This is a genomic window from Ramlibacter sp. GS1-15 (genome assembly GCF_057785015.1).
The window spans coordinates 899,813-1,008,583 of sequence record NZ_JBYNTU010000001.1 but is presented as its reverse complement, the minus strand read 5'-3'; the positions used below and the strand labels follow the sequence as shown (position 1 = coordinate 1,008,583).

Sequence of the window (108,771 nt, the reverse complement as noted above, 5' to 3'; positions counted from 1 at the left end):
GAGAGCACCTGTTCGTCGATCCAGCCGGAATCCTCCGCCTCCTTCCGGTCGAGCCAGAGCATGGCCTCGGCCAGTTCCTCGTCGGAAAAGCGCGACTCTTCGGCCTCCACCGCATCGGCTGCGGCCTGGCTGACCGCATCGCGCCCTTCGTGCACCGCCGCGCGGTGGATCGTGATGAGGTTGTTGAAGAAGCGTGCGGTGAGTTCGGGCGGGTACTCGATGCGGTCCAGCCCTTCGCGCAGCTTGGACAGCAGGCCGGGGATCATCTGCACCAGGCGCTTGGCGCGCCCGCGCGTGGCGGTGCTCTTCTGCACGCTCCACACCAGGTCCTCGACCATCGCACGATAGCCGTACGGGTCGTCCGAGCCATCGGCGCAACTGAGCTGCGCCTCGGCCACCACCTGGGCCCACGAGGTGCGCAGGAAGTCACCGACGAAATCGGGCACGTCGAGATCCTTCACCGTCTCGGCGAACTCCGCGGCGAGCTTCTGCGCCAGCAGGTTGCGCTGCTCGGCATGCAGCAGGGCCCGAGCGGCCTCCTCGCGGCGCTGGCGCAGGTTCTGGTCGTGCCCGCCCCACTGCTCCTGCAGGTGCTCGAGCAGCTCGCCGAAGATCGCGGCATCGATGATCTTGCTGTCCAGCCACTGGACCGCGTCTTCCACGGTCGCCATGAAACGGCGCCAGCCCGGATCGTCCTCGCCGGCGAAACCGAGGCTGCGCTGGGTCACCTTGTCCAGGAACTGGCGCGCGGGATGGGTGCGGTCGGAGAAGAAGCGAGAGTCGTCCGCCGCAAGCTTGAGCACCACGGGCTCGATGCGCGCCAGCTGCTGCTTGAAGCCGGGCAGCAGGCGCTTGTCGCCGCCGAGGTTCTCGAACATCAGGCGCACGACTTCGGCACCGAGCTGCACGCCCAGGCGCAGTTGCGGCGCCTCGGGCTCCGCCTTTTCCGGCGCTGCCAGCATGTCCACGGGGCCGGCCGCCGGCGGCTGCGTCGGCTTCGGCCGGGCCTCGAGCTTCTGGATCAGCGCATCGGCCTGCTTCATTTCCTGCAGCAGCGACATCGATGCCGGCATGGTGTGCAGGAAGTCGGGTTTCGCGGTCTTCGCGTCGAAGTCCCCGTGCAGGAGCTTGCGCAGGCGGTCCAGCGTGAGCAGCGTCTTCTGCATGGAGTCGCCGACCGGCGCGCCGCTGGCGCCGCCGCCCTTTTGCAGGCGGCCACTGATAGGAACCGCGGCCTCCACGCCACTGGAGCGCAGCCAGTCCGCGAGCTCGCGATAGAGGCGCCGTAGGTTCGTGCCGAGCAGGCCCGCTGCCGGGGCCACCAGCAGCTCGCGCATGGCGGCATCGGGCACATGCCGGGCCAGCGTGGCCTGGAGCGCGCGCACGAAGACGTCGGGCCGGATCGGGTTGAGGCCGGGCTGGATGGTGCGCCAGCCCAGCAGCGTGCTCACCAGCGAATCGAGCATGGGCAGCACGTCGTCGACGGCGACCATCACCTCCTGCTGCGCGCGCGCGACCTCGATGCTCTGGTCCAGCTGCGCGTCCTCGAACAGGCGCAGGTCCTCGAAGCGCAGGGCTTCCGTGTGCAGCGTTTCTTTGCCGCCGCCCTCGTACACCAGCTGGCTCAGCTCGGCCCGGTAAGTGGCGACCACCGCCCTGGCTTCGCCCGACAGATGCTCGATCGCCGCCTTGAGACCCGCCTGCTGGAAACCGGCGATGCGCTTGGCGCTGTTGGGCGCGGTGGCGGCCACCAGGCCCGCGAGCATGTCGTTCACGAGCACATCGGCCTGTTGCAGAACGGCCTCGAGGCAATCGTTCAGCGATGGCTGCAGGGCCGTCGGGTCGTCCGCGACCCCGATGCGTAGCTTCAGCAGTTTGGCCATGATTCCTGGGAAAGCGAACGAAATTATCGGTCGGCGCCGCTGAGCTCGCCACTCTTTTCGCAGGCGGCCGATGCCGGGATGAGACAGCCCTCGACGTGCGAAAACGTACAAAGCCGATCCATGCGACAATAGCGGCTCTTGCGGACTCCAGTTGCCCGCAAGCTCAGCGTTCTGCTGGGGTGCGGCGATTCCTCGCGTTGCGAACCGACAAGCACCCGCTTCCAACCTCATCTGCCTTCTGACTGGACCGGCGCAAGCTGTGCGCCAAAGGCCGATTCCCGCGCCAGGGTCTGGCGCAAGCATGTTTCCAAGAATGACATTTGACGAACTGAAGCTGGCACCCGCCATCCTCAAGGCCGTGCGCGAGCAGGGCTACGAAACTCCCACCCCCATCCAGGCGCAAGCCATTCCCGCCGTCCTCGAGGGCCACGACATCCTCGGCGGTGCCCAGACCGGCACCGGCAAGACGGCCGCCTTCACGCTGCCCATGCTGCACAAGCTGACCACCGGCCGCAGCAAGACGAACAAGTTCGGCAAGGACGGCATCGCCGCCCTCGTGCTCACGCCCACGCGTGAACTCGCCGCGCAGGTGGAAGAATCCATCCGCACTTACGGCAAGCACCTGCCGCTCACCTCCGCGGTGATCTTCGGCGGCGTGGGCATGAATCCGCAGATCGACCGCATCCGGCGCGGTGTCGACATCCTCGTGGCGACGCCCGGCCGCCTGCTCGACCTGCAGCAGCAGGGCCACCTCGACCTGTCGACGGTCGAGATCCTCGTGCTCGACGAGGCCGACCGCATGCTCGACATGGGCTTTCTGCCCGACGTGAAGAAGATCCTCGCGCTGTTGCCCCGGGAAAAGCAGAGCCTGCTCTTTTCCGCGACCTTCAGCGACGACATCCGCGAGCTGGCCAACAGCCTGCTGAAGAACCCGCAGAGCATCCAGGTCACGCCGCGCAACACCACGGTGCAGCGCATCACGCAGGTGATGCACCCGGTGGGCCGCGGCAAGAAGAAGGAGTTGCTCGCGCACGTGATCAAGGAGCACGACTGGTCGCAGGTGCTCGTCTTCACGCGCACGAAGTTCGGTGCGAACAACGTCGCCGAATACCTGAACAAGCATGGCGTCACGGCGATGGCGCTGCACGGCAACAAGAGCCAGAGCGCCCGCACCCAGGCGCTCGGCGGCTTCAAGAGCGGCGAGATCCGCGCCCTGGTGGCCACCGACATCGCCGCGCGCGGCATCGACATCGACGACCTGCCCCACGTCGTGAACTACGAGATCCCCAACGTGCCCGAGGACTACGTGCACCGCATCGGCCGCACCGGCCGCGCGGGCGCGGAAGGCCAGGCCGTGTCCTTCGTCTGCCTCGACGAGGAAGGCTTCATGCAGGAGATCGAGCGCTTCACCAAGCAGCGCATCCCCGTGCAGGTGATCGAGGGCTTCGGGCCGGAAGCCGGTGAGCGCGCCGAGCCGATCGCCATGGGCCGCCAGACGATCTGGGGCGGCGCGGGCAAGGCGCCCAGCCGCGAGGTGATGGCCGCTGCCGCCAAGGCCGCGCGCCAGGAGATGATGCAGCGCATCCGCGAGAACAAGGCGGCGCAAGGCGAAAAGAAGGACCGGCAGCCGCAGCAGGCGCAGGGCAACGGCAACGGCAATGGCCAGCGGGCTGCGCAACAGCCGAAGCCGCGCAACGGCCACAGCGGCCAGCAAGCCCAGCGCAACGGGCACAACGGCAACAACGGCAATGGCCAGCGGCGCGAGCGCGACGTGCGCGAGGTGCGCGACGATGTCCGGGACGAAGACCGCATGCCGCGCAACGTCGATCCGCTGCGCACCAACCTGCCGAGCCGGCGCGACATGACCGGCGTGCAGCGCGTCAACACCAACGGCCAGCCGGACCCGACACGCACCAGCATCGACAGCATGGGCGCGACGAACCGCCGCGGCGGTGGCAACCGCAATCGCGGCAGCGGCGGCGGCAATGGTGGCGGGTTCGGCGCGCGCGCCAACAGCCGCTACGGCCGCTGATCTCCTGGATCGAGGACCTGCGGGGCCGGCGCGCGACGACGCTGGCCGGCCCAGACGCCGGGCCAAGCGGGGAAGTGCATACTTGCGCGATGGCTGACCCTCCAGGTACGCGGTCCGTGCTTCTCGCAGGCGCTTCCGGCCTGGTCGGCCGGGAGATCCTCCAGGGCTTGCTGGCCGACCGCACGGTGGGCCGGATCCACAGCCTCGGCCGCCGCGAGCTGGACGTGAGCGATCCTCGATTGGCGCAATACCGGGTCGACTTCGCGGCCTTGCCGCCCCTGCCTGCGGTCGACGAGTGCTACATCGCGCTGGGCACGACGATCAAGGTGGCGGGCAGCCAGCCGGCATTCCGTGCCGTCGATTTCGACGCGGTCGTGAACACGGCCCGGGCCGCGAAGGCCGCCGGCGCGACCAAGCTCGGCGTGGTGAGCGCGATGGGTGCCGATCCGCGCTCGTCCGTCTTCTACAGCCGCGTGAAAGGCGAGATGGAACAAGCCCTCGCCTCGCTCGGCTTCGAGACGCTCGTCATCGCCCGACCCTCGATGCTCGCCGGCGACCGCGCGTCGCTCGACCAGCCGGTGCGCAGGGGCGAAGGCCTGGCGTTGAACATCTCGCGCTGGTTCGGTGCGGTGATCCCGCGCAATTACCGATCGGTTTCCGTGGCCAGCGTCGCGCGCGCCTTGCTGCAGGCCGTGCCGTCGTCGAAGGGACGGCGCGTCATGCTCTCGGGCGAACTGCGCGACGGCTAGGAGGGCGGCGAGCGCCGTCGCGCCGGCGTGCCGCTGACGGCTTCCTCGCGCAGCTCGCGGATCACCTTGCCCATGGAGGGCACCATCATGTTCCAGTGCACGGCGCTCGCGAGCGCGGGGTGCGTGTTGCGCCACTGGGGGCTGGACACGAAGCCGAGCGGGTCCGCGAAAACGCCTTCGGGCCCGCGCAACAGGTTCTCTCGCGCCACCGCCTCGCCCGTGAGGAAGGCGTCCTGCCGGCCGTTCCAGATCGAAGCGCCGGCGCGGTGGATGCCGTAGCCGCACTCCCAGCCCTCTTCCCGCAGGCGCTGGCGCGCGGCGGCCATATAGGCGGCATCGAAGATGTACGTGTCGGTGGCGATCCACTGTCCGCCAATCCACATCTCGGCCACCGGGCGTGCGGCGCTCGACATGCGCGAGATCAGGCCACGCAGCATCTCGCCGGGCAGCTGCATGTAGCGCACGCGCGCGGGGATGCCGGCGATGCGCAGCAGCGCGACGAGGAGGCCCACCTTGTCGAGCGCGTCGCCGCGCCCGGCGGCGATCACCTGGCGCGGGCTGCGCAGCTTGAACTTGAAGGGCCTGGCGAACGGCATGCGCTTGACGAAGCCGTAGATGGCCAGGGCCTTCTCGCGTTCGTTCTTCGCCAGTTGCGTCAGGGCCCGGCTGCGCAGGCGGAGCTTGGCGTCGCCCAGGTCCAGCATTTCAGTGGAGCCGAGCCACTGCTCGGGTCCATCGGGCTCTCGAGGCTGCGATTCCGCGGGCAGTACTTCGCGCACGCCGCCGATTCTAGCCAAGGCCCGCAAGGGCGGCAGCGAATCCACTTCCGGCCTGCATCGCGGCGTCGTGCCCAACGACGCGGCCTGCCGGCCGGCTCGATCACGGTGTGCAGGTGGTCGAAGGTTCTCACGCGCCCGGCAGCGGCAGCGCCGGCGTGTTCAGCCGCGGCAGGCGCTTGCGGCCGGCCAGCACCGATTCGATGTCGTTGGCGGCGCCGTCGATCAGCACCAGGATCGCCTTCTCGGCCCGCACCGGGTCGTGCGCGATCACCGCGTCCAGCACGGCGCGGTGCAGCGGCAGCGACGCGCGCGGCCCGCCCTTCTTGCTGGTGGAGATCTCGAAGCTGGTACGGAGCAGCGCGCCGATCGCCTTGCTCATTTGCACGATCATCCGGTTGCGGCAGGCACGCAGCAACCCCTGGTGGAAGCGCAGATCGTGCGTGACATAGTCGCCGCCTTCCTCGATCGCGCTGCGCATGCCTTCGTAGGCGGCCTCGATGTCGCGGATGTCGCGCGGCGTCGCGCGCTCGGCCGCCATGCGCACCGCGGCGGGTTCCAGCACGCGCCGCAGGTCCTGCAGGTCGCGCAGGAAGTCGCGCGTGAGCCCCGCGTTGGATTGCCAGCGGATCACGTCGGGGTCGAACCAGTTCCACTGGTCGGAAGGCTGGACGCGCGTGCCGACCTTCGGGCCGGTGGTGATCATGCCCTTGGCGACCAGCGACTTCACCGCCTCGCGCACCACCGTGCGGCTCACGCCCAGCTCTTCGCAGAGCAGCGGCTCCGGTGGCATGGCGTCGCCCGGCTCGTACACGCCGCGCACGATCTGCTCGCCCAGGCGGTCCACCGTATTGCCGTGGACGTTCTTGATTTTCATTGCATGGGCGACGCCACCGTGCCGTTGCCGACGCGCTTGCCCGTCGCACCGTCGAAGACGTGCGTCTTGCGGGCGTCCACGCGCAGCTTCACCATGTCATCGGGCTGCAGCCCGGTGCGGCCATGCATCACCAGCACGATCTGCGCCCGGCCGACTTCGAGCAGCAATTCGGTTTCCGCGCCCGTGGGCTCGACGACGATCACCTTGGCGGGGACGCCCTCGTCCGAAGTGGAGATCGAGAGGTCGGTCGGGCGCACGCCGTAGTGCACCCGCTGGCCGTCGGCGACGCCCGGCATCAGGTCCACCGGCCAGCGCTGGCCCTCGGCCTCGACCCAGGCGCGGCCGCCTTCGACGCGCATCGTGCCTTCGATCACGTTCATGGCCGGCGAGCCGATGAACTGCGCGACGAACAGGTTGCCCGGGCGGTCGAACAATTCGAGCGGCGTGCCGATCTGCTCGACGATGCCGTCGTGCATCACCACGATGCGGTCGGCCATCGTCATCGCCTCGATCTGGTCGTGCGTGACGTACACCGTGGTGGTCTTGAGCCGCTGGTGCAGCGCCTTGATCTCGGCGCGCATCGCGACCCTCAGCTTCGCGTCGAGGTTGGACAGCGGCTCGTCGAAGAGGAACACCTTGGGGTCGCGCACGATCGCGCGGCCCATCGCCACGCGCTGGCGCTGGCCGCCCGACAGCTCGCGCGGGTAGCGATCCAGCAGCGCGTCGAGGTTCAGGATGTGCGCGGCGTGGGCCACGCGCTCGCCCGTGAGCTTGTCGTCGGCCCGGCGCAGACGCAGGCTGAACGCCATGTTCTCGCGCACCGTCATGTGCGGGTAGAGCGCGTAGCTCTGGAACACCATCGCGATGTCGCGATCCTTGGACTCGAGCTCGTTCACGACCTTGCCGTCGATCGCGATCTCGCCGCCGGAGATTTCCTCCAGGCCGGCCAACATGCGCAGCAGGGTGGACTTGCCGCAGCCCGACGGGCCGACCAGCACGACGAACTCGCCGTCGGTGATGTCGAAGCTGATGCCGTGGATGACCTTGGCCTTGGCAAAGGACTTCTGGATTTGACGGAAGGATACGGATGCCATCTTTGACTCAGCTCTTGACTGCGCCGGCGGTGATGCCGGACACCATGTAGCGCTTGAACGCGTAATAGATCGCCGCCGGCGGCAGCGCGTAGATGAAGCCCGTGGCCATCAGCAGCTCCCACGGCGAATCGTCCGAGGAGAGGAAGTGGCCGAGGGCGACGGCGAGCGTCATGCTCTCGTCGCGCGACAGCAGCAGGAAAGCGTACAGGTACTCGTTCCATGCGAGCAGCAGCGCGTAGGTGCCGACGGCGACGAGCGACGGCACCATCAGCGGCAGGTACACGAGGCGCAGCAACTGCAGCGGGGTGGCTCCGTCCATGCGCGCGGCTTCGTCCAGCTCCCAGGGCAATTTGTCGCTCGCCTGCTTGAGCACCCAGATGCAGTAAGGCGACGCGATCGTCACCATGGCGAGGATCAGCGCCCACTGGTTGTTCAGCAGCCCGTAGCTGCTCATCGCCTTGTACATCGGCACGGCGAGGAAGGCCGCGGGGATGAAATACGTGAAGAGCGCGAGGTTCATCACCGTACGGCCGCCGCGCACGCGCAAGCGGCTGATGGCGAACGCCGCGCAGGTCGCGATGATCAGCGTGAGCACGCCCACGGTGAGCGCGATGGCCAGCGAGTTGCCCAGCTGCACCCAGAAGTTCACCAGGTAGAAGTGCTCCTGGCGGAACACCACGCCGAAGTTGTGGAGCGTCGGGTGGTCCGGCCAGATCTTGCCTGCCGTCACCGATTCGCGCGGCGAGATCGACAGCACGAAGAGGTGATAGACCGGGATCATGGTCCACAGGAACACCGGGATCCCGATCAGGATCAGGCGCGCTTCGTCGAGGACTTTGCGCATCTTCACTTGGACAGCCTCTTCATCATGAAGTACACGAGGGGCAGCACCAGCGGCATGGCCACGACGATGGACGCCATCGCGAGGTCCACTTGGTCCAGGCGCAGGTAGCGGATGCCCAGGGTGGCGAGCACGTGCGTGAGGTCGGCAGGACCGCCGCCCGTGAGCAGGTACACGCTGTTGAAATCGCCCAGCGTCCAGATCATCGAGAGCACGGTGGACGTGAGGTACAGCCCGCGCATCGAGGGCCAGGTGATGAAGCGGAACTTCTGCCAGCGCGAGGCGCCGTCGACCGACGCGGCCTCGTACTGCTCGCCGGGAATCGCCAGGCGCCCGGCCACCAGGATCAGCGTCCAGAACGGCAGCGATTTCCAGACGTGCATCAGCATGGAGAACGTGAGGGCGAGCGTCGGATCGTTCAGCCAGTTCGGCCCGTCGGCGCCGGTCAGCCGGAAGATCGTGCTGTTGATGACGCCCCACTCCGGGTTGAGCATGAAGCGCACCGACAGGATCGTCGGGATCGACGGCACGGCCCACGGCAGGATGAACAGCGCGGACAGCAGCTTGATCCACCAGCGCTCGGTCACGAAAAAGCCCGAGAGCAGCAGCGCCACCAGCATCTTCAGGTTGATCGCGACGACGATGAACACCAGCGTGTTGATCGCCGTGCGGAAGAAGATCGGGTCGCTGGCCAGCTGGACGTAGCTGTCGGGATGCCGCGCGAGCCACAGGCCATAGCCCACGGGGTACAGCACGAAGACGAGGAACACCACCAGGTAGGGCACGATCAGCGCCCGGCCCCAGAACTGCCAGGAGCTGGTGACGCGGCGCCGCACCGGCGGCGCCGCAGCCTCGACAGGAATCGTCGCGGACATCGGGAAGCGCTCTCTCGTCAGCCGGCCACTTGCTTGATGCGGGCGATCATCTCGTCCACCGCCTTGTCGACCGGCACCTTCTCGTTGATGATGCGGTTCATGGCCTTGCCCCACACGTTCTCGTTGTTCAGGACCGTGAACTTGTAGTTCTTGGTGAACTCGAAAGGCGTGGTGCCGTTCATGAACTGGTTGTAGACGGCCAGGCGGTGCGGGTCCGACTTCCAGAACGCGCTTTGTTGCGCCGTCTTCTGCACCGGGAACCAGCGGCCGAGCGAGCCTTCGACGTACGGCGTGAGGTTGGCCTCATCCAGCATGAAGGCGACGAACTGCTTGGCCAGCGCCTTGTGCTTCGCGTCCTTGAAGATCACGCCGGTCTTCACCGCCGCGCGGTAGATCATCTTGCTGCCGTCCGGCTTGTTCGGGAAGCCCGAGGTGGCGATGTTCTCGGTGTAGTTCTTCTTGGCCTGCGCGCGCTGCTGCTCCGACAGCGTCGTGTTGTTCATGTCGTCCAGCCACTTGGCCGCGATCGAGATGGTGGCGTTGTGCGTGAGCGCGATCGTGCGGTTGTGGAAGGCGTTGTTGTTGTCCGGGTCCTTCCAGGTCGTCGACGAAGGCGGCGTGCAGCCCTTCTGGTAGGGCATGACGTAGTCGGACAGCGCGTTGATCAGGCCCTGGCGCACGGCCGGGTCGTCCACCAGCAGCTTGCCCGAGTCGTTCACCAGCTTGACGTTGTACGCGTCCATGAAGGTCAGGAACGAATAGAACGTGTCGCTCGAATCCACGCCCATCGGGAAGCCCGTGCCGTACACGCGCGAGCCGGACTTCTGGCGATAGGCCGGCTGGAATTTCTCGCACCAGAAGCTCCAGTAACCCTTCCAGTCCTTCGGGATGTCGGTTTCCTTGAAGCCGGCGTCGTGCAGCATGTCCTTCCAGTACTGGATGTGCATGGTCTGCTGCTTGATCGGGAAGGCGTAGTACGCGCGCTTCTTCTCCGCGTCGTTGTAGAGGAACGTGGTGGACAGCGCCGTGGGCTCGAACTTCGCGCGGATCGGGTCGATCACGCTGGAGATGTCCTCGAGCTTGCCGTCGTACGCCCACTTGGCGGTGACCTGGAAGTCATACACGTCCGAGTACGCGACGTCCGGCGGGTTGCCCGAATCGAGGGCGGCGACGGTCTTGGGGATGGTGTCCTGCACCGGGTATTGCGAGAGCTCGACCTTCACGCCCTTGTGCTTGGCCTCGAACTTCTTGATGGCCGCGAACAGCGCATCGTCTTCCGACTTGTAGAAGCCCTTGGTCCAGAACACGGTCAGCGTCTCGTCCGCGCGTGCGGCGCCGGTGGCGGCCACCAGCCCGAACGCCGCAAGTGCGAGCGCGATCGATCGTTTCATTTTCATTTCGCGTGTCTCCTTGTGAGGCCCAAAAATCCTATCGTATGATGATTGACGCGCACGCCCGAAGAGGGTTTTCCCGTTCCGGGTCAGCCCTGACGGCACTCCGGCACGGGCGTCAACAGCGGCTTGCCCGCGAAGTGCGCGCGCAGGTTGTCCATCGCGAGGTCGGCCATCGCGCGGCGCGTCTCGCCGGTCGCGCTGCCGATGTGCGGCGTGAGCACGACCTGCGGCATGTCGCGCAGCGCCTGCGGCACCATGGGCTCGGCCTCGAACACGTCCAGGCCCGCACCGGCGATCACGCCGCGTTGCAAGGCGTCGACCAGCGCGAGTTCATCGACCACCGAGCCACGCGCGACGTTCACCAGGATCCCCTTGGGTCCCAGCGCTTCCAGCACCTCGCGGTTGATGAGGTGGCGCGTGCCCGCGCCGCCGGGCGTGATGACGACGAGGAAGTCGGACCGGGCCGCGAGCTCGCGCACGTCCGCGTAATAGGTGTGGGGCAGCTGCGGCTTGGGCGAGCGCGCGGTGTAGGCGACGCTCATGCCGAAGGCCAGCGCGCGATTCGCGATCGCCTGGCCGATGCGCCCCATGCCCACGAGCCCCAGGCGCGCGCCGGACATCTTGCGTGCCAGCGGCATCGGGCCCTTGGCCGCCCACTGGCCATCGCGCACATAGCGGTCGGCTTGCGGCAACTGGCGCGCGGCCCCCAGCATGAGGGCGATCGCGAGATCGGCCACGTCGTCGTTGAGCACGTCCGGGGTGTGCGTGACCATGATGCCGCGCGACCGGGCGGCGGCGACGTCCACGCCGTCGTAGCCGACGCCCATCACCGAGATGATCTCCAGGGCCGGCAGTTGCGCGATCACGTCCGCAGGAACCTTCGATTCGCCGGAAGCGGCATAGCCGCGGATCTTCGCGGCGTTGGAGGCGTCCACTTGCGTATGGGTCGTGAACTCGGCCTTGAGTTGTTCGAGGTACATCGGGGACAGGCGCGGGGCGAGCAGCACGTCGATGGCGGGCAAGCGGGTCTCCTTGGGGGTTTTCACGGTCGGAAAAGCCAATCGTCATACGATAGGATGTTGCCTGTCAATGCAGGAAACACCATGAGCGACAAGCCGCGCAAGAAACCCCAGGAGCTTCGTTCTCAACAATGGTTCGGCCGCCAGGACCGCGACGGCTTCGCCTACCGCAGCTGGGTCAAGGGCAAGGGCGTGCCTCACGACCAGTTCGACGGCCGCCCGGTCATCGGCATCTGCAACACTTTCAGCGAGCTGACGCCGTGCAACTCGCACTTCCGCACCCTCGCTGAGCAGGTGAAGATCGGCGTGTACGAAGCGGGCGGTTTCCCGCTCGAGTTCCCGGTGATGTCGCTCGGCGAAACGCTGTTGCGCCCCACCGCCATGCTCTACCGCAACCTCGCGAGCATGGACGTGGAGGAATCGATCCGCGGCAACCCGGTGGACGGCGTCGTGCTGCTCATGGGCTGCGACAAGACCACGCCCTCGCTCATCATGGGGGCATCGAGCGTGGACCTGCCGACCATCGGCGTCTCGGGCGGCCCAATGCTCAACGGCAAATGGCGCGGCCAGGAGCTCGGCTCGGGCACCGGCGTGTGGAGCATGAGCGAGCAGGTGCGCGCCGGCACGCTGAAGCTGCAGGACTTCTTCGAGGCCGAGAGCTGCATGCACCGCAGCCACGGCCACTGCATGACCATGGGCACGGCCTCGACGATGGCCAGCATGGTCGAGGCACTCGGCCTGGGTTTGCCGGGCAATGCCGCCTACCCCGCCGTCGACGGCCGCCGCAACGTGATCGCGCGCAATGCCGGGCGGCGCATCGTGGAGATGGTGCACGAGGACCAGAAGATCTCGAAGGTGCTCACGCGCGAGGCCTTCGAGAACGCGATCCGTACGCTGGCCGCCATCGGCGGCTCGACCAACGCGGTGATCCACCTGATCGCGATCGCCGGCCGCCTGGGCGTCAAGCTGACGATCGACGATTTCGAAAGGCTGGGCAGCGAGATGCCGTGCCTGGTGAACCTGCAGCCGTCCGGCCAGCACCTGATGGAAGACTTCTGCTACGCGGGCGGCCTGCCGGTGGTGATGAAGGAGATCTCGCAGTTCCTGCATCTCGACGCCGTGACGGCCAACGGCAGGACCGTGCGCGACAACATCGCCGACGCGCAGAACTACAACGAGGACGTGATCCACCCGCTGGACAAGCCGTTCAAGGACCATGCGGGCATCGCGATCCTGCGCGGCAACCTGGCGCCGCGCGGCGCCGTGATCAAGCCGAGCGCGGCCACGCCGGAACTGCTGGTGCACAGGGGCCGCGCCGTCGTGTTCGAGGACTCGGACGATTTCCATCGCCGCATCGACGACGAGAACCTCGACGTGGACGAGACCTGCATCCTCGTTCTGAAGAACTGCGGGCCCAAGGGCTACCCCGGCATGGCGGAAGTGGGCAATATGCCGCTGCCGCCCAAGGTGCTGCGCAAGGGGATCACGGACATGGTCCGCATCAGCGACGCGCGCATGAGCGGCACGGCCTACGGCACCGTGGTGCTGCACACCTGCCCCGAAGCCGCGGCGGGCGGGCCGCTCGCGGTCGTGCGCAATGGGGACATGATCGAGCTCGACGTGCCGAACCGCAGATTGCAGCTGGACATCAGCGACGAGGAGCTCGCCGCGCGCCTGAAGGACTGGAAAGCGCCGAAGCCGCCGCTGGACTCGGGGTACTGGAAGCTGTACATCGACCACGTGCTGCAGGCCGACCAGGGCGCCGACCTCGATTTCCTGGTGGGCACGCGAGGCTCGTTCGTGCCCAAGGACAATCACTGATGGCCTCCATCCTCGACAAGTTCGGCCTGAAGAATCGGGTCGCGCTGGTCACGGGGTCCAGCACCGGCATCGGTTTCGCCATTGCGGGTGGACTCGCCTCGGCCGGTGCGCGCGTGGTGCTCAACGGCCGGGACAAGGCGCGGCTCGATCGTGCGGTGGCCCAGCTGCGTGATCAAGGCGCCGACGTGCACGCCTCGTCGTTCGACGTGACCGATGGCGCCGCCGTCGCCGAGGCCGTCCAGCGCATCGAAAGCGAGGTCGGCCCCGTCGACATCCTCGTGAACAACGCCGGCATGACGCGCCGCGCGCCGCTCGAGCAATTCGAGGAGGAGCACTGGCACCAGATCATGGCCTGCAACGTCGACAGCGTGTTCCTGGTCGGCCAGGCTGTCGCGCGCCGCATGATCCCGCGCCAGCGCGGCAAGATCGTCAACATCTGCTCGGTGCAGAGCGAGCTGGGCCGGCCCAACATCGCGCCCTACGCCGCGAGCAAGGGTGCGGTGAAGATGCTGACCAAGGGCATGGCGATCGACTGGGGCCCGCACGGCATCCAGGTCAACGGCCTGGGGCCCGGCTACTTCAAGACCGAGCTCACGCAGGCGCTGGTGGACAACCCCGAATTCAGTGCCTGGCTGGTCAACCGCACGCCTTCGCGGCGTTGGGGCGATGTCGAGGACCTGCTCGGCGCCGCGGTGTTCCTGGCGAGCGACGCCTCGAACTTCGTGAACGGCCACATCCTGTACGTCGACGGCGGCGTGACCGCCACGCTCTGAAAGGAAAGGATGTTCGACCCCACGCTTCTCACTTCGCGTAGTGCGCTGCCCCCCGAGGCGGCTTCAGCCTCCTTCGGGCGGCCGTGCGGAGGCTGACGATGGAAGCGCTCGTCATCCACGCCGCGAAGGACCTGCGCATCGAGGACGTGCCCACGGACCCGCTCGGGCCCGGGCAGTTGCGCGTGCGCGTGCGCTTCGGCGGCATCTGCGGCTCGGACCTGCACTATTTCAACCACGGCGGCTTCGGCACCGTGCGCGTGAAGGAGCCGATGGTGCTCGGCCATGAGGTCGCGGGCGTGATCGAGGAAACCGGAGCGGGCGTGAGTGGCTTCGCCGCCGGCGACCGCATCGCGATCAGCCCGAGCCGCCCGTGCGGGCAATGCATGTATTGCCAGCAAGGCCTGCAGAACCATTGCCTGGACATGCGTTACTACGGCAGCGCGATGCGCACGCCGCACGTGCAAGGCGCGTTCCGGCGCGAGATCGTCGTCGACGCGGCGCAGGCGCACAAGCTCGCCGCCCACGTGAGCGACCGTGAAGGCGCGATGTGCGAGCCGTTCGCCGTCGCACTGCACGCCGTGCGCCGCGCCGGGCCGCTGCTCGGCAAGAACGTGCTCGTCACCGGCTGCGGTCCGATCGGGGCGATGGCGGTGATCGCCGCGCGCCGCGCCGGCGCGTCGACCATCGTCGTGACCGACGTCGGCGATTTCCCGCTGCGCAGCGCGCTGAAGGTCGGCGCGGACCGCGCGATCAACGTCGCCCAGGAGCCCGAAGCGCTCGCGCCCTACGCCGGGGACAAGGGCTCGTTCGATGTGCTGTTCGAGGCGAGCGGTAACGAGCGCGCACTGCGCGGCGCCTTCGACGTGCTGCGCCCGCGCGGCATCATCGTGCAGCTCGGCCTGGGCGGCGAGATGAACCTGCCGATCAATGCGATCGTCGCCAAGGAGTTCGAGCTGCGCGGCACCTTCCGTTTCCACGAGGAATTCGGCATCGCCGTGGAGCTGCTGAACAAGGGCCTGGTCGACCTCAAGCCGCTGATCTCGGCCACGGTGCCTTATCGCGACGCGGGCCGCGCGTTCGCCCTCGCGGCGGACCGCACGCAGGCGATGAAGGTGCTGCTCGACTTCGAGTGATCAGGCGCGGCGCAGGAACCGTCCCGCGCGCGTCGTGACGCCCTCGCCCGCGCGGTAGCTCTCCACGCCGTTCACCCACACGCGCTCGATCCCTTCGCTCAGCTGCTCGGGCTGCTCGAACGTCGCGACGTCGCGCACACGCTGCGGATCGAACAGCACGACATCCGCCGCAAAGCCTTCGCGCAGTTCGCCGCGCTGCGCGATGCCGAAGCGCCGCGCCGACAGGCCGGTCATCTTGTGGATCGCCTGTTCGAGCTTCAGCAAGCCCTTCTCGCGCCAGTAGCACGCCAGCACGCGCGGGAACGCGCCCCACAGGCGCGGATGCGGGCGCTCGTCGTGCGGCAGGCCGTCCGAGCCGATCATCGAAAGCGGATGCGCGATCACGCGCTCCACGTCGTCCTCTCGCATCTGGAAGTAGCACGCGCCGCCCGGCTGCAGCCGGCGTGCGGCTTCCTGCTGCGTGACGCCCCACTCCTTCGCGATATCGGCCATCCAGCGTCCGGCCATCTCGGGGTGCGGCTCGCTGCCCGTGATCAGCACGTCGATCACGCCGTCGACCATGTCTTCGCGCAGGACCGTCGAGCCGGCGGTGTACGGATAGACGTCGAGCGAGAGGGGCTGTCCCCGCGCGAGCTCGTCGATGAGCGGCAGCGTCTCGCGCGTGCGGCCCCAGTTCGCGGGGCCCGCGCACTTGTGGTGCGAGAGCACGAGCGGCAATCCGGCGCGCTTCGCCGTCCCCGCCGCTTCCATCATGGCGGGCAGGATGCCGGCCATCTCGTCGCGGATGTGCGTCACGTAGATGCCGCCGCTGCGCGCCGCGACGGTCGCGAGCGCGACGAGCTCGTCCATGTCCGCGGCGTAAGCCTCGCGGTAGAACACCCCCGACGACAGGCCCAGTGCCCCCGCGTCCATCGCTGCCTGCAGGTCCGCGGCCATCGCCGCGCGTTCGCCCGCGTCCGCGGCCCGCGCGAGGTCCTTCACGTGCTTCACGCGCAGCGCCGTGTGCCCCATCAGCGCCGCGACGTTCACGCCCGGGCGGGCCTGGTCGATCGCGCGGGCATAGTCGCCCAGGCTCGCGTGCCGGAACTGCTGCCTGCCCAGCAGCGACAAGGGCGCGGGCGGGTCGCCCGTCACGACGGGTGCCAGCGAGATGCCGCAATTGCCGACGATCACCGTCGTCACGCCCTGCGACAGCTTGGGCAGCATGTCGGGCGTGTCGATCGCCGCGGCGTCGTCGTGCGTGTGCACGTCGATGAAGCCCGGCGCGGCGACCAGGCCCTGCGCGTCGACCTCCTCGGTGCCGACGGGGACCCGCTTCGGATCGACCGTCCCGACCGCCGCGATCCGCCCTTGCACCAACAGCACATCACCCCGGCGCGCCGCGGCGCCCGTCCCGTCGACCAATGTCGCGCCGCGGATCAGCGTCGCTTCCTTACTGCCTGCCATGTCCTGCTTCCTCGTTGCCGTCGCGCGAGCCTTCGAACTCCGCGCTGTCGAAACCATGCCGGTGCAACAGTTGCTTGAACTGCTGCAGCCCGTGCGCCACCTGCGGCCCGAGCTTCTGCGCGAGCCGCACCATCAGGATCTCGATCACCACCAGGTGCGCGAGATATGCCTCGGTCCCCACGCGCATCACGGCGTCCTGCGGCACCGACACGGCGATCAGCGGATCCGCGATCTCGGCGAGCGGCGTACCGGGCTGCGTGAGCGCGATCACCGTCGCGCCTTGCGAACGCGCGAACCGCGCCGCCTCCAGCGTGTACGGCATCCGGCCCACATGCGAGATCACGAACGCCACGCCCTGCGGACCGAGCGTGCTCGCGGACACGAGCTGCTGGTGCGCATCGAAGATCGCGTTCGCGTGCCGGCCCAGCCGGAACAGGCGGCTTTGCAGCTCGCTCGCCATGAAGGTCGAGGCCGCGCCGACCGAATAGCAATCGATGCGGCTCGCCTGCGCCAGCTTGTCCGTCACGCGGTCGATCACCCTCGCGTCGACGTGGCGGCCCAGCTGCGCGAGCGACGACACCGCCGCCTGCACGATCTTGCTCGCCACGTCGGCGGCGCCGTCCTCGGGCAGCACGCTGCGGTGCAGGTACGAGCCCGACACCGCGACGTCCTGCGCGAGCGCCAGCATGAATTCGCGCACCGACCCGTAGCCGAAGCTGCGGCAGGTGCGCACGATGGTCGGCATCGACACGCCCGAGGCCTGCGCGAGCTGTTCCACCGTCGCGCCGGCGGCGGCGCGCGGGTCCTCGAGGATGACGCCGACGACGCTGCGCTGCGCCGCGGGCAAACCGTCGAGGCTCTCGCGCATGCGCCGGATCAGGCCGTGTGCCGAATCGTTCATGTTCTTCAGAACCGCGTGTGGATCGCGCCGGTGACGGCGCCGTCGTCCTCGATCACGGGCATCCAGCGCCATTTGTCGAAGGTCGTGCACGGGTGCGAGATGCCCAGGCCCACGCGGTCGCCGACCTTCGGCGCGGCGCCGGCCGGATCGAAGCGCAGGTAGGCGTGCTGGTCGTTGAGCGCGCTGATCTTCCAGCCCTGCGGCGCGGCGGCCGCGACACCCGCGCCGCGCGGTGCGTGCTTGATCGGGATCGGCATCTCCAGGTCGTAGGAGATGTCGCGGCGGCCGCAGGTGAGCAAGGCCAGCCCCGGTTGGGGCACCGACTGCACCATGGCCCACACTTCCAGCGCGGGCCGCAGCGATTCGTCCAGGCCTTCGCGCTTTTCGACGTTCTTCAGGAAGCGGGCGTAGTTGCCGTGATCGTGCGTGACATAGCAACCCGAGCGCAACACGCCGCGCACCGGCTTCGACAATCCCCGTGCCTGGAGCAGCGGGATCACGAGGTCGAACACGGCCGAGCCACCCGCCGTGAGCATGATCTCGTCGTCGGCGAAGAGATCCGCGTCGTCGCAGGCTTGCGCCGTCTCGAGCACGCGCCGCACGAGCGCCGTCACCTCCCGCGCGTCGTGCTCGCTGTCGCAGGTGGCGACGCCGCCTTCGTAGCACTCGATGCCACCCAGCCGCGCCGACGCGGAGCGCGCGATGGCGTGGGCCAGCTCCACCGCCTGTTCCAGCGTGCGGCAACCGGTGCGCTGGCCGGGGATACCCATCTCCAGCAGCACGTCGAAGCGACGGGCCTTGCCGCGCCGGGATGCCCAGTCCTCGATCAGCGCGAGCTGGGCGAGCGAATCGACGAGGAACCACACGCGCAGGCCGGCATGGCGGGCCAGCAGCGCATCGAGCCCGTCGAGGTCGGCATCGCACACCACCTGGTTGGCGATCACGACCCGCTTCGCGCCGGCGGCCACGCCCACCGCCGCCTGGAACACGGTGGCGAAGGTCAGGCCCCAGGCGCCGGTGGCCAGCTGCTGCGCGAACAGTTCGGGCGACATCGTCGTCTTGCCGTGCGGCGCCAGCTCCACGTCCTTGCGCCGCGCGAAATCCTGCATCCAGCGCAGGTTGTGTTCCACCGCCGGGCGGCGCAGCACGGCGACCGGATACGCGAAGTCGTCGGCCAGCAGGTTCCAGCCACGCTCGGCGATGCGGTACGCGCCGACAGGCTCCGCGGCAAGCGGGTAGCTCTTGCTGCGATGGTCGAGGGTGAAGTCGTCGTTCGTCATGGGGCGGGCAGGTCGGTGCGCCAGCAGGCCTGGAAGTGGCCGGGCCCCGTCTCGCGCAACTGCATGTCGGCGCCGGCGCAGGCGTCGACGGCATGGGGGCAGCGCGTGCGGAAGACGCAGCCCGACGGGGGATTCGCAGGGCTGGGCAGGTCGCCCTGCAGGAGGGGGATCGTGCGGCGGCGCGCGGGATCGGGAATGGGCGCGGCCGCCAGCAGCGCGCGCGTGTACGGATGCTGCGGACGGGCGAACAGCTCCTCGGTCGGTGCGATCTCCATCACCCGGCCGAGATAGAGCACCACCACGCGGTCGCACAGGAACTCGACGACGTCCAGATCGTGCGAGATGAACAGCAGCGTGAGGCCCAGCCGCTCCTTGAGTTCGCCCAGCAGGTTCACGACTTGCGCCTGGATGGACACGTCCAGCGCCGACAGCGGCTCGTCGGCCACGATGAACTTCGGTTGCACCGCGAGCGCCCGCGCGATGCCGATGCGCTGGCGCTGGCCGCCCGAGAACTCGTGCGGGAAGCGGTCCGCGTGCTCGGGTCGCAGGCCCACTTGCTGCAGCAGCTCGTGGATGCGCGGCAGGCGGGCCTTGCCGCGCGCGAGGCCGTGCGTGTCGAGCGCCTCGCCCAGCACCTGCCGGATGCGCATGCGCGGGTTCAGGCTGGCGTACGGGTCCTGGAAGATGATCTGGATCTGCGAGCGCAGCGGCCGGTATTGCGATTGCGTGAGGCGCGCGAGGTCGCGCGTGTCGCCGTTCTGGCCGTACAGCATCTCGCCGGACGTGGGATCGACGAGCCGTGTGAGCAGCCGGCCGATCGTGCTCTTGCCCGAGCCCGATTCCCCGACGAGGCCGAGCGTCTCGCCTTCACGGATCGAAAAGCTCACGTCGTCGACCGCGCGCACCGGGTGTGCCCCGCTGCCGAAATGCTTGCGCAGGCCGCGCACTTCGATCAGGTTCACGCGGCCACCTCCTCGCGCACGTGGATGCAACGCACCTGGCGCAGCGGCCCGGCGGCTTCCAGCTGCGGCATCGCCGAGTCGCATTCGTCGGTCCGCATCGGGCAGCGGGGCGCGAACGCGCAACCCGGCGGCGGGGCGAGCGGGCTCGACACCTGGCCCGGGATCGCCGTGAGCCGCCGCTTGGCGCCGTGCGCCCGGGCGACGCCCGGCAGGCACGCGAGCAGGCCGCGCGTGTACGGGTGGCACGGATTCGCGAACAGCTCGTGCACCGGCGCCGTCTCGACGATGCGGCCGGCATACATCACGGCGACGTCGTCGGCGTACTGCGCGACGACGCCGAGGTTGTGCGTGATGAAAAGCAGGCTCATGCCGGTTTCCTTCTGCAAGCGACCCATGAGCGCGAGGATCTGCGCCTGGATCGTGACGTCGAGCGCGGTGGTCGGCTCATCGGCGATGAGCAGCGTCGGATCGCAGGCCATCGCCATGGCGATCATCACGCGCTGGCGCATGCCGCCGGAAAGCTGGTGCGGGTACTCGTGCAGGCGCCGCGCCGCCGCGGGGATTTCGACGAGCTCGAGCATGCGAAGCGCGCGCGCAGCCGCTGCCGTACGGTCCACACCCTTGTGCAGCCGCACGCTCTCGGCGATCTGCTCGCCGATCGTGAGCACCGGGTTCAGGCTGGTCATCGGCTCCTGGAAGATCATCGCGAGCTCGTTGCCGCGCAGCTGGCGCCGTTGGGCCTCGGAAATCGCGAGCAGGTTCACGCGCCGCCCGTCGCGCCGCACGAACCACGCCTCGCCCGCGACCTGGGGCTGCGAGGTCCGGGCGTGCAGGCCCATGAGCGACAGGCTCGTCACCGACTTGCCCGAACCCGATTCGCCCACCAGCGCCAGCGTGCGGCCCGGCGCGATCGCGAACGACACGTCGGCCACGCTCTGGATGCGGCCCGCATCGGTCGCGAAGGAGGTCGAAAGGCCCTGGACCTCGAGGCGCGCGCTCATCAGGTAGCCTTCTTCAGTTTCGGGTCGAGCAGGTCGCGCACGCCGTCGCCCAGCATCTGCAGCGACAGCGCCGTGAGCACGATCGCCAGCCCCGGCGACAGGATGGTCCAGAACGCCTTGTCGGCGTATTCGAGGCTGCCGGCGATCATCGTGCCCCAGGTGGGGATGTCCGGCGGCACGCCGACGCCGAGGAAGGACAGGCCCGCCTCCGCGAGGATCGCGTAGGCGAAGATGAAGGTGACCTGCACCAGCACCGGCGACATCAGGTTCGGCAGGATGTGCGACGCGAGGATGCGCGGCGTGCGGACACCGAGCGCGCGAGCGGCGTCGACGAAGAGCAGCTCCCGCAGCACCAGCGTCGCGGCGCGCACCACCCGCGCGACCCGCGGCGTGTAGACGATCACCAGCGCCAGGATCACGTTCCACAGCGACACGCCGAGGATGGACACCAGCGCGATGCCCAGCAGGATGTCGGGGAAAGCCATCATCGCGTCGATCACGCGCATGACCGGCGCATCGAGCTTCCGGAAAAAGCCCGCCAGCATGCCGAGCAGGGTTCCGAACAGCACCGCACCCGCCGCCGTCACGGCGCCGATCAGCAGCGAGTAGCGCGCGCCATGCACGATGCGCAGCATCACGTCGCGCCCGAGCTCGTCGGTGCCCGCGAGGTGTTCGGCCGAAGGCGCATGCAGCCGCTGCGCCACCGCGATCTCGTTCGGATCCGCGCCCCAGACGAGCGGGAACAGCACCGCCGTGAGCACCACCGCGATGAGCGCGAGCGCCGCGACCAGCACGACCTTGCGCGCGAACAGGCGCCGCAGCGCGAGCATCAAGCCGTTCATTTGCCTTCCAGCCGGATGCGCGGGTCGACCAGCGTGTACGTCAGGTCGATCGCGAGGTTGATCAGAACGTAGATTGCCGCGATCACGAGCAGCGTGCCCTGGATCACCGGGTAATCGCGCCGCAGCACCGCGCGCACGACCAGGTTGCCGACGCCCGGCAGGTTGAACACGGTTTCGGTCACCACGGTGCCGCCGATCATCAGCGCGACCGTGAGGCCGATCACCGTGATGATCGGCACCAGCGCGTTGCGCAGCACGTGCTTGAACATGACGACCCGTTCGGGCAGGCCTTTCGCGCGCGCGGTGCGCACGTAGTCCTCGCCGAGGATGTCGAGCATCGACGCGCGGGTGAAGCGGATGATCAGCGCGGAGTTGAGCAGGCCCAGCACGGTCGCGGGCAACGCCAGGTGATAGAGCCGATCCGCGAGGCCCATGCCGGGATCGCCGTAGCCCGAGGCCGGGAACCAGCCCAGGTGCACGGCGAACAGCTGGATGAGGATCAGCCCGAGCCAGAAGCTCGGCACGCTCGCGCCGAGCATCGCGACGCTGCTCACGGCCTGGTCCGCGGCGCTGCCGCGCCAGATCGCGGCGGCCATGCCGCAGGGCACGCCGATCAGTGCGGCGATCGCCACGGCGAACAACGCGAGGAACAGCGTCGGCTCGGCGCGTTCGAGCAGAGCCTGCGTCACGGGCCGCTGCAGGAAGATCGAGTCTCCCAGGTTGCCGTGCAGCACCTGGTTGGCCCACAGCACGAACTGTTCGGGCAGCGGCTTGTCCAGGCCGTAGCGCACGCGCGCCTGCGCGATGTCCTCGGCCGTGGCCTGGTCGCCGAGCAGGACGGCGACCGGATCGCCCGACGCGAGCCGCGTGAGCGCGAACACGAGCACGGCGACGATGGCCAGCACCGCCGCCGCACCCGCGAGCCGACCGAACAGGAATCGCATCGGCCTTCAGCCTCTACTTCGCCAGGCCCGTGTTCCAGAAGAACGGCCAGATCGCGGGCGTGTAGCCCTCGAGCTTCGCAGAGCGCGCGGACAGGCTGTTGAACTTGCCGACTTCGATGAACGGCACTTCGTCGTAGACCACCTTCTGCACGTTGCCCCACAGCGGGCCGCGCTTGGCGATGTTGGCTTCCTGGTTGAACGCCGACAGCGCCGCCTTCTTCGCGGGCGAATCCCACCAGCCGGGCGCACCGTCGCCGAGCTGCGGCGGCGAGAGCATCGGCTCGGGGAACAGGCCCGAGTGCGTGAAGTACACGTCCCACAGCTTCGGGTCGTTGCGGCGCTGGACCAGCGTGGACCAGTCGACCACCTGCAGGTCGGTCTTGAAGCCCGCCTTCTTCAGTTGCTCGGCCATCACCAGCGCCATGTTGTAGTGGAACTCGTACTGGCGGCTCGCCATGATGCGGATCGGCTGGCCGTTGTAGCCCGCCTTCGCCGCGAGTTCCTTCGCGCGCTGCGGGTTGCGCTCGTTGTACGCGTCGCTTCCCGAAGCCGAGTAGTAAGGCGTGCCCTTCGGGAAGAAGTTCGGCTCGACGACGAAGAAGCGGTTGTCGCCGAAGCCGGCGGCCAGCAGTTCGCCCTCTCCCACCGCCGTCTGCACCGCGCGGCGCAAGGGCTGCGACGTGAGCACGCCTTCCTTCGTGTTGAACACGATGTACGGGAAGCCGAAGTTCTTCGTCACGATCGGCACCACCGAAGGTCCGGCCTTCTCGACGCGGCCGATCGCCTCGACCGGCAGCAGGTCCGCGTACTGGAATTGGCCCGAGAGCGCGCCTTCGACGCGTGTGTTCGCGTTGGGCACGGGCACGAAGCGCAGCTCGTCCAGCAGCGCCTCACGCTTGCCTGCGTAGCCGCTCGCCGGTTCCTTGCGGGGCGAATACGCTTCGTTGCGCACCAGCACCGTGTACTGGTCGGGCTTGCGCTCCTTGAACTTGTACGGGCCCGTGCCGATGTAGTCCTTCAACTGGGGCGCGATGCTCTCCCTGGCCATGATCGCCGCCATGCCGCTCGGCAGCGCGAGTTGCGCCAGCAGCGGCGCATAGATCGCCTTCAATTTGATCTCGACCGTGTTCGGGCCTTTCGCCGCGAGCGACGCGACCTCCTTGCCCACCGACTTGCCGCGCGGCGACAGCTCCATCCAGCGCTGCAGCGAGGCGACCACATCGTCCGAGGTCATCTCCCGCCCATTGTGGAATTTCACGCCCTTGCGCAACGCGATCGTGTACGTGAGGCCGTCCTTGGACACCGTCGGCAGCGACTCGGCCAGCATCGGCGCGACGTTCCAGTTCGCATCGAACGTGTACAGCGGCTCGTAGACGTGCTGCATGATCGTGCCCACGAGGTCCGCCGTGGTGATCATCGGGTCCAGCGCCTGCGGCTCGGCGATCATCGCCAGGTTGGCCGCGCCACCTTTGGCGGGCGCCGCCTGCACCGAACCCAGTGCGAGGGTCGAGGCCGCCAGCACGGCCAGGATGGGCTTGATCAATTGCATAGCGGCTCCGTGAGTAATAACATTACATCCACCATCGTAGTCTTCGGGGATATCGGTCGTCAAATCGGCAAAACCCGAAGATCTCTGTAAATCTCTTACATGCAAGAGGAATGCCAATGTCCCACGTGGAAATGCTCGGCCAGTCCCCCCTGGCCTCGGACCGCCAGGCCCGCCCCCTGTCACCGGCTACCCGCGCCGGCGACTTCGTGTTCGTCTCGGGCCAGGTGCCCACGGATGAGCAGGGCCAGGTGATCGTCGGCGGGATCGAGGCCCAGACCCGCCGCGTCTTCGAGCGCGTCAGGGAAGCGCTGGCGCTGGCGGGCTGCACGCTGGCGGACGTGGCGAAGGTCAACGTCTGGCTGGCCGACGCGCGCGATTTCGGCAGCTTCAACCGGGTCTACATGGAATGCTTCGGCGACCACCGGCCGGCCCGCTCGACCGTGGAATCGCGCCTGATGATCGACGCCAAGGTCGAGATCGACGTCACGGCGTATAAACCGCGCTGATGAAGAGAATCGTCGCGGTCGACTGGGGAACGTCGTCGCTGCGCATCGCGCGGCTCGATGCGCAAGGGCGTGCGATCGAGGAGCGCGAGTTCCCGCGCGGCATCCTCACGGTGCCGCCGGGCGGCTTCCCGCAAGCCTTCCACGAGGCCTGCGGCGACTGGATGGCCGATGATGCGCTCGCCCTGGTCTGTGGCATGGCGGGCAGCCAGCAAGGCTGGAAGGAAGCGCCGTATGCACGCTGTCCCGCAGGCCTGGCGGAGATCGCGTCGCAGCTCACGTGGGTCGAGCCGGGCCGCGTCGCGATCGTGCCGGGACTCACGTGCGAGATCGACGGCGCCCCCGACGTGATGCGCGGCGAAGAGACCAAGGCCTTCGGCGTCCTGAAGCTGCTGGGCACCGGCGATGCGCGCATCGTGATGCCCGGCACGCACTGCAAGTGGGCGCGTGCACGGTCCGGCCGCATCGAATCGTTCGCCACCTTCATGACCGGCGAGTTCTACGCCGTGCTCAGGCAGCATTCGATCTTCGCCCGCACGCTGCCGGCCGACGACGGCGTCCTCGACGAGGCTGCGCTGCTGCGCGGCGTCGACCATGCGGCGCGCGCCGGCAACCTGCTGCACGCCGCGTTCAGCGTCCGCACGACCGCCCTGTTCGATCGCATCCCCCAGGCCGCCGCGCCGAGCTACCTGTCGGGCCTGCTGATCGGCGAGGAACTGCGGTCGCAGGACCTGTCGTCCTCGGGCGAGCCGCTCGTGCTCGTCGGCGCCGACAAGCTCACGCGCCGCTACGCCGTGGCGCTGGAGCACCTGAAGGTCCCCTTCCGCACGCTCGGCCAGGAATCGACGTGGCTCGGATTGCATGCGATCGCGCAAACGCTGGAGACGAAATGATGCCCCTCGAAAGACTGCAAGCGGCGATGGCCGGCCTGCCGCTCGTCGCGATCCTGCGCGGCGTCGCGCCCGATGAAGCGCTCGATGTCGGCCAGGCGCTGGCGGATGCGGGCTGGCACATGATCGAGGTGCCGCTCAATTCGCCGCAGCCGCTCGCGAGCATCGCCGCACTCACGGCCGCCTTCCCCCATCAGCTGATCGGTGCGGGCACCGTGCTGCGTCCTGAGCAGGTCCACGACGTGCACAAGGCGGGAGGCAAACTGGTCGTGGCACCGAATTTCAACGCCGAGGTCGTGCGCACGGCGGTGGACCTCGGTATGACTTGCCTGCCGGGCGTCTTCACGCCGACCGAGGCATTCGCCGCGCTCGAGGCGGGCGCGAGCGGCCTCAAGCTCTTCCCCGCCGAAATGATCCCGCCGGCCGCCGTGAAGGCGATGCGCGCCGTGCTGCCCGCATCGACGCTGCTGCTGCCGGTCGGCGGCATCACGGCGGCGAACATGGGCGCCTATGTTGCCGCAGGTGCGAACGGGTTCGGCATCGGCTCGGCGCTGTACACACCGGGCAAGAGTGCCCAGGCCGTGAAGCAGAGCGCGCTCGATTTCAAGTCGGCGTGCGCGGGTACCATCCGCGCATGACGACGACGGCGAACGGCTCCTCCTCATCCATCAGCTTCGGCCTGCGGGGCCGCGTGACGATCGTGACCGGCGGCGCGCAAGGCATCGGCGAAGCCTGCGCGCGGCGCTTCGCGCGCGAAGGCGCACCGGTCGTCATCGCCGATGTCGACGATGCGCGTGGCAAAGCGCTCGCGAAGGAGCTGGGCGGCAGCTACGTGCATTGCGACGTGGGCGACAAGGCCGACGTCGACGCCGTCATCGCCGCGACGCTCAAGGCCCATGGCCGCATCGACGTGCTCGTGAACAACGCGGGCATCTTCAAGGCGGCGGATTTCCTGGACATCACCGAGGACGACTTCGACGCGGTGCTGCGTGTGAACCTGAAAGGCGCTTTCCTCATGGGGCAGGCCGCGGCACGCGTGATGGCCCAGCAAGGCGGCGGCGCGATCGTCAACATGAGTTCGGTCAACGGCGTGCTCGCGATCCCGAACATCGCGAGCTACAACGTCAGCAAGGGCGGCATCAACCAGCTCACGCGAGTGATGGCGCTGGCGCTCGCGGACAAGGGGATCCGCGTGAACGCGGTGGCCCCCGGCACGATCGCGACCGAACTCGCCGCCAGGGCCGTGCTGACCAGCGAGGAAGCCAAGCACCGCATCATGAGCCGCACGCCGATGAAGCGGCTGGGCGAGCCGTCGGAGGTCGCCGACTGCGTGGCTTACCTCGCGAGCGACGCCGCGAGCTATGTCACGGGCGAAATCGTGTACGTGGACGGCGGGCGGATGACGCTGAACTACACCGTGCCGGTGTAGTCCGGGCGATCACTGTTGCGCGGGGGCCTGCACGCCCAGGAACGCGGCGAGCTCGGGTGTGGGCAGCGCCCCCTCGTGGGTCACCACCGCGCCGGTCTGGGCATTCTTCGTGACGATGGAAGGCACCGAGTTGAAGGCGAACTTGTTGAACAGCTCGGTGTTCTTCTTGATGGCGGCGCGCTGCGCGGCGATGTCGCCTTCCGGCTTGATCCCGCCCTTGTGGTCCATCATCGAGGCTTCGTGTTCGTCCATCGTCGCGGCGGGGTCCTTCGCCGCGAGGATCGCCGCCCCCTGGGCTTCGCTGTTGTCGTTGAGCAGCCGGATGGGGATCCACACGAACTTGGCCTGCGACTTGAGCGGCTTGGCCGAGTACCACAGCGCGCTGCAGTGGGGGCACTGCGCGTCGAAGAAGATGTACACCGTGCGCACGCTCATCGTCGAGCCGACCGTGAAGCCCTGGGCTTGCGACTGGATCGCCTCGATGGAGACGCCCTGGGCGCCCGCCTGCGGCGCGGCGGAGCCGGCAGGTGCGTTCCCGGGGGCCGGCGCGGCTTCTTCCTTGCTGCACGCGGAAACGAGGGCAGCCGCGGCCAGCACGGCGGCGGCGAGGAGCGGGGTCTTGTTCATCCCGCAACGATACCAAAGGTCGACGGCCGCTCAGGTGGCGCAGACGCCCGCTGGTCCGGCCACCAGGCTGCGCTGGTTCTTGGCCTGCGCCACTTCCATGTCGCGAGGCAGCGTGACGCCGTTCTTCACCGCGATGATCTCGGCCATGATGCTGACGGCGATTTCGGGCGGCGTCTTGCTTCCGACGTAGATGCCGATGGGCCCGCGCAGCCGCTTCAGGTCGGCTTCGCCCAGCCCGAAGTGCTCGCGCATGCGCTCGTGGCGGGCCGCATTGTTGCGGCGGCTGCCGATCGCGCCCACGTAGAACGCATCCGTCTTCAGCGCCTCGAGCAGCGCCAGGTCGTCGAGCTTGGGGTCGTGCGTGAGCGCGACCACGCAGCTGCGACGATCGGCCTTGAAGGCCGTCACCACGTCGTCGGGCATGTCGGCCAGCACCTTCGCGCCGGCCACGCTCCACGCGCCGCGGTATTCCTCGCGCGGATCGCACACGGTCACCGCAAAGCCGCTGAACAGCGCCATCGTCGCGAGGTATTCGGTGAGCTGGCCGGCGCCGATCAGGAGCATGCGGTATTCGGGGCCGAAGGTGTTCGCCAGGTGCGTTTCGTCGATCTCGAGCTCCTGGGGCGTGCCCGCTTCCTCGAGCGTGACGCTACCGTCCGCGATGCGCGTCACGCGTCGCATCAACCGGCCCGCTTCGAGCGCGGCGACCAGCTGCGCGAGCTGGCCCGCGTCGGGGTCATATTCCAGCAGCAGCTCGAGCGTGCCGCCGCAGGGCAGGCCGAAGCGGTGCGCCTCGTCGGCCGTCACGCCGTATTTGACGAAGCCGGGCGGACCGCTCGGGATCCGGTGGCCCGGTTCCTTGCCCGAATAGGCCTGCGTGAAGCGGTAGATCAGGTCGTCCTCGATGCAGCCGCCCGACACCGAGCCGACCACCGCACCGTCCTCGGCCAACGCCATGATGGAGCCGATGGGCCGCGGCGACGAACCCCAGGTGCGCACCACGGTGGCCAGCAGCGCGCGCTTGCCCGCCGTGCGCCAGTCGCGCAACGTGCGCAGCACCATCACGTCCAGGTTCTCCATCTCGAGCGTCCTTGCAATCAGAATGTGCGGCTGGCATTCACGCCGACGAGCCACGTGCGCCCCGGTGCCGGCTCGAAGAAGCGGCGGTTGCCCTCATTGACGATCACCGAGCCGACGTAGCGCCTGTCCGCCACATTGTCGACCCGCACGAATTCCCGCACGGTCCATCCGGCCCCGGCCTGCGACAGCGACAGCCGGGCGCCGAACACGCCGGCCGCGGGCGCGAAATCGGTGTTGCGGTCGTCGACATACATGCGCCCGGTATAGCGCCACTCCAGCGCGGTTTCCAGCCCCCAGGGCCGGTGCTGCCAGGCAAGCTCGGCAAACGCGCTGGTGCGCGGGATCCCGGGGATGCGGCTGCCGGCCGGCACCACGGCCGTGGGCGCGACGCAAGGCGCCGCCGCGCAGGTCTTGAAGCTGGAGGCATAGCTCGCATCGAGCCAGGTGAGGATCGCGGCCGCCGACCAGCCGGCCCCGAAGCGGCCCGACAGCGACGCTTCGGCGCCCTTGCGGTCGGTCTTGCCGGCGTTCTGGAACGTGCTGCGCCCGCCCGTGTTGCTCAGCACGACGAGCTCGTCAAGCGTGCGCGCCTCGAACACGGCCGCATTCGCCTGCCAGCCGGGCAGCGGCTGGGCTTTCACGCCCACTTCCCATTGGCGGCTGTGCGCGCTGCGCAGGTCGAAGTTCAGGCCGGGCGTGCCGCTGGGCCGGTACGACAGCTCGTTGAAGGTGGGCGTCTCGAAGCCGCGCCCGTAGGCCGCGTAGAAGTTGAGCGTGTCGCTCGCATGCAGGACGGCGCCGAAGGCGGGCGTGGTCGCGCCGTATTGCACCGAGCCGCTGTCGTTGCCGTTCGCGAGGTACCTGTCGTCCGAGCGGAACCGCACCTGCGAATGCCGCAGGCCCGCGCTCAGGCTGACGGGCCCGGTGAACCACAGCGCGTGCAGGTACTGGTCGAAGCTGCGCACGCGGTTATCCTCGTCGCGCCTGAGCGCGCCCGTCACGCCCAGCGTGCTGCCCACGAAGTTCTGGAAGCCGCGGCGATGCTCTTTCAGCTCGTCGGCTGCCAGGCCGCCGGTGACCGTGAACGCGTGATCCAGCAGCCGCATCTTCGCGACCCACTGGGCGTCCAGGCCCCGGTCGTCCCGGTCCAGGTCGATGACGCCACCGGGGTGCGTGGCCGGCGCCTGGGTGGCGACCGGGATCGCCTGGAACTGCTCGGTGCTGCGCGTGCCCGTCCACGTGGCCAGCTTCAGCGAATTCACGGCGCTGATCCGCTGCTCCAGCACCGCGCCCGCCTGCACCTGGTCGACGGACTTGCGCGTGTTGAACTGCAAGGCCGCCGGGCTCGCCTGCCGCGGGTTGGCCTGCGTCTCCGCATGCGTGAGCCCCAATGGGTCCTGCACGTGCGGCATGGACACGCCGTTGAGGAGCACCGTGAGCCGCGTGTCTTCCGAGAAGCGGTAGCGGAACTTGCCGTTGAAGCCGGTTCGCTGCGCCGCGCTGTGATCGCGCCAGCCGTCGGTCTCGAAGCGCATCGCGCTCACGTTGTACTGGAAGGCGCCCTGCTCGCCGCTCACGCGCGCGTTCACGCGGCGCACGTCGTCACTGCCGAATGCGACGCCGGCTTCGGCGACGTTCTCCGGGCCGCCATCCGCCGTGGTGACGCTGATCACGCCGCCCGAGGCGTTGCCGTAGAGCACGGAGAACGGCCCGCGCAACACCTCGATGCGTTGCGCCGACGCCAGGTCGATGTGCGAGACCTGGCCCTGCCCGTCCGGCGCCGTGGCCGGGATGCCATCGACGAACAGGCGCAGCCCGCGCACGCCGAAGGTGGAGCGCGCGCCGAAGCCGCGCGAGGAGATCTGCAGGTCCTGCGCGTAGTTCTGCCGGTTGAGCGCGACGACCCCGGGCACGCGCACCAGCGACTCCGACAGGTTCACCTGCAGCTGCGCGTTGCGCAAGGTGGCGCCGTCGATCACGTCGACCGATGCCGGCGCGTCGAACGCCCGCTGGGCGATCCCCTGCGCCGGCGTGAGCACCACGGTGACGGGCGGAAGCGTGACCTGCTGCGGGTCGGCGTCCTGTGCGCCGGCAGGCGGTGCCGAGCAGGCCGCCGCGGCGAGCAGCGCGAGCCGCCTCATCGCCGTCACGGCTGGATGGTGGTCAGTGCCGTGTCGCGCCATTTGTCCTTGTACCGCGATTTGAGCTTGCGCAGGTCGCGCTCCGACAGACGGGCTCCACCGGAGACGTGCACGCAAGGTCCGCGCGTTGTTCATGGCGGCCCACCGCGCCGCGCGGTGCCGCGCTGCGGGTCGTAGCCCCACAGCGCGGCGGCGAAAAACACCAGCAGGCAGCCGGCCACCACGGCCAGGCTCACGGTCTGCCACTGGCCGTAGATCGCGAAGCGCATCGCTTCCACGGCGTGCGTGAACGGGTTGAAGCGCGCGATGTCGTGCACGATCCAGGCGCCCGACTCCCGCAGCTTCCACAGCGGATAGAGCGCCGTGCTGAGGAAGAACATCGGGAAGATCACGAAGTTCATGGTGCCGGCGAAGTTCTCGAGCTGGCGCACGTACACCGACAGCAGCAGGCCCAGCGCGCCGAGCATCAATGCGGCGAGCAGGAACACCGGCAGCGCGAGCAGCACGTCAGCGACCTTCAGCTCCACGCCGAAGATCCACGCCGCCAGCAGGAAGGCGAGCATCTGCGCGAGCGACAGCACGGCGCCACCCGCGAGCTTGCAGGCCAGGATCCACCAGCGCGGCAGCGGCGCGGTGAGCAGCAGGCGCATCACGCCCATCTCGCGGTCGTACACCATCGCGAGCGAACTCTGCATCCCGTTGAAGAGCGCCACCATGCCCAGGAGGCCAGGCACGAGATAGACCTTGTATTCGATGTACGTCTCGTACGGCGGCGTGATCGCCACCCCGAACACGTTCTGGAAGCCGGCGGCGAACACGAGGAACCACAGGAGCGGCCGCACGAGCGCCGACATCAGCCGCCCCGGCTGCCGGACGAAGCTGCGCAGCTCGCGCCCGGCGACGGCTTTCAGTGCGCGCAGGGCGTGGGCCGGCTTCATGACGGTTTGCACCCCGATTCGGGCGCGTCGAAGCCCAGCGTGTCCAGCGTGCTGCGCGGATGCAGGAAACCGTCCAGTGGCGCGATCTCGGACACGCCGTTGCCGTGCGCGAGCAGCAGCGGCTGGCGCAACTGCCCGTCCCACGCGCGAAACGACAGGCGCTGGCCCTTGTAGCCGTCGAAGGCCAGCGCGCCATGCTTGAGCGCCTGCAGTTGCTGCGCCGCCGTGGCGCGCGGGTTGACAGCCGCCACTTCGATCGCCGCGCGTGCCGCCATCCACGCCGCCCAGTCGTAGCTGCCCATGGTGCGCCCCGCTCGCTTGGCGAAGCGGTGCGTCAGTTGCGGCGCGCCGTGCCGCTCGTAGAACGCGCTCCAGGCCTGCGCGGTCAGGCCGTTGCTGCCCAGCACGGGGCGCGGCAGCACGGGCCGGTAAGGCAGCTCGCGCGCGAACTCGCCGTGCGCATCGAGCACGACCACCGCGTCGTAGTCGCGTTCCGCCGTGAGCAGGCGCACGTTGCCCAGGTCGCGCTCGCGCGGGTCGGCCGAGAGCTTGAAGGCCTTTTGCGCCACCGGCTTGATGCCGAAGCGCTTGGCGCTGCGCTGCCACGCCGCTTCCAGCAGGCGGTCGGCCGGCAGCGGCCCCACCAGCACCAGCGGCCGCGCCCACTTGCGCACGGCGAGCAGTTGCGCGAGCGCGTCGGTCTGCATGGCGTGGCTGGGCAAGGTGTGCAGCAGGTTCGAGGCGCATTGCGCGGCACGCAGCGCGTCTTCCGGCGCGGCGGTGTTGAACAGCAGCACGTCCTTGCCGCGCGCGGCGGTCGCGGCCGCGGTGACGCCGGCCGCAGGTAATTCCAGCACGACGTAGCGCACGCCCTGCTTCAGCAGCTTGTCGAGCGCGGCGGCTACGCCGGCCGCATCGGGCGCTTCGATCGCCACGAGGCGGCCTGCGGGCCAGCCGGCGCCTTGCAGCGTGAAGGCGCTGTCGTCCAGCGCGAGCTGCGCCGCGACTTGCGCGCGACCGCCGGGCGCATCCGGATAGGCCGCCTGCAAGGCCGATGCGGCGTAGCGTTCGTCATCCGCCTGGCTGATCCAGCCCAGCACGAATTCGCGGCCTTGGGCCCGGCTGCTGCCGGCCGCACTCAGTGCGGCGAACATCAGCAACGCGCGGCGCTTCATCAGTCGTCCACCACCACGCTGTGCGGCACGCGCCCCACCCGCAGCGTCTTCACCGCTTTCAGGGTCGTCGTGTCGATGATGGTCAGGTCGTCCGACAGGCCATTGGCCACGTACAGGCGTTGCCCGTCGCGCGACAGTGCCAGTCCCCAGGCGCGCTTGCCCACGAGCACGTAGCCGCGCACCTGCTTCGTGGACACGTCCACCACCGCCACGTGGTTCGCGCGGCCCAGGCCCACATACGCCGTCTTGCCGTCGGGCGACAAGGCCATGCCCACCGGCGTCACGTCTTCCGGCCGCATGCCGGGTGGCAGGAACCGCACCGTCGCCTTCACGCTGTGATCGGCGGTCGAGATGACCGACGCGCTCGCATCCAGTTCGCTGCTCACCCACAGCTCCCCGCCCGCGAGCAGGAACCGCCGCGGCCGCTTGCCCACGGGGATGTTCTTGACCACCTTCTGCGAGGCAACGTCGATCACGTGCACCAGGCTCGCGACTTCGGAGGTGGCGTACACGGTCTTGCCGTCGGCGGAGACCTTCACGCCCTCCGGCTCGCCGCCCACCTTGACCGCGAACGCCTTCTTGTGGGTGGACAGGTCGAAAGCGGTGAGCGACGAATCCTCCTCGTTCGACGCGTACAGCATCCGGCCGTCGGGGGCGAGGTCGAACATCTCCGGGTCCTCGCCGACGTCGAGCTTCTCCACGGGCTTGCCGCTGGCGATGTCCCACACCAGCACGCGATGGTCGTCGCTGCATGCGACCAGCAGGCGCTGGCGGTCGGGCGCGAGCTGCATGTGGCGCGGACGCCGGCACAGCGAGACGACGCCGGTCACTTCCATGCGCGCAGCGTCGATCACCGCCATCGCGTTGTCCTTCTCGGCCGAGACGAACACGCGGCCGGTGTCGCGCGCCATTGCCGCGGCCGCCAGCGTGGCGCCGATCACAACCAGGACTCGCGATCTCGCTCGCATCAGGCAGCTCCGGTGAGTTGAAGGAAGGCGCTTTCCAGCGTCTGGGCCCCGTGGGCGCGGCGCAGCTCCCCGGGCGTGCCGTCGAAGCGGACGCGGCCCCGATGCAGCACGACGACGCGCTGCGCGCGCTCGGCCTCGTCGACCAGGTGCGTGGCCCACAGCACGCCGATGCCCCGCTCCTCGCGCGAGCGCAGCACCTCGGCCAGCAGTTGCGCGCGCGAGGCCGGATCGAGCCCCACTGTCGCTTCGTCCATCAGCAGCAGGCGCGGCTCGTGCAGCAGCGCCCGAATCAACTCCACCTTGCGACGGTTGCCGCCGGACAGCTCGCGCGCGATGCGGCCGGCGATGTCCGCGAGGCCGAACTGCGCAAGCATCGCGGCAATCCGCTCATCCGCCACGTGCCCCGGGATGCCGTGCAAATCGGTGTGGAAGCGCAGGCTCGCGCGCACGCCCAGGTTCAGGTCCAGCGCCGGCTGCTGGAACACCACGCCCAGGCGTGCCAGTGCGGCCACGGGTTCGCGCCGCATGTCGGCGCCCAGGACGTTCACCGAGCCGCCGTCGGCCACGAACAGTCCCGTGAGCAGCTGGAACAGCGTCGTCTTGCCCGCACCATTCGGCCCGAGCAGCGCGACCATCTCGCCGGGCTGCACCTGCAAGGACACGCTGTCCAGCGCCTGCACCCGCCCGTAGCGCTTGGTGACGTCGGTGCAGGCGAGCACGGGCGTCATCGTCATTCGGCTTTCGTGGGCAACAGGCCCAGGCGCGCGAGGAGCTGGCGCTCGCGTTTGACCACCTCCAGGATGAAGCGGGTGTAGTCGGCCGTGTCGAGGTAGGCCGGGTCCTGGTCGTACTTGGCGATCTCCTGCAGGTGCAAGGGATCGAACATGGCGACCTTGAACGCGTCGTGCAGGCGCCGCACGATCGCCGCGTCGGTGCCCGCCGGCACGCCGATGCCGTAGGGCGAGGTGTACACGGCCTGCGGGTGGCCCAGCTCGCGCAGCGTGGGCACGTTGGGCCAGCGCTTGCTGCGCTGCGCATTGAACACCGCCAGCAAGCGGAGCTTCCCGCTCTCCACGTACGGCGCGAAACCCGTGGAGTTCACGCCCACCATCAGGGTGTGGCCCGCCACCGCGAGCATCTGGTCGGCCGTGCCCTTGTACGGGATGTGCAGGTAGCGCACGCCTTCGCGCGACAGGACGTCCTCCATCGCGAGATGTGCCGTGCTGCCGATGCCGGTGGAGCCCACGCTGAGCCGGCCCGGGTTGTCGCGGCCCCAGGCGACGAGGTCGCCGAAGCCCTGGAACGGGCTGTCGGCCGGCACCACGATGCCGAAGGTGACGCCCGAAATCTGGATCACCGGCTGAATGTCGCGCAGCGGGTCCCAATTGACCTTGCGCAGCAGCGGCGCGCGATACAGCGTGATCGGCAGTTGCGCGACCAGGTAGCCGTCGGGTGGGGCCGCATGCATCGCCGGGCCGACCATCGTGCCGGCCGCGCCGGGCCGGTTCTCGATGATCATCGGCTGGCCGAGCTGGCGCGACGCGAGCTCGGCGAGGATGCGCATCGTGATGTCGGTCTGCCCGCCCGCGGGCCAGGGCACGAGCAGCATGATGGGCCGCGAGGGATAAGGACCCGGCGGCTGCGCGCGGCCCAGCGCGGGTGCCAGGGCCGCGCACGCCGCCGCCAATAGCCGGCGCCGCTGGAGGTTGGCGGCGCGCGGCGTGTCCACGTGCGTCCCTTGCGTTCAGCGCGCCAGCATCACCAGCGCGACGATGACGATGAGCGCGAACACGACCCACGCCCACACGGGCAGCGCGCGCTTCTCCTCGACGGGCTGCGCTGTCGCGGCAGCCCCGGCCGCGGCCGCATAGGCCTCGGGATGGCGGCGCTGCATCTCGCCGTCGAAGCGCTTGAAGAAATCCTCGGCCATCGAACGCGCGACGCCGTCGATCAGGCGCTGGCCGACCTGCGCGATCTTGCCGCCCACCTGCGCGCTGGCATCGTAGGCGAGCTCGCAGCCGGCGCCTTTGGGCGTGAGCCTCACTTTCGCGCTGCCCTTGCCGAAGCCCGCGGCGCCGCCCTGGCCGTCGAAGGAGATCGTGCAGCTTTGGGGCGGATTCACGTCCGCGAGCGCCACCTTGCCGTTGAACTTCGCGGCCACCGGGCCGATGCGCAGTGCGAGCGCGGCGGTGTACTGGTTCGGGCCGGTCGTCTCCATGCGCTCGCAGCCGGGGATGCAGGCCTTGAGCACCTGCGGGTCCAGCAGCGCGTCCCAGGCCTGTTGTTGCGTGACCGCGAGCTCGCGGGTGCCTTGCATCTCCATCTTCTTTTCCTTTTCAGTGCCGGAGGGCGGTAACGGCCGCGAGCTGCGCGGCCAGGTCTTCGAGCCGTTCGAGGTTGTGCACGGCGACCATGCGATCGGCGACGCGATGCAGCACCGCCGCGCCGCTGGCCAGTGGCGCGTAGCCGTCGTAACGCAGGAGCGGATTGAGCCACATCAGCCGGCGGCAGTGGCGTTTGAGCCAGGCGAGCTCTTCCTGGAGCGCGGCCGGTTCGCCCGTGTCGAGCCCGTCGCTCACGAGCAGCACCAGCGTGCGGCCGCCGACGAACCGCTTGCTGAACTTCGTGCGCAACTGCGCCAGCGACTCGCCCAGTCGCGTGCCGCCCGCGAAGTCGTCGATCGCCTGCGATGCGGCGGCCAGCATCGCGTCGGTGTCCGCCGCGCGGAAGACCGGCGTGAGGTTCGTCAGGTGCGTGCCGAAGGCGAACACGTCACGCCGGCGCGCGCCGCGCGTGGCCGCGTGAAGGAAGGCGAGCAGCAAGCGTGCGTAGCGTTCCATCGAACCCGAGACGTCCACCAGCACGAGCAGGGGCAATTCCTGTTTCGTGCGCTCGAGCCGATGCAACATCATCAGCTCGCCGCCCGTGCGCACCGCGCGGCGCAGGGTGCCGGCCCAGTGGGCACGGGCGCCGCGCGCGCCCGCCCGGGTGCGGCGCGCGGCGATGCGCGGCGTCGCCAGCGGGACCTCGCGCGCCAGCCGCTCGACCAGCGCGTACTCCTCGCCCGACAGCGCATTGAAGTCCGCATGGCGCAGCCGCTCGGATTCGCTCGCGCTCATCGCGGCGTCGAGTCGCACCTCCCGCTCGTCGGACGCCTTCTTCCCCGCCGGCGGACGTGGCGTCGACAAGGCCTGCGCCACGCGCGGGCGGCGTGTCTTCTGCGCGCGGCCCTCGGTGGAGGGCAGCATCTGCGCGAGCAGTTTGTTCGCCACTTCCGGGTCGCGAAAGAACGCGTCGAACATTTCGCGGAAGACCGCGCGGTCCTGCTCGCGCCCGATCATCACGGTCTCGAGCGCCGCGCCCAGGTCCAGCTTGCGCTCGACGCCCACGAGCCGCACCGCCTGCTGCGCCAGCACGATGCGCGAGCTGTCCACGGGCACGCCGGCGCGGCGCAGCGCGCGCCCGAAGGCCGTCAGGTTGTCGGCGAGCTTGCCGGCCCGCGCGTCGCCGAGCGGGGTGGCGCTCACGTGGATTCCTCCTCCGGCTTGAGCAACTCCGACGCCAGCTCCTGCGTGAGTGCGGCGACATCGTCGCGCTGCTTGAAAAGAATCCCCGCCGTGCCGGTGACGATCTCCGGGTCGAGCTGCAGCGTATCGAGTGCGACGAGCGCACGCGCCCATTCGACGCTTTCGGCGATGCCCGGCGCGCGCTGGAACGCGTTGGCGAACGGCTGGCTGCGCAGTCGCTCGACGAAGCGCGCCACCTGCTGCGACAGCTCCTCGCCCGCCTGCGGCACGCGGGCGCGCACGATCGCGAGTTCGCGCTCGCGGTCGGGGTAATCGACCCAGTGGTACACGCAGCGGCGCTTCACCGCATCGTTGAGTTCGCGTGTGCGATTGCTGGTGAGGATCGTCACGGGCAACACGTTCGCGCGCACCGTGCCGATCTCGGGGATGCTCACCTGGTACTCGCCCAGGTATTCGAGCAGGAAGGCCTCGAAGGGCTCGTCGGCGCGATCCACTTCGTCGATCAGCAGCACCGCCCCGGGTGCCGGCGCCTGCAGCGCCTGCAGCAGCGGACGGCGGATCAGGTAGCGCTCCTGGTAGACCTCGCGCTCCATCTGGTCCGCGGCTTCCTTGCCCTCCACCGCGCGCATGTGCAGCAGCTGCGCGGCGTAGTTCCATTCATAGAGCGCCTCGCGTTGCTCGAGGCCGTCGTAGCACTGCAGGCGGATCAGCTCGCGCGGCAAGGCCACGGCCAGGGCCTTCGCGAGCTCGGTCTTGCCCACGCCCGGCTCGCCTTCGAGCAGCAGCGGCCGCTGCAGCTTCAGCGCGAGAAACACGGCCGTGGCCAGGCGCCGGTCGGCGAAGTAGCCCGCCTGCGCTAGCGCGGATTCGAGGGCGTCGATGGTGTCGATCACTACCCCAGTGCTTTCGCCACCGCCCGCTGCGCCATCACGCTCACCAGGTTGGCGCGGTAGGCGGCGCTGGCGTGGATGTCACTCGCCAGTTCGGCCGCGTCGATCTTCACCGAAGCGGCCGATTCCGGCGTGAAGCTCTTCGTCAGCGCCTGCTCCAGCCCGGTGTGCCGGTACACGCCGTTGCCGCCGCCCGTCACCGCGACGCGCACGCCGCTGCCGGTGTCCGCGACGAAGACGCCGATCAGCGCGAAGCGCGACGCCGGGTGCTTGAATTTCATGTAGGCCGCGCGCTTCGGCGCCGGGAAGGTCACGCTGGTGATCAGCTCGCCCTCCTGCAGCGCCGTCGTGAAGAGGCCCTGGAAGAAGTCGTCGGCCGCGATCTTGCGGCTGGTGGTGTTCACGGTCGCGTTGAGCGCGAGCACCGCCGCGGGGTAATCGGCCGCCGGGTCGTTGTTGGCGATCGAGCCGCCGAGCGTGCCCATGGCACGCACCTGGCGGTCGCCGATGCCGCCCGCGAGCTCGGCCAGGGCCGGGATCTGCGCCTTGACGTCGGCACTGGACGCGACGTCGGCATGCCGCGTCATCGCGCCTATCTTCAGGCCGTTGCCCTCGCGCGCGATGCCTGCAAGGTCGGGGATCGCGCCGAGGTCGATCAGCTGGTCGGGGTTGGCCAGCCGCAGCTTCAGCGACGCGACCAGCGACTGCCCGCCCGCCAGCAGCTTGACGTTGGCCTTGCCGGCGAGCTTCGTGGCGTCGGCCACGGTGGAAGGACGTTCGAAGGTGAATGCATACATGGTGGGTCTCCTTCGTTCGGGTCAGGCGTGCGCCGCCTGGATGGCTTCCCACACGCGCGCGGGCGAAGCCGGCATGTCGAGGTCCTTCACGCCGAGCGGTCGCAAGGCGTCCAGCACGGAGTTGATCACCGCCGGGGGCGAGCCGATCGCGCCCGCCTCGCCGCAGCCCTTGGTGCCCAGCGGGTTGTGCGTGCACGGCGTGCACACCGTGTCGAGCTTGAAGCTGGGGATGTCGTCGGCGCGCGGCATGGCGTAGTCCATGTACGAGCCGCTGAGCAGCTGCCCGCTCTCCTTGTCGTACACGCAGTTCTCCAGCAGCGCCTGGCCGATGCCCTGCACCAGCCCGCCGTGCACCTGGCCCTCGACGATCAGCGGGTTGATGATGGTGCCGAAGTCGTCCACCGCGGTGAAGCGGTCGATGCGCACCACGCCCGTGGCGGGATCGACCTCCGTCTCGCAGATGTAGGTGCCGGCCGGGAAGGTGAAGTTCGTCGGGTCGTAGAAAGCGGTTTCGTTCAGGCCGGGCTCCAGCTTGTCGAGCGGGTAGTTGTGCGGCACGTAGGCCGTCAGCGCCACCTGCGCGAACGGGATCTTCTTGTCCGTGCCGACGACACGGAACTCGCCGTTGCTGAACTCGATGTCGTTCGCGCCCGCTTCCATCAGGTGCGCCGCGATCTTCTTGGCCTTGGCCTCGATCTTGTCCAGCGCCTTCATGATGGCCGCACCGCCCACGCTGATCGAGCGCGAGCCGTAAGTGCCCATGCCGAAGGGCACCCGCCCGGTGTCGCCGTGCACCACCGAGACGTTCTCGATCGGGATGCCCAGCCGCGCCGCGACGACCTGCGCGAACGTGGTCTCGTGGCCCTGGCCATGGCTGTGCGAGCCGGTGAACACCGTCACGCTGCCGGTCGGGTGCACGCGGATCTCGCCGCATTCGAACAGGCCGGCCCGCGCACCGAGTGCACCGGCGATGTTCGACGGCGCGATGCCGCAGGCCTCGATGTAACTCGAGTAGCCGATGCCGCGCTTCAGGCCCTTGGCTTCGGTCGCCTTCTTGCGTGCCTCGAATCCGGCGACGTCGGCCAGCTGCTTGGCCTTCTCCATCGTTGCCACGTAATCACCCGTGTCGTACTGCAGCGCCACCGGCGTCTGGTACGGGAACTGGGTGATGAAGTTGCGCCGCCGGATCTCGTCCTGGCCGACGCCCAGCTCCCACGCGCAGCGCGTGACCAGGCGCTCGAGCAGGTACGTCGCTTCGGGACGACCTGCGCCGCGGTACGCATCGACCGGCGCGGTGTTGGTGAACCACGCGTCCACCTCCACGTGGATCTGGGGCGTCGTGTACTGGCCCGCAAGCAGCGTCGCATACAGGATCGTCGGCACCGCGGTGGAGAAGGTCGACAGGTAGGCGCCGAGGTTCGCGTCGGTATGCACGCGCAGCGCGAGGAACTTGCCCGTCGCGTCCATCGCCATCTCGGCCGCGGTCGCGTGGTCGCGGCCGTGCGCGTCGGACAGGAAAGCCTCGCTGCGGTCGGCCGTCCACTTGATCGCGCAATTGAGCTGCTTCGCGGCCCACGTGAGCGCCACGTCCTCGGCGTACAGGAATATCTTCGAGCCGAAGCCGCCGCCCACGTCGGGCGCGATCACGCGCACCTTGTGCTCCGGCAGGCCGAGCACGAAGGCCGTCATCAGCAGGCGCTCGACGTGCGGGTTCTGGTTGGCGACGTACAGCGTGTACTCGTCGCTCGCACGGTTGTAGGCGCCGATCGCGGCGCGCGGCTCCATGGCGTTCGGGATCAGCCGGTTGTTCGTGATCTCGATCCGGGTGACGTGCGCGGCACCGGCGAACACGGCATCGACCTGCGCCTTGTCGCCGATGGCCCACTTGTAGCAGCGGTTGTCGGGCGCGGCGTCGTGCAGCGCCGGGCCCTTGCCCTGGGCCGCGTCACGCACGTCCACCACCGCCGGCAGCACGTCGTAATCGACCTCCACCGCCTCGGCCGCATCGCGTGCCTGCTGGAGCGTGTCGGCCACCACCATCGCGACGTGATCGCCGACGTAGCGCACCTTGTCCTGCGCGAGCACCGGATGCGGCGGCTCCTTCATCGGCTGGCCGTCGGTGCTGGTGATCAGCCAGCCGCAGGGCAGGCCGTTGACCTTGCCTTGCATGTCCGCGCCGGTGAAGACGCGCGCCACGCCGGGCATGCCCGAAGCACGCTTCGTATCGACCGAGCGGATCTTCGCGTGCGCGTGCGGCGAACGGACGAACACGGCGTAGCGCTGGTTGGGCAGGTTGATGTCGTCGGTGTACTGGCCGGCGCCGGTGAGGAAGCGCGCGTCCTCGACACGCCGCACGGCTTCGCCGATGTGCGGCAGCTTCGCGAAATCGGATGCACCCATGATGCGTCCCCTTTCAGGCCGTGGCCTTCATGGCGGCAGCCCCTTGCTGCACCGCCTTGACGATGTTCTGGTAGCCGGTGCAGCGGCAGATGTTGCCGTCGAGCTGCTCGCGGATCTGCGCTTCGCTCGCGTCGGGCTGGCGCTTGCACAGGTCCAGCGCGCTCATCACCATGCCGGGCGTGCAGAAGCCGCATTGCAGGCCGTGGCACTCCTTGAAGGCGGCCTGCATCGGGTGCAGCGTGCCGTCGGCGGCAGCGATGCCTTCGATGGTGGTGATCTCCGCGCCCGGGTGCTGCGCGGCCAGCGTGTTGCACGACTTCACGGCGCGTCCATTGATGAGCACCGTGCAGGCGCCGCATTGCGCGGTGTCGCATCCCACGTGCGTGCCGGTGAGGCGCAGGTCCTCGCGCAACGCCTGCACCAGCAGCGTGTTCGGTGCGACGTCGACGCTCGCCTGCTTGCCGTTGATCTTGAACTGGACAAGCATGGTGTCTCCTTGGGTTGCCGGGCGGCCATTGTTGAACCGGGCCTTGGTGCAAACCCTAGGCGAAACCCTAGGTCCTTGTCCCGCGGTTGCGAAATTCTCAAAATGGAACAACAGGGTGCGCGAGCTCTGCCGCACACTCACCGCCGTGACCATGCTTGCGACCGACAGCCAGGCCCGACTCGCGCAGATCGCACGCGTGCGCACGGCCGTGCTGCGCGAAGGAAGAGCTGCCGTCGCGCCGCAATGGGACGGCGCGTGGATCGAGCAATCGTGGCGGCGCTGCCTGGAGCAGGACCTCGCGCCCGACCAGGAGGTCGCCTTCGACCTAGTGCCCGAGCAGGCGCTGCGTCGCCTGCACGAAGTCCATCACGTCTTCCTCGGCGCCGCGCGGCCGGTACTCGAGCGCCTCTCGCGCGCACTCGCGAGCACCGGCTACTTCGCGATCCTCACCAACGAAGCCGGTGTGGTGGTCGATGCGCACGGGCCGATCGACAGGCGCGATCGCCGCGCCCAGCTGATCACGCGCGTCGGCGTGGACCTGTCGGAACGCTCCGTGGGCACGACGGCCATCGGCGCGGCGCTGTCCGAACTGCACCCCGTGTGGCTGCACCGCGGCGAGCATTTCTTCGAGCAGACGGGTTGCTACAGCTGCGCGGGCGCGCCGATCTTCGCGCCCGATGGCGGTTGCGCCGGCATGCTCGACCTCACGGGCATCGACGCCATCGAGCGCACGGAGCTCAAGCACCTGGCGGCCCAGGCCGCGCGCAGCATCGAGAACGCGCTGGCCCTGGCCATGCCGCACCGCCTGCTGCTGCGCCTGAACTGGCCGGGCCGGCCCTTCGGCAGCGACGAGGACGGCTTGCTCGTGCTCGACGAGGACGGCTGGGTGCTGGGCAGCAACTCGAGCGCGCGCGAGCTGATTCCCTCGCTGCGTGCGCCGGGCTCGCGGCCGCATTGCAGCGAGCTGTTCGCGACCCGCTGGCAGCCGCTGTTCGACGAAGCGGCGCGGGCGCAGCCGCGACCGGTGGAAATGCCGCTGTGGTCCGGCCTGCGGCTCGCCGTGCTGCCCGTGGCGCGCGGCGATGGCGAAGCCGTCGCGCTGCGCGACGTGGAGATCTCGCTGATCCGCCAGGCCGTCGCGAATGCGCGCGGCAACGTCGCCGCCGCGGCGAAGTCACTGGGTATCAGCCGGGCGACGGTGTACCGCAAGCTCGCGCGCAAGCACTGATCACGAGCGTGCCGGCAGCGGCGCGATCTTCGATGCCGGCGGCGGCGTCCGCGCGGCGTTCATCACCATGCCGAGGAAAGCGTAATACCCGCAGATTCCGATGAGGTCCACGGTGCCCGGCTCGCCGAATGCGGCGACCGCGCGCGACCAGGTCGCATCGCTCACCTGCTTCCTGCGATGCAGCTCGGTGCAGAAATCGAACACGATGGCCTCGTCCGCGGCGAGCGACGGCGGACGCTCGCCGAGCGCGATACTCGCGACGGTGTCGGAGGCGATGCCTTCGCGCACCGCGATCGGCGCGTGGATCGCCCATTCGACCTGCTGGTCCCAGTGCCTCGCCGTGATGAGGATCGCGAGTTCCGACAGGCGCAGCCCGATCGCACTGCGGTAGCGCAGGTACTCGCCCATGCGCTGGCTGTGCGCGAGCAGCTCGGGGCTGCGCAGCAGCGGGATGAAGGGCTCGATCAGCGCGCCGCGCGGACCGTCGATGATGGCCTGGGCCTCGCGTCGCTGCTCGGGCGTCCACGACTGTGGCGGGATCGGCGGCAGGCGATCGGGATTCACGCGCGCCTCAGATGCCCTTGGACGACGGGTTGGCGAAGGCGTCGCGCGTGTCGGCGTTCAGCGGGTAATTGATGTTGATGCCCTTGGGCGGGATCGGCGACATGAACCACTTGTCGTAGAGCCTTTCCATCTCGCCCGACTTCATCATCCCGGTGACCACGCGGTCGACCAGCGCCTTGAACTGCGGATCGTCCTTGCGGAACATGAGCGACTGGTTCTCGGTGCGCAGGCTCTCGCCGACGATGGCGAAATCCTTCGGGTTCCTGGAGTTCGCAATCAGCCCGGCGAGCAGGATGTCGTCGAGCACGAAGGCCGAGGCGCGGCCCGAGTCGAGCATCAGGAACGAGTCCGTGTGGTCCTTGCCGCTCAGGTTCGTCGCATCGATGCTCTGGCCCTTCTCCTGCTGCTTGAGCAGGCGGTAGGACGTCGTGCCGGCGGTGGTGACGATGGTCTTGCCGTTCAGGTCGGAGATGCTGCGGATGCCCGAGTTCGCCTTGACGGCCATGCGCACGTTGTAGCGGAAGATGTCCGGCGAGAACGCGACCTGCTTCTGGCGTTCCACCAGGTTCGTCGTCGAGCCGCATTCGATGTCCACCGTGCCGTTGGCCACCAGCGGAATGCGGTTCTGCGAGGTCACCGACACGTAATTCACGTCCAGCTTCGTGAGCTTCAGCTCGGTCTTGATCGCCTCGATGATCCTGTTGCAGATGTCGATGCTGTAGCCCATGGGCGGCGAGGAACCCTCGGTGTACGAGAAGCCGAAGGAAGCTTCGCGATGGCCGATGGTGATCGCCCCGGTCTGCCTGATCTTCTGCAGGGTAGTGACGTCCTCGGCGCGCGCAGACGGGCCGAACAGGGCGGCAGCGGCCAGGAAAGCCGCGAGCAGGCGGTGGATGTGCATGGTCTCCTCCAAGGTGGAACGACGTGGAACGTCAGGCGCTCGCGGTATCGAGCGCGTGGACGGACTGCGTGGCGGCCGACACCGCGCGCCGGAGACGGGTGGCGATGTCCTGCAATTGGGGAGCGGTGGCGATGAAAGGCGGCGCGAGAAGCACGTGATCGCCCGAGCGGCCATCGACGGTTCCGCCGAAGGGATAGCACAGCAACCCGGCCTGCATGGCGGCCGCCCTCACCACCGCATGCACGCGCAGCGCCGGATCGAAGGGGCGCTTGGTGGCGCGCTCGGCGACGAGTTCGATGCCCCAGAAGTAGCCGCGCCCGCGGATGTCCCCCACGTGGGGCAGGTCGCCGAGCGCTTCCTGCAACATGCCGGCGAACAGGGTTTCGTTGGCGCGCACGCGTTCGAGCAGCTTGTCGCGCCGGATCACGCGTTGCACGGCCAGCGCGGCCGCGCAGGCCACGGGGTGGCCCAGGTAGGTGTGGCCATGCTGGAAGAAGCCGCTGCCTTCGGTCATCGCCTCGACGATGCGCTGTTGCGCGAGCACGGCGCCCACCGGCTGGTAGCCGCCGCCCAGGCCCTTGGCGATCGCCACCAGGTCCGGGACCACGCCGAACTGCTCGAAGGCATAGAGCGAGCCGGTGCGGCCCATCCCGCACATCACCTCGTCGAGGATCAGCAGGACGCCGTAGCGGTCGCACACGCGCTTCACCGCGCGGAAGTAGCCGGGCACGGGCGTCAGCACGCCGGCGGTTGCGCCGCCCACGGTCTCGGCGACGAACGCGATGACGCGGTCCTTGCCGACCGACAGGATGGCGGTCTCGAGTTCGTCGGCCAGTCGCTGGCCGTACTGCTCCGGCGTCTCGCCCGGCCGCATCTCGCGGTACGGATAGCAAGGCGACACGTGCGTGGCATCGATCAGGATCGGCGCGAAGGGCGCGCGCCGCCACGCGTTGCCGCCGACGGCCAGCGCGCCGAGCGTATTGCCGTGATAGCTCTGGCGGCGGGCGATGAAGTGGGTCCGCTGCGGCTGCCCCGTCTCCACGAAGTACTGGCGCGCCATCTTCAGGGCGGCTTCCATCGCTTCGGATCCGCCGCTCACGAAATAGGCGTGGCTGAAACCGGGCGGCGCATGGGCGATCAGGTCGTCGGCCAGTTCTTCCGCGACCTCGGTCGTGAAGAAGCTGGTGTGCGCATAGGCGAGCTTGTCGATCTGCGCGTGCATGGCGGCGAGCACGTCGGGGTGCGCATGCCCCAGGCAGGACACGGCCGCACCGCCGCTGGCATCCAGGTAGTCGCGGCCATCGGCGCCGCGGATGAACATGCCGCGCGCACCCACGGCGACCGGGGGAACCTGGCGCAGGTGGCGGTGGAACACATGGGACGCGTGGGACATATGTACTTACTGTGCCATTTACGGAACAAATGTACCATTCGGCTGTACGCGGCGCAAGCGCAGCCCGGCATTGACGGTACATTGCCCCTATGTCCCTTCGCGAGACCATTCGCCAGCGCTTCGACGAATTCAGCCCGGCGTTCCGGGACGCCGGACGTTTCGTGCTGGACCGCCCGGCCGACGTCGTCACCGGCTCGATGCGGTCGGTGTCGGCCCTCACCGGGATCGCTCCCTCGAACCTGGTGCGCTTCGCCCAGTTCCTCGGCTACGAAGGCTGGCCCGCGCTGAAAGCCGATCTCGTCAAGGAGATGGGGCTCGACGCCGGCCACCATTACGGCCAGCGGGCCCAGAACCTGGTGAAGCGAGGCAAGGACAAGCACCTGTCCGCCGAGTTGTTCGCGGCCCAGCGCTCGAACCTCGAAGCCACCGAGCGGGCGGCCGGCGAATCGCTGCAGAAAGTCGCGACCCTCGTCGCCAAGGCCCAGCACGTGCATGTGGCGGGCTTTCGCGCGTGCTTTCCGGTGGCTTATTCGTTCGTCTACCTGTACCGGCTCTTCCGCGATACCGTCTCGCTGCTGGACGGGCTCGGTGGCTCGCTCGAGATGCAGGTGCGCGCCATCCGGCCGCACGACGCCGTCCTGGTCGTGAGCTTCGCGCCCTACTCGCGCGAGGCGCTCACCTGCGCGAAGGCCGCCAAGGACGCGGGGGCGAAGCTGATCGCCTTCACCGACAGCACGGTATCGCCGCTGTCGCTCATCGCCGACGAGACGATCCTGTTCGCGACGCACAGCCCGTCGTTCTTTCCTTCGGTGGCGTCGGCGCTGGCCTTGAGCGAGGCGCTGCTCGAAGCGCTGCTCAGCTCGGCCGGCGAAGCCGTCGTCGAGCGCCTCGCGAAGGCGGAGATGCAGCTGTTCAAGTCCGGGGCCTACCTGCAGCCGCCCAAGCGCCGATGAGAGGCGTGGGCCTCAGTCGTCCTCGCCGCCCGGCCCCAGCAGGTCCAGGCATTCGTCGAGCAGCGCGTGCAGCTGCACGACGCGGCGCGGGCCGAGCATCTGGTTGATGCCCTCCTGTGCCACGCGCCAGCGGCGCTGCGCCTCCTGGCGCTTCTCGCGTCCCGCAGCCGTGACACTCACGAGGCGGCTGCGGGCATCGGAGCCCGGCGAAATCTCGAGCAGGCCGGCATCGACCAGCGGGCGCAGGTTGCGCGTGAGCGTGGAAGGGCTCACCCGCATCTCGGCAGCCAGGTCGCCCGGCCGGATCGGCCCCAGTTTCACGACGTACGACAGCAGCGAGTACTGCGTGCCCTTCAAGCCGACCTGCCCGACCTCCGCGTCGTAATGCACGGCCACGCGGCGCATCAGCTGGCGCAGCTTGAGGTTGGTGCAACCCTGCGGCTTGACGGACATGTCCATGGCTGTTACTGTAGCCGAAACCGTTGCATATGCAAGTATTCGGAAAGGACGGGCGATGACGCAGGTGAGCGAGCTGGAGCGGTGGCTGGCGCAGGAGGCCGAGGTGCGGGCCCGGCTGGAAGCGGGCGTGGGCCCGGGCGTGGCCCGGCCGGACCAGGTGGCCGGCAAGAGCGGACTGGCGCTGATGCAGGCGATGCTGCGCGGCGAACTGCCCTACCCGCCGATCGCGAAGACGCTGGATTTCCAGCTGCTGGAAGTCGATGAAGGCCGCGCGCTGTTCCAGGGGACGCCCGGCCCCGCGCATCTGAACCCGATGGGCACCGTGCACGGCGGCTGGTACGCCACCTTGCTCGACTCCGCCCTCGGTTGCGCCGTCCACACCATGATGCCGCCCGGCCGCGGCTACACGACGGCGGAACTCGGCATCAATCTCGTGAAGGCGATCGGCTCCAAGGCCCCGCGCGTGCGCGCCGAAGGCAAGGTGATCCATTGCGGCCGCCAGCTCGCCACGGCCGAAGCGCGCCTGTACGGGCCCGACGGCACCTTGTACGCGCATGGCACGACGACGTGCCTGGTGTTCGAACTCAAATAAGGGATTCCAGCATCGCGCCCACCGCGAGGCACAGGCTGTCCTCGTTCGGCGCGGCGACGATCTGCAGGCCCATCGGCCAGCCGTTCACGCCGGTGGCGCCGGGCACGTTGACGCAAGGCGTCCCGAGCAGCGTCCAGGCGCGGTTGAAGGTCGATACACCGGTGGTCGCGTCACCTTCCGGCGGCTCGTCGGGCGCGCTCGGCGTGAGCAGCACGTCCACTTCGGCGAGCCAGGCGGCCGCGGCCACGCGAGCGCGCCTGGCCGTGGCCTGCGCCTGCGCATAGACCTCGTCGCTGACGTTGCGGGCTTCGCGCAGGTAGTCGCGCAGCAGCGGCGACAGCTGTTCCCGGTGCCACTCCATCTCCGCCGCCAGCGCGCGTGCCGCTTCCCAGCCTTGCACCGCGTCGTGCGCATGGAAGCACGCCTCGGCCCAGTACGGCAGGTCGCACTCGACCACGGTCGCGCCCGCTTCGCGCAGGCGTTGCTGCGCAAGCGCGAGTGCCTTGGCCGCACTGGCCGTGACCTCGCCCCACGCGTACGCCCGCGGCACGCCGATGCGCACATTGCGCGGAGCGGGCCCCGGCCCCGGCACGATACGGCCGCCGCTCACCGCACGCGCGAACTCGCCGACCTCGGCCACCGTGCGCGCGAACAAGCCCACCGTGTCGAGCGACCACGAAAAGCACTTCATGCCCGCCGTCGGCAGCACCCCGAAGCTCGGCTTGAAGCCGGCGATGCCGCAGTACGAGGCCGGACGGATGGTCGACCCGCCCGTCTGCGAGCCGATCGCCAGCGGCACCAGCCCCGCAGCGACGGCGGCCGCCGACCCCGAGGACGATCCGCCGGGCGTGCGACCGGTCGCGACCGGATTGACGGTCGGCGAAGGCTGCAGGTAGGCGAACTCCGTGGTCACCGACTTGCCCGCGACGAGTCCGCCCGCCTCGCGCACGATGGCGACCATCGCCGCCTCGGTCGAAGGCTGGTGCCCCGAGTAGATCGGCGAACCGTACGCCGTCGGGAAATCGGGCGTGTCGAAGATGTCCTTGATCGCGACGAGTCGGCAGGCCAGCGGCCCGTGCAAGGTCTGCGCGAGCTGCGTGGCCGAGGCATCGTCCCGGATCGCCGCGAACGCTTTCAGGCTGCCGTTGGCCGCGCGGATGCGCGCAAGCGCTTGCACGATGGCGGCCGGATCGTTCATGGAACGGGATTCCACCCCCCGCCGAGCGCCTTGTAAAGCTGCACCTGGTTCTGCAGCTGGGCCAGGCGTGCCTGCACCAGCACCTGCTGGTCGGCGAACAGCGTGCGCTGCGCGTCGAGCAGGTCGAGATAGCTCGCGACGCCGTTGTCGTAGCGCAGCTGCGCGAGCTTCAGGCGCGCGCTGTCGGCTGCGATGGCGCGGCTTTGCGCATCCACCTGCTCGCCGAAATTGGCGCGGCCGGCGAGCGCGTCGGCCACTTCCCTGAACGCGCTCTGGATCGCCTTTTCGTACTGCGCGACGGCGATGTCGCGCGACACGTTGGCCGAACGCAGGTTGGCGCTGTTGCGGCCGGCATCGAAAACGGTCAGCGCCACTGACGGGGCGACGGACCAGACGAAGGTGCCGCTCTTGAACAGGCCCGACAGCGCCGTGCTCGCGCTGCCCGCCTGCGCCGTGAGCGAAATGCGCGGGAAGAACGCCGCCCGCGCCGCGCCGATGTTAGCGTTCGCCGCGATGAGCTGCTGCTCGGCCTGCCGCACGTCGGGCCGCGCGGTGAGCACGTCCGACGGCAAGCCCGCCGGCAGGTCGGGGAAGCCGATCGCCGCGGTGCCCGCGGGCGTGCGGAAGTCGGCCGGCACCGGCTGGCCGAGCAGCAGCGTGAGCGCATCGAGGTCCACCGCGCGCTGGCGGCGCAGCGCGGCGTTCGTGGCGCGCGCCGTCTCGTACAGCGTCTCGGCCTGCCGCGAATCGATTTCGGACGCGACCCCGTTCTCGAAGCGCAGGCGCGTCAGGCGCAGCGACTCCTCGCGCGTCTTGAGTGTCTCCTGCGTGATCGCGAGCAGCTCGTCATCGGCGACCAGCGCAAGCCACGTGTTGGCGACGGACGCGACGAGCGTCATCTGCGCCGTCTTGCGGCCCTCTTCGCTGCCGAGGTACTGCGCGAACGCCGCCTCGCTCTGGCTGCGGATGCGGCCGAACAGGTCGATCTCCCAGGCCGAGACGGCCAGGCCCGCCGTGTACAGGCTGGCCGGCGTCGTCGAGCTGGTGGCGGTGGACTGGTGCGTGTAGTTCAGCCCCGCGCTCAGGGCCGGGAACAGGCTGGCACGCGCGACGTCCACCTGCGAACGCGCCAGCTCCACGTTGAGCATCGCGACGCGCAGGTCGCGGTTGTTCGCGAGCGCGGTGCGAACGAGGCCCTTGAGCGTCTCGTCGGTGAAGAAGTCCTGCCAGCCGAGCTGCGCGGCCGGCGTGCCCGACGCCGCGGCCGGATACGGGAACGAATCGGCGACCGGCGCCGCGGGCCGCTCGTACTTCGGGATCAGCGAGCAGCCGCCGACGAGCGCCCCGGCCGCGAGGGCGATGACGGCCTTCTTCATTCCGCACCTCCCTCGAGGTGATGCGCGTACATGCGCCGCTGCCGCTCGCTGCCCTTGAAGATCTTGCGCACCACGACGAAGAAGACGGGCACGAACAGCACCAGCAGCGACGTGGCCGTGAGCATGCCCCCCATCACGCCGGTGCCGATCTCGCGCTGGCTCGCGGAGCCCGCGCCCGAGGCAATGGCCAGCGGCAGCACGCCGAAGATGAAGGCCATCGAGGTCATGATGATCGGGCGGAAGCGCAGGTGCGCCGCCTCGATCACCGCGTCGTCGAGGCTCTTGCCCTGCGCGTGCAGGTCCTTCGCGTACTCGATGATCAGCACCGCGTTCTTCGCCGACAGGCCGATGATGGTCACCAGCGCCACCTTGAAGTACACGTCGTTCGGGAAGCCGCGCAGCCAGATGCCCAGCAGCGCGCCGATCACGCCCAGCGGCACGACCAGGATCACCGAGATCGGGATCGACCAGCTTTCATACAGCGCCGCCAGGCACAGGAACACCGCCAGCAGCGAGAACCCGAGCAGGATCGTCGCGGTGGAGCCCGACAGCTTCTCCTCGCGCGAGATGCCGGTCCATTCGTACGCGAAGCCTTGCGGCAGCTGCGCCGCGAGCCGCTCCATTTCGTCCATCGCTTCGCCGGTGCTGCGGCCCGGCGCGGCGTCGCCCGCCAGGCGCACGGCCGGATAGCCGTTGTAGCGCACCGTCTGCATCGGGCCGTTGATCCAGTGCGTAGCCGCGAAGGCGCCCAGCGGCACCGCCTGGCCCTTGCTGTTGTTGGTCGTGAGCTTCAGGATGTCGTCCGGCTGCATGCGCGCCGGTGCATCGGCCTGCACGATCACGCGCTGCAGGCGGCCCTTGTTCGGGAAATCGTTCACGTAGGACGAGCCGAACGCCGTGGAGATCGTCGAGTTGATCGCGTCGAAGGTCACGCCCAGCGCATTGGCCTTGTCGCGATCGATGTCGATCTGCAGCTGCGGTGCGTCTTCCAGGCCGTCGGGGCGCACGCCCGTGATCACCTTGCTTTGCGACGCCATGCCCAGCAGCTGGTTGCGGCCGTTCACCAGCGCCTCGTGACCGAGGCCGCCGCGGTCTTCCAGGCGGAAGTTGAAGCCGCTGGAGGAGCCAAGCTCCGGGATCGGCGGCGGGCTCAGCGCGAAGATGAACGCGTCCTTCACGCCCATCAGCGCGCCGAACGCGCGGCCGGCCACGGCCTGCGCCGTGTGCTCGTCGCCCTTGCGCTCGTCCCAGGGCTTGAGCGGCACGAAGACCAGCCCCGCGTTCTGCCCCTGCCCCGAGAAGGAGAAGCCCAGCACGCCTACCGTGTGCTGCACCTCGGGTTGCTTGAGCATGAAGTTCTCGACGGCGGCGATCGCGCGGCTGGTGCGCTCGATGGTCGCGCCCGGCGGCAGCTGCACGTTGACGATGATGTAGCCCTGGTCCTCGGTCGGCAGGAACGAGCCCGGCAGCTTCCAGAAGAAGAAGCCCACGGCCACGATCACCGCGGCGTACACCGCCAGGGCCCGCGCGACGTGCCGCAGGATCTTCGCGACGAAGCCTTCGTAGCCCTTGGCGGTGCGCTTGAAGCCGCGGTTGAAGCCGCCCCAGAAGCCGCCCTTCTCGATGTGGTGGCCCGCCTCGACCTGCTTGAGCAGCGTCGCGCACAGCGCCGGCGACAGCGACAGCGCCATGAAGGCCGACACGGCGATGGACGACACCATCACCGCGGAGAACTGCTTGTAGATGTTGCCGACCGAGCCGCTGAAGAAGGCGAGCGGCACGAACACCGAGATCAGCACCAGCGTGATGCCGACGATGGCGCCCTGGATCTGGCCCATCGCCTTCACCGTCGCCTCGCGCGGCGGCAGGCCTTCCTCGCTCATGATGCGCTCGACGTTCTCGACCACCACGATGGCGTCGTCCACCACGATGCCGATCACCAGGATCATGCCGAACATGGTGAGCACGTTGATCGAGAAACCCAGCGCGAGCAGCGACGCGAAGCTGCCCAGCAGGGCCACCGGCACGACGATCGCGGGGATCACCGTGTAGCGCCAGTTCTGCAGGAACAGGTACATCACCAGGAACACCAGCACCATCGCCTCGAGCAGGGTCTCGACCACCTGTCGGATCGAGATGTCCACGAAACGCGAGCTGTTGTACGGGATCTCCCACTTCATGCCGGCGGGAAAGAACTTCGAGAGCTCCTCCATCCGCGCGCGCACGGCCTGCGCCGTGGCGAGCGCATTGCCCGTGGGCGACAGCTGCACGCCGATGCCGGTGGCAGGCTTGCCGTCGATGCGCGCGGACACGGCGTAGCCCTGCCCGCCGAGCTCGATGCGCGCGACGTCGCGCAGCCGCACCGTGGAGCCGTCGGTGTTCGCGCGCAGCACGAGGTTGCTGAACTGTTCGGGCGACGTGAGCTGGCCGTTGACGACCACCGTCGCCGAGATGCTCTGCCCGGGGATGTTGGGCAGGTCGCCCATGGTGCCGGCAGACACCTGCGCGTTCTGCGCACGGATGGCCGCGTTCACTTCGGCCATCGACAGGTTGAAGGCCACCAGCTTGGTCGGGTCGACCCAGATGCGCATCGCGCGCTCCGTGCCGAAGAGCTGCGCCTGGCCCACGCCCGGGATGCGCTGGATCTCGGGCAGGATGTTGCGCGACGCGTAGTCGCCCAGCGCAACCGGGTCCCACGCGGGATCGTCGGACGAGAGGATGGTGAACAGCAGGAAGTTCGAGCGCGACTTGTCGACGCGAACGCCCTGCTGCGTCACCGCCGCGGGCAGGCGCGGCGCCGCGCGCGACAGGCGGTTCTGCACGTCGACCTGCGCGAGATCGGGGTTCGTGCCCGATTCGAACGACAGCGTGATCGAGCCGGTGCCGTTGGCCTGCGCCACCGACTCCATGTAGATCAGGCCCGGCGAGCCGTTCATCTCCTGCTCGATGATGGAGAGCACCGTCTCCTCGAGCGTCTGCGCCGAGGCGCCGGGGTAGACGGCCGACACCTGGATGGTCGGCGGCGCGACGGTGGGGTATTGCGCGACCGGCAGCCTGGTGATCGCCACGCTGCCCAGCACGAGCACGAACAGCGCGATCACCCACGCGAAGACCGGACGGTCGATGAAGAACTTCGCCATGGTCGCTTACTTCTTCGCGGCGGAAGCGGAAGCGGAGGCCGGCGCCGAAGCAGCGGGTGCTGCGCCCGGCGGCGTCCATGCCACGGGCTTCACCGGCGCGCCCGGGCGGATCTTCTGGAAGCCTTCGACGATCACCTGCTCGCCCGGGTTCAGGCCGCCCAGGATCACCCAGTTGCCGGCCTGCTGGCTGCCCACCTTCACGGGGCGCGGGCTCACCTTGCCTTCCTTGTCGACGACCATCACGGTGTCGCCCTGGCCCGAGCGCGTCACGGCCTGCTGCGGCAGCAGCACCGCGTTGCCGACCTTCGCCTGTTCGAGGCGCACGCGCACGTACATGCCGGGCAGCAGCAAGCCGTTGGCGTTGGGCACTTCGGCGCGCAAGGTCACCTGGCCGCTGGTCGGATCGACGGTGAGATCGGAGAAGAGCAGGCGGCCCGGCTGCGGGTAGTCGGTGCCGTCCTCCAGCACCAGCTTGACCTGCGCGCTCTCCTGCCCCGGCGCGCGCTTGAGTTTCCCCTCGGCCAGCGAGCGGCGCAGCTGGATCACCTCCGTCGACGACTGCGTGAAGTTCACGTACATCGGGTTGATCTGCTGGATCGTCGCGAGCTGTGTGGCTTCGCCCTGCCCGACCAGCGCGCCCTCGGTGACCAGCGCGCGGCCGATGCGGCCGCTGATCGGCGCCGTGACCGTGGCGTAGCCCAGGTTGATCTGCGCGGTGCGCACGGCGGCCTTCGCGGCGGCGACCTGCGCGTCGGCGGCCTTCTCCGCCGCGACCGCATTCGCATAGTCCTGCTTGCTGATCGCGTTGGCCTCGACCAGCGGCTTGTAGCGCTGCGCGAGCGCGGCGGCCTGGCCGTAGTTGGCCTGCGCCTGCGCCAGTGAGGCCTGCGCGCTCGCGGCCTGCGCCTGCAGCGGCGCCGAATCGATCTGGAACAGCGCCTGGCCCGCACGCACGTCGCTGCCTTCGCGGAACAGCCGCTTGAGCACGATGCCCGCCGCCCGCGCGCGTACCTGCGCGACACGCGACGCCTCGGTGCGTCCGGGCAGTTCGGTGATCAGGCCGACTTCACCGGGTCGCACCGTGACAACCGCGACTTCGGGCGGTGGCATGCCGCCGGCGGGCTGGGCGCTGCCCTGACCGCAACCGGCGAGAACGGCAGCGGCAAGCACGGCAATCGACGCGAACGACGAACGGGACGAGCGCAAGTGGGCCATGGATGCTGATTCTTGTTGGGATAAGCCGGAATGGCGCAGGCGCTGCGGGGTGGCCGCGGCCCGGGCAGTATAGAGAATCGACAAGCTTCTGCTGACAGCAATACTGACAGCAGAATTAGCTCGGCAGTCCCGTATCCAGCGCCTTCGCGAGCCGGAACGCCGCTATGCGTCCCTGGTAATAGCCTTGCACCGTGGCGAAGCGCTGGTAGCCGTGCAAACCATAGAACGCGAGCGCCACCGGGTTGTCGGCCCGGGCCTCCAGCTCGATGCGCGCGCAGCCGGCCGTCCATGCGCATTTCTCGAGCCACTCGAGCAGATGCGCGCCGACCCCGTGCTCGCGCCGCGCCGGGCTGACGGCCAGCAGCGACAGGTGTGCCTTCTCGTCGCCGTACTGCATGATGCCGAAGCCGGCCAGCAGCTCGCCCTCGTGCGCGACGGCCACGTTGGTGGACTTGTCGCGGATCGCGCGGCGCACCCGCTCCGGCGTCCAGCTCCATGCGAGGCCCTGCTCGATCTCCGCGCGCGACATCTCGGCGATGGCGCGGGCGTCACGCAAGGTGGCCAGGCGAATCGTCGGGACCGACAGCATGGGAAACAGCATAGCCGCATAATGTTTTTCATGCGACTCCTGCACACCATGCTGCGTGTCGGCGACCTGCAACGGTCGATCGACTTCTATACACGGGTGCTCGGCATGAAACTGCTGCGCACCACCGACCGCCCCGACCAGAAGTACACGCTCGCATTCGTCGGCTACGGCACGAACCCGGAGCACGCCGAGATCGAGCTCACGTACAACTATGGTGTCGACAAATACGAGGTCGGCACCGCCTTCGGCCACCTCGCCCTGGGCGTGCCCGATGTGTATGGCGCATGCGACACCATCCGCAAGAACGGCGGCAACGTCACCCGCGAGCCCGGGCCCGTGAAGGGCGGGACGACCGTGATCGCGTTCGTGACGGACCCGGACGGCTACAAGATCGAGTTGATCGAGCGACAGGGCGAATAGCCCTGCCGGCCTCGAGCGCCTACCGCAGCCTTTTCAGCAGCGATATCCGTACGTCGGACGGTGCGATGCCGCCCTTCAGCGCCGACGCGATGTCCTGGCGCTCGTCGACCACCTCGATGCGCGTGATGGTGTTGAACTCGTTGCGCGAATAACGCAGCGTCCCGATGTACACGGCCGCCGCGCCGTCCGGCACGTCGAAGTAATAGCCGCCGGGAAACCACAGGCGATCCCCCGTCATCACGTCCAGGTGCACCATTGCGCCGTTGACGAAAGTCCGCCTGCGCGTCGCCTTCACCAGGAACGGCTCGCCCCATTTCGCCTCGATGGCGCTCGAGAAATCGGAGCCGTCGAGCCGCGACGTATCGACCGGTCTGAATTCGCCCGCCGTCGCGACCAGGACATGGCCCAGCATGTGCGCGTCGCCGATGGCGTTCCAGTGCGTCTTCTGCTCGTAGCGCGGATCGAGCGGCGGATCGAGCACGACCTTCCCGATCACCACCACTTCGGACGCGCCGGCGCGCGGGCCGGTGGCGGCGGGCAAGGTGTGCGGCAGCGTGCAGGCCTGCAGCGCCAGGCAGCACAGGAGCAGCAGGGCCCTCATCGCATCTGCGCCAGCTCGCGCCTGATCCGCTCCGCGATCGGCGCCGGCATGTCCTTCGCGTCCTTCAGGATTTCCTCGAGCAGCTCGCGCCGCGACGGCGCGCCCGCGGCGGCCAGCACCTCGAACTTGCCCGGCTCGAAGAAGCCGGTCTTCGCGTCCTTGAGCTTGTACGACCCGACGTGATAGACGCCCGGCGCCTTGATGACGACCGCGCCCACCTCGTCGCCCTGCTTGCCGAAGGAGTAGGTATAGGTGACGTTGCTGCAAAGAAAGCCCAGGCAGCGCTGCCCGGACGCCGAGTACAGCTTGTGCGCGCCGTTCGGGAGCGCCATGGTGTAGTAGAGAAAGCCGCCCTTGAACTCCTTGATCGCCGTCGGGTAGTAGGGCTCGCTGGTCTGCGGGCGGAACTGGTAGATGTGGATGCTGTCCAGGCGGTTGGCCGCCACGTCCTCGATGTTCAGCCAACCGTAGCCGAGCGAGCGGTCGCTGAAGTCCGTCACCTGCGTGCCGGTCGTGCCGCAGCCCGCCACGGCGAGTGCCAGGATCACTGTCGCGATGAATCTCAAGATATCCTCCTCTGCGATGTTCGCGCCGCGCAGGTTAGCACTTCGCGCGAACGCGGCTCGCAGAGGTCAGCGCAGGCCCTTGGCCTCGCGGGCCAGCTTCTCGATCCGCGCCCAGTCGCCCGCATCGACCGCGTCCTGCGGCGTGATCCAGGACCCTCCCACGCACGCGACGTTCGGCAGCGCGAGGAACTCCGCGGCATTCGCCGGCGAGACGCCGCCGGTCGGGCAGAACAGCACGTCGCCGAACGGGCCTTGCCAGGCCTTGAGCATCGCGGCGCCGCCGGCGGGGACGGCGGGAAAGAATTTCAGCGCGTGCCAGCCGTCGTCCTGGGCGGCCATGATTTCGCTGCTGGTCGCCACGCCCGGCAGGTACGGCAAGTCCAGCTCGCGGATGGCTCGGCCCAGCGAAGACGTGTAGCCGGGGCTCACGAAGAACTTCGCACCCGCCTTGGCGGCAGCCTCCGCATCGGCGGCGCTGCGCACCGTGCCGGCACCGACCACCGCATCGGGCACCTCGCGCGCGATCGCCTCGATGCACGCGAGCGCCGCCTTCGTCCGCAGGGTCACCTCCAGCATGCGGATGCCGCCGGCGACCAGCGCGCGCGCCAGCGGCACCGCTTGCCCAGCGTCGGCGAGCACGATCACCGGGATGACCGGCGCGTCGTGCATCACGTCCCGGGCCGTGAGTTTCATGTCCATGTGCAGGCTCCTTGTTCGGCCGTGAGTGCGTTGCGGCGGAACGCGGTGAAGAGTTCACGGCCGATGCCGTGGCGGTTCGATTGTTTCAGGTTTTCGGGCATGGGCGCGGCCTCGCGCGCGGCCCACTCCGGCGCCGGCACCAGCGCCTCGAGCGTGCCCTGGTTTGCATCGAGGCGCACGACGTCGCCATCGCGCAATTTCGCGAGCGGCCCGCCGTCGGCGGCTTCGGGCGTGACGTGGATCGCCGCCGGCACCTTGCCCGACGCGCCGCTCATGCGGCCATCGGTGACGAGCGCCACGCAATGCCCTTTGCCCTGCAGCACGGCCAGCGGCGGCGTGAGCTTGTGCAACTCGGGCATGCCGTTGGCCTTGGGCCCCTGCCAGCGCACGACGCACACGATGTCGCGCTCCAGCTCGCCCGCCTTGAAGGCCTTCTGCAGATCATCTTGCGAGTCGAACACCCGCGCGGGCGCCTGAATCACATGGCGATCGTCGGGCACCGCGGAGGTCTTGATCACGCTGCGCCCGAGGTTGCCGGTGAGCAGGCGCAGGCCGCCCGTGGGGCTGAACGGATCGGTCGCGGGACGGACGACATTGACGTCGCGCGAGGCGCCGATGTCGTGCCACTGGAGTGATGGCGCCCCCGCCGGAATGCGCGTGTACTCGCGCATCCCGCCCTCGCGCACCGTCAGCACGTCCTCGTGCATCAGGCCGGCATCGAGCAGCTCGCGGATCACGAAGCCCGGCCCGCCCGCCTGCTGGAACTGGTTCACGTCGGCCTGGCCGTTCGGGTAGACGCGCGCCAACAGCGGCGTCACGGCCGAGAGCTGCTCGAAGTCGTCCCAGTTGATCGTGATGCCCGCCGAGCGCGCGACGGCGACCCAGTGGATCAGGTGATTGGTCGATCCGCCCGTGGCCAGCAGCGCCAGCATCGCGTTGACGATCGCGCGCTCGTCCACCATCCGCCCGATCGGCGTGAAGCGGCGCGATTTGATGATGGCGAGCGCCGTGCGCACCGCCTCGCGCGTCAGCTCGTCGCGCAGGCCGTCCTGCGGGTTGACGAAGGCCGCGCCCGGCACGTGCAGGCCCATCGCTTCCAGGAGCATCTGGTTGCTGTTGGCCGTGCCATAGAAGGTGCAGGTCCCTTGCGTGTGATAGGCCTTCTCCTCGGCCTCGAGCAGTTCCTTGCGGCCGACCAGGCCCTGGGCCGCCTGCTCGCGCACCCTGGCCTTCTCGCTGTTCGACAGGCCGCTGGGCATCGGTCCACCCGGCACGAACACCGTCGGGATGTGGCCGAAGTGCAACGCCCCGATCAAGAGGCCCGGCACGATCTTGTCGCAGATGCCCAGCATCAGCGCGGCGTCGAACACGTCGTGGCTCAGTGCCACGGCCGTGCCCAGCGCGATGGTGTCGCGCGAGAAGAGGCTCAGTTCCATGCCGGCCGTGCCCTGCGTCACACCGTCGCACATCGCCGGCACGCCGCCCGCCACCTGCGCCGTCGCACCGAGCTTGCGCGCTTCGGCCTTGATGATGTCCGGGAAACGCGCGTACGGCGCGTGGGCCGACAGCATGTCGTTGTACGCGGTGACGATGCCGATGTTGGGCGCGTGCTCGGCCACCACGCGGAACTTGTCGTTGTCCGGCAGCGCGGCGAACGCATGGGCCACGTTGGCGCACCCCATCCGGTCGTCGCCGCGGCCGCCGGCCGCCGCATCGTCGATCAGTCGCAGGTAGGCGGTGCGCTCGGGCGCGCTGCGCCGGCGGATGCGCTCGGTCACCGCGGCCACCGTGGTGTGAAGTTTCATGGCTTCATCCTAGCAAGACGTGCACCGCAGAGGTGGGCTACGATTTGCGCTCATGATCGAAGTGCTCAAGCCCCTGCGCGACCCGGCGGCCATGCTGGAGCGCACCCTCACCGATTGGGGCGGGCACGAGGACCTGTGGGTCTTCGGCTACGGCTCGCTCATCTGGCGCCCCGAGTTCGATTTCGCCGAGCGCCGGCCCGCCAAGGTGCACGGCTGGCACCGCGCGCTGAAGATGTGGAGCCGCATCAACCGCGGCACGCCCGACAGGCCGGGCCTGGTGTTCGGCCTGCTGTCGGGCGGCTCGTGCCACGGCATGGTGTTCCGCATCCCCAAGGCGAGCGGCCGCGAGGTGCTCGCCGCCTTGTGGGCACGCGAGATGAAGCTGGCGATCTACGACCCGAAGTGGCTGGCCTGCCACACGACGCAAGGCCCGGTGCAGGCCCTCGCGTTCACCCTGTCGCGCAAGAGTCCCAGCCACACCGGCGTGCTGACGCCCGAGGAATACCGCCGCATCTTCACCGAGGCGACCGGCATCTACGGCACGACCTACGATTACGCGCACCGCACGCTCGAGGAGCTCAGGCGCCACAACATCCGCGACCGGGGACTGGAGAAGCTGCTGCGGCTGCTCGAGGGTTAGGCCTACTTCTTCTCGCCGCGGGCGACGAGGGAGCCGAAGTTCGACACGTTCTGCTGGTGGATGTTCGGATTGCCCCAGTAGGTCACGGTGCCCACTCCCGCGACCACGACCTTGAAGTCATCGGTCACCCACAGCTCGGTGTTGCCCGCCCCGCTGATCTGCACCGACGCGTTGCGCGCGCGCAGTTTTTCCGCATCGACCCTGCCCGCGCCCGAGACGCGCAGCGTCAGGTCCTCCACGGCGCCTCCCAGCGTCGCTTCGCCGGCGCCCGAAATGTCGAAGCGCAGGCTGTCGGCGGCGAGGTTGGGCAGGCGCACGTCGCCCCGGCCGGAGATGCTCACGCGCAGGTCGTCGGTGCGGATCGGCCGCGTCGCCACGACGTCGCCCGCACCTGAGATCGACAGCAGGTGGATCTGCTTCATCTGCACGCGCAGCAGGATCGGCTCGCGGTTCCAGAACTTCCATTCGCCCTCGGTGCTCACGCGCAATTCGCCGCTGCGCGACACGTGCAGGCTCACCGCACGCTGCACGTCCGCGTCGCCGACCACGGTGACCACGTCCTTGTCCGACTGGGCGAGTTCCACGTGCGCCACGCCGGCGATCACCAGCCGGTCGAAGGCGCCGGGCGTGTACGACTGCGAGGGCTGCTGCGGCCACGCCGGCGCGCCGACCAGCAGGGTCGCGGCCAGCGCCCACATGGCGAGCACACGGTGCTTCATAGCGATTGCTCCCGCAGTCTGCGCGACACCTCGCGGCTGGCCGTGAACTGCTCGCCGCCGCGCATGCGCACCACCAGCTGCGAGGTGTCGGACGGCGTCATGGAGTCCACGAATTCGAGGTTGACGATGCAGCCGCGATGCAGCTTGAGGAAGCGCTGCGGGTCCAGCCGCTGCTCGAAGCCGGTGATGGGCACGCGCACCAGGTAGTTCTTGCCGCCGCTCGCGACCGAGGTGTACTTGTGGTCCGACTGGAAATGCTCGATGCGATCCACGGCCAGGGGCACGATCGCGCCGCGGTCGCGCACCAGGATGCGCGTGAGCGGCTCGGCCGGCGTGCGCGTGTCGAGCGCCTCGAGCGAGGCCGGCGGTTCGCCGCGGCGCGCCAGCGCATGCTCCACCGCCTCGTCGAAGCGATCGCGCGAGAAGGGCTTGAGCAGGTAGTCGATCGCGTGCAGCTCGAAGGCGACCAGCGCATGCTCGTCGTAGGCCGTGGTGAAGATCACCGCCGACGCGATGCCTTCGTCGCGCATGGCACGCACCACGTCGAGCCCCGTGCGGCCCGGCATATGGATGTCGATCAGCACCAGCGCGGGCTGCAGTTCGCGGATGCGTTCCAGCGCCGTGTCGCCGTCGGCACACACGTCCACCAGCGAAAGGTGCCGCGACTGGCGCACCCAGTCGGCCAGCGATTCGGCGGCCAGCGGCTCGTCTTCGGCAATGAGGGTGGGAATGGGCGTTGTCATGCGGTCTGCGGAATCCAGAGGTCCACGCGGAAACCCTGCTGCGGCGCCGTGTGGATGGTCATGCGGGCCTGGCCCTCGAAGTCCAGCGCGAAGCGGCGACGCAGCGCGGCAAGGCCGATGCCGCGGCGCTGGCCGGCGGCGGGCTGCGCATCGAGCAGTTGCGGGTCGCAGCCGGCGCCGTCATCGTGCACGCTCAGGTGCAGCGCGCCGGCCTCGGCATCACGCGCGCTGGCGATGGCCACGGTGCCGCCCTGGGCGCGCGGCGCGACGCCATGCACGATGGCGTTTTCCACCAGCGGCTGCAGCGACAGCGGCGGGATTTCGTCCCGCAGGGTCGCCGGGTCGAGCGACCAGTCCACGCGCAGCCGCGGCCCGAGCCGGATCGCTTCCAGCGCGAGGTAGTTTCGTACGAACTCCAGCTCCTCGGCCAGCGACACGCGATCGCCGGTGTCGCGCTGGGTCGCGAGCACGTAGCGCAGCATGCCCGAGAACTGCAGCAAGGCGTCCTCGGCCCGCTGCGGGTCCTTGCGCGTCAACGCGATCACCGAATTCAGCGTGTTGAAGAGGAAGTGCGGGTTGAGCTTGCCGCTGATCGCCGCGAGCTCCGCGCGGGCGAGGGCGGCCTCGGCCTGCGCGGCGGCGATCGCGCCGGCCCTCGCCCTGCGCGAGGCGAGCACCGCAGTGAACGTCGCGGCCAGTCCCGCATAGACGACCACGCCGACGATCTCGCGCGTGAGCAGGCCCTGGAACAAGGTGGCCGTGGCGTGCTCCATGCCGAAGAACCACGCGTCGGCCACGAACTCCAGCCCCTGCCACAGGCGGCCGAAAAGCAAGGCGGCCACGACGTGCGCGCCCACGTGCCAGGGCATGGCGAGGCGCCGGTCCTCGACCCACTGCATCCAGGGAATCGCCAGCGCGCCCAGCAATGCCGCGGGCCACAGCGCCCAGGTGGCCTGGTACAGCGCCGGCCACACCGACCAGCTGCCGCGCTGCGACTCCAGGCCCGCCAGGATGTGCATCAGCCACGCCAGCACGCAAGCCAGCGCGTACCCCAGCCAGAGGCGGCGGTCGCGGGCCAGGGACATCGTGGGGGGCCGGGTCATGCGGCAATACTATCCCGCAGCCCAGCCGCAGGGCCCGCCGGTGCGACGAACTGCCAGCTGGGTGGGATGGACCGTCGCTGCGGCCCTGGACAGGACGCTAGCGCGCCGCCAGCAGCAGCTCCGCCTCGCGCAGGTCGGTGAGCGTGTCGATGTCCGTCACGATGCCGATGTCGTCGAGGTCCATGCCGTGCACCGCACCGACGGTCGCCTGCGTGCGCACGACCGATTGCGCCCCGTTGGGACCGCTCAGCTCCCGCAACGCGCTCTCGCACACCTCGCCGAAACCCACGGGGTGGCCGCGCTGGCCGTGGTAGTGCGGCACCACGACATCGAAATGCACCAACGCATCGGCGACGGCGCGCAAGGTGTCGGGCAGGATCAGCGGCAGGTCGCCCGGCAGGACCAGCCAGCCCGTGGCGTCCGAGGTGGCGCGCACGGCCGCGGCGATCGAATCGCCCATGCCGGCATGCCGCGATTGCTCGAGGTGCCAGCGCAGGCCGCTCGCCCTCACGGCATCGAGCGTCCATTCGAGCACCGGCCGGCCCCCGAGCAGCGCCTGCAGCTTGGGCACGGTGCCGCCGGAGGCGGCGAAGCGCTCGCCGCGGCCGGAGGCCAGCACGAGCACGACGGGCGAAGTCATTCGGCATTGTGATGCGAGAATCGGGCGATGAGCAACATCTCCCCGAAGCTTGCGGAGCTGAGGAAGAGTTACGAGCGCGCCGAGTTGAGCGAGGACGCCTCGCACGCCGATCCGCTGCAGCAATTCGACCAGTGGCTCGGCGAAGCGATCGCCGCCGAAATCCCCGAGCCGAACGCGATGACGCTGGCCACCGTGGCGAGCAACCTGCGGCCAAGCACGCGTGTGGTGCTCATCAAGGGTTACGACGAGCGCGGCATCGTCTGGTACACCAACTACGACAGCCGCAAGGGCCAGGAACTGGCGGGCAACCCCTACGCTGCCTTGCAGTTCCACTGGGTGGAGCTGGAACGCGTGGTGCGCATCGAAGGCCGCGTGGAGAAGACCTCGGCCGAAGAAAGCGACGCGTACTTCGCCAGCCGTCCGCTGGACTCGCGCATCGGCGCCTGGGCCAGCCCGCAAAGCCAGGTGATCGCCAGCCGCACGGTGCTGGTGACGAACGCCGCCAGGTTCAGCGCTCAGTTCATGCTCAACCCGCCGCGCCCGCCGCACTGGGGCGGCTATCGCCTGGTGCCGGACGAATGGCAGTTCTGGCAGGGACGCCGCAGCCGCTTGCACGACCGGCTGCGGTACAGCCGCGAAGGCGGGCAGTGGCTGCGGGAGCGGCTGGCACCCTGAGCGATCACGCGAGCAACGTCATCACCAGCGCCAGGGTCGGCACCCCCAGCAAGGTCGAGATCGCGACGGCGGCGGTGACCGTGTCCTGCGCGACCTGGTAGCGCTGCGAGAACAGGAACACGTTCGCGCCGATCGGCAAGGCGGCGGCGACGATCATCACGTCGCGTTCCACGGCGCCGAGCGCCATCCACGCGGCGAAGACGGCCACGAGCGCGGGATGTAGAAGATTCTTGGCGACCGCGAGGCCGAGCGCACCGCGCCATTCGCCACGCACGCGCGTGGCCGCGAGCGTGGCACCGACGAGGATCAGGGCGAGCGGGCCGAAGGCGGTGCCCAGCCACTGCAGCGGCTTGTCCACCACGGGCGGCAGCGTGAACCCCGCAGCCGCGAACACCAGGCCCGCGATGATCGGCAGCGGCACCGGATGGACGATTCCGTTGCGCAATGCGAGCAGCACCGTACGGGCCATCGAACGCGACGCGTGGGCGTGCTCCTCGCGCAGCACCGCGAGTTCGAGCACGACGGTCGCGGTCGTCAACAGCACCACCGCATGCACCGAGATCAGCGTGAACAGCGCCACCAATCCCTGCTGGCCGTACGCCAGCCCGACCAGCGGGATGCCGATCATCACGTTGTTGCTGTAGGTGTTGGCCAGGGCCAGCACGGCGGCGCGCCGGTTGAAGCCGCGCAAGGCAAGCGTCCCGGCGAAGATGACGGCGACCGCGATGAAGTAGCTCGCGACCGGCCGGAAGTCCAGGTGCGCGACGTCCACCTTGCTCATCGTGCGAAACAGCAGTGCCGGCGTGAGCACGGTGAAGACGACGTTCGACAGCTTGCGCACGCGCGCGGGTCCCAGCCACCCGAGCCGCCCGGCGACGAAGCCCAATGCCGACACCGCAATGACAGGACCCAGCGGGGCCAGTACGGCGAGTTGCATGCCCGCATTGTGCTCAAGCATTAAGATACGCCGGCCATGAACCGGCGCCTGCTCTGGTCCCTGCTCCTCGCGTTGCTCCTGCCGCTGGCCCAGGTGGCGGCGGCCGCGCACGAGGTCTCGCACGTCAAATCGGCGCCGGTCTCGATCCATTGCGACGAATGCGCGGTGGCTGCGGCGGTCAGCGGCGGGGCCGCGACCAGCGCGGTGGCCCCGCTCGCCCTGCTGGACACGGAAGCGGCGGCGCCGGTCGCCCCGACGGAAACGCCGCGGGCCGGCGAGCGCTTCGCCGCGTTCTCGAGCCGCGCACCTCCTGCCTTGCCCTGACCGTGTTTCGCCGTGCGGGCGCGCGAGCGCCCGCATCCCCGATCCGTTCATTGCAAGCAGAAGGAACCGCATCCATGAATGCTCCCCCTCGTGCCGCGTGGCTAGCGCTCGCGCTGGCACTGCCCTGCGCCGTGCGCGCGCAGACCCCGGCCGACATCCAGTCACTGCGTGAGGAGATCAACGTTTTGCGCACGCAGTACGAAGCGCGCATCAAGGCGCTGGAGGCCAGGCTCGAAGCCGCGCAGGCGCAGCCGGCGCCGGCGCCCGCGCCCGCTCCGGCTCCGGTCGCGGTGGCCACCGGCCCCGCGCCTGCGTCCGGCACCGGCTTCAATCCGGCGCTGTCGCTGATCCTCTCCGGCCAGTACACGCGCGCCAGCCGCGACCCGGCCACGTACCGCCTCAGCGGCTTCGCCTTGCCCCCGGACGCGGAGGTCGGCCCCGGCACGCGCGGCTTGAGCCTCGCCGAAACGGAACTCGGTATCTCCGCCAACATCGACCCCTGGTTCAGCGGCAGCGCCAACATCAGCTTCCACCCGGACAACAGCGTCTCGGTCGAAGAGGCCTTCGTGCAGACGACGTCGCTGGGCAACGGGCTCACGCTCAAGGCCGGGCGCTTTCTCTCCTCGATCGGCTATCTCAACTCGCAGCACGCCCACGTGTGGGACTTCGTCGATGCACCGCTCGCCTACCAGGCGATGCTGGGCACGCAATTCGCCGACGACGGCGTGCAGGTGTCGTGGCTCGCGCCCACGGACCTGTTCCTCGAACTGCGGGGCGAGGTCGGCCGCGGACGCAGCTACCCGGGCACCGACAGCTCGCGCAACGGCGCCGGCGCGACGGCACTCGCCCTGCACGCGGGCGGCGATATCGGTGACAGCTCGAGCTGGCGCGCCGGCGTCTCGCTGCTCGACGCCAAGGCGAACGACCAGCGCATCGCCTCGCTCGATCCGGCGCTGGCGTCGCGCGAGGACGCCTTCAGCGGCCGCAGCCGCGTGTGGATCGCGGACGCGGTATGGAAGTGGGCGCCCCATGGCAACGCCACGCGCACCAACTTCAAGCTGCAGGGTGAGTACCTGCACAGCACGCGCGACGGCACCCTGGTAGCCGATGCGGACGGCGCGCCCGTGGCCGGCCCCTATCGCGCCGTGCAATCGGGCTGGTACCTGCAGAGCGTCTACCAGTTCACGCGCGGCTGGCGGGTCGGCCTGCGCACCGAGCGGCTCGATCCCGGGACGCCCGACTACGGCTTCAACGCGGCCCTGTTCGCGAGCGAATCGTGGAAGCCGCGCAAGAACAGCGTGATGCTCGACTGGAGTCCCAGCGAGTTTTCGCGTGTGCGGCTGCAATACGCGCAGGACCGCGCCCGGCCCGGCGCCGCCGACAACCAGTGGTCGCTCCAGTACCAGATGAGCCTCGGCGCCCATGGCGCGCACAGCTTCTGAAAGACACAGGCATGAACAAGATCCATCGTTTCCTTCTCGCGGCCGCGGCGCTGGCCGCCATGGCCTCGCCCGCGCACGCCGCCCTGCGCGTCTTCGCCTGCGAACCTGAATGGGGCTCGTTGGCACAGGCGATCGGCGGCAACCTCGTCGATGTCACCGTCGCGACCAGCGGCCTGCAGGACCCGCACCAGATCCAGGCCAAGCCGAGCCTGATCTCGCGCATGCGCACCGCGGACCTCGTCGTGTGCACGGGCGCCGAACTCGAGATCGGCTGGCTGCCGGTGCTGCTGCAGCAATCGGGCAATGCGAAGGTGCAGCCCGGCCAGCCCGGCAACTTCGAGGCGTCGCGCTACGTGCGCCTGCTCGAGATCCCCACCAGTGTCGATCGCTCGCAAGGCGACGTGCACGCCGCCGGCAACCCGCACATCCAGACCGACCCGCGCAACATCGCAGCCGTCGCACCCGCGCTCGCGCAGCGGCTGCAGCAGCTCGATGGCGCCCACGCCACCGAGTACCAGCAGCGCGGCGCCGACTTCTCGCAGAAGTGGCAGCAGGCGATGGCGCGCTGGGCCACGCAGGCCGCGCCGCTGAAAGGCGTTGCGGCGGTGTCGCAGCACAAGGGCTTCGTGTACCTGTACGACTGGCTCGGCATGAAGGAAGTGGCGGTGCTCGAACCCAAGCCGGGTGTCGAGCCCAGCGCCTCGCATCTGCAGAACGTGCTCGCGACGCTGAAGGCCACGCCCGCGCGCATGGTGCTCTACGCGGCCTACCAGGACCCGCGCGCGTCCGAATGGCTCGCGCAGAACGCCGGCATTCCCGCGGTGAAGATCCCCTTCACCGTCGGCGGCACCGAGCAGGCGAAGGACCTGTTCGCCCTGTTCGACGACACGGTCGCGCGCCTCGTGGCTGCCGCGGCCGCGAAGAAATGATGCCCCCACGCTCCTCGCTTCGCAGATCCGCTGCCCCCCGAGGGGGCCTCAGCCTCCTTGAGCCGGCTCGGCGGAGGCTGAAATGAACTGGTCCGCACTCGACTGGACCATCCTCGGCCCGGCACTCATCGCCGGCCTGCTCGTGCTTGCCACGCACGTGCCGCTGGGCATGGCGGTGCTGGAGCGCGGGATCGTCTTCATCGACCTGGCGATTGCGCAGATCGCGGGGCTGGGCGTGATCGTCGCGATGGCGCTCGGCCTGCCCGAAGGCGGCGTGTGGACGCAGGCCGCCGCGGTGGGCGCTGCGCTGCTCGGCGCGCTGCTGCTCACCTGGACGGAGCAGCGCGCCGCCGAGCAGCAGGAGGCCTTCATCGGCGTGCTGTTCGTGCTGGCGGCGTGCGTGAGCATCGTGCTGCTCGCGAGCAACCCGCACGGCGGCGAGCACCTGAAGGACCTGCTCGTCGGCCAGATCCTGTGGGTGAGCACGACGCAGCTCGCGTGGCTGGCGGGCGTGACGGCGCTGCTGCTCGCCGCCATGCTGGCCGGCGCGGTGCGACGATTCGGTCGCTTCGGCTTCTACGGCGTGTTCGCGATCGCAGTCACCGCCTCGGTGCAGATCGTCGGCGTGTACCTCGTGTTCTGCAGCCTGATCGTGCCGGCGCTGGCCACGCGATCGGGTGCGGGCCGCGCGCGCCTTCTCACCGCGTATGCGCTCGGCGCGATCGGCTACGCGCTGGGATTGGCGCTGTCGGCGATCTTCGATCTGCCGTCAGGCGCGATCGTCGTGTGTGCGCTGGCGGGGATGGGGGCGGTGTATGCGATGCTGATCCCGCATTAGCTGTCATCCCCGGCTCGAGCCGGGATCCAGGGGCTAACCGCGCACCGCGCTCTTGAAGGCAGCCGAGAGCGCGGTGAGCGCATCGTGTGGCCGGCCGCGCTTCACGCGCGTATGAAGCAGCACCGGCAAACGCGGCAACTCGGGCAGGCCGAGCTTGGGCCCGACGTCGACGGCACCGAACGGCAGCATGCGGGGCGCCAATGCGGCGACGCCAAGCCCCGCCATGACGGCCGCGGACACGGCAGCGACGCCGCCGCCGACGAAGATTTCGGTCCACGGCACACGCGCCTTGTCGAGGTATTGCGAGGCCATGACGCGCACACCGCAGGGTTCCGCCAGCGTCGCGACCGGCAGTGGCTCGCCCGCCCGATGCTGCCAGCCCGGCGCCGCGAACCAACCGAACTTTTCTTCCGCGAGGAGCTGCCCGTCGCTGCGGCCCGCGTGCAGGCGCACGATCACCGTGTCGAGCTCGCGCCGGTCGAAGCTCTGCAGCAAGTCCCCCGACGAGCCGATCCGGATCTCGATCACGAGCTGCGGGTCCTGCGTGTTCATCCGCGCGATCAGCCTGGGCAGCTCCGGGCCTGCGACATGGTCGCTGATGCCGATGGTGAGCCGCTGCCGCGTCGCGGCGAACGCGCCGAGCGCGCGGTCGTGCGTCTCCAGCAGTTCGCGCGCGTGTTCCAGGAACGCCGCACCGCGCGTGGAGAGCTGCACGTAGCGTGGCGTGCGCTCCACCAGTCGCCAGCCCAGGCGCCGCTCCAGGCGCTTGAGTTTCAGGCTGACCGCCGCCTGTGTCGTGTCCAGCACTTCGGCCGCGCGAGTGAAGCTGCCGAAGTCGGCGATGCAGATGAAGGCCTGGACGGTGTCCAAGTCGAGGGGCCGTTCAATCATTTCAAACGATTATCACTGATATCCAGTGTGATAGCTTGTTGGATAGGTGGACGGCTCTTACCGTTCGAGGAACGAAACCGAAAGGAGCCACCATGCCGATCGCCCACATTTCGCTGCGTGCCGGAAAGCCGGACGCCTGGCGCCAGGCCATCTTCGACAGCGTCTACCGCGCCCTGCGCGAAGCGCTGAGCGTCCCCGAGGACGACCAGTTCATGACGATCACGGAGCACGACGCCTCGAACTTCCGCTACGGCGCGTCCTATCTCGGCATCTCACGCAGCGACGACCTCGTGTATATCCAGATCACCGTGTTCGACACGCGCACGGCCGAGCAGAAGAAGGCGTTCTATCGGCGGGCCGTGGAGCTGCTGCGGGAAAGTCCCGGCATCCGGCCGGAGGACGTGTTCATCAACTTCCTCGAAGCCGCGAAAGAGAACTGGTCGCTCGGGAACGGCGTTGCATCGTTCGCTTGAGGCGAAAGCCGTCACTGCAATCAGTGCTATCAGTCCTTCGCCAACTCCCGAAAGGTCTTCCGGAACTTCGCCACCTTCGGCGCCGCGATCGCCAGGCAATACCCCTGGTGCGGGTTCTTCTCGAAGAAGTCCTGGTGGTATTCCTCGGCGGGCCAGTAGTTCGCGAGCGGCTGCACTTCCGTGACGATCGGCTGGTCCCACGCCTTGTCCTGCGTGAGCTCCGCGATGATCGCTTCGGCTTCCCGCTTCTGCTCGGGCGTCGTGTAGTAGATGCCGCTGCGGTACTGCGTGCCCGTGTCGTTGCCCTGCCGGTTCAACTGCGTCGGATCGTGGATGGTGAAGAAGATCTCCAGGATCTGTCGCGTGCTGACCTGCGCCGGGTCGTATTCGAGCTTCACGACTTCGGCATGGCCCGTCGTGCCCGTGCACACGTCCTGGTAGCTCGGGTTCTCCACCTGGCCGTTGCTGTAGCCCGATTCGACATCGGTCACGCCGCGCACCTTCACGTACACGGCCTCTGTGCACCAGAAGCATCCGCCGCCCAGGGCGATCGTCTGAAGTTGGCTCATCTGTCTGTCCTTTGTGGGTGATGCACTTTAGTCGGGCGGCGGGGTTCCGCTTTACAGCCGCGAAACTTGACCCTCGCGGCCGGCCAGGCTACATTACTAACCAGTCAGTCAGTAACTTCCATGTCCCTCTCAAAGTTGATCGGCGTGCGGTCGGACGAGCCGGCCGCCAAGCGCGAGCGCCGCAAGGAGGCGCGGCCGGGCGAGCTGCTCGATGCCGCGCTGGACCTGTTCGTCGAAAAAGGATTTGCCGCCACCCGAGCCGAGGAGGTGGCCGCGCGCGCCGGCGTATCCAAGGGCACGCTGTTCCTCTACTTCCCGAGCAAGGAAGAACTCTTCAAGGCCGTGGTGCGCGAGAACATCTCGGGGCGTTTCGCCGAATGGAACGACGAGTTCGAGCACTTCGAGGGCAGCTCCGCCGACATGGTCCGCTACTGCATGAAGGTCTGGTGGGAGCGCATCGGCGCCACGCGCGCGTCGGGCATCACGAAGCTCATCATCAGCGAGGCGCGCAACTTCCCCGAGATCGCGGCCTTCTACCACCAGGAAGTAATCGCGCCGGGTGAGAAGCTGATCCGCCGCATCCTGCAGCGCGGTGTCGATCGCGGCGAGTTCCATGTGACGGACATGGATTACGTGTCCTTCTCCATCGTCGCGCCCATGATCTTCCTGATCATGATGAAGCACTCGCTGGGGGCCTGCATGCCGCTCGACCAGGCGATCGACCCCGAACGCTATGTCCACTCGCAGGTCGAGACGCTGTTGCACGGCCTGGTTGCGCGGCCCGAAGACAAGCCCGCAGGCAAGGGCGCGAAGAAATGACCAAGCGCCGATACCTCTGGATCGGCATCGCGGTGTTCGCATTGGCCATCGCGCTGGGTGTGGTGCGGGCGTTGTCGGCCCGGCGCGCGCAGCAGGACGCGGTCGCGCAGGCCTCGACGGCCAAGGTGCAAAGTGTCGTGGAACTTGCGGCCACCGACGTCGTGAAAGCACGCGAAGTGGCGCTCGAACAAGGGCTGCCGATCTCCGGCTCGCTGCGCGCGGTGAACTCCGCGGTGGTCAAGGCCCGCGTGGCCGGCGAGCTGCAGGGCCTGACGGTGCGCGAGGGTGATGTCGTGAAGGCCGGCCAGGTGATCGCGAAGGTCGACGCCACCGAGTACCTCGCGCGCGTGAAGCAGGCGCAGGAGCAGGCCGACGCCGCCAAGGCGCAGATCGACATCGCCCAGCGCCAGTGGGACAACAACAAGAAGCTGGTGGACCAGGGCTTCATCTCCAAGACCGCGCTGGACACCTCCTGGAACAACTTCACCGCCGCGCAGGCGACCTACAACGCGGCCGTGGCGGCCGTGGAGGTCGCGAAGAAATCGCTCGACGACACGGTGCTGCGCGCGCCGATCGCAGGCAGCGTGTCGCAGCGCGTGGCGCAACCCGGCGAGCGCGTGGGCATCGACGCCAAGGTGATCGAGATCGTCGACCTGTCGCGGCTCGAGCTCGAGGCGACGCTCACGGCGGCCGATTCGGTGAACGTGCGCGTCGGCCAGAAGGCGGCGCTGCAGATCGAGGGCCGGGCGCAGCCCGTGCCCGCCAGGGTCGTGCGCATCAACCCGACGGCGCAGGCCGGCAGCCGCAGCGTGCTCGCCTACCTCGAGGTCGAGGATGTGACCGGACTGCGTCAGGGCCTGTTCGCGCAAGGCACCTTGGGCACCGGCCGGATGAACGCGCTGGCCGTGCCGCTGGCGGCGGTGCGCACCGACAAGCCCGCGCCGTATGTGCAGGTCGTGGAGAACGACAAGGTCGCGCACAAGGCGGTGGAACTGGGTGGGCGCGGCCAGGCCGAGGGGGAGACCATGGTCGCGGTGAAGGGCCTGGCGCCCGGCGCCGTGGTGATCAAGGGCGCGCTCGGGCCGCTGCGCGAAGGCACGGCCGTGAAGTTCACCAAGGCTCCTGCACCCTGACATGTGGTTCACCCGCGTCAGCCTGAAGAACCCGGTCTTCGCGACGATGCTGATGCTCGCCATCGTCGTGCTGGGCCTGTTCTCCTACCAGCGGCTGAAGGTCGACCAGTTCCCCAACATCGACTTCCCGGTGGTCGTGGTGATCACCGATTACCCGGGCGCCTCGCCGGAGATCGTCGAGAGCGAGGTCACCAAGAAGATCGAGGAAGGCGTCAACTCGATCGCCGGCATCAACGCCCTCACCTCGCGCAGCTACGAGAGCCAGTCGGTCGTCATCCTCGAGTTCCAGCTCTATGTCGATGGCCGCAAGGCGGCCGACGACGTGCGCGAGAAGATCGCCTCGATCCGGCCGACGCTGCGCGATGAGGTGAAGGAGCCGCGGGTCGTGCGCTTCGATCCGTCGGCGCGCGCGATCTGGTCGGTGGCCGTGCTGCCCGATGCGACGCGCGGCAAGGCGATGGACGCGGTGGAGCTGACCAACTGGGCCGACCAGGTGCTGAAGAAGCGGCTGGAGAACGTGCGCGGCGTCGGCTCGGTGAACCTGGTGGGCGGCACCAAGCGCGAGATCAACATCTACCTGAACCCGGCCGCAATGGAAGCCTTCGGCGTCACAGCCGACCAGGTCGCGACCGCCGTGCGCAACGAGAACCAGGACCTGCCGGTCGGCGCGATCCGCTCCATGGCGCAGGACCGCACCGTGCAGGTGGACGCCCGCATGAAGCGGCCCGAGGACTTCGGCCGCATCATCGTCATGCGCAAGAACGGCGCGCCCGTGCGCGTCGACCAGGTGGCGCACGTGGCCGACGGCGCGCAGGAGATCGACAGCCTGGCCCTCTACAACGGCGGCCGCACGCTGGCGCTCACGGTGCAGAAGTCGCAGGACGAGAACACCATCGAGGTGGTCCAGGGCCTGAAGAAGACCATCGCCGAGATGGACAAGCAGTTGCCGCCCGGCGTGAAGCTCACCGAGATCACCGACAGCTCGCGGCCGATCCGCGTGTCGGTGGAGAACGTGCGGCGCACGCTGATCGAAGGCGCGGCGCTCACGGTGCTGATCGTGTTCCTGTTCCTGAACTCGTGGCGCTCCACCGTCATCACGGGCCTGACGCTGCCGATCTCGATCATCGGCACGTTCCTGTTCATGTACGCCTTCGGCTTCACGATCAACATGGTGACGCTGATGGCGCTGTCGCTGTGCGTGGGCCTGTTGATCGACGATGCGATCGTGGTGCGCGAGAACATCGTGCGCCACGTGCAGCTGGGCAAGGGACCCTACCCCGCCGCGCTGGACGGCACGCAGGAGATCGGGCTGGCGGTGCTGGCCACCACCTTCTCGATCGTCGCCGTGTTCCTGCCGATCGGCTTCATGGGCGGCATCATCGGCAAGTTCTTCCACGAGTTCGGCGTGACCATCGTCGCGGCGGTGCTGATCTCGATGTTCGTCAGCTTCACGCTCGACCCGATGCTCTCCTCGGTGTGGCACGACCCGGAGATCGAGCGCCACGGCAAGCCGCTGCAGGCCGTCACGCTGTACGACAAGACCATCGGCCGCGTCACCCACATCTTCGAGCGCGTCACCGACGGGCTCGGGCACGCCTACCAGGACATCCTGCGCTGGTCGCTGGGCCACAAGCTCGTCACCGTGCTGCTCGCGATCGGCATCTTCGTGCTGTCCATCGTCATGGTGCCGCTGCTGGGCACGGAGTTCGTGCCGAAGGCGGACTATTCCGAAACCTCGATCAACTTCTACACGCCGGTCGGCTCGTCACTCGAAGTGACGGAGGCGAAAGCCAGGCAGGTCGAAGCGATCGTGCGCGAGTTTCCCGAGGTGCGCTACACGCTCTCGACCATCAACACCGGCAACGCGCAGGGCAAGATCTACGCGTCGGTCTACGTGCGGCTGGTCGACCGCAAGGAGCGCGCGCGCAGCGTGGACCAGATGTCGGGCATCCTGCGCGAGCGGCTCAAGCAGGTGCCGGGCATCACCGTGACGCACGTCGGGCTGCTCGACGCGGTGGGCGGCAACAAGCAGATCGAGTTCTCGCTGCAGGGCCCCGACCTGAAGGAGCTGGAGAGCCTGTCGCGCCTCGTGAGCGATCGCATCCGCACCGTGCCGGGCCTGGTGGACCTCGACTCCAGCGTGAAGCCGGACAAGCCGGTGGTCTCGGTCGACCTCAAGCGCGATGCCGCTTCGGACCTGGGCCTGTCGGTCGCCCAGGTCGGCGCCTCGCTGCGCACCCTCGTCGCCGGCCAGACCGTGGGCAACTGGCGCGCGCCCGACGACCAGACCTACGACGTCAACGTGCGGCTCGCGCCCGACGCGCGCAACCAGCCGGAAGACCTCGCCCGCCTGCCGTTTGCCGTCGCCGGCAACGCCGACGGCAGCTCGCGCATCGTGCGCCTGAGCCAGGTCGCCGACGTCAGGGAATCGACCGGCCCGAACCAGATCAACCGGCGCGACCTGACGCGCGAAGTGGCGATCAATTGCAACGTCTACAACCGCTCGGCGGGCGAGGTGTCGTCCGACATCCGCAAGGTGCTGGACACCATCAGCTTCCCCCCAGGCTACGGCTACCAGTTCAGCGGCTCGACCAAGAACATGGCCGAATCGTTCGGGTACGCCGTCTCGGCGCTGGCGATGGCGATCATCTTCATCTACATGATCCTGGCGAGCCAGTTCAAGAGCTTCCTGCAGCCGCTGGCCCTGATGACGTCGTTGCCCCTTACGCTGATCGGCGTAGTGCTCGCCCTGCTGTTCTTCGGCTCCACCATCTCGATGTTCTCGATCATCGGCATCGTGATGCTCATGGGCCTGGTGACCAAGAACGCCATCCTGCTGGTGGACTTCGCCATCCGTATGCGCGAGCAGGGCATGGAGCGCAGCGAGGCGCTGCTCCACGCGGCGAAGGTGCGGCTGCGCCCCATCCTGATGACGACGCTGGCGATGATCTTCGGCATGGTGCCGCTCGCCTTCGCGCTGAGCGAGGGCTCGGAGCAGCGCGCGCCCATGGGTCAGGCCGTGATCGGCGGCGTGATCACCTCGTCGCTGCTGACACTGGTGGTGGTGCCGGTCGTCTACTGTTACCTGGACGACCTGGCCGGCTGGGCACGCGCGAAGTGGCGCGGCACCGCCCGATCGGGCGGCTCCGGGGCACAAGCTGTGCCGGCCTCTAAAATCGACGGTTTGTCCTGACCTGCAAACCGAAAAGTACGCCATGAACGCCCCGATCGACCTCGAACGCGCCCGCTTCAACATGATCGAGCAGCAGATCCGTCCCTGGGACGTGCTCGACTTCGACATCCTGGGTCTGCTGTCGCAGGTGCGCCGCGAGGACTTCGTGCCGCTGGCGCACAAGGCGCTGGCCTTCGTCGACATGCAGATTCCCCTGCCCGGCGGCGAGCGCATGCTCGAGCCCAAGGTCGAGGCGCGCATGCTGCAGGACCTGAAGCTCAAGGGCCACGAGAAGGTGCTGGAGGTCGGCACCGGCTCCGGCTACATGGCCGCCCTGCTCTCGCGCAAGGCGCAGCGGGTGATCTCGCTCGAACTCAAGCCCGAACTCGCGAAGATGGCACGGGAGAACCTGCAGCGCGCGGGCATCACGAACGTCGACGTGCGCGAGGCCGACGGCGCCAACGGCCTGTCCACCGAGGCCCCGTTCGATGCGATCGTGCTCTCGGGCTCCGTGGCCGAAGTGCCGCCCGCCCTGCTCTCGCAGCTGAAGGTCGGCGGCCGCCTGGCCACCATCACCGGCTCGGAGCCGATCATGCGCTTCACGCTGATCACACGCACCGGCGAGACCACCTACACGACGGCGCAGCCGTGGGACATCAACGCCCCGCGCCTGGCGCACTTTCCCGAACCCTCGAAATTCACCTTCTGATGATCGAACAAGTCCGCCCCTCCGAACTGTCCCAGTGGATCCAGTCGCACGGCGCGGACGCGGTCGTCCTGGACGTACGCGAGCCTGTCGAAGTGCAGGCGGCCAGCGTGAAGCCCGCAGGCTTCGAGCTGGTGCACATCCCGATGAACGAGATCCCGGGCCGTCTCGGCCAACTGGACCCGGGGCGAGCGGTGGCGGTTCTCTGCCACCACGGCAACCGCAGCATGCGAGTTGCCATGTTCCTGCAAGCCAACGGCTTCGACACCCTCGCGAACATCGCGGGCGGCATCGAGGCCTGGTCGCAGGAACTCGACCCGAGCGTTCCACGCTACTAGCCACAAGCCGGCGGTGTCGAGCGATGACCGAAGACATGACTTGAGGACGGACCCATGAAGAAACTGCGGACCTCTTTCCGCGTGCTGCCCCTGCCCGCGATCCTGGCGGCTGCGTTCGCGATGCCCGTGCACGCACAAAGCTTGCTGGAGCTGTACGAGTCGGCGCGCACGTACGACGCCGCCTGGCAATCGGCCAAGGCGCAGTACGACGCCAACCTGTATCGCGCCGAGCAGGCCAAGGCCGGCATCCTGCCGACTGCGAATCTCGCCGCGGGCGTGACGCGCAGCCACCTGGACAACACGGTGCCCAATGTGGAGTTCTCCTCCACCACGCAGACCGGCACCGTGAGCGCGTCGCAGCCGCTCTACCGGCCCGCGAACTTCGCGACCTACCAGCAGGGCAAGCGCCAGGTCGAGCTGGCGCAGGCGCAGCTCACGGCCGCCAGCCAGGACCTCATCATCCGCGTTGCGCAGGCGTACTTCGACGTGCTCGCGGCGCAGGACACGCTGACCTTCGTGCGCGCCCAGAAGGTGGCGAACAACGAGCAGCTCGCCTCGGCCAAGCGCAACTTCGAGGTCGGCACATCGACGATCACCGACACGCGCGAGGCCCAGGCGCGCTTCGACCTGGTCACCGCCCAGGAGATCGCCGCCGAGAACGACCTGCGCGTGAAGAAGCTCGCGCTCGATTCGCTGGTCGGCAAGCCGGACGTCAAGCCGAACCCGCTGGCCGTCACCACGCTGCCGCCGCCGCAACCCGAGAACGCCGAAGTGTGGGTGCAACAGGCCGAGGACACGAGCCCCTCGATCGCCCAGGCACGCGCGAACGTGGAGATCGCCCAGCTCGAGACCGAGAAGGCCCGGGCCGGCCACAAGCCGACGCTGGACCTCGTCGCGAGCTACAACGTCACGCGCAACCCGAACGGCACGACGAGCATTCCCGCCTCGACGCGCGCCAACACGGGGACGGTGGGCGTGTCCTTCAACATGCCCCTGTTCGCCGGCTTCGCGACGCAGAACCGCATCCGTGAAACGCTTTCCCTCGAGGAGAAGGCGCAAGCCGACCTGGAGAACACGCGCCGCACCATCGCGCAGGCCACGCGCACGGCGTTCTTCGGCCTGATGTCGGGCCAGAGCCAGGTGAAGGCGCTCGAGGCCGCCGAGGCGTCCAGCCAGAGCGCGCTGGAGGCCAACCAGCTCGGCTACCAGGTGGGCGTGCGCATCAACATCGACGTGCTGAACTCCCAAAGCCAGTTGTTCCAGACCAAACGAGACCTGGCGCAAGCCCGCTACAACGTGCTGCTTGGGCACCTGAAGCTGCGGCAGGCCAACGGGACGTTGACGCCCGAAGATCTGGCGAAGCTGAATACGCTGGTGGTGTCGCCGCCGGCGGGGAAGTAACTACTTCTTCCCCAGCCCCATCCGGGCCGCGCCTTCGGTGTACAGCCTGGTCTTGGACGCCATGAAGGCGTCCATCTCCTCGACCCCGACGTTGATCAGCTCGAAGCCGTTCTTGGCGGCCAGCTCCTTCATCTCGGGGTCGTTGTTCAGCGCGCGCCACAGGTCCGAGATCCGCTTGCGCGCTTCGGGCGGCGTGGACTTCGGCACGCCGATGCCCCGGTAGGCGCCGTCCACCCAGTCCACGCCCAGCTCCTTGAAGGTGGGCACGTCGGGCATCAAGGGATGGCGCTTGTCCATCGCGACGGCGAGCGGCCGCACACGCTCCTTGTTGTTGATCGCGAAGGGCGTGTACGTCATCGCGCCGTCGACCTGGCCGCCCATCACGGACGTGGCGAGGTCACCGGTGCCCTTGAACGGCACGTACAGCGTCCTGATGCCGAAGGCGGCATCGAGCCGCTCATGCGCCGCATGGTTGGCGGAATACTGGCCCGAGCCCGCGAGGCTCAACTTGCCCGGGTTCGCCTTCGCGGCATTGACGAACTCCTGGAAGTTCCTGATCGGGCTCGACGCGGGCACCACGAGCGTGTCGGGCGTGAAGTGGAACCAGAACACGGGCGTCACGTCGGCCGTCTTGTATTGCACGTCCCCCTGGATCGGCTGGAAGACGATGTGCGGCAGGTTGATGCCCACGACGTTGTAGCCGTCGCCGGGCAGCTGGTTCATCTGCGTCCACATCAGCGCGCCGCCCGCGCCGGCCTTGTACTGGATGATGGCATCGACGCTGGGGCACTTCTTGCGCAGCACCACCTGCTGGTGGCGCGCGGACAGGTCCGACTCGCCGCCCGGCGGGAAGGCCTGCCAGTACGAGACGTTCTTGTCGGGGCATTGCACGGCTTGCGCCAGCGCAAGCGGCGCGATGGCCGCCAGGGCCAGTGCGCAGATCGACTTCCTCATGCCTGTCTCCTTGTTCGGAATTGCCAGCTCAGGACTGCAGCCGCTGGCGGACTGCTTCGGTGACTTGTGCCGTGCCCGCCGTGCCGCCGAGGTCGCGCGTGTGCAGGCGCGCATCGGCCGTGACGGATTCGATGGCTCGCATCAGCTTGGCGGCGGCCTCGCGCTCGCCCAGGTGCTCGAGCAGCATCACGCAACTCCAGAAGGTGCCGATGGGATTGGCCAGGCCCTGGCCCATGATGTCGAAAGCGGAGCCGTGGATCGGCTCGAACATGCTCGGATAGCGCCGCTCGGGGTCGACGTTGCCGGTGGGCGCGATGCCCAGGCTTCCGGCGAGCGCGGCCGCCAGGTCGCTCAGGATGTCGGCATGCAGGTTGGTCGCGACCAGCGTGTCCAGCGACGCCGGCCGATTGACCATGCGCGCCGTGCATGCGTCGACCAGTTCCTTGTCCCATTCGACGTCGGGGAACTCCCGGCTGATGGCCAGCGCGATCTCGTCCCACATCACCATCGCGTGGCGCTGCGCATTGGACTTGGTGACCACCGTGAGCTGCTTGCGCGGCCGCGACTGCGCGAGCCGAAAGGCGAACCGCATGATCCGCTCGACACCGGCGCGCGTCATCATGCTCACGTCGGTCGCCACTTCGATCGGGTGCCCCTGGTGCGCGCGGCCGCCCACGCCCGCGTACTCGCCCTCGGAGTTCTCGCGCACGATCACCCAGTCGAGGTCGGCCGGCCCGCAGCGCTTGAGCGGCGCATCGATGCCCGGCAGGATGCGCGTCGGCCGCACGTTGGCGTACTGGTCGAACCCCTGGCAGATCTTCAGGCGCAGGCCCCACAACGTGACGTGGTCGGGAATGTGCGGATCGCCCGCCGAGCCGAACAGGATGGCGTCCATGGGACGCAGGGCATCGAGCCCGTCGTCCGGCATCATTTTCCCGTGCCGGCGGTAGTAGTCGCCGCCCCAGTCGAAGGAGGTGAACTCGAAGCGGAAGCCCGGCCCGGCCTGCGCGAGCGCCTGCAGCACCTCCTGGCCGGCGGGCACCACTTCCTTGCCGATCCCGTCGCCGGGGATGCAGGCCACCTTGTACGTCTTCATCGCATGGGTCATGGTGGCTTCACTGTAGGCACGCGGGCAGAGCGCGGTACGGAGCACAATTCAAGGCATCCTTGAACCGGGATTCAACAATGACGCAGGCCACATCGTCACAGGACATGCAGTTCTTCGCCCTGCTGGTGCGCTGCGGCAGCCTGACGGCCGCGGCGCGCGAACTGCAGATCACGACCGCCGCGGTGAGCAAGCGGCTGTCCTCGCTGGAAGCGCGGCTGGGCGCGAACCTGTTGCACCGCACGACGCGGCGGCTCGCGCTCACCGACACGGGCCGCACCTACCTGGAGAACGCGCGCCGCATCCTCGACGAGATCGATTCGCTGGAACGCGAGCTGCAGGGCGCCCGCGCACAGCCCGCCGGACTGCTGCGCGTGAACGCCACGCTGGGCTTCGGCCGCATGCACATCGGCCCGGCGATCGCCGCCTTCTCGCGCAAGTACCCGCGCGTGGACGTGCGCCTGCAGCTGAGTGCGTCGCCGCCGCCGATCACCGAGGACGCGTACGACGTCGGCATCCGCTTCGGCGAGCCGCCCGATTCGCGACTGGTCGCGCGCAAGCTCGCGTCCAACCGCCGCCTGCTGTGCGCGTCGCCCGCCTACCTCGCGCGCACCGGTGCGCCGCAGGCGCCGCAGGAGCTGGCCCGCCACAACTTCATCTCGATCCGCCAGGCCGACGAAGCGCAAGGGCTGCTGCGTTTGAAGAGCGGCCGCCGCACCGAGACCGTGAGGCTGCGCGGGCACCTGAGCACCAACGATGGCGAGGTGGCGGTGAACTGGGCGCTGAACGGGCTGGGCATCGTGCTGCGCGCGGAATGGGATGTCGCACGCTACCTGCGCAGCGGCCGGCTGGAGCAGGTGCTCCAGGCCTGGGACACGCCGCCGGCGGACATCCATGCGGTGTATCCGGCGCATCACGCGGGGGTGATGCGCGTGCAGGCGTTCGTGGAACACCTGGAGCGGTACTTTGCGGTGGAGCGGTGAGGCGCGGACGCCCGGCGCGGACTACTTCTTGCCGGCGAAGACGAGCAGCAAGCCGCCTGCGACGATCGCACCGACACTGGCCCAGATCGGCACGTTCACGGTCTGCTTTTCCTGCGCGGACAACTCGAGCGGACCGAGCTTCACGACCGTCGTGTCCTTCGTGTAGGTGAACCCGCCATAAGCGAGTCCGAGGATGCCGCCGACGATGAGGACGACGGCAATGACTTTGACTGGATTCATGGCAGCTTCGGGTGTGTATCGTTGCAAGGCATCGTCATTGTCGCGCGATCAGGGCAAGCACCGCCTGCGCCGTCTTTCGCGCCGCGCCCTGGTGGGCCGAGGCAAACGCGCGGGACGAGCGCACGGCGCTCTCGTGGCGTGCCGCATCCGTGGCCAGCGCCACCGCCGTGCGAACACCTTCCGCCATGTCCTGCACGCGCAGCGCGGCGCCTGCTTCCTGGGCCAGCTCCGCCACTTGCGCGAAGTTGAAGGTGTGCGGCCCCATCACGACCGGGCAGCCGCAGGCCGCCGCTTCGATCAGGTTCTGCCCGCCAAGCTTCTCGAAGCTGCCGCCCAGCAGCGCGACATCCGCGAGCCCGTAGTACATGGCCATCTCGCCGAGCGAATCGCCGATCCACACGTCCGCATCGCGCGGGGCATCGATCCACGAGCTGCGACGCGAAACCGCAAGCCCGTGCTGCTGCGCGAGCGCCGCGACCTCGTCGAAGCGCTGCGGATGGCGCGGCACCACCAGCCATTGAACGCCCTCGCGCATGTCGCGCAGCAGGCGGAAGAACTGCGCCTCCTCGCCCTCGCGCGAACTGGCGAACATCACGACCGGGCGCCCCCGCTGTTCGCGCCAGCGCAGTCCTTGGGCGAGCTGCTGGGGATCGGGTGTCGCGTCGAACTTGAGGTTGCCGAATACGCCTTTCACCGTGGCGCCTGCCAGCGAGAGCCTCTCGGCATCGCCTTCGGTCTGCGCCCACACGGCGGAGAGCGCCCCGTACGCAGGGCGCGCCAGCCGCGCGAGGTGCAGCGTCTGTGCCAGCGACTTCTGCGACAGGCGCGCGTTCGCGAGCACGAGCGGGATGTCGCGCGCCTTGCATGCCGAGACCACGTTGGGCCACACCTCGGTTTCCATCAGCACGCCGGCGCCGGGACGGAAGTGATTGAGGAAGCCGTGCACGGCCTTGGGCGTGTCCCAGGGGAACCACGCCTGCATGTCGCCTTCGCGCAGCAGGCGCTCACCTTCCGCGCGGCCCGTCGCCGTGCCGTGCGTGAGCAGGATCCGGATGTCCGGTTTCAGTGCGCGCAGCTGGTCCATGAGGATCGCGGCCGCGCGCGTCTCGCCGAGCGACACCGCATGGATCCACAACGCGCCGGGCTCCGCGGGCGCGCCGCGGTAAAGCCCGAACCGCTCGTCCACATGCTGCAGGTAACCCGGCTCGGCCCGGCCGCGCCGCCGCAGCTTGCGCCTCACGAGGGGCTGCGCCCCGATCACGGCCAACGTGTAGAGGCGCTGCACGATCATGCGGCCCCCTTCACGGCCTGCCACGCGTCCCACACGGCGTCGACCGCCGGTGTGGGCTGCGCGTACACGGCGCGCTGCTTCGCCGCATCGACCGGCCCGGTGCGCCACGCCGTCTCGAAGTTGTAGATCTGCACGTGCGGCAGGTCGAGCGCCACGGCGATGTGGCTCAGGCCGCTGTCCACGCCGATCACGCCCGCACAGCCGGCAAGGCGGTCCGTGAGCGCGCCCAGGTCCAGGCGCGGCCACACCTGCGCCGCGTCGCCCAGTTCGTGCGCCATCCAGTCGCTGCGCGCGCGCTCCTCGTCGTTGCCGTGCGGCAGCGCGATCGTGTGGCCCTGCGCGATCAGGCGCCGCCCCAGCAGCACCCAGTTCATGAGCGGCCAGCACTTGTCCTCGCGCGAGGTGCCGTGGACGAAGCAGATCGCGTTGCCTCGGGCCGCCGGCGCCTGCGCCTGCAGTCCGAAGCGAAGCTGCGAGGGGATGTCGTAGTTCAACGCACGCGCGCAGATCTCGCGCGCACGCTGCACGGCATGCACTTGCGGGTCGAGCTGGATGGCGACGTCCGCCACCCAGCGCGTCGGCGCTTCGTAGCTTGCGCCATGCGTGCGGTTGGCCATCGCGAAGCGCCGGCCCCCTTCGGCGGTGCGCGCGGCGCGCGCAATGAGCGCGGACTTCGTCAGGCCCTGCAGGTCGACGATCGCCTCGTAGCGTTCGCTGCGCAGTTGCCGGCGGAAGGCTCTCCAGTCGTGCCGCGTCTCGTGCGACAGGGGCGCGCGGCTCCAGCGCCGCAGCTCGCAAGGGATGGTTTCGCCCACGCCTTCGCAGCGCGCCACCAGCGGCGCAAAGGCCTTCTCCACGACCCAGTCGATCCGCGCATCGGGCAGCCGCGCGCGGATGTCCTGCACGGCCGGCATGGTGTGCACCACGTCACCGAGCGAGGAGAGTTTGACGATGAGGATCCTCACGGGGCGACATTGTGCCTGCCATCCCGGCGCCGGCCGGGCGACCTCAGTGCGCCGCCGTCTGGATCGCCGCGTCCGGCTTCACCTGCCGCAGCAGGGAGAGCATGTCGGCTTCGATGCGGTGCAGCGCCTCGGGCGTGTGGCCTTCGAAGCGCAGCACCAGCACGGGCGTGGTGTTCGACGCGCGGACCAGCCCGAAGCCATCCGGCCAGTCGACGCGCACGCCGTCGATCGTCGAAACCTGCGCCGGCGCAGCGAACTTCGCGTTCGCCTTGAGCTTCTCGACCACCGCATGGGGTTCGCCCTCGGCGCATTTCACGTTCAGCTCCGGCGTCGAGAAACTGGTGGGCAGGTTGTCCAGCACGGCGCTCGGGTCCTGCGAGCGCGAGAGGATCTCGAGCAGCCGGCAGCCGGCGTACGTGCCGTCGTCGAAGCCGAACCAGCGCTCCTTGAAGAAGATGTGGCCGCTCATCTCGCCGCCCAGCGGCGCGTTCACTTCCTTCATCTTGGCCTTGATGAGCGAGTGGCCCGTCTTGTACATCAGCGGCACACCGCCGGCGTCCTTGATCGCCGGCGCGAGGCGCTGCGTGCACTTGACGTCGAAGACGATGGTGCCGCCCGGCACGCGCGAAAGCACGTCGCGCGAGAACAGCATCATCTGGCGGTCCGGATAGATGTTGTTGCCGCCGCGAGTGATGATGCCCAGCCGGTCGCCGTCGCCGTCGAAGGCCAGGCCCAGTTCGGCCCCATGCGTGTTGATGGCAGCGATCAGGTCGCGCAGGTTCTCGGGCTTGCTCGGGTCCGGATGGTGGTTGGGGAAATCGCCGTTCACCTCGCTGTAGAGCTCGATCACCTCGCACCCGAGCGCGCGGAAGATGCCGGGGGCCGACGCCCCCGCGATGCCGTTGCCCGAATCGACCACGATCTTCATCGGCCGGGCGAGCTTCACGTCGGAAACGATGCGGTCGCGGTAGGGTGCGAGGATGTTCACGTTGCGCACGTTGCCGGGCTTCACGTCGCCCGTGGCGCCGCGGCCCTCTTCCATCAGGCGGCGCAGCGCCTGGATCTCCTCGCCGTAGATGGCGCGGCCGGCCATCACCATCTTGAAGCCGTTGTAGTCCTTCGGGTTGTGGCTGCCCGTCACCTGGATGCCGCTGGAGCACAAGGTGCTGGTCGCAAAGTAGAGCATCGGCGTCGTCACCATGCCGATGTCGATCACGTCCACGCCGGAGGCCACCAGCCCGCGCACCAGCGCCGCCGACAAGGCCGGGCCGCTCAGCCGCCCGTCACGGCCCACCGCCACCGTCTTCTCGCCTTCGCGGCGCGCGATGGTCCCGAAGGCATGGCCGAGCGCTTCGGCGACTTCATCGTTGAGCGTCGAGGGGACGACCCCGCGCACGTCATACGCCTTGAAGATCGAAGGGGAGAACTTCATGAGTGCGATTCTTGTTGGAGTGAGGACGGGAAATTGTAGGCGGGCGCCTGTTACCGATGGCTGAGACACCGCACAATGGCGCATGGACGAGATCGGCCCATGACGCCTGCACCGCGCCGCGTGCTCCCGGTGATCGTGTTCTCGCAATTCGCGGGCACGTCCCTGTGGTTCGCGACGAACGCCGTCATGCCGGACCTGCAGCGCGACTGGGGACTGCCCGCCGCCGCGGTGGGCACCCTCACGTCCGCCGTGCAGATCGGCTTCGTCGCCGGCACGCTCGTGTTCGCGCTGCTCATGGTGGCGGACCGCCATCCGCCCACGCGTGTCTTCCTGGCGTGCGCCGCACTCGGCGCGATCGCCAATGCCGCGACCTTGCTGCTGCGGGGCAGCGATTGGGCCGCCCTGCTCGCGCTGCGCTTCGCCGTCGGCTTCCTGCTGGCGGGCATCTACCCGGTCGGCATGAAGATCGCCGCCAGCTGGTACCGCGAAGGGCTGGGCGCCGCGATGGGCGTGCTGATCGGCGCGCTGGTGCTGGGCACCGCGCTGCCGCACGGATTGCGCGCGCTGGGCTGGAGCGGGGGCAGTGCACCGCTGTCGTGGCAAGGCGTCGTGCTCGGCGTGTCGCTGCTGGCCCTGGCAGGAGGCGTGGCGACCGCGTGGCTCGTGCCCGAGAACCCCGACCGGCCGCGCGGCCAGGCGATCACGCCGCGGGCGCTGGGCGTCATCTGGACCGACCGGAAGGTGCGCGCCTCCGTGTTCGGCTACTTCGGCCACATGTGGGAGCTGTACACCTTCTACGTGCTGGTGCCGCTCATCCTCGCGACGCGGCTCGCGGCCGGCGGCGTGAGCAGCGCCGCCTTCGCGATCATCGCCAGCGGCTTCGCCGGCTGTGTCGTCGGCGGGCTGCTCGTGCGGCGCTTCGGCAGCGCGCGCGTGGCCGCAGCGCAATTGGCCACGAGCGGCCTGTGTTGCCTGGCGGGCCCGCTGCTGCTCGACGCGCCCTTGCCGATCTTCATGGCATGGCTGCTGCTGTGGGGCACGACCGTCGTCGGCGATTCGCCGCAGTTCTCGACACTCACTGCACGCAACGCGCCGCCGCAACTGGTCGGCAGCGTGCTGACGTTCTCCAACAGCATCGGCTTCGGCATCACGGTGGTCAGCATCGAGCTGTTCGTGCGGGGCGCGCAGGCGGTGCCGCTGGCCGCCTTGCTGCCGTGGCTGGCCGTCGGGCCGGCGATCGGTTTGTGGATGCTGCGGCCGCTGGTGCTCCCGCCTCTGCGGTGACCGGGGGACATGTCCGAAAACGGCGAGCCCAAGAGCGGGGCCTGCGTATCATGGGCTCCATGTCGCCGCTCGCCGAACCCCTGCAACCCGACGCCTGCTATCTCGCGCTGAAGGCGCGCGACGCGCGCTTCGACGGGCGTTTCTTCACGGGCGTCACCTCCACCGGCATCTACTGCCGGCCGGTGTGCCGCGTGCGCACGCCCAAGCGCGAGAACTGCCGTTTCTTCCCGCATGCGGCGCAGGCGGAGAGCGCCGGCTTCCGGCCCTGCCTGCGCTGCCGACCCGAGCTGGCGCCGCACTCGGTCGTGTGGTCGATCCAGGACGCGACGTCCATCCTGGCCCAGCAGGCCGTGCGCATGCTCGACGAGCCGGAGGCATGGCGCGACGAGGCGCCGTCGGTCGAGTCGCTGGCGCGGCGGCTGGGCGTGAGCGACCGCCACGTGCGGCGCATCTTCGAGGCGCACCTGGGTGTCTCGCCCGTGCAGTACCTGCAGACGCGGCGCCTGCTGACGGCGAAGCAGCTGCTGGCCGACACCGACCTGCCGATCTCGCAGGTCGCGCTGATCAGCGGGTACGCGAGCCTGCGCCGATTCAATGCGGCCTTCGCGGAACACTACGGCCTCAACCCGACCCAGCTGCGGCGTGAGGGCCGCACGGTGGCGCGCGGGACGTTCGCGATCCGCCTGGCCTGGCGGCCGCCGTACGACATCGATGCGATGCTCGCCTTCTTCCGGACACGCGCCATAGGCGGGGTCGATCACGTGGTGGATCGCACGCTGTCGCGCACGCTCGCCCTCGACAGCCAGGGGCAGGCCCACAAGGGCTGGATCGGCGTGAGCTTCGACGAGGAGCGCCACCAGGTGTTGCTGCGGGTGAGCGAGACCTTGCGTCCGGTCCTGCCCGTCGTCATCCACCGCGTGCGCTGCGCATTCGATCTCGATGCCGACCCGCTGGCCATCAACGCCGTGCTGCACGGGAGCTTCCCGCATGGCGACGGCCTGCGCGTGCCCGGCGCGTTCAATGGCTATGAGCTCGCCATCCGCGCGGTGCTCGGCCAGCAGATCACGGTGGCCGCCGCGCGCACGCTCGCTCAGCGGCTGGTCGACCGCTTCGGCGAGCCCATCGAGAGCGGCGATCCGGCATTGACACGGCTCTTCCCCGACGCGGCCGTGCTGGCGCGGGCCGAAGGCAACGCCCTCGGCGAGCTCGGCATCGTGCGGCAGCGCCAGGCGGCGATCGTCGGCATCGCGCGCGCCGTCGCCCAGGGCGAGCTGCAGTTGCACAGCGGCGCGCATGTCGAGACGACGATCGCGCAGTTGAAGCAATTGCCCGGCATCGGCGACTGGACGGCGCAGTACATCGCGATGCGGGCGCTGCGCTGGCCCGACGCCTTCCCGGCCGGCGACGTCGCGCTGCACAAGGCGCTGGGCGTCGGCGGGACGCGCCATGCTGCCACGAACGCGGCAGCCGCGTCGCAACAATGGAAACCCTGGCGCAGTTACGCTGTGATCCGCGCCTGGGCCACCCTGTCCCAAGGAGCACCGAAATGAAATTCCAGCCGCAACTCCACAAGGTCCACTGGCACGGCCCGCTGGGCGAGATGATCGTGGCCGCGTCCGGTCGCGGCATCGCCGGCATCTGGTTCGAAGGGCAGAAGCACCTGCCCGATCATTCGAAGTGGGTGGTCGATGAGCAGCATCCGCTGCTGAAGGCCGCAGTCGCGCAGTTGCGCGACTACTTCGCGGGCCGGCGCACGTCCTTCGACTTGCCGCTCGACCTGCAGCTGGGCACGCCATTCCAGCAATCGGTGTGGCAGGCGCTGCTCGCGATCCCGCACGGCGCGAAAACGACCTATTCGACGATCAGCCGCGAGATCGGCGCGCCGCAGGCCGTGCGCGCGGTCGGCGCCGCCGTCGGGCGCAACCCGGTGAGCATCGTCGTGCCCTGCCATCGCGTGCTGGGCGCGGGCGGTTCGCTCACCGGCTATGCCGGCGGCCTGGAGCGCAAGAACGCGTTGCTCAAGCTGGAGGGTGCGCTTTGAGCAGTGTCCTCGCACCGCCGGCCACGCGAACCCGGCGACGCAGCTGGATCGTCGACTTCGTGCTGCTCGCCGCGATCTGGGGCTCGTCCTTCCTCTTCATGCGGCTCGGTGCCGTGGAGTTCGGCGCCGTGCCGACGGCGGCCGTGCGCGTCGCGATCGCGTCCATCTTTCTGCTGCCGCTGCTCGCATGGCGCGGCCAGATGCCCGTCCTGCGGCAGCACTGGAAGAAGATCTTCGTGATCGGCGTGCTCAACTCCGGCATTCCTTTCCTGTGCTTCGCGTTCGCGCTGCTCGCGATCACGACGGGCCTGTCGGCCATCCTCAATGCGACGGTGCCGCTGTTCGGTGCGCTCGTCGCCTGGTGGTGGCTGAAGGACCGGCCCACGGCCTCGCGCGTGCTCGGCCTCGCGATCGGTTTCGCCGGCGTCGCCCTGCTCGCGTGGGACAAGGCGAGCTTCAAGCCCGATGCGTCGGGCATCGCGCCCGCGTGGGCCGTGCTCGCGTGCCTCGTCGCGACGCTTTGCTACGGCATCTCGGGCAACGCGGCCAAGGTCCACCTGGCCGGCTTGCCTTCGCTCGTGACGGCCACGGGCAGCCAGCTCGGCGCCGTGGCCGCGCTCGCGGCTCCCGCGATCTGGACCTGGCCCGATCGCATGCCCAGCCTGCGGGCCTGGCTCGCGCTCGGGGCGGTGGGCGTGCTGTGCACGGGCATCGCCTACATCCTCTACTTCCGCCTGATCGAGGAAGCCGGGCCGGCGCGTGCGCTCGCCGTCACGTTCCTGGTGCCGGTCTTCGCCGTGTTCTACGGCGCGGTCTTCCTCGGCGAAGCCGTCACGGGCTGGATGCTCTTTTGCGGCGCGGTGATCGTGTGCGGCACGGCCTTGTCGACCGGCCTCTTGCGCCTGGGCAGGAAGAGGCCATGAGTTCGGCCCGCAAGATCAAGCTTCACCTTCCGCCTCCGAAGCCGCGCAACCCGCTCGTCGCGGCGGCGGCGCAGCGCAAGGCGGGCTCGCACCGCCGGTCGACGTCCTCGGCGCGTCACGAACAGAAGCTGGCGCTGAAGAAGGAAATCAGGAACCTCTGAACGGTCTTCAGAACCGCGGCAGGTCCTTCAGGCTGCGCCCCGGCTTGTCGTCGGCGAGCGCCAGCGTCTCGACGCCTTCGGGCAGCACGTCCACTTTCACTTCGGGGCCGGGCTGCAGATGTCCTTCGTCATCGGGGAACAGGCTGATCACCGTGTCGCCTTCGACGAGCCGGTCGACCACTTCGGTGACGCGCGTGGGCGCCGGGCGCAAGTCCCAGCGCGCCTGCGTGCGGTCGATCAGGCCCATCATGGCCTCGACGACCTGCGCACCGGCGTAGCGGACGGCGGTGATGCCGTACATCGCGTTCTCAACCATGGTTGCATTCTGATGGCCCGCATGAGCCATTGGATAAGCCGGTCCAGACAAAGACCGTGGGAGCCCGCCTACGCGACGAGCTAAACTGGCCCGCGATTGTGATCGGCATTTCCATGAGCGCGTTGCCACCGATTGAAACAAAACCCGTCATCGGCAAGGCGCATGCGCGGCGGCTGCGCGACATCTACCGCTCCGCCGGCTGGCCGTGCCAGGACCCGCTGGAGATCGAACTGCTCGCGGCCGGCTTGCTCGATCGCGTGCACGCGCCGTCGGGCCATGAGTCGCTGCGGGTCACCGACGCGGGCATCCAGCTGCTGGCGACGACGCTCGCCGCCAACCGTCGCGCATTCTCCGCGCATGAAGCACTGGTCGAGCGGGTGGCGCAGGAGATGAGCCGCGCGGGCCGCATCGCGTGGCGCGGGCTGTCGCTGCGCGCGCAGGTGCCGCAGGCCGATGAAGACAAGCCGCTGCGCTGGTGCATGGCGAAGCCGGATGTCTTCTCGATCCGCAACACATCCGTCGCCACCTATGTCGAGCCGGTCGTGCACGAGGTCAAGGTGCGCCGCGCCGACCTGCTGTCGGACCTGAAGAACGAATCCAAACGCGCCGCCTACCGGGACCTGGGCGAATGCTGGTACGTGCTCGGCTGCGATGCGCGTGGGCGCTGCATCGCTTCGGCCGATGAGGTGCCCGCCGAGTGCGGCGTGATGGTCGTCGAAGGCGACCGGCTCGTGGTGATCCGCGCTGCCCCGCGCCGCGCACGCGAAAGCCTGCCGTTCGGCGTCTGGATGGCGCTTGCGAAAGCCACGCCGCTGCCGGTGGCGGACGACGATCCGCAAGCGATGCTCAGGTAGTCGGCACCTTCGGGTGCTCGCTCTCGTGATGCGGCGGATGCGCAGGGGGCGGGTGGGTATGCGTGCCCCGCTTTTCCGGGTCCTCGGGCTGCTGCAGCGGCTCGGGGTTGACCGGCTTGGGGGCCTGCTCGTCCGGTGGAGACACCGGCGGCGCGTTGGTGCTCATGACTGTGTCAGTCGTCGCGTTCCTTCTGCCCGGGATGGTGTGCCACCGGCTCCTGCGTTGTCGAGCTCTCGTGGTCGACGGGGATGTCGTCTTCCTCCCAGAGTTCGGGCTCTTCCTTCTCCTGGCCGGGAACGGGCGGCGTGATGCCGGGCTGTGTCGCAATGGTCATGGCGGTCCTTCAGATCTTCGGTTTCGGGGGCTGCGGGTTCTCGGGGTCGGCGGGCGGCATCGCGGGGCCGAACTCCGGTTCCACCGGCAGGTGCGAAGGGTTGGGCGCCAGGGGCTCCGGTTGCGGGGGCAAGGGCTCCGGCTCGACCGGGTGCGTCGCCGCGCGCGGCGAGAAGCCGTCGTCGAGCACCACGTCCTGCGGCTCGTGGCTGTGCAAGCTGGGATCGACCTCGTAAGGGATCATCGCCGCCGCACTGCTCACGCCGGATGGCGTCAGTGGTTGTCCTGCGTTTCGTTCGCGAGGCGCTGCGCCTCGCGGCGCACCACCGTGCTCGGCTCGTGCGTGAACGGCAGCCGCGGCAGGCCGATGAGTGCCTGCAGGTGGGCGTGGGCGCGGTCCATGTCGGCGCCGATCATCGCGAGCGCAACCTCATGCCCCGGCTCGTTGCGGGCGACCTCGAGGTAGGCCGCGCGCAGCCGCTGGTAGTCGCCTTCCGCGCGCTGCACTTCATGCTGCAACGCCTGCACGCGCGCGTGTTCACTCCGGCTGTAGCGCATCATGCGGACCATCGTATGAAACGAGTCCTTGCACATGTGTAGGACAAGGGCTGCACCCCTCGAAGGTGCCAGCCGTCGAGCCCGGAATGATGGAAAAATCGTCAGGCTCATTGCGCGCCTTTCATGCAGTCCGGCAGCACGCCCGCCACCAACCGTTTCGAGGCCCTCGACGGCTGGCGCGGCGTGTGCGCGAGCCTCGTGGTGCTGTTCCACTTCCACGGCTACAGCCCCATCTACACGACGGCGCTGGTGCGCAACAGCTATCTGTTCGTCGATTTCTTCTTCGTGCTCTCGGGCTTCGTGATCGCGTGGAACTACGCGAAGCGGCTCGGCGACTGGCCCGGGGTGAAGCGCTTCCTCATCCTGCGTTTGGGGCGCGTGTACCCGCTGCACCTCTTCATGCTGCTGTGCTTCGTCGCCTACGAAACGCTGCGGCTTTTCACGCAACCCGACGCGTTCACCGGGCCCAACAGCCCGTCCGCGGTGATCACGAACCTGCTGCTGCTGCAAAGCATGGGCGTGCACGAGAACCTGACCTGGAACGGGCCGAGCTGGTCGATCAGCACCGAGTGGTGGACCTATGTCGTGTTCGCGCTCGTGTGCGTGTGGCTGGGCATGCGCAACTGGCTGCTCGTGGCCACGGCCCTGGTCGCGCCGGTGCTGCTGTTGCACCTGTCGAAGACCGGAATGGATACGACTTTCGACTGGGGCTTCCTGCGCTGCGTGTTCGGCTTCGCGCTGGGCGTCGCGTGCTACCGCCTCTACACGCTCGGCGGCGGGATCGTGCAGCCCCGCAGCGGCCGCACGGGCCTGATGACGCTGGCCGAATGCGCGACCGTCGTGGCCGTCGTCGTCTTCGTCTCGGCCGCGGGCACGTCGGCGCTGTCGTTCATGGCACCCTTCGTGTTCGCCGTCGCCGTGCTCGTCTTCGCCGCGGAAGGCGGGCTCGTGAGCCGCCTCTTCCATTCGCGGCCGCTGAAGTGGCTCGGTGCGGTGTCGTACTCGATCTACCTCACGCACTTCTTCGTCGTACTCATCCTCCCCTCGCTGGTGAAGCGCATCACCCACCTGGACCTGTGGACGCCGATGGCGCTGCCGGACGGGCAGTGGGTGATGGCGTACGGGCGCAACGACGTCGAGGGCACGCTGCTCTACGCGCTCGCCCTGGCGGCGACCTTCGCCTTCAGCGCGTTCACCTATCGCTGGGTGGAGACGCCCGGCCGCGAGTGGACGCGCAAGTGGCTCTCGCGTGACGCTGTCGTCACTTTGCGCCCGGAAAAATCGCAGCAGTCCTACAGGGTCAGCCGCTGAGGCTCCCTACGATGCCTGCAGTGCAGGAGCGCGGCGAAACACCGCATAGCTCCATCGGGCCAAGCCGGCTCCCACACTCATGCACGTGACGCAGAATCGTCCGGAACCCTTGCGAGGGGAGAGAGCCAGATGCCAAGACATATCGCCGCCATCGCCCTCTGCATTTTTGCGCAAGGCGCCATTGCCGAATGCATCGCGACACCCGCGATCACGAAGGCCGCACCCGACACGTACTCCGCCGCGCAGCAGCCCAAGCCGCCCGCGCGCGCCGAGTTGATCAAGACCGCCGCCGCCGGCACGCGTGACGAAACACCCCCTGCGATCCATCCGACGGCGCGCGCGCAGGACGACGGCCAGGACCACCCGCGCCGCGGCGGCACCGCGATGCTCCTTGCCGCGCTGGCATTGATGTCGGGAATCGCCCTTCGTCGGTACGGCGCCCCCGACGCATGACCGGAAGCGCTCTCGCGGCGCTCGCCGAACGTGCGCTCAAGTGGAGCGCGCTCACCACGGCCGCGCGCTTCGCCCTGCAGTTCGTCGCGCAGGTCGCGCTGGCGCGCATGCTCGGGCCGGGCAACTTCGGCGTGTACGGCATCGGCATCGCCGTGCTCACCTTCGTCGGCTTCATCTCCGGCGCGAGTTTCAGCTACAGCCTGATGCTGGCGCCGAAGGTCGACGACGACGACATCCGCTTCTCGTTCACGTGGCAGATGATCGCCGGCATCGTTTCGGCGGCGGCGATGTTCGCGGCTGCGCCGGCGCTCGCGGCCTTCTTCGGCGATGCGCGCGTGGAGGGCATGGTCCAGCTGCTGTCGCTGGCCAGCCTGCTGATGGCTGCGGTCGCACCGGCGACCTACCTGCTGCAGCGCGACCTGAACTTCCGCCTGCTGGGCCTGGTGCAGCTCGCGAGCTACGCCGCCGGCTACCTCGCGGTGGGTGTGCCGATGGCGATCGCCGGCTTCGGCGCCTACGCGCTCGGCACGGCCTGCGTCGTGCAGGCGGCGGTGGCGCTGATCGCCACCTACTGGGCGAAGCCGCATCCGCTGCGTCCGCTCTTTCGCCACGCGAACGGCGGCGAGGCGCTCTCGACCGGTCGCGCGGTGTTCTTCACGAACGTCGTCAACTGGGTGCTCGGCAACCTGGACCGCGTGATCATCGGCCGCGTGCTGAACGCGCACGCCGTGGGGATCTTCACCGTCGCCTACAACCTGGCGTCGATCCCGAACGTGCTGCTGGTCGGCGCATTGCAACCCGCGTTCGTGGCCACCGGCGCGAAGCTGCAGCAAAGCCGCGAGCGGCTGGCGCAGGGCTGGCTGCTGGCGCTCGCCTGCATCCTCGTGCTGGGCATGCCGGCCGCGATCGTCATGGCGATGCTCTCGGCCGACCTCGTGCACCTGCTGTACGGCAGCGCGTGGATGGAAACCGCATGGGTGCTCGCTGCGATGTTCCTGTGCCTGCCCGCCTGGGCGTGCTGGGGCCTGTCGACACCCGTGCTGTGGAACACCGGCCGCAAGCAGTACGAGTTCCTGCTGCAGTTGCCGCTGCTCGCGATCGTCCTGCCGGCCTGGTGGCTGGTCGCGCCCGAAGGCGTGCGCGCCGTCGCGATCGTCTCGTGCCTGGCCATCATCGCGCGCGCGCTCGTGATCGTCACCGCCTCGCTGCGCGCGCTGGAGCTGCGCTGGCGCGTGCTGCTGCCGTACGCGGGGCGCGGCTTCGCCCTGTCCGCGCTCTGCGCGCTCGCCGTGCTCGTGGGCCAGGAGGCCTCGGCCCCGCTGTCTTCACCGCTCGTCGCGCTCGTCGCCGGCGGCTCGTGCGCGTCGCTCGCGATGCTGCTCGTGCTGCTGTTCAGGCCCGAGGCGCTGGGCGCCGAGGCACGTACCGCGCTCTCGCGCATCCTTCCCGTCATCGGCCCGCGGCTCGCACCGCGCGGCGAACCCGTCCTATGAAGCTCGTTTCCCGTTCCGGCTACATGCACTGGGTGATGCCCCTGATGATCGCGCTCGCCGCCGCGGACGTGCTGCTGTCGGGACGCAATCTCTCGCTCGCCTACGCCGAACTCGCCGGCCTGGCCGACGTCGCACGCCATCCGGCGATGCCGTGGATCCAGCGCGCCGTGTCGCTCGCGCTGCTGCTGATCAGCGCCGAACGCATCGCGAACCACTTCGCCGAACGCCGGCCGGTGCCGTCGGTGCTGCTCGCGTGGGCCTACGTCGGCTACTGGGTGTGCACCGTCGCCGCGCCGGCCCTGCTCGGGGCGCACCCGCAGGTCTCGCACGAATACGCGTACGCCCTCGTCATCGGCTTCGCGGGCCTGCTGGCCACGACGCAGGAGATCGGCCGCATCGTCGATCGCGCGCACGATGCGATGTTCGTGCTGATGCTGGCGAGCGCGAGCTTCATGCTGTTCTGGCCGACCCTGGTCCTCGACGAGTCGTATCGGCAGGGCCTCTTGCCGGGTATCCCTCGCCTCGGCGGCCTCGCGCCGCACCCGGTGGCCATGGGCATGTTCGCGCAGACCGGGCTGCTGCTGCTGTGGGCGCGGCCCTATCGCAGCCGCTGGCTCACGGTGCTCGCCTGGATGCTGGGACTGTTCGTGCTGTTCATGGCGCAGTCGAAGACCTCGTGGATCGCCTTCCTGCTGTGCGCGATCGCCATGGTGGCGGTGCGCCACGGCCCGTCGATGTGGCGCCGGCTGGGCGACCCGCGCGAAGGCGCATTCGGCATCGTGTTGTGTCTGGGTGCGATGGTCCTGGGCGCCGCGGTGCTGGTCATCACGCTCTTCACCGACGTCGGCCGGAGCGTCGGGGATTTCTTCGACACGCAGGAAGGCGCGCAGCTCATGACGCTGACCGGCCGCGACCAGATCTGGGCGATCGCGTGGGAGGAATGGGACGCGCACCCGTGGTTCGGCTATGGCCCCGGCCTGTTCGACGACGACTACCGCATGGCCATCCACATGCCGAACGCGACCGACGCGCACAACCAGTTCATGGACACGCTCGCGCGCTCCGGCGCCATCGGCGCCGCTGCGCTGGTGGCCTACGCGGCCGTGCTGCTCGCGCTGTCGCTGCGCTACGCCCGCCGCACGGGGGGCCTGAGCATCGCGCTGTTCCTGGCGATGGCGCTGCGCTCCGTGAGCGAAGTGCCCATGGCCCTGTTCGGCTACGGCACCGAGTACTTCGCCCACCTGCTGCTGGTCACGACCCTGGCCGCCGCGGCATCGATGCGTGCGCAGGCCACGCAGCCGCGGGCCCGGCCCGCCTATGGAGGGGTGGCGGCATGAAGTTCTCGGTCGTCGTCCCGCTGTACAACAAGGCGCGCTTCATCGAAGCCGCCGTGCGCTCCGCGCTCGAGCAGACCCTGCCCCCGCACGAGGTGATCGTCGTGGACGACGGATCGACCGACGGCGGCGCCGACCTCGTGGAGGCGATCGGCGACCCCCGCGTCATCGTCGTGCGGCAGCGCAATGCGGGGGTCTCCGCCGCGCGCAACCACGCGATCGCCCTGGCCAGCGGCGACTGGATCGCCTTCCTCGACGCGGACGACTGGCACCACCCGGAGTTCCTCGCGTACCTGCAGAAGGCGCATTTCGCCTGCCCCGAGGCCGGCATGGCCGCCGCCGGGTTCGTGACCATCGCCGGCGAGGAGGAGCCCAACGCCTGGCTGCTGCCCGAGGCGTTCTGCGAGATCGAGCTGATCGACGACCTGCGGACGCGGTGGATGAAGAACCAGCCCTTCTTCACGAGCAGCGTCGCCGTGCGCGCCGACCGGCTGAAGACGATGCAGCCCTGTTTCCCTGTCGGCGAATCCTTCGGCGAGGACCTCGACGTGTGGTTCCGTGTGGCCGACCAGACGCCGGTGGCGCTGGTGCACGCGCCGCTCGCCGCGTACCGGATGGCGGTGTCGGGCTCGCTCACGGCCAAGGGCCGCTGGGACGCGCTGCCGCCCTACCTGGTGCGCATGCGGCAGCAGGCGCTGGACGGCACCATCCCCGCCCGCTTCCGGCACTCGGCACTGTGGTTCGTCGCGCAACAGGAGATCACCATCGCGCGCGACGAGCTCGCCGCCGGCCACCGGCGCGACGCGCTGCGCTGGCTGATGTCGGCGCGCTACGCCGCCACCGGGCGCCGCTGGCAGATCACTTTCTGCATGCTGCTCGCCCCGGCCCAGATGGCCGGGCGCTGGCAGCGATGGCGCCTGCGCAGCGCCGACGCATTCGCGCAGCAGGGGACATTGCCATGACGGACACCTTGCAAGGCCACTGCGGCGTGTCGATCGTGATCAAGGCGCTGAACGAGGAGAAGAACATCTGCGCCGCGATCGAGACCAGCCTGGCCGCGATCGCGAAGCTGGACGGCGAGGTCGTGCTGGCCGACAGCTGCTCGAGCGACGCCACCGTGGAGCTCGCGTCGCGCTACCCGATCAAGGTGGTGCAGCTCGCCCATGCCGAAGAGCGCTGCTGCGGCATCGGCCCGCAACTGGGATTCCAGCACGCGCGCGGCGAATTCATCCACATCCTCGACGGCGACATGCGCATGGCGCCGGGCTTCCTCGAGCGCGCACTCACCTTCCTCGCGCAGCATCCGGAAGTCGGCGGCGTGGGCGGGCGGCTGATCGAGCTGAACCACGAGAGCCTGGAGTACCGCGAACGCGCCGCGCGCAACCACGCGCACCTGCAGCCCGGCGAAGTCGACCGTCTCGACGGCGGCGGCCTGTACCGGCGCATCGCGATCGAGGAGGCCGGGTATCTGTCGGACCGCAACCTGCACGGCTACGAGGAGTTCGACCTGGGCGTGCGGCTGCGCGCGCTCGGCTGGAAGCTGTGGCGCCTGCCGGTCGCCTCGGCCACGCACTTCGGCCACGATGCGCCGCCCTATGCGCTGCTGGTGCGCCGTTGGCGATCGAAGTACGTCTGCGGCATCGGCGAGCTGCTGCGCGGCGCAATCGGGCGGGGTCAACTGGGGCTGGCGCTGCGAGGGCTGCGCGAAGCGCGCCTTTATGCGGCCGTGCTCGTGGGATGGGCAGCGCTGGCGACGATCCCGTTCTGGCCGCTGCCGCTCGCCGCGCGCACGGCGGCCTTCGCGCTGGTCGCGCTGGCACCGTTCGCGGCCATGACCTTGCGCAAGGGCTCGCCGGGCCGGGCGCTGCATTCGATCGTCTCGTGGTCCTTCAACGCAGCGGGCCTGGTGCGAGGGTTCCTGCGGCCGCGCGTGCCGCCGGAGTCGCCCATCGCCAGCATCGTCGTGCACGAGCCGCCGCAATCGCTCGAATCGCGGCAAAGGCAGCGGATCGCATGAAACAGACCTTCGTCGGCCTGCAGATCCTGCGTTTCGCGGCCGCGATGCTCGTGGCCGTGCTGCACATCACGCAGGCGATCTCGATCCACATCACCGGCCGCGGCGAGTCCGTGTACTGGGCCACCGGCACCGTCGGCGTGGACATCTTCTTCGTCATCAGCGGCTTCGTGATGATGATCTCCACGGCCGGCACCGCGCCGACGGCGGCCCAGCGCGCCGCGAACGCGTGGATCTTCATCAAGCGCCGCATCGTGCGCATCGTGCCGGTCTACTGGTTCTACACGCTGCTGAAAACAGCGCTCATCCTGGCCGTGCCGGCGCTCGCGGTGAAGTCGACCATCGCACCCGGCCACCTCGCCGCCTCGCTGTTCTTCGTCCCGGTGACGGCGCCCTGGGGCCTGATCCAGCCGGTGCTGCCCGTGGGCTGGACGCTCAACTTCGAGATGCTGTTCTACGTGGTGTTCGCGTGCGCCATCGCCCTCGGTGCGCCGCGCATCCGCATGTGCCTGCTGGTGTTCCTGTCGCTCTTCGTCGCCGCGCGCTTCCTGCCCGGCTCGGTGCCGCTGGCCTTCTACGCCCAGACCATCATCTTCGAATTCATCATCGGCGTGGCCTTCGCGCAGGTGCTGATGCGCTGGGGCGCGGCGCCGGCCGGTGCGGGCGCGCTGGTGCTGGCCGCCGGCATCGTGTTCACGTTCGGGCTGGGCTGGGACCCCGCGTCCGACCGCATCTTCCCCTGGGGACTGGGCGCGGGCGCGATCGTGCTCGGCACCTTGTGGCTGGAACGCGTGATCGAAGGGCGGCGCTGGGCCAGGCCGCTCGCCTTCCTCGGCGACGCGTCGTATTCGATCTATCTCTCGCACACCTTCGTCGTCCCGGGGTGCGTCATGCTGCTCAGGAAGCTGGGCATGACCGACACGCTGGCTGTGTTCCTGCTCACCTCGCTGGCCGTGATGGCCGCGGGCTCGGCTTCCTACCTGTGGCTCGAAAAGGCCCTGATCTCAGTCTTCAAGCGGCTGCTGTTCAGGCCGGCCCGGGCCCTCCACACGCATGCAGCAAACACCGCTTCACAGTGAATCCCTGATCGTGCCCGCGGCCGCCGCGCGCACCGATCGCATCATCTATCTCGCCTGCCCGTGGGGCACCGCAGGCGGCGGGATGTACCGCGTGGCCGACTACCTGATCCAGGCCCAGGCCACGAAGACACCGCCCCATGCCGCGCGACTGTGCGAGCTGGACACGCGTGGCGAAGGATCGGCGCTGGCCTCCTTCGGCCACCTCGCCCGTGCGATGTGGAAAATCGCGCGCGGCCGCTTCGACGGCCGGCTCGCCGGGGTGCACGTGAACATGGCCGAGAAGCTGTCGCTGCTGCGCAAGAGCATGATCGTCCTCACCTGCCGCGCCCTGGGCGTGCCGGTGGTGATCCACCTGCATGCGACGATGAAGCACTTCTACGAGAAGCGCCTGCCGCCCTTCGCGCAATCGCTGGTGCGCTGGACGTTCGCGCAGACCTCGGGCGTGGTCGTCATCGGCTCGGAGCCCCGGCGCTTCGTGATCGACGAGCTGGGCGTGCCGGCGAAGAAGGTCGACATCGTCATCAACGGCGTGCCCGGTCCGCAGCAGGCGCCCGCCCGCGTGACGTCCGATGTGAAGCGCCTGCTGTTCGTCGGGACCTTGTGCGAACGCAAGGGCATCGGCGGCCTGCTGCAGGCCCTCGCGCGCACCGGCCTGGACCGCTCGAAGGTCGAGGTGATCCTCGCCGGCAACGGCGACCTGGAGCGCTACCAGCGCGAAGCCGCCGACCTGGGCGTGCTCGACTGGGTGAAGTTCGAAGGCTGGTGCGACCAGGAGAAGGTCAGCAAGCTCCTCGCCACCGCCGACGTGCTCGTGCTGCCCTCGCGCGACGAGGTGCTGCCGCTGGTCATCCTCGAGGCGCTGGCCCATGGCGTGGCCGTGGTGACCACGCCCATCGGCGAGACGCCCATGGTGCTGGACGACGGCGTGAACGTGCGCTTCGTTCCCGTGGGGGACGTCGATGCGCTGGCGCAGGCCCTGACGAACCTGCTGGTCGACGAAGAGCTGCGCGCGCGCCTCGCACGCAATGGCCGCCAGGCGTACGAGCAGCAGTTTTCGCTCGAGCGCTTCTTCACCAGCGTCGCGCGCGTGCACCAGCGCCACTTCGGCATCGCCGGGCGCCTGCCCGAGCCCGAGGTCGCGGAGGAACTCGTGCAGTGATCGCCGATGCGAACGACATCGACAACGGCGCGCGACTCGAAGCCGACGTGTGCATCGTCGGCGCGGGCCCGGCCGGGATCTCGCTCGCGCTGTCGCTGTCGGGCCAGGGGCTGGCGGTGGTGCTGCTCGAATCGGGCCGGCTCGACCTGCACGCCGCGACGCAATCGCTCTACGACGGCGAAGTGGCCGACGCGAAGCTGCACAGCCCGCCGGACACATACCGCCAGCGGCGCTTGGGCGGCTCCACGGCCATCTGGGGCGGGCGCTGCATGCCTTTCGATGCCATCGACTTCGAGCGGCGCGACTGGGTGCCGGGCAGCGGCTGGCCGATCTCGCTCGACGACCTGATGCCCTTCTATCCCGAGGCGAACCGGCTGGCCGAGGCCGGTCGCTTCGCTTACGACGCGGGTGCGGCGCTCGGCCCCGATGCGCCGCCGATGTTCCGCGGTTTCGAGAGCAGCGTGGTGCGCACCGACGGCCTCGAGCGCTTCTCCTGCCCGACGAACTTCGGCACGCGTTACGCCCGGCGCCTGCGCGTGGCGAACGACATCCAGGTGCTGCTCGGCGCGAATTGCACGGCGCTGAAGCCGGTCCACCAGGGCCGCACGCTGCGTGAGGTGGAAGTGACAACGCTCGCGGGCAAGCGTTTCTTCGTGCAGCCGCGCGTCACCGTGCTCGCGACCGGCGGGCTCGAGACGGCACGCCTGATGCTCGCATCGAACATCGGCAACGAACACGACGTGGTGGGCCGCTACTACATGTGCCACATCGCCGGCAACGTGGGCACGCTCCTGATCGACGGGCCGACATCGAACGTGCGCCATGGCTACGAGATCTCGCCCGAAGGCGTGTACTGCCGGCGGCGCCTGTCGATCGCCGAGCGCGAGCAGCGCCGCCACGGCCTCGCCAATGCCGTCGCACGCCTGCACTTCCCGCGCATCACCGACCCGCGGCACGGCATCGGCGTGCTGTCGGGCCTGTTCCTCGCGCGCAAGTTCATCAGCTACGAATACGGCAAGCGCCTGAACGACGGCACCGAGCCGACGCTCGCCTTGCACGCGCGGCACGCGTGGAACGTCGTGGCCGACCCCGTCGACACGGCAGCCTTCCTCGCGCACTGGGTGGCCAAGCGCACGCTGGCCGAGCGCAAGTTCCCGTCCGTGATCCTGCGCAACCGCAGCAACCGCTTCAGCCTGGAGCTGCATGGCGAGCAGTTTCCCCGAGCCGCCAGCCGCGTGACGCTCGCGGACAAGCGCGACGCGCTCGGCCTGCCGCAGTTGCGTGTCGACTGGCGGCACGGACCGGAAGACATCGAATCGTTGCGCCGCACGCTGGACCTGATGGCGCAGGAGATCCAGCGCAGCGGCATCGGCCGCCTCACGTACGACGGCGGCACGCTGGAAGAGGACCTGTTGCGCTTCGGCGCGTACGGCGGGCACCACATCGGGACGGCACGCATGGGGAGCGATCCGCGCACCAGCGTGGTCGACGCGAACTGCCGCGTGCACTCGGTCGACAACCTGTTCGTGGCCGGCAGCGCCGTGTTCCCGACCTCGAGCCAGGCCAACCCGACGCTCACCTTGCTGGCGCTCTCGTTGCGGCTGGGCAGGCACCTCGCGCAGCGGCTCTCGCGCAAGTCGGTCACGCTCGTCGAAGAGGCCGTCGCATGAAGGTGCTCGTGCTCGGCGGCTCGGGCTACATCGGCGCGCGGCTGTGCACGCTGCTCGCCCAGACCGGATGGGCGACACCGGTGAGCGCCTCGCGCCGCGCGGGCGTGGACACCCTGGACCTCGCATCGATGAAGCGCGCCCTGCAAGGCGTCGATGCGGTGGTGAACTGCGTCGCGGGCAGCGCCGCCGCCATCGCGCAGGGCGCCCGGGTGCTGGTGCAGGCCGCGCAGACATCGGGCCGGCCGCGGATCGTGCACCTCTCGACCATGTCGGTGTACGGCGCGCTCGAGGGCGAAGTGACCGAAGCGTCGCCGCGCGACCCGTCGATCGGCTGGTACGCCAAAGCCAAGTGCGAGGCCGAGGACCTGATCGCCGATTACGACGGCGCTGTCGTGATGCTGCGGCCCGGCTGCGTGTGGGGGCCGGGCAGCGAGCTGTGGGTGGGGCGCATCGGCCGCCTGCTGCGCGCGCGCCGGCTGGGCGACCTGGGCGCGGCAGGCGACGGCTGGGCGAACCTGGTCGCGCTCGACGACGTCTGCGCCGCCGTCATCGCGTCGCTGCGTATTCCGACCCACCCGGGACTGCCGAGCGTCTTCAACCTCGCGGCGTCCGACAGCCCGCGCTGGAACGACTACTTCATCGACCTCGCGCTGGCCATCGGTGCGACGCCCGTGCCACGCCTCCCGGCGCGCCGGCTGAAGCTCGATGCGAAGCTGCTGGGCCCGCCGCTGAAGATCCTCGAGATCCTTGCCGGGAAGACGGGCCGCCCCGCGCACGCCCTGCCCGATCCGCTGCCGCCCGGCCTGCTCGGCGTGTTCGAGCGGCAGCTGCACCTGCGCAGCGAGCTCGCGGAAAGCGAACTGCGGATCGCGTGGACGCCGTACGAGCGCGTGCTGCGCGAATCGGCCGCTTGGTTCAAGGCGGCGTACCCGCAGGCAAGGCGCGCACCGGTCACGGTCGTGACGGACGCCTGATCAGAGCTTGGCGATCGACACTTCCGTCGCCTTCACGAAGGCGACGACGTCCGAGCCGGCCTTGAGCTGCAGCTCGTCGATGGATCGCGTGGTGATGACGGACGTGACGATCCCCCACGGCGTCTGCACGTCGACTTCCGACAGCACGTCGCCGCGCAGGATCTCCTTGACCTGACCCCTGAACTGGTTGCGTACGTTGATGGCCTGGATGGGCATGGTGTTCTCCTCGGTGAGTGAAGGGTCAGACGGCCCAGCGCAGCGCATGCGCCGCGGGCTGGAACCAATGGGTATCGGGACGGGGCTGCTCGGCGGCTTCGGGCTGGTCCAGCACGCGCGCGAGGATGCGGTCCTCGAGCGCGGCGAAGGCGGCGTCGCCGTGCGAGCGCGGACGCGGCAGCGCCACGCGCACGTCGAGCGCCACCTGGCCCTCCTCGATGAGGACCACGCGGTCGGCCAGGCTCACGGCCTCCTGCACGTCGTGCGTGACGAGCAGCGCCGTGAAGCCGTGGCGCTGCCACAAGCTTTCGATCAGCTGCTGCATCTCGATGCGCGTGAGCGCGTCCAGTGCGCCGAGCGGCTCGTCCAGCAGCAGCAGGCGTGGATGGTGGACCAGCGCGCGCGCCAGGGCGACGCGCTGCCGCTGCCCGCCCGACAGGCGCGACGGCCATTCGCCCGCGCGGTCGGCCAGGCCCACCTGCTTGAGCAACTCCAGCGCGTGATGGCGGCGATCGGGCGGCAGGCCCAGCGCCACGTTGTCCCACACGCGCTGCCAGGGCAGCAGGCGTGAGTCCTGGAACATGATGCGCGCGTCCTCGCGCAGGCCGCCGGTGCCGTCGCCGTCGATCTGCACGCTGCCGTGCGTCGCGAACTCGAGGCCCGCGACCAGGCGCAGCAGCGTGCTCTTGCCGCAGCCGCTGCGCCCGACGATGGCGACGAACTCGCCGGGCGCGATCTCGAGGTTGGCCTTGCGGAGCACGTCGCGCTTCACGTAGCGTTTGGACAGGCCGCGCAGCGTGACGCGCGCGCCGGAGTGGAGGGATTCGGTCATGGGGACGCCTCGTTCATTGGTAGCCGGGGTGCCAGCGCAACCACCAGCGTTCGAGCCCGCGCGCGGCCAGGTCCGCGAGCTTGCCCAGGATCGCGTAGAGCAGGATGCCCACGAGCACGACGTCGGTCTGCAGGAACTCGCGTGCGTTCATCGTGAGATAGCCGATGCCGGCCTGCGCGGAAATCGTTTCGGCCACGATCAGGATCACCCACATCAGGCCGAGCGCGAAGCGCAAGCCCACGAGGATGGATGACAGCGCGCCGGGCAGGATCACCTGGCGGTAGAGCTGCCAGCGCGTGAGGCCGTAGGTGCGGCCCATCTCGATCAGGCCCGGGTCCACGTTGCGGATGCCGTGGAAGGTGTTCAGGTAGATCGGGAAGAACACCGACACGGCGATGAGGAACAGCTTCGCGCTCTCGTCGATGCCGAACCACAGGATCACCAGCGGGATCAGCGCCAGCGCCGGGATGTTGCGCAGCATCTGGAAGCTGGTGTCCAGCAGCGTCTCGGCCCAGCGCACGGACCCGGTGAGCAGGCCCAGCAGCAGGCTGAGCCCGCCGCCGATCGCGAGGCCGCCGAACGCGCGGGCCGTGCTCACCTTGACGTGCGTCCACAGCTCGCCCGAGGCCGCCAGCGTCCATGCCGCGCGCCCAACTTCGATGGGCGCCGGCAGCACGCGCGTGGACAGCCAGCCGAACTGCGACGCGGCCTGCCATGAGGCGAGCAGCGCGATCGGCAACAGCCAGGGGAGGATGCGTTCTTCGATCGACATCAGCTTTGCGAGGCCCGCGGCGCGTAGTTGTTGGCGACGACCTCGCCGAAGGGTCCGGCGAGCGCGCGGCCCGGCAGCTTCCCCTTCAAACGCGCCGGCAGCCGCGGGAACACGAGTTCGGCGAAGCGATAGGCTTCCTCCAGGTGCGGGTAGCCCGAGAGGATGAAGTTGTCCAGGCCGAGCGCCGCGTATTCCTCGATGCGCGCGGCCACGGTCTTCGCATCGCCGACGAGCGCCGTGCCCGCGCCGCCGCGCACCAGGCCCACGCCCGCCCACAGGTTGGGGCTGATCTCCAGGTCGGCGCGGGTGCGCTTGCGGCCGTTGCCGTGCAGCGCGGCCATGCGGCGCTGGCCCTCGGAATCCATGCGGGCGAACGCCGTCTGCGCGCGCAGCACGGTGGCATCGTCGAGACGGCTGATCAGGTCTTCCGCCGCCTGCCACGCTGCGTCCTCGGTCTCGCGCACGATCACGTGCAGGCGGATGCCGAACTTCACGTCGCGGCCGTGCTTCGCGGCGCGCTGCCGCACGTCGGCGACTTTCTTCGCGACGTCCGCCGGCGGCTCGCCCCAGGTGAGATAGGTATCCACCTGCTGCGCCGCCAGTTCGTGGGCCGAGGCGGACGAGCCGCCGAAATACACCGGCGGGTGCGGCTGCTGGATCGGCGGGAAGAGCAGCTTCGCGCCGCGCACGGAAAGATGCTCGCCGTCGTAGTCGAACGCCGCGCCCTCGTGGCTGCGCGCCAGGATCTCGCGCCAGATGCGGATGAACTCGGCCGATTGTGCGTAACGCGCGGCGTGGTCGAGGAACACACCGTCGCCTTCGAGTTCGACCTGGTCGCCGCCGGTGACGAGATTGATCAGCAAGCGCCCGTTCGACAGCCGATCGAAGGTGGCGGCCATGCGTGCGGCCAGGCTCGGCTGGTGCAGGCCCGGGCGCACGGCGACGAGGAACTTCAGTCGCCGGGTCACGCCCAGCAGGCTGGAGGCGACCACCCACGGGTCCTCGCACGAGCGGCCGGTGGGGATCAGCACGCCTTCGTAGCCGAGCGTGTCGGCGGCCTGCGCGATCTGCTTCAGGTAATCGTGGTCGACCGGCCGCGCGCCCTCGGCCGTGCCGAGGTAACGGCTGTCGCCGTGGGTGGGAAGAAACCAGAAGACGTTCATTTGTTGCTCTCCGGTCGCCAGACGATGTCGGCGACGCGTACGGGTTTCGGGATGAGGCCGAGCTGGAAGAAGGCATCGGCCACGCGTTGCTGGTCGGCGGTGATGGCCGGGGTGATCAGCTCCACCGGCGACGGCGGGCGGCGCGCGATGAAAGTGCTCACCACGCCGGCATCGAGCCCGCTGAAGTCGGCCACCAGCTTGATCGCGCGCGGCCGCTCGGCCTGCACCAGCCGGTCGGCCCGCGCGAGTTCGTCCAGCACCACGCCGAGTTCCTGCGCATGCCGCGTGGTGAAGGCGCGCGAGGCGAGGTAGAAGGAGTTGTTGCTCGACAGGTCCTTGCCGTTCGCGAGCACGCGAGGAGCAAGCGCGAGTTCGGCGGCCGCGTAGAACGGGTCCCAGATCGCCCAGGCATCGACGCTGCGGCGTTCGAAGGCCGCACGCGCGTCGGCGGGCGCGAGGTACACCGGCTGGATGTCGCTCCACGCGAGCTTCGCCTTCTCCACGGCGCGCACCAGCAGGTAATGCGCGCTCGACCCTTTTTGCAGCGCGATGCGCTTGCCCTTGAGGTCGGCGAGCTCGCGGATCGCCGAATCGCGCGGCACCAGGATCGCCGAGCTGAGCGGCTTGGGCGGCTCGGCACCGACATACAGCAGGTCCTTGCCCGCGGCCTGCGCGAAGACCGGCGGCGTGTCGCCGGTCAGCCCGAACTCGAGGCTGCCGACGGACAGCGCTTCGAGCAGTTGCGGGCCGGCCGGGAACTCGATCCACTGCACCTTCGCCTGCGGGAAGCGCCTTTCCAGCGTGCCCAATTGCTTCAGGATGACGAGGTTCACCGCGGACTTCTGGTAGCCGATGCGCAATTGCGTGAGCGGTTCACCGGCTTGCGCGATGGCGGGCAGCCCGACGCCCCAGGCCGCGGCCGTGACGCCGAGGACTTTCAGGAAACTGCGGCGCGACATCACTGGGCCCCTTGCCACGTGGCTTCGCGCACGGAAACCGGCCGGGGAATCAGCTTCAGCTCGGCGAAGGTGTCCGCGATCTTCTGCTGCTCGGCGACGACCGCCGGCGTGAGCGGCTTCACGTTGAACTCGTAGCGGCGCAGGCTCGCTTCCACGACGTCGACCGGCAGGCCTTGCAGCGGCGCGATCAGCTGGGCGGCTTCATGCGCGTGGGCCTTGATCCACTGGCCCTTCTCGACCGAGTCGTCGAACAGCGCGCGGATCACCTGCGGGTTCCTGTCGACGTAGCCGCGCTCGCCCAGGTAGAACTGGTGGTTGCTGGCCACGCCGGTGGCATCGGCCAGCACGCGCGCGCCGATCTGCCTTTCGGCGGCCGCGGTGTACGGGTCCCAGATCACCCAGGCGTCCACGGCCTTGCTCTCGAAGGCCGCGCGCGCATCGGCCGGCGGCAGGTACACCGGCGTGATGTCGGCGAGCTTCAGGCCGTTCTTCTCGAGCAGCTTCACGAGCAGGTAGTGCACGTTGCTGCCCTTGTTGAGCGCGACCTTCCGGCCCTTGAGCCCGGCCACCGACTTGATCGGCGAATCCTTCGGCACGACCAGCGCTTCGGCGCGCGGCGCGGCCGGGTCGTTGCCGATGTAATAGAACTTCGCGCCCGCGGCCTGCGCGAAGATGGGCGGCGCCTCGCCGGTGAAGCCGACGTCGACCGAGCCGACGTTCAGGCCTTCGAGCAACTGCGGGCCCGCGGGGAACTCCACCCACTTCACGCCCACGCCCAAGGGCGCGAGCTTCTTCTCGATGCTGCCCTGCGCCTTCTGCAGCAGGAGCAGGCTCGCGCCTTTCTGGAAGCCGATGCGCAGCTCGGCGCGCGATTGCGCGAAGGCGGAGACGCCGAGGGCCGCGGCGATGGCCGCGAGCGCCGCACGGCGCGTGATGGAGTGGAACAGTTTCTTCATGGCAAGCCTTGTCCTTGCCCGCTCGCGGCGGGCTTGATGGGTGAAAGGGAAATCGGAAGGCGGGAAGCGATCAGACGCTACATCGCACGTTCTCGAAGGGGACGGGATGGAACGTCGTGGACGGTGCGCAGCTGCGGGAGTGTTCCTGCACGAGGTTCAGCACCGCGTCGTCGAGCCGGGCACCGACCTCCGCGCCGAGGTGGTAGCCGCCCTCGGGCAACAGCGTGACCTGCGAATCCGTGGCGTAAACGCCGGGCAGGATGTGGCGTGCCCCGAGCGACTGCAGCACGGGCCGCAGCGCGTAATCGAGCGCGAGCATGTGATGCGGGCTGCCGCCGGTGGCGAGCGGCAACACGACCTTGTCCTTCAGGGCCGTTTGCGGCAGCAGGTCGAGGAAGACCTTCAGCACGCCGCTGTAGGCCGCCTTGTACACGGGTGTGGCGACGACCACGGCCGCGGCGCGCTCCACCGCTTCGGCCGCCGCGCGGATGGTGCGGTGGGCCGTGTCCGCCAGCAGCAGCGCCTGCGGCGAAAGATCGCGGATCTGCAGCCGCTCGATCACCGGTCCGCGCCCGCCGAGCCTGGAGCTCACGGCGTCCAGCAGCGCGGCGGATCGCGATCGCTCGGAAGGGCTTCCCGCCACCAGCAGGATCGACATGTTTGCGTGCTCCTTGTTGTTGGTCCGCATTCTGCGAAGCCGCGGCCCGACA

The 108,771-nt window shown here is 69.1% G+C and carries 111 protein-coding genes (1 of these 111 running past the window's edge); 43 read left to right on the top strand and 68 right to left on the bottom strand.

All coding sequences use genetic code 11. The annotated features are described in order from the left end of the window. Positions 1–1,883, bottom strand: partial view of a DUF1631 family protein gene (locus tag AC3EF3_RS04955; RefSeq protein WP_488531041.1) — the 5' portion only. 331 nt of this gene lie to the left of the window's left edge; only the first 1,883 of its 2,214 coding nucleotides appear in the window; its start codon is at positions 1,881–1,883; the stop codon falls past the left edge of the window. A 313-nt stretch (positions 1,884–2,196) separates the two neighbouring features. Between AC3EF3_RS04955 and AC3EF3_RS04950 the strand changes: the two genes are divergently transcribed. Beyond that, positions 2,197–3,915: a DEAD/DEAH box helicase gene (locus tag AC3EF3_RS04950; RefSeq protein WP_488531040.1), complete on the top strand. Its 1,719-nt coding sequence runs from the start codon at positions 2,197–2,199 to the stop codon at positions 3,913–3,915. Positions 3,916–4,031: 116 nt separating this feature from the next. Beyond that, positions 4,032–4,664, top strand: a complete 633-nt coding sequence (locus tag AC3EF3_RS04945) for a Rossmann-fold NAD(P)-binding domain-containing protein (RefSeq protein WP_488531039.1) — start codon at positions 4,032–4,034, stop codon at positions 4,662–4,664. Here AC3EF3_RS04945 and AC3EF3_RS04940 read toward each other — a convergent pair. The 7 genes from AC3EF3_RS04940 to AC3EF3_RS04910 form a co-directional block, all read right to left on the bottom strand. Beyond that, positions 4,661–5,443: a transglutaminase-like domain-containing protein gene (locus tag AC3EF3_RS04940; protein ID WP_488531038.1), complete on the bottom strand. Its 783-nt coding sequence runs from the start codon at positions 5,441–5,443 to the stop codon at positions 4,661–4,663. The two genes, AC3EF3_RS04945 and AC3EF3_RS04940, sit on opposite strands and share 4 nt — an antisense overlap. Before the next feature lie 127 nt (positions 5,444–5,570). Continuing rightward, positions 5,571–6,317: a FadR/GntR family transcriptional regulator gene (locus AC3EF3_RS04935; protein ID WP_488531037.1), complete on the bottom strand. Its 747-nt coding sequence runs from the start codon at positions 6,315–6,317 to the stop codon at positions 5,571–5,573. Beyond that, positions 6,314–7,411: an ABC transporter ATP-binding protein gene (locus AC3EF3_RS04930; protein ID WP_488531036.1), complete on the bottom strand. Its 1,098-nt coding sequence runs from the start codon at positions 7,409–7,411 to the stop codon at positions 6,314–6,316. The genes AC3EF3_RS04935 and AC3EF3_RS04930 overlap by 4 nt, the downstream gene beginning before the upstream one ends. A gap of 7 nt (positions 7,412–7,418) precedes the next feature. After that, positions 7,419–8,255, bottom strand: a complete 837-nt coding sequence (locus AC3EF3_RS04925) for a carbohydrate ABC transporter permease (RefSeq protein WP_488533739.1) — start codon at positions 8,253–8,255, stop codon at positions 7,419–7,421. A 2-nt stretch (positions 8,256–8,257) separates the two neighbouring features. Further along, on the bottom strand, positions 8,258–9,127 hold the full coding sequence (locus AC3EF3_RS04920) for a carbohydrate ABC transporter permease (protein ID WP_488531035.1): 870 nt from the start codon (positions 9,125–9,127) through the stop codon (positions 8,258–8,260). Between the two features lie 17 nt (positions 9,128–9,144). Beyond that, complete coding sequence (locus AC3EF3_RS04915) at positions 9,145–10,524, bottom strand: ABC transporter substrate-binding protein (protein WP_488531034.1); 1,380 nt, start codon at positions 10,522–10,524, stop codon at positions 9,145–9,147. An 83-nt stretch (positions 10,525–10,607) separates the two neighbouring features. Next, positions 10,608–11,501, bottom strand: a complete 894-nt coding sequence (locus tag AC3EF3_RS04910) for a 2-hydroxyacid dehydrogenase (protein ID WP_488533738.1) — start codon at positions 11,499–11,501, stop codon at positions 10,608–10,610. Between the two features lie 123 nt (positions 11,502–11,624). On the opposite strand from AC3EF3_RS04910, the gene AC3EF3_RS04905 reads away from it, so the two are divergent. The 3 genes from AC3EF3_RS04905 (at position 11,625) to AC3EF3_RS04895 (ending at position 15,267) form a co-directional block, all read left to right on the top strand. Next, a complete protein-coding gene (locus tag AC3EF3_RS04905) occupies positions 11,625–13,361 on the top strand; it encodes an IlvD/Edd family dehydratase (protein ID WP_488531033.1) in 1,737 nt (578 codons plus the stop codon). Beyond that, positions 13,361–14,134 (top strand): glucose 1-dehydrogenase, encoded by a 774-nt coding sequence (locus AC3EF3_RS04900; RefSeq protein WP_488531032.1) that lies wholly within the window; start codon positions 13,361–13,363, stop codon positions 14,132–14,134. The genes AC3EF3_RS04905 and AC3EF3_RS04900 overlap by 1 nt, the downstream gene beginning before the upstream one ends. Before the next feature lie 98 nt (positions 14,135–14,232). Then, positions 14,233–15,267, top strand: a complete 1,035-nt coding sequence (locus AC3EF3_RS04895; protein WP_488531031.1) for an L-idonate 5-dehydrogenase — start codon at positions 14,233–14,235, stop codon at positions 15,265–15,267. On the opposite strand, the gene AC3EF3_RS04890 is transcribed toward AC3EF3_RS04895, so the two are convergent. The 8 genes from AC3EF3_RS04890 to AC3EF3_RS04855 are packed head-to-tail and all read right to left on the bottom strand — an operon-like array spanning position 15,268 to position 24,192. Continuing rightward, the gene (locus AC3EF3_RS04890; protein WP_488531030.1) at positions 15,268–16,713 is read right to left on the bottom strand and encodes an N-acyl-D-amino-acid deacylase family protein; all 1,446 of its coding nucleotides are present in this window, start codon (positions 16,711–16,713) and stop codon (positions 15,268–15,270) included. Next, positions 16,700–17,614 carry a MurR/RpiR family transcriptional regulator gene (locus tag AC3EF3_RS04885; protein WP_488531029.1) on the bottom strand — a complete coding sequence of 305 codons (915 nt, stop codon included), beginning with the start codon at positions 17,612–17,614 and terminating at the stop codon, positions 16,700–16,702. The genes AC3EF3_RS04890 and AC3EF3_RS04885 overlap by 14 nt, the downstream gene beginning before the upstream one ends. Before the next feature lie 5 nt (positions 17,615–17,619). Then, positions 17,620–18,894, bottom strand: a complete 1,275-nt coding sequence (locus AC3EF3_RS04880; RefSeq protein WP_488531028.1) for an amino acid deaminase — start codon at positions 18,892–18,894, stop codon at positions 17,620–17,622. Then, on the bottom strand, positions 18,891–19,856 hold the full coding sequence (locus AC3EF3_RS04875; protein WP_488531027.1) for an ABC transporter ATP-binding protein: 966 nt from the start codon (positions 19,854–19,856) through the stop codon (positions 18,891–18,893). The genes AC3EF3_RS04880 and AC3EF3_RS04875 overlap by 4 nt, the downstream gene beginning before the upstream one ends. After that, on the bottom strand, positions 19,853–20,857 hold the full coding sequence (locus tag AC3EF3_RS04870; protein ID WP_488531026.1) for an ABC transporter ATP-binding protein: 1,005 nt from the start codon (positions 20,855–20,857) through the stop codon (positions 19,853–19,855). Before AC3EF3_RS04870 ends, AC3EF3_RS04875 begins: the two co-directional genes overlap by 4 nt. Next, on the bottom strand, positions 20,857–21,699 hold the full coding sequence (locus AC3EF3_RS04865; RefSeq protein WP_488531025.1) for an ABC transporter permease: 843 nt from the start codon (positions 21,697–21,699) through the stop codon (positions 20,857–20,859). Before AC3EF3_RS04865 ends, AC3EF3_RS04870 begins: the two co-directional genes overlap by 1 nt. Next, positions 21,696–22,643: an ABC transporter permease gene (locus AC3EF3_RS04860; protein WP_488531024.1), complete on the bottom strand. Its 948-nt coding sequence runs from the start codon at positions 22,641–22,643 to the stop codon at positions 21,696–21,698. The genes AC3EF3_RS04865 and AC3EF3_RS04860 overlap by 4 nt, the downstream gene beginning before the upstream one ends. A 13-nt stretch (positions 22,644–22,656) precedes the next feature. Then, complete coding sequence (locus AC3EF3_RS04855) at positions 22,657–24,192, bottom strand: ABC transporter substrate-binding protein (RefSeq protein ID WP_488531023.1); 1,536 nt, start codon at positions 24,190–24,192, stop codon at positions 22,657–22,659. 116 nt (positions 24,193–24,308) lie between these two features. On the opposite strand from AC3EF3_RS04855, the gene AC3EF3_RS04850 reads away from it, so the two are divergent. Genes AC3EF3_RS04850 through AC3EF3_RS04835 form a run of 4 tightly spaced genes read left to right on the top strand, consistent with a single transcriptional unit; the run spans position 24,309 to position 27,014 of the window. Then, positions 24,309–24,698, top strand: a complete 390-nt coding sequence (locus tag AC3EF3_RS04850; protein ID WP_488531022.1) for a RidA family protein — start codon at positions 24,309–24,311, stop codon at positions 24,696–24,698. Then, the gene (locus AC3EF3_RS04845) at positions 24,698–25,588 is read left to right on the top strand and encodes a 2-dehydro-3-deoxygalactonokinase (protein WP_488531021.1); all 891 of its coding nucleotides are present in this window, start codon (positions 24,698–24,700) and stop codon (positions 25,586–25,588) included. The genes AC3EF3_RS04850 and AC3EF3_RS04845 overlap by 1 nt, the downstream gene beginning before the upstream one ends. Continuing rightward, positions 25,585–26,223 (top strand): 2-dehydro-3-deoxy-6-phosphogalactonate aldolase, encoded by a 639-nt coding sequence (locus tag AC3EF3_RS04840; protein ID WP_488531020.1) that lies wholly within the window; start codon positions 25,585–25,587, stop codon positions 26,221–26,223. Before AC3EF3_RS04845 ends, AC3EF3_RS04840 begins: the two co-directional genes overlap by 4 nt. Continuing rightward, a complete protein-coding gene (locus AC3EF3_RS04835; RefSeq protein WP_488531019.1) occupies positions 26,220–27,014 on the top strand; it encodes an SDR family NAD(P)-dependent oxidoreductase in 795 nt (264 codons plus the stop codon). The genes AC3EF3_RS04840 and AC3EF3_RS04835 overlap by 4 nt, the downstream gene beginning before the upstream one ends. Before the next feature lie 9 nt (positions 27,015–27,023). On the opposite strand, the gene AC3EF3_RS04830 is transcribed toward AC3EF3_RS04835, so the two are convergent. The 14 genes from AC3EF3_RS04830 to AC3EF3_RS04765 all read right to left on the bottom strand — a co-directional run bounded on the left by AC3EF3_RS04830 (position 27,024) and on the right by AC3EF3_RS04765 (position 42,044). Beyond that, on the bottom strand, positions 27,024–27,641 hold the full coding sequence (locus AC3EF3_RS04830) for a thioredoxin fold domain-containing protein (protein ID WP_488531018.1): 618 nt from the start codon (positions 27,639–27,641) through the stop codon (positions 27,024–27,026). A 30-nt stretch (positions 27,642–27,671) separates the two neighbouring features. After that, positions 27,672–28,721, bottom strand: a complete 1,050-nt coding sequence (locus AC3EF3_RS04825; protein ID WP_488531017.1) for an XdhC family protein — start codon at positions 28,719–28,721, stop codon at positions 27,672–27,674. A 17-nt stretch (positions 28,722–28,738) separates the two neighbouring features. Beyond that, positions 28,739–30,862, bottom strand: a complete 2,124-nt coding sequence (locus AC3EF3_RS04820) for a TonB-dependent receptor family protein (RefSeq protein WP_488533737.1) — start codon at positions 30,860–30,862, stop codon at positions 28,739–28,741. Between the two features lie 131 nt (positions 30,863–30,993). Further along, positions 30,994–31,800 carry an ABC transporter permease gene (locus tag AC3EF3_RS04815; RefSeq protein ID WP_488531016.1) on the bottom strand — a complete coding sequence of 269 codons (807 nt, stop codon included), beginning with the start codon at positions 31,798–31,800 and terminating at the stop codon, positions 30,994–30,996. Next, positions 31,797–32,975: a type 1 periplasmic-binding domain-containing protein gene (locus tag AC3EF3_RS04810; RefSeq protein ID WP_488531015.1), complete on the bottom strand. Its 1,179-nt coding sequence runs from the start codon at positions 32,973–32,975 to the stop codon at positions 31,797–31,799. Before AC3EF3_RS04810 ends, AC3EF3_RS04815 begins: the two co-directional genes overlap by 4 nt. After that, on the bottom strand, positions 32,975–33,943 hold the full coding sequence (locus AC3EF3_RS04805) for a PQQ-dependent catabolism-associated beta-propeller protein (protein ID WP_488531014.1): 969 nt from the start codon (positions 33,941–33,943) through the stop codon (positions 32,975–32,977). The genes AC3EF3_RS04810 and AC3EF3_RS04805 overlap by 1 nt, the downstream gene beginning before the upstream one ends. Further along, a complete protein-coding gene (locus AC3EF3_RS04800; RefSeq protein WP_488531013.1) occupies positions 33,943–34,677 on the bottom strand; it encodes an ABC transporter ATP-binding protein in 735 nt (244 codons plus the stop codon). Before AC3EF3_RS04800 ends, AC3EF3_RS04805 begins: the two co-directional genes overlap by 1 nt. After that, positions 34,674–35,672, bottom strand: a complete 999-nt coding sequence (locus AC3EF3_RS04795; RefSeq protein ID WP_488531012.1) for a tripartite tricarboxylate transporter substrate binding protein — start codon at positions 35,670–35,672, stop codon at positions 34,674–34,676. Before AC3EF3_RS04795 ends, AC3EF3_RS04800 begins: the two co-directional genes overlap by 4 nt. 15 nt (positions 35,673–35,687) lie before the next feature. Continuing rightward, the gene (locus tag AC3EF3_RS04790) at positions 35,688–36,266 is read right to left on the bottom strand and encodes an SRPBCC family protein (protein ID WP_488531011.1); all 579 of its coding nucleotides are present in this window, start codon (positions 36,264–36,266) and stop codon (positions 35,688–35,690) included. 13 nt (positions 36,267–36,279) lie between these two features. Further along, entirely contained in the window at positions 36,280–37,470 is a 1,191-nt protein-coding gene (locus AC3EF3_RS04785) for a vWA domain-containing protein (RefSeq protein WP_488531010.1), read from the bottom strand. Continuing rightward, positions 37,467–38,363 carry an AAA family ATPase gene (locus AC3EF3_RS04780; RefSeq protein WP_488531009.1) on the bottom strand — a complete coding sequence of 299 codons (897 nt, stop codon included), beginning with the start codon at positions 38,361–38,363 and terminating at the stop codon, positions 37,467–37,469. The genes AC3EF3_RS04785 and AC3EF3_RS04780 overlap by 4 nt, the downstream gene beginning before the upstream one ends. Beyond that, complete coding sequence (locus AC3EF3_RS04775) at positions 38,363–39,157, bottom strand: FAD binding domain-containing protein (RefSeq protein ID WP_488531008.1); 795 nt, start codon at positions 39,155–39,157, stop codon at positions 38,363–38,365. The genes AC3EF3_RS04780 and AC3EF3_RS04775 overlap by 1 nt, the downstream gene beginning before the upstream one ends. Positions 39,158–39,178: 21 nt before the next feature. Further along, positions 39,179–41,557, bottom strand: coding sequence for a xanthine dehydrogenase family protein molybdopterin-binding subunit (locus AC3EF3_RS04770; protein WP_488531007.1), 2,379 nt, complete (start codon positions 41,555–41,557; stop codon positions 39,179–39,181). Between the two features lie 13 nt (positions 41,558–41,570). Further along, positions 41,571–42,044 carry a (2Fe-2S)-binding protein gene (locus tag AC3EF3_RS04765; protein ID WP_488531006.1) on the bottom strand — a complete coding sequence of 158 codons (474 nt, stop codon included), beginning with the start codon at positions 42,042–42,044 and terminating at the stop codon, positions 41,571–41,573. Positions 42,045–42,195: 151 nt separating this feature from the next. Here AC3EF3_RS04765 and AC3EF3_RS04760 point away from each other — a divergent pair, with 151 nt between their 5' ends. Then, the gene (locus AC3EF3_RS04760; RefSeq protein ID WP_488533736.1) at positions 42,196–43,272 is read left to right on the top strand and encodes a helix-turn-helix domain-containing protein; all 1,077 of its coding nucleotides are present in this window, start codon (positions 42,196–42,198) and stop codon (positions 43,270–43,272) included. Here AC3EF3_RS04760 and AC3EF3_RS04755 read toward each other — a convergent pair whose 3' ends face one another. Genes AC3EF3_RS04755 through AC3EF3_RS04745 form a run of 3 tightly spaced genes read right to left on the bottom strand, consistent with a single transcriptional unit; the run spans position 43,273 to position 46,130 of the window. Continuing rightward, on the bottom strand, positions 43,273–43,836 hold the full coding sequence (locus tag AC3EF3_RS04755) for a carboxymuconolactone decarboxylase family protein (protein WP_488531005.1): 564 nt from the start codon (positions 43,834–43,836) through the stop codon (positions 43,273–43,275). Positions 43,837–43,843: 7 nt separating this feature from the next. Then, entirely contained in the window at positions 43,844–44,737 is an 894-nt protein-coding gene (locus AC3EF3_RS04750; RefSeq protein ID WP_488531004.1) for an amino acid ABC transporter substrate-binding protein, read from the bottom strand. Between the two features lie 31 nt (positions 44,738–44,768). Continuing rightward, entirely contained in the window at positions 44,769–46,130 is a 1,362-nt protein-coding gene (locus tag AC3EF3_RS04745) for an aspartate aminotransferase family protein (RefSeq protein WP_488531003.1), read from the bottom strand. Positions 46,131–46,219: 89 nt separating this feature from the next. On the opposite strand from AC3EF3_RS04745, the gene AC3EF3_RS04740 reads away from it, so the two are divergent. Beyond that, complete coding sequence (locus AC3EF3_RS04740) at positions 46,220–47,083, top strand: MurR/RpiR family transcriptional regulator (RefSeq protein ID WP_488531002.1); 864 nt, start codon at positions 46,220–46,222, stop codon at positions 47,081–47,083. A gap of 12 nt (positions 47,084–47,095) precedes the next feature. On the opposite strand, the gene AC3EF3_RS04735 is transcribed toward AC3EF3_RS04740, so the two are convergent. Next, positions 47,096–47,542, bottom strand: a complete 447-nt coding sequence (locus tag AC3EF3_RS04735) for a MarR family winged helix-turn-helix transcriptional regulator (RefSeq protein ID WP_488531001.1) — start codon at positions 47,540–47,542, stop codon at positions 47,096–47,098. Positions 47,543–47,597: 55 nt separating this feature from the next. On the opposite strand from AC3EF3_RS04735, the gene AC3EF3_RS04730 reads away from it, so the two are divergent. After that, the gene (locus tag AC3EF3_RS04730) at positions 47,598–48,134 is read left to right on the top strand and encodes a PaaI family thioesterase (protein ID WP_488531000.1); all 537 of its coding nucleotides are present in this window, start codon (positions 47,598–47,600) and stop codon (positions 48,132–48,134) included. Here AC3EF3_RS04730 and AC3EF3_RS04725 read toward each other — a convergent pair. The 5 genes from AC3EF3_RS04725 to AC3EF3_RS04705 all read right to left on the bottom strand — a co-directional run bounded on the left by AC3EF3_RS04725 (position 48,127) and on the right by AC3EF3_RS04705 (position 55,652). Continuing rightward, a complete protein-coding gene (locus tag AC3EF3_RS04725; RefSeq protein WP_488530999.1) occupies positions 48,127–49,332 on the bottom strand; it encodes an amidase in 1,206 nt (401 codons plus the stop codon). The two genes, AC3EF3_RS04730 and AC3EF3_RS04725, sit on opposite strands and share 8 nt — an antisense overlap. Beyond that, on the bottom strand, positions 49,329–50,708 hold the full coding sequence (locus AC3EF3_RS04720; protein ID WP_488530998.1) for an efflux transporter outer membrane subunit: 1,380 nt from the start codon (positions 50,706–50,708) through the stop codon (positions 49,329–49,331). Before AC3EF3_RS04720 ends, AC3EF3_RS04725 begins: the two co-directional genes overlap by 4 nt. Continuing rightward, positions 50,705–53,848, bottom strand: coding sequence for an efflux RND transporter permease subunit (locus AC3EF3_RS04715; RefSeq protein ID WP_488530997.1), 3,144 nt, complete (start codon positions 53,846–53,848; stop codon positions 50,705–50,707). Before AC3EF3_RS04715 ends, AC3EF3_RS04720 begins: the two co-directional genes overlap by 4 nt. Positions 53,849–53,854: 6 nt before the next feature. After that, positions 53,855–55,063, bottom strand: coding sequence for an efflux RND transporter periplasmic adaptor subunit (locus tag AC3EF3_RS04710; RefSeq protein ID WP_488530996.1), 1,209 nt, complete (start codon positions 55,061–55,063; stop codon positions 53,855–53,857). 115 nt (positions 55,064–55,178) lie between these two features. Then, positions 55,179–55,652 carry a GNAT family N-acetyltransferase gene (locus tag AC3EF3_RS04705; protein ID WP_488530995.1) on the bottom strand — a complete coding sequence of 158 codons (474 nt, stop codon included), beginning with the start codon at positions 55,650–55,652 and terminating at the stop codon, positions 55,179–55,181. 30 nt (positions 55,653–55,682) lie between these two features. Between AC3EF3_RS04705 and gloA the strand changes: the two genes are divergently transcribed. Next, positions 55,683–56,072: a lactoylglutathione lyase gene (gloA, locus tag AC3EF3_RS04700; RefSeq protein WP_488530994.1), complete on the top strand. Its 390-nt coding sequence runs from the start codon at positions 55,683–55,685 to the stop codon at positions 56,070–56,072. 19 nt (positions 56,073–56,091) lie between these two features. On the opposite strand, the gene AC3EF3_RS04695 is transcribed toward gloA, so the two are convergent. The 4 genes from AC3EF3_RS04695 to edd form a co-directional block, all read right to left on the bottom strand. After that, on the bottom strand, positions 56,092–56,673 hold the full coding sequence (locus AC3EF3_RS04695; RefSeq protein WP_488530993.1) for a hypothetical protein: 582 nt from the start codon (positions 56,671–56,673) through the stop codon (positions 56,092–56,094). Beyond that, on the bottom strand, positions 56,670–57,239 hold the full coding sequence (locus AC3EF3_RS04690) for a hypothetical protein (RefSeq protein ID WP_488530992.1): 570 nt from the start codon (positions 57,237–57,239) through the stop codon (positions 56,670–56,672). Before AC3EF3_RS04690 ends, AC3EF3_RS04695 begins: the two co-directional genes overlap by 4 nt. A 66-nt stretch (positions 57,240–57,305) precedes the next feature. Continuing rightward, the gene (eda, locus tag AC3EF3_RS04685) at positions 57,306–57,938 is read right to left on the bottom strand and encodes a bifunctional 4-hydroxy-2-oxoglutarate aldolase/2-dehydro-3-deoxy-phosphogluconate aldolase (protein ID WP_488530991.1); all 633 of its coding nucleotides are present in this window, start codon (positions 57,936–57,938) and stop codon (positions 57,306–57,308) included. After that, positions 57,929–59,743, bottom strand: coding sequence for a phosphogluconate dehydratase (gene edd / locus AC3EF3_RS04680; RefSeq protein WP_488530990.1), 1,815 nt, complete (start codon positions 59,741–59,743; stop codon positions 57,929–57,931). Before edd ends, eda begins: the two co-directional genes overlap by 10 nt. A 52-nt stretch (positions 59,744–59,795) precedes the next feature. On the opposite strand from edd, the gene AC3EF3_RS04675 reads away from it, so the two are divergent. Next, entirely contained in the window at positions 59,796–60,383 is a 588-nt protein-coding gene (locus AC3EF3_RS04675; protein WP_488530989.1) for a gamma-glutamylcyclotransferase, read from the top strand. A 2-nt stretch (positions 60,384–60,385) separates the two neighbouring features. Here the strand turns inward: AC3EF3_RS04675 and AC3EF3_RS04670 are convergent, their stop codons facing one another. The 4 genes from AC3EF3_RS04670 to AC3EF3_RS04655 all read right to left on the bottom strand — a co-directional run bounded on the left by AC3EF3_RS04670 (position 60,386) and on the right by AC3EF3_RS04655 (position 63,588). After that, positions 60,386–61,102, bottom strand: coding sequence for a head GIN domain-containing protein (locus tag AC3EF3_RS04670; protein ID WP_488530988.1), 717 nt, complete (start codon positions 61,100–61,102; stop codon positions 60,386–60,388). Beyond that, a complete protein-coding gene (locus AC3EF3_RS04665; RefSeq protein ID WP_488530987.1) occupies positions 61,099–61,845 on the bottom strand; it encodes a LytR/AlgR family response regulator transcription factor in 747 nt (248 codons plus the stop codon). The genes AC3EF3_RS04670 and AC3EF3_RS04665 overlap by 4 nt, the downstream gene beginning before the upstream one ends. Beyond that, positions 61,842–62,948, bottom strand: a complete 1,107-nt coding sequence (locus AC3EF3_RS04660) for a sensor histidine kinase (RefSeq protein WP_488530986.1) — start codon at positions 62,946–62,948, stop codon at positions 61,842–61,844. Before AC3EF3_RS04660 ends, AC3EF3_RS04665 begins: the two co-directional genes overlap by 4 nt. Before the next feature lie 97 nt (positions 62,949–63,045). Continuing rightward, the gene (locus tag AC3EF3_RS04655) at positions 63,046–63,588 is read right to left on the bottom strand and encodes a nucleotidyltransferase family protein (protein WP_488530985.1); all 543 of its coding nucleotides are present in this window, start codon (positions 63,586–63,588) and stop codon (positions 63,046–63,048) included. Between the two features lie 27 nt (positions 63,589–63,615). Between AC3EF3_RS04655 and pdxH the strand changes: the two genes are divergently transcribed. Then, positions 63,616–64,263 (top strand): pyridoxamine 5'-phosphate oxidase, encoded by a 648-nt coding sequence (pdxH, locus tag AC3EF3_RS04650; RefSeq protein ID WP_488530984.1) that lies wholly within the window; start codon positions 63,616–63,618, stop codon positions 64,261–64,263. Positions 64,264–64,267: 4 nt separating this feature from the next. Here the strand turns inward: pdxH and AC3EF3_RS04645 are convergent, their stop codons facing one another. Continuing rightward, positions 64,268–65,200 carry an AEC family transporter gene (locus AC3EF3_RS04645; protein ID WP_488530983.1) on the bottom strand — a complete coding sequence of 311 codons (933 nt, stop codon included), beginning with the start codon at positions 65,198–65,200 and terminating at the stop codon, positions 64,268–64,270. A 36-nt stretch (positions 65,201–65,236) separates the two neighbouring features. Between AC3EF3_RS04645 and AC3EF3_RS04640 the strand changes: the two genes are divergently transcribed. From AC3EF3_RS04640 to AC3EF3_RS04625, 4 genes are all read left to right on the top strand, one after another. Continuing rightward, the gene (locus AC3EF3_RS04640; protein ID WP_488530982.1) at positions 65,237–65,524 is read left to right on the top strand and encodes a hypothetical protein; all 288 of its coding nucleotides are present in this window, start codon (positions 65,237–65,239) and stop codon (positions 65,522–65,524) included. 74 nt (positions 65,525–65,598) lie between these two features. Next, a complete protein-coding gene (locus tag AC3EF3_RS04635; protein WP_488530981.1) occupies positions 65,599–66,966 on the top strand; it encodes a hypothetical protein in 1,368 nt (455 codons plus the stop codon). 11 nt (positions 66,967–66,977) lie between these two features. Further along, positions 66,978–67,895 carry a metal ABC transporter substrate-binding protein gene (locus tag AC3EF3_RS04630; RefSeq protein WP_488530980.1) on the top strand — a complete coding sequence of 306 codons (918 nt, stop codon included), beginning with the start codon at positions 66,978–66,980 and terminating at the stop codon, positions 67,893–67,895. An 82-nt stretch (positions 67,896–67,977) separates the two neighbouring features. Continuing rightward, positions 67,978–68,733, top strand: a complete 756-nt coding sequence (locus tag AC3EF3_RS04625; protein ID WP_488530979.1) for a metal ABC transporter permease — start codon at positions 67,978–67,980, stop codon at positions 68,731–68,733. Positions 68,734–68,766: 33 nt separating this feature from the next. On the opposite strand, the gene AC3EF3_RS04620 is transcribed toward AC3EF3_RS04625, so the two are convergent. Beyond that, positions 68,767–69,624, bottom strand: a complete 858-nt coding sequence (locus AC3EF3_RS04620) for a LysR family transcriptional regulator (protein ID WP_488530978.1) — start codon at positions 69,622–69,624, stop codon at positions 68,767–68,769. 92 nt (positions 69,625–69,716) lie between these two features. Between AC3EF3_RS04620 and AC3EF3_RS04615 the strand changes: the two genes are divergently transcribed. Beyond that, positions 69,717–70,097, top strand: a complete 381-nt coding sequence (locus AC3EF3_RS04615; protein ID WP_488530977.1) for a tautomerase family protein — start codon at positions 69,717–69,719, stop codon at positions 70,095–70,097. A 29-nt stretch (positions 70,098–70,126) separates the two neighbouring features. Here AC3EF3_RS04615 and msrA read toward each other — a convergent pair whose 3' ends face one another. Then, entirely contained in the window at positions 70,127–70,666 is a 540-nt protein-coding gene (gene msrA / locus AC3EF3_RS04610; protein WP_488530976.1) for a peptide-methionine (S)-S-oxide reductase MsrA, read from the bottom strand. Between the two features lie 120 nt (positions 70,667–70,786). Here msrA and AC3EF3_RS04605 point away from each other — a divergent pair, with 120 nt between their 5' ends. Genes AC3EF3_RS04605 through AC3EF3_RS04580 form a run of 6 tightly spaced genes read left to right on the top strand, consistent with a single transcriptional unit; the run spans position 70,787 to position 78,235 of the window. Further along, a complete protein-coding gene (locus AC3EF3_RS04605; RefSeq protein ID WP_488530975.1) occupies positions 70,787–71,485 on the top strand; it encodes a TetR/AcrR family transcriptional regulator in 699 nt (232 codons plus the stop codon). Further along, positions 71,482–72,618, top strand: coding sequence for an efflux RND transporter periplasmic adaptor subunit (locus AC3EF3_RS04600; RefSeq protein ID WP_488530974.1), 1,137 nt, complete (start codon positions 71,482–71,484; stop codon positions 72,616–72,618). The genes AC3EF3_RS04605 and AC3EF3_RS04600 overlap by 4 nt, the downstream gene beginning before the upstream one ends. 1 nt (position 72,619) lies before the next feature. Then, positions 72,620–75,811 carry an efflux RND transporter permease subunit gene (locus AC3EF3_RS04595; RefSeq protein ID WP_488530973.1) on the top strand — a complete coding sequence of 1,064 codons (3,192 nt, stop codon included), beginning with the start codon at positions 72,620–72,622 and terminating at the stop codon, positions 75,809–75,811. Positions 75,812–75,833: 22 nt separating this feature from the next. Continuing rightward, positions 75,834–76,499 (top strand): protein-L-isoaspartate O-methyltransferase family protein, encoded by a 666-nt coding sequence (locus AC3EF3_RS04590; protein WP_488530972.1) that lies wholly within the window; start codon positions 75,834–75,836, stop codon positions 76,497–76,499. After that, positions 76,499–76,834 (top strand): rhodanese-like domain-containing protein, encoded by a 336-nt coding sequence (locus AC3EF3_RS04585; protein WP_488530971.1) that lies wholly within the window; start codon positions 76,499–76,501, stop codon positions 76,832–76,834. The genes AC3EF3_RS04590 and AC3EF3_RS04585 overlap by 1 nt, the downstream gene beginning before the upstream one ends. Positions 76,835–76,888: 54 nt before the next feature. Beyond that, on the top strand, positions 76,889–78,235 hold the full coding sequence (locus AC3EF3_RS04580) for a TolC family outer membrane protein (RefSeq protein ID WP_488530970.1): 1,347 nt from the start codon (positions 76,889–76,891) through the stop codon (positions 78,233–78,235). Here AC3EF3_RS04580 and AC3EF3_RS04575 read toward each other — a convergent pair whose 3' ends face one another. Then, positions 78,236–79,189 carry a tripartite tricarboxylate transporter substrate binding protein gene (locus AC3EF3_RS04575; RefSeq protein ID WP_488530969.1) on the bottom strand — a complete coding sequence of 318 codons (954 nt, stop codon included), beginning with the start codon at positions 79,187–79,189 and terminating at the stop codon, positions 78,236–78,238. Positions 79,190–79,217: 28 nt separating this feature from the next. After that, complete coding sequence (locus AC3EF3_RS04570) at positions 79,218–80,285, bottom strand: tartrate dehydrogenase (protein WP_488533735.1); 1,068 nt, start codon at positions 80,283–80,285, stop codon at positions 79,218–79,220. Between the two features lie 89 nt (positions 80,286–80,374). On the opposite strand from AC3EF3_RS04570, the gene AC3EF3_RS04565 reads away from it, so the two are divergent. Further along, complete coding sequence (locus tag AC3EF3_RS04565) at positions 80,375–81,277, top strand: LysR family transcriptional regulator (RefSeq protein ID WP_488530968.1); 903 nt, start codon at positions 80,375–80,377, stop codon at positions 81,275–81,277. 21 nt (positions 81,278–81,298) lie between these two features. On the opposite strand, the gene AC3EF3_RS04560 is transcribed toward AC3EF3_RS04565, so the two are convergent. The 4 genes from AC3EF3_RS04560 to AC3EF3_RS04545 are packed head-to-tail and all read right to left on the bottom strand — an operon-like array spanning position 81,299 to position 85,205. Continuing rightward, positions 81,299–81,517: a hypothetical protein gene (locus tag AC3EF3_RS04560; protein WP_488530967.1), complete on the bottom strand. Its 219-nt coding sequence runs from the start codon at positions 81,515–81,517 to the stop codon at positions 81,299–81,301. Positions 81,518–81,551: 34 nt separating this feature from the next. Beyond that, a complete protein-coding gene (locus AC3EF3_RS04555) occupies positions 81,552–82,808 on the bottom strand; it encodes a 3-deoxy-D-manno-octulosonic acid transferase (RefSeq protein WP_488530966.1) in 1,257 nt (418 codons plus the stop codon). Beyond that, positions 82,805–83,773 carry a lipopolysaccharide heptosyltransferase I gene (gene waaC, locus AC3EF3_RS04550; RefSeq protein ID WP_488530965.1) on the bottom strand — a complete coding sequence of 323 codons (969 nt, stop codon included), beginning with the start codon at positions 83,771–83,773 and terminating at the stop codon, positions 82,805–82,807. The genes AC3EF3_RS04555 and waaC overlap by 4 nt, the downstream gene beginning before the upstream one ends. Positions 83,774–83,816: 43 nt before the next feature. Beyond that, positions 83,817–85,205, bottom strand: coding sequence for a phosphomannomutase/phosphoglucomutase (locus AC3EF3_RS04545; RefSeq protein ID WP_488530964.1), 1,389 nt, complete (start codon positions 85,203–85,205; stop codon positions 83,817–83,819). A gap of 99 nt (positions 85,206–85,304) precedes the next feature. On the opposite strand from AC3EF3_RS04545, the gene AC3EF3_RS04540 reads away from it, so the two are divergent. From AC3EF3_RS04540 to AC3EF3_RS04520, 5 genes are read left to right on the top strand one after another with little or no spacing between them, the layout of a single operon-like run. Further along, positions 85,305–86,489 (top strand): MFS transporter, encoded by a 1,185-nt coding sequence (locus AC3EF3_RS04540; protein WP_488530963.1) that lies wholly within the window; start codon positions 85,305–85,307, stop codon positions 86,487–86,489. A 59-nt stretch (positions 86,490–86,548) separates the two neighbouring features. Then, positions 86,549–88,039: a DNA-3-methyladenine glycosylase 2 family protein gene (locus tag AC3EF3_RS04535; RefSeq protein WP_488530962.1), complete on the top strand. Its 1,491-nt coding sequence runs from the start codon at positions 86,549–86,551 to the stop codon at positions 88,037–88,039. After that, a complete protein-coding gene (locus AC3EF3_RS04530) occupies positions 88,036–88,530 on the top strand; it encodes a methylated-DNA--[protein]-cysteine S-methyltransferase (RefSeq protein WP_488530961.1) in 495 nt (164 codons plus the stop codon). Before AC3EF3_RS04535 ends, AC3EF3_RS04530 begins: the two co-directional genes overlap by 4 nt. Next, positions 88,527–89,453 carry a DMT family transporter gene (locus AC3EF3_RS04525; protein WP_488530960.1) on the top strand — a complete coding sequence of 309 codons (927 nt, stop codon included), beginning with the start codon at positions 88,527–88,529 and terminating at the stop codon, positions 89,451–89,453. Before AC3EF3_RS04530 ends, AC3EF3_RS04525 begins: the two co-directional genes overlap by 4 nt. Beyond that, positions 89,450–89,614 (top strand): hypothetical protein, encoded by a 165-nt coding sequence (locus AC3EF3_RS04520; RefSeq protein ID WP_488530959.1) that lies wholly within the window; start codon positions 89,450–89,452, stop codon positions 89,612–89,614. Before AC3EF3_RS04525 ends, AC3EF3_RS04520 begins: the two co-directional genes overlap by 4 nt. 7 nt (positions 89,615–89,621) lie before the next feature. On the opposite strand, the gene AC3EF3_RS04515 is transcribed toward AC3EF3_RS04520, so the two are convergent. Then, positions 89,622–89,930, bottom strand: coding sequence for a hypothetical protein (locus AC3EF3_RS04515; protein WP_488530958.1), 309 nt, complete (start codon positions 89,928–89,930; stop codon positions 89,622–89,624). 113 nt (positions 89,931–90,043) lie between these two features. Between AC3EF3_RS04515 and AC3EF3_RS04510 the strand changes: the two genes are divergently transcribed. Next, positions 90,044–90,784: a hypothetical protein gene (locus AC3EF3_RS04510; protein WP_488530957.1), complete on the top strand. Its 741-nt coding sequence runs from the start codon at positions 90,044–90,046 to the stop codon at positions 90,782–90,784. On the opposite strand, the gene AC3EF3_RS04505 is transcribed toward AC3EF3_RS04510, so the two are convergent. From AC3EF3_RS04505 to AC3EF3_RS04490, 4 genes are read right to left on the bottom strand one after another with little or no spacing between them, the layout of a single operon-like run. Beyond that, on the bottom strand, positions 90,777–90,950 hold the full coding sequence (locus AC3EF3_RS04505; protein WP_488530956.1) for a hypothetical protein: 174 nt from the start codon (positions 90,948–90,950) through the stop codon (positions 90,777–90,779). The genes AC3EF3_RS04510 and AC3EF3_RS04505 overlap by 8 nt on opposite strands. 7 nt (positions 90,951–90,957) lie before the next feature. Next, positions 90,958–91,119 carry a hypothetical protein gene (locus tag AC3EF3_RS04500; protein ID WP_488530955.1) on the bottom strand — a complete coding sequence of 54 codons (162 nt, stop codon included), beginning with the start codon at positions 91,117–91,119 and terminating at the stop codon, positions 90,958–90,960. A 9-nt stretch (positions 91,120–91,128) separates the two neighbouring features. Beyond that, positions 91,129–91,380 carry a hypothetical protein gene (locus AC3EF3_RS04495; RefSeq protein WP_488530954.1) on the bottom strand — a complete coding sequence of 84 codons (252 nt, stop codon included), beginning with the start codon at positions 91,378–91,380 and terminating at the stop codon, positions 91,129–91,131. 11 nt (positions 91,381–91,391) lie between these two features. Further along, on the bottom strand, positions 91,392–91,679 hold the full coding sequence (locus AC3EF3_RS04490) for a hypothetical protein (protein WP_488530953.1): 288 nt from the start codon (positions 91,677–91,679) through the stop codon (positions 91,392–91,394). A 120-nt stretch (positions 91,680–91,799) separates the two neighbouring features. On the opposite strand from AC3EF3_RS04490, the gene AC3EF3_RS04485 reads away from it, so the two are divergent. The 10 genes from AC3EF3_RS04485 to AC3EF3_RS04440 all read left to right on the top strand — a co-directional run bounded on the left by AC3EF3_RS04485 (position 91,800) and on the right by AC3EF3_RS04440 (position 103,163). Continuing rightward, positions 91,800–92,987 (top strand): acyltransferase family protein, encoded by a 1,188-nt coding sequence (locus AC3EF3_RS04485; RefSeq protein WP_488530952.1) that lies wholly within the window; start codon positions 91,800–91,802, stop codon positions 92,985–92,987. A gap of 129 nt (positions 92,988–93,116) precedes the next feature. Next, positions 93,117–93,440 (top strand): hypothetical protein, encoded by a 324-nt coding sequence (locus tag AC3EF3_RS04480; RefSeq protein WP_488530951.1) that lies wholly within the window; start codon positions 93,117–93,119, stop codon positions 93,438–93,440. Next, on the top strand, positions 93,437–94,933 hold the full coding sequence (locus tag AC3EF3_RS04475; protein WP_488530950.1) for an oligosaccharide flippase family protein: 1,497 nt from the start codon (positions 93,437–93,439) through the stop codon (positions 94,931–94,933). The genes AC3EF3_RS04480 and AC3EF3_RS04475 overlap by 4 nt, the downstream gene beginning before the upstream one ends. Further along, on the top strand, positions 94,930–96,270 hold the full coding sequence (locus tag AC3EF3_RS04470; protein WP_488530949.1) for an O-antigen ligase family protein: 1,341 nt from the start codon (positions 94,930–94,932) through the stop codon (positions 96,268–96,270). The genes AC3EF3_RS04475 and AC3EF3_RS04470 overlap by 4 nt, the downstream gene beginning before the upstream one ends. After that, the gene (locus AC3EF3_RS04465; RefSeq protein WP_488530948.1) at positions 96,267–97,229 is read left to right on the top strand and encodes a glycosyltransferase family 2 protein; all 963 of its coding nucleotides are present in this window, start codon (positions 96,267–96,269) and stop codon (positions 97,227–97,229) included. Before AC3EF3_RS04470 ends, AC3EF3_RS04465 begins: the two co-directional genes overlap by 4 nt. Further along, positions 97,226–98,284: a glycosyltransferase family 2 protein gene (locus AC3EF3_RS04460; RefSeq protein WP_488530947.1), complete on the top strand. Its 1,059-nt coding sequence runs from the start codon at positions 97,226–97,228 to the stop codon at positions 98,282–98,284. Before AC3EF3_RS04465 ends, AC3EF3_RS04460 begins: the two co-directional genes overlap by 4 nt. Continuing rightward, complete coding sequence (locus AC3EF3_RS04455) at positions 98,281–99,360, top strand: acyltransferase family protein (protein WP_488530946.1); 1,080 nt, start codon at positions 98,281–98,283, stop codon at positions 99,358–99,360. The genes AC3EF3_RS04460 and AC3EF3_RS04455 overlap by 4 nt, the downstream gene beginning before the upstream one ends. Positions 99,361–99,370: 10 nt before the next feature. Continuing rightward, positions 99,371–100,519 (top strand): glycosyltransferase family 4 protein, encoded by a 1,149-nt coding sequence (locus tag AC3EF3_RS04450; protein ID WP_488530945.1) that lies wholly within the window; start codon positions 99,371–99,373, stop codon positions 100,517–100,519. Continuing rightward, positions 100,516–102,189 (top strand): FAD-dependent oxidoreductase, encoded by a 1,674-nt coding sequence (locus AC3EF3_RS04445; RefSeq protein ID WP_488530944.1) that lies wholly within the window; start codon positions 100,516–100,518, stop codon positions 102,187–102,189. Before AC3EF3_RS04450 ends, AC3EF3_RS04445 begins: the two co-directional genes overlap by 4 nt. Further along, the gene (locus AC3EF3_RS04440; protein WP_488530943.1) at positions 102,186–103,163 is read left to right on the top strand and encodes an NAD-dependent epimerase/dehydratase family protein; all 978 of its coding nucleotides are present in this window, start codon (positions 102,186–102,188) and stop codon (positions 103,161–103,163) included. The genes AC3EF3_RS04445 and AC3EF3_RS04440 overlap by 4 nt, the downstream gene beginning before the upstream one ends. On the opposite strand, the gene AC3EF3_RS04435 is transcribed toward AC3EF3_RS04440, so the two are convergent. From AC3EF3_RS04435 to ssuE, 7 genes are all read right to left on the bottom strand, one after another. Beyond that, entirely contained in the window at positions 103,164–103,379 is a 216-nt protein-coding gene (locus AC3EF3_RS04435; RefSeq protein ID WP_488530942.1) for a TOBE domain-containing protein, read from the bottom strand. Between the two features lie 25 nt (positions 103,380–103,404). Continuing rightward, positions 103,405–104,211, bottom strand: a complete 807-nt coding sequence (locus AC3EF3_RS04430; RefSeq protein ID WP_488530941.1) for an ATP-binding cassette domain-containing protein — start codon at positions 104,209–104,211, stop codon at positions 103,405–103,407. A gap of 13 nt (positions 104,212–104,224) precedes the next feature. After that, complete coding sequence (gene ssuC, locus AC3EF3_RS04425; protein ID WP_488530940.1) at positions 104,225–104,983, bottom strand: aliphatic sulfonate ABC transporter permease SsuC; 759 nt, start codon at positions 104,981–104,983, stop codon at positions 104,225–104,227. Then, a complete protein-coding gene (ssuD, locus tag AC3EF3_RS04420) occupies positions 104,983–106,146 on the bottom strand; it encodes an FMNH2-dependent alkanesulfonate monooxygenase (RefSeq protein ID WP_488530939.1) in 1,164 nt (387 codons plus the stop codon). Before ssuD ends, ssuC begins: the two co-directional genes overlap by 1 nt. Further along, positions 106,143–107,105, bottom strand: coding sequence for an aliphatic sulfonate ABC transporter substrate-binding protein (locus AC3EF3_RS04415; protein WP_488530938.1), 963 nt, complete (start codon positions 107,103–107,105; stop codon positions 106,143–106,145). The genes ssuD and AC3EF3_RS04415 overlap by 4 nt, the downstream gene beginning before the upstream one ends. Further along, positions 107,105–108,061 carry a sulfonate ABC transporter substrate-binding protein gene (locus AC3EF3_RS04410; RefSeq protein WP_488530937.1) on the bottom strand — a complete coding sequence of 319 codons (957 nt, stop codon included), beginning with the start codon at positions 108,059–108,061 and terminating at the stop codon, positions 107,105–107,107. The genes AC3EF3_RS04415 and AC3EF3_RS04410 overlap by 1 nt, the downstream gene beginning before the upstream one ends. Before the next feature lie 70 nt (positions 108,062–108,131). Beyond that, on the bottom strand, positions 108,132–108,719 hold the full coding sequence (gene ssuE / locus AC3EF3_RS04405) for an NADPH-dependent FMN reductase (protein ID WP_488530936.1): 588 nt from the start codon (positions 108,717–108,719) through the stop codon (positions 108,132–108,134). Positions 108,720–108,771: the final 52 nt, after the last annotated feature.

Excerpts from the sequence above, each read along its gene's own strand:
- AC3EF3_RS04935 (WP_488531037.1), bottom strand. The coding sequence starts at position 6,317 with ATGAAAATCAAGAACGTCCACGGCAATACGGTGGACCGCCTGGGCGAG.
- AC3EF3_RS04730 (WP_488531000.1), top strand. The coding sequence starts at position 47,598 with ATGACGCAGGTGAGCGAGCTGGAGCGGTGGCTGGCGCAGGAGGCCGAG.
- AC3EF3_RS04615 (WP_488530977.1), top strand. The coding sequence starts at position 69,717 with ATGCCGATCGCCCACATTTCGCTGCGTGCCGGAAAGCCGGACGCCTGG.
- AC3EF3_RS04830 (WP_488531018.1), bottom strand. The coding sequence starts at position 27,641 with ATGAACAAGACCCCGCTCCTCGCCGCCGCCGTGCTGGCCGCGGCTGCC.
- AC3EF3_RS04580 (WP_488530970.1), top strand. The coding sequence starts at position 76,889 with ATGAAGAAACTGCGGACCTCTTTCCGCGTGCTGCCCCTGCCCGCGATC.
- AC3EF3_RS04655 (WP_488530985.1), bottom strand. The coding sequence starts at position 63,588 with ATGACTTCGCCCGTCGTGCTCGTGCTGGCCTCCGGCCGCGGCGAGCGC.
- AC3EF3_RS04695 (WP_488530993.1), bottom strand. The coding sequence starts at position 56,673 with ATGAGGGCCCTGCTGCTCCTGTGCTGCCTGGCGCTGCAGGCCTGCACG.
- AC3EF3_RS04620 (WP_488530978.1), bottom strand. The coding sequence starts at position 69,624 with ATGATTGAACGGCCCCTCGACTTGGACACCGTCCAGGCCTTCATCTGC.
- AC3EF3_RS04430 (WP_488530941.1), bottom strand. The coding sequence starts at position 104,211 with ATGACCGAATCCCTCCACTCCGGCGCGCGCGTCACGCTGCGCGGCCTG.
- AC3EF3_RS04905 (WP_488531033.1), top strand. The coding sequence starts at position 11,625 with ATGAGCGACAAGCCGCGCAAGAAACCCCAGGAGCTTCGTTCTCAACAA.
- AC3EF3_RS04835 (WP_488531019.1), top strand. The coding sequence starts at position 26,220 with ATGACGACGACGGCGAACGGCTCCTCCTCATCCATCAGCTTCGGCCTG.
- AC3EF3_RS04745 (WP_488531003.1), bottom strand. The coding sequence starts at position 46,130 with ATGTCCCACGCGTCCCATGTGTTCCACCGCCACCTGCGCCAGGTTCCC.
- AC3EF3_RS04565 (WP_488530968.1), top strand. The coding sequence starts at position 80,375 with ATGACGCAGGCCACATCGTCACAGGACATGCAGTTCTTCGCCCTGCTG.
- ssuC (WP_488530940.1), bottom strand. The coding sequence starts at position 104,983 with ATGTCGATCGAAGAACGCATCCTCCCCTGGCTGTTGCCGATCGCGCTG.
- AC3EF3_RS04775 (WP_488531008.1), bottom strand. The coding sequence starts at position 39,157 with ATGTATGCATTCACCTTCGAACGTCCTTCCACCGTGGCCGACGCCACG.
- AC3EF3_RS04515 (WP_488530958.1), bottom strand. The coding sequence starts at position 89,930 with ATGGTTGAGAACGCGATGTACGGCATCACCGCCGTCCGCTACGCCGGT.
- AC3EF3_RS04520 (WP_488530959.1), top strand. The coding sequence starts at position 89,450 with ATGAGTTCGGCCCGCAAGATCAAGCTTCACCTTCCGCCTCCGAAGCCG.
- AC3EF3_RS04570 (WP_488533735.1), bottom strand. The coding sequence starts at position 80,285 with ATGAAGACGTACAAGGTGGCCTGCATCCCCGGCGACGGGATCGGCAAG.
- AC3EF3_RS04750 (WP_488531004.1), bottom strand. The coding sequence starts at position 44,737 with ATGCACATCCACCGCCTGCTCGCGGCTTTCCTGGCCGCTGCCGCCCTG.
- AC3EF3_RS04645 (WP_488530983.1), bottom strand. The coding sequence starts at position 65,200 with ATGCAACTCGCCGTACTGGCCCCGCTGGGTCCTGTCATTGCGGTGTCG.
- AC3EF3_RS04485 (WP_488530952.1), top strand. The coding sequence starts at position 91,800 with ATGCAGTCCGGCAGCACGCCCGCCACCAACCGTTTCGAGGCCCTCGAC.
- AC3EF3_RS04865 (WP_488531025.1), bottom strand. The coding sequence starts at position 21,699 with ATGAACGGCTTGATGCTCGCGCTGCGGCGCCTGTTCGCGCGCAAGGTC.
- AC3EF3_RS04575 (WP_488530969.1), bottom strand. The coding sequence starts at position 79,189 with ATGAGGAAGTCGATCTGCGCACTGGCCCTGGCGGCCATCGCGCCGCTT.
- AC3EF3_RS04880 (WP_488531028.1), bottom strand. The coding sequence starts at position 18,894 with ATGACGAACGACGACTTCACCCTCGACCATCGCAGCAAGAGCTACCCG.
- AC3EF3_RS04480 (WP_488530951.1), top strand. The coding sequence starts at position 93,117 with ATGCCAAGACATATCGCCGCCATCGCCCTCTGCATTTTTGCGCAAGGC.
- ssuE (WP_488530936.1), bottom strand. The coding sequence starts at position 108,719 with ATGTCGATCCTGCTGGTGGCGGGAAGCCCTTCCGAGCGATCGCGATCC.
- AC3EF3_RS04585 (WP_488530971.1), top strand. The coding sequence starts at position 76,499 with ATGATCGAACAAGTCCGCCCCTCCGAACTGTCCCAGTGGATCCAGTCG.
- eda (WP_488530991.1), bottom strand. The coding sequence starts at position 57,938 with ATGGACATGAAACTCACGGCCCGGGACGTGATGCACGACGCGCCGGTC.
- AC3EF3_RS04895 (WP_488531031.1), top strand. The coding sequence starts at position 14,233 with ATGGAAGCGCTCGTCATCCACGCCGCGAAGGACCTGCGCATCGAGGAC.
- edd (WP_488530990.1), bottom strand. The coding sequence starts at position 59,743 with ATGAAACTTCACACCACGGTGGCCGCGGTGACCGAGCGCATCCGCCGG.
- AC3EF3_RS04560 (WP_488530967.1), bottom strand. The coding sequence starts at position 81,517 with ATGAATCCAGTCAAAGTCATTGCCGTCGTCCTCATCGTCGGCGGCATC.
- AC3EF3_RS04670 (WP_488530988.1), bottom strand. The coding sequence starts at position 61,102 with ATGAAGCACCGTGTGCTCGCCATGTGGGCGCTGGCCGCGACCCTGCTG.
- AC3EF3_RS04625 (WP_488530979.1), top strand. The coding sequence starts at position 67,978 with ATGAACTGGTCCGCACTCGACTGGACCATCCTCGGCCCGGCACTCATC.
- AC3EF3_RS04665 (WP_488530987.1), bottom strand. The coding sequence starts at position 61,845 with ATGACAACGCCCATTCCCACCCTCATTGCCGAAGACGAGCCGCTGGCC.
- AC3EF3_RS04885 (WP_488531029.1), bottom strand. The coding sequence starts at position 17,614 with ATGAACGATTCGGCACACGGCCTGATCCGGCGCATGCGCGAGAGCCTC.
- AC3EF3_RS04765 (WP_488531006.1), bottom strand. The coding sequence starts at position 42,044 with ATGCTTGTCCAGTTCAAGATCAACGGCAAGCAGGCGAGCGTCGACGTC.
- AC3EF3_RS04950 (WP_488531040.1), top strand. The coding sequence starts at position 2,197 with ATGACATTTGACGAACTGAAGCTGGCACCCGCCATCCTCAAGGCCGTG.
- AC3EF3_RS04760 (WP_488533736.1), top strand. The coding sequence starts at position 42,196 with ATGCTTGCGACCGACAGCCAGGCCCGACTCGCGCAGATCGCACGCGTG.
- AC3EF3_RS04845 (WP_488531021.1), top strand. The coding sequence starts at position 24,698 with ATGAAGAGAATCGTCGCGGTCGACTGGGGAACGTCGTCGCTGCGCATC.
- AC3EF3_RS04415 (WP_488530938.1), bottom strand. The coding sequence starts at position 107,105 with ATGTCGCGCCGCAGTTTCCTGAAAGTCCTCGGCGTCACGGCCGCGGCC.
- AC3EF3_RS04500 (WP_488530955.1), bottom strand. The coding sequence starts at position 91,119 with ATGACCATTGCGACACAGCCCGGCATCACGCCGCCCGTTCCCGGCCAG.
- AC3EF3_RS04600 (WP_488530974.1), top strand. The coding sequence starts at position 71,482 with ATGACCAAGCGCCGATACCTCTGGATCGGCATCGCGGTGTTCGCATTG.
- AC3EF3_RS04605 (WP_488530975.1), top strand. The coding sequence starts at position 70,787 with ATGTCCCTCTCAAAGTTGATCGGCGTGCGGTCGGACGAGCCGGCCGCC.
- AC3EF3_RS04590 (WP_488530972.1), top strand. The coding sequence starts at position 75,834 with ATGAACGCCCCGATCGACCTCGAACGCGCCCGCTTCAACATGATCGAG.
- AC3EF3_RS04535 (WP_488530962.1), top strand. The coding sequence starts at position 86,549 with ATGTCGCCGCTCGCCGAACCCCTGCAACCCGACGCCTGCTATCTCGCG.
- AC3EF3_RS04555 (WP_488530966.1), bottom strand. The coding sequence starts at position 82,808 with ATGATCGTGCAGCGCCTCTACACGTTGGCCGTGATCGGGGCGCAGCCC.
- AC3EF3_RS04810 (WP_488531015.1), bottom strand. The coding sequence starts at position 32,975 with ATGAAGCGCCGCGCGTTGCTGATGTTCGCCGCACTGAGTGCGGCCGGC.
- AC3EF3_RS04915 (WP_488531034.1), bottom strand. The coding sequence starts at position 10,524 with ATGAAAATGAAACGATCGATCGCGCTCGCACTTGCGGCGTTCGGGCTG.
- AC3EF3_RS04545 (WP_488530964.1), bottom strand. The coding sequence starts at position 85,205 with ATGAAGTTCTCCCCTTCGATCTTCAAGGCGTATGACGTGCGCGGGGTC.
- AC3EF3_RS04660 (WP_488530986.1), bottom strand. The coding sequence starts at position 62,948 with ATGACCCGGCCCCCCACGATGTCCCTGGCCCGCGACCGCCGCCTCTGG.
- AC3EF3_RS04510 (WP_488530957.1), top strand. The coding sequence starts at position 90,044 with ATGAGCGCGTTGCCACCGATTGAAACAAAACCCGTCATCGGCAAGGCG.
- AC3EF3_RS04840 (WP_488531020.1), top strand. The coding sequence starts at position 25,585 with ATGATGCCCCTCGAAAGACTGCAAGCGGCGATGGCCGGCCTGCCGCTC.
- AC3EF3_RS04805 (WP_488531014.1), bottom strand. The coding sequence starts at position 33,943 with ATGCGAGCGAGATCGCGAGTCCTGGTTGTGATCGGCGCCACGCTGGCG.
- AC3EF3_RS04740 (WP_488531002.1), top strand. The coding sequence starts at position 46,220 with ATGTCCCTTCGCGAGACCATTCGCCAGCGCTTCGACGAATTCAGCCCG.
- AC3EF3_RS04870 (WP_488531026.1), bottom strand. The coding sequence starts at position 20,857 with ATGAGCGCGCGCCTCGAGGTCCAGGGCCTTTCGACCTCCTTCGCGACC.
- AC3EF3_RS04540 (WP_488530963.1), top strand. The coding sequence starts at position 85,305 with ATGACGCCTGCACCGCGCCGCGTGCTCCCGGTGATCGTGTTCTCGCAA.
- AC3EF3_RS04850 (WP_488531022.1), top strand. The coding sequence starts at position 24,309 with ATGTCCCACGTGGAAATGCTCGGCCAGTCCCCCCTGGCCTCGGACCGC.
- AC3EF3_RS04595 (WP_488530973.1), top strand. The coding sequence starts at position 72,620 with ATGTGGTTCACCCGCGTCAGCCTGAAGAACCCGGTCTTCGCGACGATG.
- AC3EF3_RS04725 (WP_488530999.1), bottom strand. The coding sequence starts at position 49,332 with ATGAACGATCCGGCCGCCATCGTGCAAGCGCTTGCGCGCATCCGCGCG.
- AC3EF3_RS04900 (WP_488531032.1), top strand. The coding sequence starts at position 13,361 with ATGGCCTCCATCCTCGACAAGTTCGGCCTGAAGAATCGGGTCGCGCTG.
- AC3EF3_RS04735 (WP_488531001.1), bottom strand. The coding sequence starts at position 47,542 with ATGGACATGTCCGTCAAGCCGCAGGGTTGCACCAACCTCAAGCTGCGC.
- AC3EF3_RS04470 (WP_488530949.1), top strand. The coding sequence starts at position 94,930 with ATGAAGCTCGTTTCCCGTTCCGGCTACATGCACTGGGTGATGCCCCTG.
- pdxH (WP_488530984.1), top strand. The coding sequence starts at position 63,616 with ATGAGCAACATCTCCCCGAAGCTTGCGGAGCTGAGGAAGAGTTACGAG.
- AC3EF3_RS04440 (WP_488530943.1), top strand. The coding sequence starts at position 102,186 with ATGAAGGTGCTCGTGCTCGGCGGCTCGGGCTACATCGGCGCGCGGCTG.
- gloA (WP_488530994.1), top strand. The coding sequence starts at position 55,683 with ATGCGACTCCTGCACACCATGCTGCGTGTCGGCGACCTGCAACGGTCG.
- msrA (WP_488530976.1), bottom strand. The coding sequence starts at position 70,666 with ATGAGCCAACTTCAGACGATCGCCCTGGGCGGCGGATGCTTCTGGTGC.
- AC3EF3_RS04530 (WP_488530961.1), top strand. The coding sequence starts at position 88,036 with ATGAAATTCCAGCCGCAACTCCACAAGGTCCACTGGCACGGCCCGCTG.
- AC3EF3_RS04475 (WP_488530950.1), top strand. The coding sequence starts at position 93,437 with ATGACCGGAAGCGCTCTCGCGGCGCTCGCCGAACGTGCGCTCAAGTGG.
- AC3EF3_RS04435 (WP_488530942.1), bottom strand. The coding sequence starts at position 103,379 with ATGCCCATCCAGGCCATCAACGTACGCAACCAGTTCAGGGGTCAGGTC.
- AC3EF3_RS04920 (WP_488531035.1), bottom strand. The coding sequence starts at position 9,127 with ATGTCCGCGACGATTCCTGTCGAGGCTGCGGCGCCGCCGGTGCGGCGC.
- AC3EF3_RS04820 (WP_488533737.1), bottom strand. The coding sequence starts at position 30,862 with ATGAGGCGGCTCGCGCTGCTCGCCGCGGCGGCCTGCTCGGCACCGCCT.
- ssuD (WP_488530939.1), bottom strand. The coding sequence starts at position 106,146 with ATGAACGTCTTCTGGTTTCTTCCCACCCACGGCGACAGCCGTTACCTC.
- AC3EF3_RS04770 (WP_488531007.1), bottom strand. The coding sequence starts at position 41,557 with ATGGGTGCATCCGATTTCGCGAAGCTGCCGCACATCGGCGAAGCCGTG.
- AC3EF3_RS04710 (WP_488530996.1), bottom strand. The coding sequence starts at position 55,063 with ATGGCCCACTTGCGCTCGTCCCGTTCGTCGTTCGCGTCGATTGCCGTG.
- AC3EF3_RS04410 (WP_488530937.1), bottom strand. The coding sequence starts at position 108,061 with ATGAAGAAACTGTTCCACTCCATCACGCGCCGTGCGGCGCTCGCGGCC.
- AC3EF3_RS04860 (WP_488531024.1), bottom strand. The coding sequence starts at position 22,643 with ATGCGATTCCTGTTCGGTCGGCTCGCGGGTGCGGCGGCGGTGCTGGCC.
- AC3EF3_RS04635 (WP_488530981.1), top strand. The coding sequence starts at position 65,599 with ATGAATGCTCCCCCTCGTGCCGCGTGGCTAGCGCTCGCGCTGGCACTG.
- AC3EF3_RS04925 (WP_488533739.1), bottom strand. The coding sequence starts at position 8,255 with ATGCGCAAAGTCCTCGACGAAGCGCGCCTGATCCTGATCGGGATCCCG.
- AC3EF3_RS04505 (WP_488530956.1), bottom strand. The coding sequence starts at position 90,950 with ATGAGCACCAACGCGCCGCCGGTGTCTCCACCGGACGAGCAGGCCCCC.
- AC3EF3_RS04800 (WP_488531013.1), bottom strand. The coding sequence starts at position 34,677 with ATGACGATGACGCCCGTGCTCGCCTGCACCGACGTCACCAAGCGCTAC.
- AC3EF3_RS04490 (WP_488530953.1), bottom strand. The coding sequence starts at position 91,679 with ATGATGCGCTACAGCCGGAGTGAACACGCGCGCGTGCAGGCGTTGCAG.
- AC3EF3_RS04815 (WP_488531016.1), bottom strand. The coding sequence starts at position 31,800 with ATGAAGCCGGCCCACGCCCTGCGCGCACTGAAAGCCGTCGCCGGGCGC.
- AC3EF3_RS04890 (WP_488531030.1), bottom strand. The coding sequence starts at position 16,713 with ATGGCAGGCAGTAAGGAAGCGACGCTGATCCGCGGCGCGACATTGGTC.
- AC3EF3_RS04630 (WP_488530980.1), top strand. The coding sequence starts at position 66,978 with ATGAACAAGATCCATCGTTTCCTTCTCGCGGCCGCGGCGCTGGCCGCC.
- AC3EF3_RS04855 (WP_488531023.1), bottom strand. The coding sequence starts at position 24,192 with ATGCAATTGATCAAGCCCATCCTGGCCGTGCTGGCGGCCTCGACCCTC.
- AC3EF3_RS04465 (WP_488530948.1), top strand. The coding sequence starts at position 96,267 with ATGAAGTTCTCGGTCGTCGTCCCGCTGTACAACAAGGCGCGCTTCATC.
- AC3EF3_RS04675 (WP_488530989.1), top strand. The coding sequence starts at position 59,796 with ATGATCGAAGTGCTCAAGCCCCTGCGCGACCCGGCGGCCATGCTGGAG.
- AC3EF3_RS04705 (WP_488530995.1), bottom strand. The coding sequence starts at position 55,652 with ATGCTGTCGGTCCCGACGATTCGCCTGGCCACCTTGCGTGACGCCCGC.
- AC3EF3_RS04930 (WP_488531036.1), bottom strand. The coding sequence starts at position 7,411 with ATGGCATCCGTATCCTTCCGTCAAATCCAGAAGTCCTTTGCCAAGGCC.
- AC3EF3_RS04720 (WP_488530998.1), bottom strand. The coding sequence starts at position 50,708 with ATGAAGAAGGCCGTCATCGCCCTCGCGGCCGGGGCGCTCGTCGGCGGC.
- AC3EF3_RS04715 (WP_488530997.1), bottom strand. The coding sequence starts at position 53,848 with ATGGCGAAGTTCTTCATCGACCGTCCGGTCTTCGCGTGGGTGATCGCG.
- AC3EF3_RS04640 (WP_488530982.1), top strand. The coding sequence starts at position 65,237 with ATGAACCGGCGCCTGCTCTGGTCCCTGCTCCTCGCGTTGCTCCTGCCG.
- AC3EF3_RS04825 (WP_488531017.1), bottom strand. The coding sequence starts at position 28,721 with ATGGAGAACCTGGACGTGATGGTGCTGCGCACGTTGCGCGACTGGCGC.
- AC3EF3_RS04790 (WP_488531011.1), bottom strand. The coding sequence starts at position 36,266 with ATGGAGATGCAAGGCACCCGCGAGCTCGCGGTCACGCAACAACAGGCC.
- AC3EF3_RS04455 (WP_488530946.1), top strand. The coding sequence starts at position 98,281 with ATGAAACAGACCTTCGTCGGCCTGCAGATCCTGCGTTTCGCGGCCGCG.
- AC3EF3_RS04460 (WP_488530947.1), top strand. The coding sequence starts at position 97,226 with ATGACGGACACCTTGCAAGGCCACTGCGGCGTGTCGATCGTGATCAAG.
- AC3EF3_RS04910 (WP_488533738.1), bottom strand. The coding sequence starts at position 11,501 with ATGTACCTCGAACAACTCAAGGCCGAGTTCACGACCCATACGCAAGTG.